The following is a 114357-nucleotide window of genomic DNA, read 5'->3' as shown; positions in this document are numbered from 1 at the left end:
GCGCGAGTTGCTGCGCCGGGTCGCCGATCGCGCCGACGACGCGGGGTTCCACGTCCGCGACGTGCTGCGTGTCGCGCGCGACGCGTGGGGGTCGCTCCTCGACGCCGGGACGCCTGCAGCCGGGCGTTCGCTCGCGCTCATCGACGAGAGCCCGGCCGCCGCGCATCCCGTGCTGCGCGGGCGCGGGATCGCTTCACCTGAGGGGGCGGCCGAGCTGCCCGAGGTGCGGCCCGAGGAAGTTGCCGAGGTCGCACGCGTGCTCGCCTTGGTCGACGAGGAGCCGGGCGGCCTGCTCGACCGTCTGGGCGACGCAGCCGATCCCGTGACGTTCGTGGAGCGGCTGGTCGGCGATGCCCGTTCGGAGAGGAAGGACGAGTCGCTCGTGTGGACGCTCTCGGAAGCCGAGGCGAGCGCATGGTTCGTCCATCTCGCGGAGCGGCCGGCCATCCGCGACGCGATGATGCTCCAGATCGGGTTCGGCGAGGAGGTCGGAGCGGTCGCGATGGATGATGCGTTCGACACCATCGACAGGGCGGAGGAAGCCGGGCTCTCCGTCGACGACTTCGTCCGACGCGAGACCCGTCGTGGTGGAGGCGGACTCGCCACGACCATCGTCGTCTCGAATCTGATGCTCGGACTCACGAGCGAACGTCCCGATGTCGAGCGCGTCGAGCGCGGCCTCGAGCACGTCAAGCGGGCGATCGCCCTCGCACCCGAGGCGCAGCGCCCGCCGGCGCTGTGCATCGCGGCGTGGCTGTCGTGGTCGCTCGGGCGCGGCTCGGCAGCGTGGGCGTTCCTCGAGCGGAGCGCGGCGATCGATCCCGAGCACTCGATGACGGCACTGCTGTCGGCGTACTTCGGTTCGGGCGCGCTGCCCGAGTGGGCGTTCACGGCCCCGACCGACCGACGGGCCGCGTGAGCGGGTGCGCTCCGGGCGGCGCACGGCGGCGGAGTCAGTGTCCGACGAGCGGGCCGATCGCGCGCGCGATGAGCGACGGCCGATGCGTCACGCGTTCTTCGACGTCGGCGAGCGTCGTGCCGAGGAGACCGAGGTTCGCCCCCGCGAATCGGAACGGCTCGGGCTCCCAGAGCGGCGAGCGGTGATTCGTCCACGGCAGGCGCGTGAGCGCGCTGTCGCAACCGAGCACGAGGTCGGCGAGCGTGCGGCCCGCGAGGTTCGTCGTCGAGAGGCCGTCGCCGACGTACCCGCCCGCGAATCCGACGCCCGTCTTCGGGTTGTAGCTCGCCGTCGCGTGCCAGTCCCGTGCGACCCCGAGCGGGCCGCCCCAGCGGTGCGTGACGCGCGCATCCCTGGCGGCGGGGAAGAGGTCGTCGAGCGCGTTCCGCAGGTGCGCGAACACGCGATCGACGCGCTCGTAGTCGGGGGAGACCGCACTGCCCCAGTGATAGGCCGCACCGCGCCCGCCGAACGCGAACCGGTCATCGGCCGTGCGCTGCCCGTAGACGAGGAGGTGCCGGTAGTCGCTGAAGGTCTGCCCGTGCTCGATCCCGATGTCGCGCCACACCGACTCGGGGAGCGGTTCGGTCGCGATCATGAGCGAGTAGAGCGGCAGGATGCGTCGGCGCACGCGCGGGAGCGCCGGGCCGTAGCCCTCGGTCGCGATGATCACATGCCGCGCGCGCACGGTGCCGTGTGGCCCCGCAGTGCCGTCATCGACGCCGCTTCCGCCGCCGTCGCCCAGCGCCCGGAACCTGACCTGTCCCGCCGTCCAGTCGAGCACCTCGGTGCGTTCGAACAGCAGGACGCCGAGCGATTCGACGACGCGGGCGAGGCCGCGCACGAGCTTGCCCGGGTGCACGCGCGCGCACGCGGGATCGAAGGCGGCGGATGTCTCGTGGCCGGCGATCCCGCGGACGCCGAACCGTCGTCCGACCTCGTCGGCGTTCCAGTACTCGAGCCGGTCGACGCCGAACCGCGTCGCCTCGTCGACCTCGGCCCGTGCCGCCACATCTTGCACGGCGGAGCGCGCGAAGAGCACCGTGCCGCCGCGCACGAAGTCGCAGTCGATCCCCTCGGCCGCGGCGACCCGCCCGACCTCGTCGACCGTATCGATCATCGCCCGGCGCATCGCGACCGCGGCGTCGCGGCCGTGGGTGCGTTCGAGCGAAGCCGTCGAACGGGGGAACAGCGCCGAGCACCACCCGCCGTTCCGCCCCGACGCCCCGAAGCCCGCGATCTCGCGTTCGAGCACGGCGATGCGGAGCGACGGGTCGGCCTTCGCGAGCGAGTACGCCGTCCAGAGCGCCGTCAGGCCCCCGCCGACGAGGCATACGTCGACGTGGAGGTCGGTCGTGAGCGACGGGCGCGGGCGGAGTTCGTCGAGCCCCGAGACCACGAGGTCGTCGAGCCAGAAGCTCGCGCGGCGCGCACGCTCGGTCGAGGCATCCGCGCCGTTCGTCGGGACGCGACCCACCTCAGAGCCGGTTCGACGCTTCGGTCAAGACGCTCCGGAGGATCTGCTCGATCTCCTGGAACTCGGCGGGCCCGATCGTGAGCGGCGGCGCGAGCTGGATGACGGGGTCGCCGCGGTCGTCGGCGCGGCAGTAGAGGCCGGCGTCGAAGAGCGCCTTCGAGAGGAAGCCGCGGAGCAGTCGCTCGGACTCGTCTTCGTCGAAGGTCTCGCGCGTGGCCTTGTCTTTGACGAGCTCGATGCCGAAGAAGTAGCCGTCGCCGCGCACGTCACCGACGATCGGGAGGTCGAGGAGCTTCTCGAGCTCGGCGCGGAAGAGCGGCGAGTTCTCGCGCACGCGCTCGTTGAGCCCTTCTTCCTCGAAGATGTCGAGGTTCTCGAGCGCGACGGCCGCCGACACGGGATGCCCGCCGAACGTGTAGCCGTGGGAGAAGCTCGTGCTGCCCTTCGAGAACGGCTCGTAGAGACGATCGGAGACGATCGTGGCGCCGATGGGGGAGTACCCGCTCGTCATGGCCTTCGCGCACGTGATCATGTCGGGCTCGTAGCCGTACGCGTCGCACGCGAACATGTGCCCGATGCGGCCGAACGCGCAGATCACCTCATCCGAGACGAGGAGCACGTCGTGCCGGTCGCAGATCTCGCGCACACGCTGGAAGTAGCCCGGCGGCGGCGGGAAGCATCCGCCCGAGTTCTGGACGGGCTCGAGGAAGACCGCGGCGACCGTCTCGGGGCCCTCGAAGAGGATCATCTCCTCGATGCGGTCGGCCGCCCACCGCCCGAACGCCTCGGGGTCGGTCGGCGCGCCCGCCTCGGCGGCGCGGTAGATGTTCGTGTTCGGCACTCGGAACCCGCCCGGCGTCACGGGCTCGAACATCTCTTTCATGGCCGGGATGCCCGTGATCGCGAGGGCGCCCTGCGGCGTGCCGTGGTAGGCGACCGCGCGCGAGATGACCTTGTGCTTGGTGGGCCTGCCCTGGAGCTTCCAGTAGTACTTCGCGAGCTTGAAGGCCGTCTCGACCGCCTCGCCGCCGCCCGTCGAGAAGAACACATGGTTGAGCGCGCCCGGCGCGTAGCCTGCGAGCCGGTCGGCGAGTTCGATCGCCGCGGGATGCGCATACGACCAGATCGGGAAGAACGCGAGCTGCTCGGCCTGCTTCGCCGCGGCCTCGGCGAGCCGCTTGCGCCCGTGCCCGGCGTTCACGACGAAGAGCCCCGCGAGCCCGTCGAAGTAGCGCTTGCCGTGGATGTCGAAGATGTGGTGGCCCTCGCCCCGCACGATGACGGGAACCCCCTGCTCCATCGTCGACTGGCGGGCGAAATGCATCCACAGATGGTCTTTCGCCATCTGCTGGAGGGTCCCGTCGTCCTGGATCCGTCCGGTCATCGAGTGCCTTCCCGTCGCGGGCCGCGCTTCAGCGCGTGCCCCAGTTGTAGAACTGCTTCTGCAGCTTGAGGTAGACGAACGTCTCGGTCGTCTGCACGCCGTCGAGGGCGCGGATGCGTTCGTTCAAGAGCTCGAGCAACTGGTCGTCGTCCTCGCAGACGACCTCGGCGAGCACGTCGAAGCTGCCGGCCGTGAGGACGACGTAGTCGATCTCGGGGATCTCCGCGAGCTCTTCGGCGAGCCGACGCGTGTCGCCTGCGGCGCGCACGCCGATCATCGCCTGACGGGTGAACCCGAGCTGCATCGGATCGGTCACCGCGACGATCTGCATGACTCCGGCCTCGGTGAGCCGCTGCACGCGCTGACGCACGGCGGCCTCGGAGAGGCCGACGGCCTTGCCGATGTCGGCGTACGAACGCCGCCCGTCGGCCTGGAGCTGCTCGATGATGGCCTTCGAGACGTCGTCGAGCTGCACCGGACGTTGCAGGGAACGCGAGTGGGGCGCCATGGCCTGATTGTGACAGTCGCGGATGTCTCGGGCAAGGGATTCCGTCGTCTGCATGCATCTCGACTGACGATTTCGTCGGAACGGCGCGCGTGCGAGGCATCCGTCGCCGTCGATGCGGGACGACGGGACCGCGCGTCGATGCCAGACTTGGCGACATGGTCGATGGGATCGTGCGAGGCGCGCGCGAGTCGGGCGCGGGCGTCTGGGACGTCGTCGTCGGCACCCGGTTCATCGTCGCGCTCGATTCACCCGCGCCCGACCACGCGATGGCCGCGCTCACCGCCGCCGCGACGGACGACCGGGCGACCCTCGAAGGGATCGTCGGCTGCATCCCGCTCGGCGCCTCGGGCGTCGCCTCGTTCGGACTCGTGTGGTGGCCGCCCGAAGGCGGCCCGATCACGGTCGTCGTGCGCGGCGAGGGCGCGGTCGACCTCGCCTCGCCCGGAGGGCGGCGCCGGCTCGACTCCAAGGGCATCACGCCGTGGCACCTCGCGGAGTTCCGCGATGTGACGGCGTTGCGGATCGGCGGCGCCGGGAGCTCCCTCGACGCGCTCGACCTCCTGGGCGGCGGGTTCGCGGTCGGGCGCAGATCGGGGGTCGTCCGTGCGACGAGCGTCGCATGGCAGGCGTCCGACCCGGTCACGAACGCGCCTGAGGACGAGCCGAGCGGATGGGCGGCGTCGTCCGACGCGGAGCCCGAGCCCCGGCTCGCGCCGCGGTTCCGGATCGGCGACGGTGACGCGATCGAGGTCGCCGGGATCGTCCGCATCGGGCGCAGTCCTCAGCGGCCCAACGGGGCCACGGGCCCGGTCCGTCTCGTCTCCGTCGGCCGGGAGGCCGCCGAGGTGTCGGCCACGCACCTCGAACTCCGCCGCGAGGGGTCCCGGCTCGTCGCGACCGACCTCCGATCGACCAACGGCACCGTGCTCAGGACCGCCGCAGGAACCCGGCGGATGCGGACGGGCGAGTCGATCGTCGTCGTGCCGGGCACCGCCCTCGATCTCGGAAGCGATACCATCGTCGAGATCCTCCCTCCCCAGGATGATCGAGCGCTCCCGAACAGATGGGCCCCGGCGTGACGCAGATCGGCAACGGCAACCCCCGCTACGGGGTCACGCTGCCGAGCGGCGCCGAAGTGCGGCTGGCGTGGGCCGCGGTCACCCACACCGGACTCCGGCGGGAGGTCAACGAAGACAGCTTCGTCGCCCAACCGCCCATCTTCGCCGTCGCCGACGGCATGGGCGGCCACGCCGCGGGCGACTTCGCGAGCGCAGCGGTGGTCACCCGACTCGCCGAGCACGGCGGCCGGGTCTCGATCGGCACCGCCGAGATCGACGACGCGCTCGAGCGGGCCGTCGCCGACATGGGCCGCGGCAAAGGCGTCACCGACGAAGGCAGCGGCACGACCGTCACGGGCATCGCCCTCTCCGAGGTTTCGGGCGAACCCGCGTGGATCGTCTTCAACATCGGCGACTCGCGCGTCTACCGGGTCGTGGGCGGCGTGCTCGAGCAACTCACGGTCGACCACTCCGTCGTGCAAGAACTCGTCGACGCGGGCCAGATCACGCGCGAAGAAGCCGACACGCACCCGCACTCCAACGTCATCACGCGCGCGGTCGGGTTCCACGAACCGCCGCTGCCCGACTACCGGGCGATCGCGATCGAACCCGGCATGCGCCTGCTCGTGTGCTCCGACGGACTCACGAAAGAGCTCACCCCGTACGGCATCCGGCACTTCCTCCTCTCCAACCCGAAGGCCGAACGCGCCGCACGCGCACTCGTCGACGCGGCGCTCGGCAACGGCGGCCGCGACAACGTGACCGTCGTCGTCGTCGACGTCATCGCGGTGCAGGGCCCCCAGTCCGAGGCATCCGAGAGCTGACCCGACCTGGGTCGCGGCGAACGTCCGTACAATAGACCCACTTGGCGACGGCCCACCCAGGCCGCGCGCCCCGCAGACCGCTGGGGAGGATCGTGTCGAGGCGACTTCCGGCCACGCCGCCGAACCTGCCCGGCTTCGCCTTCGTGCGCGTGCTCGGGTCGGGCGGCTTCGCCGACGTGCACCTCTACGAGCAGAACATGCCGCGTCGGCTCGTCGCGGTCAAGGTGCTGCTCGCCGAGGTCGCGAGCGACGACGTGCGGCGGATGTTCCAGGCCGAGGTCAACCACATGGCGCGCCTCGCGAGCCATCCGTCGATCCTCACCGTCTACCAGGCAGGCGTCGCCGCCGACGGCAGACCGTATCTCGTCATGGAGTACTGCCACGCCGCGCTCGCGCAGCGCTACCGCATCACCCCTCTCCCGCTCGCCGAAGCGCTCGAAACCGGCGTCCGCATCGCGAGCGCCGCCGAAACGGCGCACCGCGAAGGCGTGCTGCACCGGGACATCAAGCCGTCGAACATCCTGACGACCGCGTTCGGACACCCCGTCCTCAGCGACTTCGGCATCGCCGCGACGCTCGCCGAAGCCGAACGCACCGCCTCGGTCGGGCTCTCCATCCCGTGGTCGGCGCCCGAAGTGCTGCGCGAAGACGCGCCGGCAGGGGTCGCGAGCGAGGTCTGGTCGCTCGGCGCCACCGTCTACTCCCTCCTCGCGGGGCGGAGCCCGTTCGAGGTCGAGGGAGGCGACAACGGATCCGCGGCGCTCGTCGCCCGCATTTCGCGGGCAAAGCCGCCGCCCATCGGTCGCCCCGACGTCCCAGCGAGCCTCGAGCAGGCGCTGCAGCGCGCGATGAGCCGCCGCCCCGAAGACCGCCCTGCGAGCGCCCTCGAGTTCGCGCGCGACCTCCAGGCGGTCGAGGAGGAGCTCTCGCTCCGTCAGACCCCGATCGACGCGGTCGTCGACGAGTGGGCCGACGGATTCGGCGCCGACCTCGACGACCGCACGCGCGTCGTCGGAGCGCCGACCGAAGCCGTGCACGTGCCTCGCCGCCGACGTCGCGCCGCCGCACACTCCGTCGCCGTCGCCTCGACGCCCGAAGTGCGCCCGTCCGAGCGCTCGGCGAGCGCACGCACGCGGTCGGCCGCCGCACTCCGCCGGGTCTGGGCCGTGTCGGCGGCCGCGGTCGCCCTCGTCGCCGTCGTCGCGACCGCGGTCGTCGTCGCCATCGCGCCGTGGAACGGCATCCCCACGGTCGGAGAGCTCCGCGCCGAGATCGACGGCGACACCGTCGCGTTCACCTGGGACGACCCCGGGATCGCGTCGGGCGACACCTATCTCGTGACGGTCGACGACGCCGTCGCCCCGGCGCAGCGCGCGACCGTGTACCTCGTCGACGCGTCCGGCCTCGACCGGGTGTGCGCGAGCGTCAGGGTCGCACGGGCCGGCAAGACCGGCGCGACCAGCCGCGAGCACTGCGTCGACCTGGACGAACCGGTCGGATGATGCGCTTCTCCGATCTCAAGGCGAAGCGCTCGACGGTCATCACGGGCGGGGCCGTCGCCGCCCTCGTCGGCCTCGTCGGCGGCGCCGCCCTCGTCTCGGGCGGCTACAAGGCCGAGCGCGTCGACCTCGGCGACGGGTCGGTCTGGGTCGTCAACGACCGGCTGCAGTCGGTGGGCCGAGCGAACACGATCGTCGACGAGCTGAACTCGGTCGTCGAGACGGGCGCGCCGCACGTCGAGCTGGTGCAGAGCGGGCGCACCGTGCTCGCCGTCGACCACGCCGCGGCGAACGTCGGCGTCATCGACCCGACGAGTTCGACGCTCCTCGACACCGTGCCGGTGCCGCCTGACGAGCCCCAGGTCGCGATCGCCGGCGCCAACGTCGTCGTCGCGTCCGCCGGCGACGTGTGGATCACGCCCGTCGACGGATTCGTCGACTTCGACCCCGACGACGATCCGTCGCTCCAGTTCGGCGCGCAAGCCGTCGTCTCGATCGACGGGGCCGGGATCGTGTTCGCGTACTCGCCCTCGACGGGCGTCGTCGAACGCGTCGACGCCGAGCGCTCGTCGGCCGTCTCCGGCAGTTGGCAGTCGGCGACGACCGACGCCGTCCCGCAGATCACCTCCGTCGACGGGCGCTGGGCGGTGCTCGACCCCGAATCCGAGACCCTCGCCCTCGAGGGGGGCTCGGTCGACCTCTCCGACGTGCTCGAGTCCGGGGACGATCCACTGCTGCAGAAACCGTCGGTCGACGGCACCCGGGTCGTGATCGGCACGCGGCGAGGGCTCGTGCTCGTCCCGCTCGACGGGACCGATCCGACGTTCGTCGCGGACGGGGCATCCGGACTCCCGGCGCAGCCCGTCCAACACGGCGGATGCCTCCACGCCGCATGGGCGGGCGGTACGGCCTGGCGGTCGTGCGACGGCTCGCCGGGCGCGTTCGTGCAGCTCGACGGCGGCATCGCGTCGACGTCGTTCGAGTTCCTCGAGAACGGCGACGCGCTCGTGCTCAACGACCCGCGTTCGGGCCTCACGTGGGCAGCGGCATCCGACCACGCGCTCATCGACAACTGGGACGAACTCGCCGACGAGGACCGCGCCGACGAAGAGGTCGAGCGCGACGACGACACGCAGCCTCCGACGCTCGAGCGCGCCCAATCCGACCCCGTCGCCGAGTCCGACGTCTTCGGCGCGCGGCCCGGACGGGCGACCCTGCTTCCCGTGCTCCTGAACGACTACGACCCGAACGGCGACGTCCTCGTCGTCGACTCCGTCGACGGCACGCTTCCCGACGGCGTGCGCCTCGACCTCGTCTCGGACCGGCAGCAAGTCCAGCTGACGCTGCCGGCGGATGCCTCGGGGTCGCTCGACTTCGGATACACGATCAACGACGGCCGGGGGGCCTCGGCGCGGGCGAGGGTGAGCGTCGAAGTGCGGAGCCCCGACCAGAACGGTGCGCCCGAGCAGCTTCGCCGCCCCTCGGCGATCGTCGAGACGGGCGACCGCGTCAGCGTGCCGGTGCTCGGCGAGTGGGTCGACCCCGACGGCGATCCCGTGTTCCTCCGCGGCGCGTCGATCGAGGGCGGGGACTTCGTGGGGGCCAGTCCCGACGGCGTCGTCGTCTTCGACGAGCGGCTCGGCACGCCCGGATCACGATCGGTCCTGCTCGCGGTGTCCGACGGTCGCGACACGGGCTCGGGGGCGCTCCGGATCGACGTCAAGGCCGCCGGGGAGGCCGAGCTCGTCGCCGAGCCCTTCGTCGTCCTCGCCAACGCCGGCGAAGAGGTCCGCATCGAACCGCTTCGGCACGTCCGAGGCGGATCGGGGCCGGTCCGTCTCGTGGACGTTCCGGCCAAGCCCGACGCGACGATCTCGGCCGATCTCGACGGCGGCGTCTTCCGGTTCACGAGCGACGACGTGCGGACGCATTATCTGGAGTACGCCGCGACCGACGGCATCCGGACCGTCACGGGCGTGATCCGGGTCGAGGTGCGGACTCCTCCCGAGCGCGCGACGACGCCCATCACGGTGCCGCACACGGCGTTCCTGAAGCCGCAAGAGGCGGCCGAGGTCGATGTGCTCGCGAGCGACATCGACCCGACCGGCGGCGTGCTCGTGCTCACGGGGCTCCCCGTCGACGCCGGCGAACTGGGCGTGCGCGCCGAGATCGTCGAGCACCGGATCCTCCGCGTCACCCTCGACCGCCCGCTCGAACTCGGTTCGACCGAGATCCGGTACCGCGTGAGCAACGGACTCGCGTCGGCCGACGGCGTCGTGACCCTCGTCGAGGTGCCCGTGCCCGAACGGCGCCAGCCGCCCGTCGCGGTGTCCGACCGGATCTCCGCCCGCACGGGCGACGTCGTCGACGTGCCCGTGCTCGCGAACGACGTCCACCCCGACGGGTACCCGCTCACGCTCGCCCAAGACCTCGTGCAGGCGCCCGAGCGGGGTCTTCTGTTCGTGGCGGGCGACCGGCTGCGGTACCTCGCCCCCGACGAGCCGGGCGAGTACCACGCCGCGTATCGCGTCGAAGGGCCCGACGGTCAGGGCGTCGAGACGACGGTCGAACTCCTCGTGCGACCGGCCGACCCCGAGACGAACTCGCCGCCCGTTCCGACGACGGTGACCGCGCGCGCGGTCGCCGGTGAGTCGATCCGCATCCCTATCCCGCTCGGGTCGACGGACCCCGACGGCGACTCGGTCGAACTCCTCGGCCAGAGCTCCAACCCCGAACGCGGCGTGGTCGCCGGGCGAGGCGCGGACTGGCTCGAGTACCGGGCGAGCGCGTACTCGCCGGGCACCGACACGTTCCGCTACGAAGTCGTCGACGCGCTCGGCGCGCGAGCCGTCGGGACGGTCCGTGTCGGCATCGCCCCGCGACCCGACACCGCCATGCCGCCCGTCGCGACGGCCGACACCGTGACGGTCAGACCCGGTCGTTCGGTCGCGGTGCGCGTGCTCGCGAACGACTCCGACCCCGAAGGCACGAGTCTCACGATCATCTCGACCGAGGCGATCGAAGGCGACGCCCGCGCCGAGATCGTCGACGACACCGTGGTGATCGACATCCCCGACGCGGAGGGGAGCTACTCGTTCCTGTACACCGTGCAGAACGCGAGGCTCGCGACGGCGTCGAACTACGTCAGGGTCGTCGCACGCGCGGATGCCCCGCTCGTGCGCCCCGAGGCATCCGACACCGTCCTCGGGCTCAGCGACATCATCGGGCGCGACACGGTCGACGCCGACGTCCTGCGGAACGTGTTCATCGCCGACGCCGACGTCGCCGACGCCCGCGTGACGCTCGTCGACCCCGACACCGTGGGCGCGCGCGTGCGCGCCGACGGCAGCATCCGCATCGACGTCGAGGCGAAGCGCCGGATCATCCCGTTCAGGGTGTCGCACCCCGACGACCCGACGCTCGGCGCGATCGCCCTCGTCCGGGTGCCCGGCCGCGACGACGCCGTGCCGCAGCTGCGCGCGGACGCGCCCGACGTGCGCGTCGAGAGCGGTGAAGAGGTGCGCATCGAACTCGACGACTTCGTCATCGCGGCATCCGGACGCCCCGTACGCCTGACCGATGCCGCGAGCGTGCGCGCCTCCCACAGCGACGACAGCGACCTCGTCGTCGACGAGGACACGCTGCGCTTCCGCAGCGCCGTCGGATACTTCGGTCCGGCGTCGCTCTCCTTCACCGTGACCGACGGCGAGACCCCCGACGATCCGACCGCGAGAACCGGCACCATCGTCATCCCGATCGACGTGCGACTGGCCGCGGGGCAACCGCCGGTCTTCCTCGGCACGGTCCTCGACTTCGAGCCGGGCGAGACGAAGACGATCGATCTCGGGGTGCTCACGAGCCATCCGTCGCCCGGCGCCGACGACGGACTCGTCTTCACCACCGGCCCGGTGCCGAACGACTTCGACGTGTCGCGCAACGGCGACGACCTCACGATCCACGCGTCGGAGCGGGCCGTTCAGGGCACGCGTTCGGCGCTGTCGATCGGCGTCTCGACCGGCACCGGCGTGGCCGGGACGGCGGGCATCATCGAGTTGCGCGTGGCGCCGTCGACGAAGCCCCTCGCCGATCCGGTGCCCGACGTCGCGGTCGCCGCGCGCGGCACGACGACGACGATCGACGTGCTCGCGAACGATCGCGCCGGGAACCCGTTCCCGAAGGTCCCGCTTCGCGTGGTCGGCGTGCGCGGAGTCGACGCCGACTCGCTGCCCGAGGGGGTCCGCATCGAACCGAGCGAGGACCGCTCGACCCTGACCGTCTCGGTCTCCCGCACCGCGGCGGCCGTCGACACGACCGTCCAGTACCAGGTCGCCGACGCGACGGGCGACCCGTCGCGCTTCACGTGGGGCCTCGTGACGGTGCAGGTGCAGGACCGCCCCGATCCGGTGACGGGCGCACGCGTCTCGGGATTCGGCGACCGCAGGCTCCAGGTCGAGTTCGGCGCCGGCGCCTACAACAACTCCGCGATCGCCGACTATCAGGTCACCCTGCTCGACCAGGCCACGCGCGAGCAGATCTCGACGACGGCGTGCACGGCGACGACGTGCTCCGTGCCGACGGCCGGCAACGGGCGCGATCACGCGGTCGTCGTGCGCATCCAGGCCCGGAACGCGATCGGTCTGAGCGATCCCGTCGAGGTGCCGACGGCGGTCTGGTCCGACGTCGTGCCCCCGGCGCCGGCCAGCCTGACGGTGCGTCCGCTCGACGGCGCGCTCAGGATCGAGTGGCCGCCCGTCGCGAGCACCGGCGGCTCGGGGGTGCGTGCGTACGTCGTCACCGTCGGCGGGGTGTCGGCGGAGGTCGGCGCCGCGGCCGCATGCACGGTGAGCGCCTGCACCTACGAGGCGAAGCAGCTCGCGAACGGCAGTCAGGTGCCCGTCGAGGTGAGCGCCCGCAACGACGCCTACCCGGCGCTCGCCGATTGGAACGGGGCGACCGCCGTCGCCACCCCCTTCGGGAGCCCCATCGCGGGCGCCGTGAGCGTCGCGGGCGACGCTGCGACGGGGACGGTGACGGTGTCGTGGTCGCCCTTCGACGGCAACGGCGACGCCGTCGCGGGCTACTTCGTGCAACGCCTCGTCGCGGGCGACGCGCGCGTGCCGACGGGACCGCAGGCGTGCCGCGTCTCGAGCCCGGCGCCCGGCGAGGTGATCGCGCCGACGGGCGGCGGCAACGTCGCCGAGATGGTCAGGACGGGGGCGGATGCCTCGAGCGTGCGGTTCTCGGGCGCCCTCCAGGAGTCCGCGACGTACTCGTTCGTCGTCTGGGCGTTCAACCGCGCGGGCTGTACGCACGGAGACGTCGTCGGCACGGTCGTGCGTCCGGCGCCCGGCGCGATCGGAGGGGTCGCGAGCGAGATGGGATGGCTCGGCGACACGACCTGGGACCGCTACATCTCGGGCGTCGACGGCGGTTCGTCGGTCGTGCAGATCGTCGCGGTCGACGCGGGCGGCGTGCGGATCGGCCAGCCGGCCTCCTTCTCGGGCACGGGGTGGCTTCGGGAGCTCCTGAACCGTCCGTACGGCGAGACGGCGTGGTTCCAGGTGCGCGCGTGCACCGTGTGGGGGTCGTGCGGGCCGTGGTCGCAGACCTTCCCTGCGGGGGAGAGCCCGACGCTCACGTTCGAGGTGCCGGGCCGCACGTGGAACGCGGGGATCATGACGTGGACGTGGGCGGGCCCGCCCGACAACCGCGGGCTGCCCGCAGCGTTCCGGTGCGGCGTCGAGGGCGACGAGACGGGCGTGGCATCGCAGACGCCCGTGGCGTGCATCGTGCCCGGGGCGACCTCGGAGTCGCGGGTCTGGTTTGATGTCGAGGTGGCCGGTGTCACGGCCCGATTCTGGAACCGTTGAGCGGGGACGCGGAGGACTGCGATGACGATGACGCACGAGGAGGCGACGCGGTTCGCCGCGGCGCTCGACCGACTCGTCGGCGCGGTCGAGGAGGTGCTGCTCGGCAAGAACCGGATCATCCGGCTCGCGTTCACGGCGCTCCTCAGCGAGGGGCACCTGCTCCTCGAGGACGTCCCGGGCACGGGCAAGACCTCGCTCGCGCGCGCGATGGCGCAATCGGTGTCGGGCACGAGCAACCGCGTGCAGTTCACCCCCGACCTGCTCCCCGGCGACATCACGGGAGTCACCGTCTACGACCAGCGCTCGGGGCGCTTCGACTTCCACCCGGGCCCGGTGTTCGCGAACATCGTGCTCGCGGACGAGATCAACCGGGCGAGCCCGAAGACGCAGTCGGCGCTCCTCGAGGTCATGGAGGAGGTGCAGGTCACCGTCGACGGTCAGACCCATCCCGTGGGGCAGCCGTTCATGGTCATCGCGACGCAGAACCCCATCGAACAGGCCGGCACGTACCGGCTGCCCGAGGCGCAGCTCGATCGGTTCCTCATGCGGTCCTCGATCGGCTACCCCGACCACGCGTCGACGATCCGCATCCTCGAAGGCGCCGACCAGCGCGCCCACCACGTCGTCGTCGAACCGCAGCTCACCCCGAAGAGGTCGCCGAGCTGGCGGCGGCCGCGCGCACGGTGTTCGTCGACCCGACGATCCACGACTACGTGTCGCGTCTCGTCGAGGCGACCCGAACCGCACGCGAGGTGCGACTCGGCGTGAGCGTCCGCGGCGCCCTCGCGCTCATCCGTGCGGCCAAGACCCACGCGGCGGGGCGCGGACGGCACTACGTCGTCCCCGACGATGTGAAGGCCCTCGCCGAGCCCGTGCTCGCGCACCGGCTCATCCTCGACGCCGAGGCCGAGTTCGACGGCGTGACCGCCTCGAACCTCATCGCGCAGGTCCTCATCGAGACTCCTCCGCCCTCCGCCCGGCAGGCCGGATGACGAACACCGCGCGCCCGAGCATCCCGCAGGAGGTCGAACGTCAGGGCCTCCTCGCGACGCTCATCGCGCGGATCGTCGCGTTCGGCGGGAGGGTCCGGCGTGCGGCGCGCGACGTGTTCCGCGCGGCGCGCACGGTCGTCACGCCGATCGGGTGGGCGGTCATCGCGGCGGCGGCCGTCGCGTTCGTCGTCGGCTACGGCTGGGGATGGGCCGAACTCGTCACGCTCGGATGGGGTCTCGCGATCGTCGCGGCGCTCGGGGCGCTGTGGCTCATCGGCACGGGCGCCTCGACGGTCGCGCTCAGCCTGCCGGTTCCGCGCGTGGCGGTCGGCGAACTCGCCGAGGCGCGGCTCGTCGCCGAGAACCCGGGGCATCGGCGGCTCGGGGGCGTGCAGCTCGAGTTGCCCGTCGGCGAGATCGTCATCGAGCGCGTGCTGCCCGCGCTCCCGCGCGGCGGCGTCGTCGACGAACGCATCCGCATCCCGACGGTGCGCCGCGGGATCGTCCCGGTGGGGCCCGCCCGCACCGTGCGCGCCGACCCCGTCGGGATCGTCCGCCGCGAGGTCGTGTGGTCCGATACGGCGCTCTTGCACGTGCATCCGCGCACGGTGCCGATCGCCGCGCTCTCGAGCGGATTCGTCCGCGACCTCGAAGGGTCTCCGACGCGCGATCTGACGTCGAGCGACATCGCCTTCCACGCTCTCCGCGAGTACGTGCCGGGCGACGATCGGCGGCACATCCACTGGCGGAGTTCGGCGAAGACCGGCACGTTCATGGTGCGCCAGTTCGAACAGACGCGGCGATCCCGGCTCATGGTCGTGCTCGACCTCGACACGGCGTCGTACCGCGACGACGACGAGTTCGAGCTCGCGGTGAGCGCCGCGGCATCGGTCGGGGCACGAGCCATCCGGGATGCCCGTTCGCTCACCTTCCTCGTGACGGCCCCCCTCGGCGGACGGATCGGCGTGCATGAGCTGCCGTCGGTCTCGCGGGATCGACTGCTGGACGCGCTCTGCCTCGTCGAGCGCGCCGAGCGCGTGGTCGGACTTGCCGACACGGCGCGCGCCGCCGCCGAGGCGCACAGCGGGGTGTCGCTCGCCTTCCTCGTCACGGGGTCGCGGCGTGGAGTGGGCGAACTCAGATCCGCCGCGGTGCGACTGCCGGCCGGCGTCGAGGTCATCGGCGTGCGGTGCGAGCCCGAGGGCGAGGCGACGGCGCGTCAGGCGGGTGGCTTGACGGTCTTCGGCATCGGCTATCTGGAGGACCTCCGCGCGATGCTCGCCAGATCGGCGGCGATCGCGTGAGCGCCGCGCGGTCCTGGACGCCGAGGAGCACGCCGGAGGCACGCACCGGGCGCGGGCGCAGGGTGCGCGAGGGTGCGCCCAAGCTTGCGCTCCGCCGGGATCCGCTGCCCGCGTGGGTCGACCTCCTGCTCCTCGCGATCCTCTTCGCCGCCGCGATGATCCCGTGGTGGCCCGTCTACGAGAGCCCGGCGTTCCTCACGGCGGCGACGGTGTCGGTCCTCGTCGGGTTCGCGATCGCCGCAGTGTGCGCGTACTCCCGATCGCCTGCCTGGGCGGTCGCCGTGGCGGTGGTCGCCGCGTACCTGTTCTTCGGGGTGCCGGCGGCGATCCCGTCGCGCGCCGCACTGGGGATCTTCCCGACGCCCGCCGGACTCGTCGACCTGGTCGGGGGCGCCGCCCTCTCCTGGAAGCAGCTCGTGACGGTGTCGGCGCCCGTCGGCTCGTACCAGGCCCTGCTCGTGCCGGTCTTCCTCCTCGGGCTCGTCGCCGCGACGGTGGCGGCCACGATCGCGCTCCGGACGAGGCATCCGGTCTTCGCCCTCATCCCGCCCGCGGCGGTATTCGCGGCCGGCATCGCCTTCGGCGTCGTGCACGCGCAGTTCGCGGCCGTTTCAGGGCTCGCGTTCCTCGGCGCCTCGGTGGCCTGGCTCGTGCGCGTCGCGATCGGTCGCAAACGCAGCCTCGGCGCCGGGCGACCGGTCGAGGCCGCCCTCGCCGACGCGCGGCGCGTGCTCGGCGGGTCGGCGATCCTCGCGCTCGCGCTCGTCGGCGCGGCGACGGCGGCCGTCGCGGTGCCGACTCCGCAGCGCACCGTGATCCGTTCCGAACTGCAGCCGCCGTTCGAGCCGCGCGATCTCGTGAGTCCGCTCGCGGGCTTCCGCTCGGCGTTCACGCTCGCCTCGCGCGAACGGCCGATGCTCGAGGTCAGTGGGCTGCCGCCCGGGATGGGACTCAGGGTCGCAACCCTCGACACGTACGACGGCGTCGTGTTCACCGTCGGCGGCGACGAGGTCGGTGGGCTCTCGGGGCGTTTCACGCGGCTGCCGTACCGCCTCGACCAGTCGTCGGTCGACGGGGCTCCGGTGCGCCTCGACGTCACGGTCCTCGACTACGACGACGTCTGGGTCCCGGGCGTCGGAAGCCTCGAACGCATCGAGTTCGCGGGGCCGCGGGCCGCGGCGCTCTCCGACGGGTTCGTCTACAACGACGTCACGGGTGCGGCCGCCGTCCAAGGCGGATTCTCGTCGGGCGACCGGTTCACGGCATGGTCGATGGTGCCCGAGCCGGTCGGCGATCTCGCGGGGGTGCGGCCGGGAACGATGGTCCTGCCGCCCTCGCCCCCGTTGCCGCCGAGGCTCTCGCAGTTCCTCGACGAGCACACGGCCGACGCGACGACCGCGGGCGAGCGGCTCGCCGCCGTCGTCCGGGCGCTCCGCGAGGGGTACGTCAGTCACGGACAGCCGGGCGAGGAGCCGAGCCGCTCGGGGCATGCGCTCGACCGGCTCGAGCGGCTCACGACCGAGCGGCCGATGGTCGGCGACGGAGAGCAGTACGCCGCGCTGACGGCGCTCCTCGCACGCGAGATCGGGTTCCCGGCTCGCGTCGTGGTCGGCTATCTTCCGACCGAACCGCCCGTCGAGACGGCGGACACGGGCGTCGCGTTCCTCGGGGGCGACCGGCAGGCGTGGGTCGAGATCCAGACCGACGACGGGCTGTGGCGTCAGCTCGACCCGAATCCCGAGCCCCGCGACATCCTGGAGCGCGAACCCGACGAGCCGACGGTCGTCTCGAGGCCGCAGTCGGCGCTCCCGCCGCCTGAGCCGCGCACCCCGGTCGACGAGCTCGACGACCGTCCCGACGCGTCGCCCGAAGACCGTTCGACGGCGGATTCGACGTGGGCGGGGGTGCTCGCGAGCGTCGCGCTCTGGACGGGCGGGGTGCTCGCGGGCGCGGCGATCCTCGCGAGCCCGTTCCTCGCCGTCATCGCCGCGAAGCTCCGCCGGCGTCGGATCCGCCGCGGTGCGGACTCGGAGGCGAAGCGGATCGAAGGCGGGTGGGCCGATTTCGCCGACACGGCGGTCGACTACGGGTTCCCGGTGGCGCCGACCGCGACGCGTTCGGAGCAGGCGGCGGGTGTCGGCGGACTCGACGCGATCGTGCTCGCGGGCGTCATCGATCGCATGCTGTTCTCGCCCGGCGGGATTCCCGAGCGGGCCGACGAGCGCGTGTGGGCCGCCGTCGACGACCTCCGCGGGCGTTTCGCCGCCGAGGCGGGCCTGCGGGGGCGCATCCGTGCGGCGATCTCGCTCGGTTCGCTCGGCGGGTACGCTGTCACGCGGAGAGGAGGTCGCTCGTGACGTGCCGGATCTGCGGCGCCCGGTTGCCCGAGGGCGCCATGTTCTGCGGCGAATGCGGCAGCGCGACGAGTGCGACTCCCGAGTCGCGGCGGCCGGTCGACGCCCGGCCGGGCGATACCACGGTGTTCGATCGGGCGTCGCTTCGAGCAGGCGGGGCACCGGGCACGGGCGCAGGCACGGGCGGCACCGGCGTCGTCAGCATTCCGGTCCACGGCTTCGAGCCCATCCTTCCGCCCGAGGAGGTCGTGACGGCGCCGGCCCGCTTCACGCTCCGGTTCTCGACCGGAGAGCACCGCATCGTGTTCGGCTCTGGGCTTGTGGGGCGGAATCCCGTCGCGCAACCCGGCGAGCACTTCGATCACCTCGTCCAGATCGCGGACCGCACGCTGTCGGTGTCGAAGACGCACCTCGAGTTCGGCGAGCACGACGGCATCCTGTGGGTCGCCGACCGGTTCTCAGGGAACGGCACGATCGTGCGCCGTCCCGACGACGGCGCGTTGCGGTGCGAGCCCGGCCGTCGCTATCTCGTGCCCCGAGGGAGCCGCGTAGAGCTCGCGAGCCAGTTCTTCGAAGTCGGGTAGCGCGCTTCTCCTCCACAGGCGGCGTGTGACGCGGCCCGCGCACACGGGGCTCGGTATCGCACGGTTCCGGATGCCTCGTGCGGTCGAATACCCGAATGGACACCGACCCGTTCGCCGCCGCCCCGCCGCTCTCGTTGCCGCCCGCGCCCCCGATGAGGCGAAGCCGGGGTTCCCGGTCATCGCGGTCCTCGCGCCCGTGATCGCGGCGGGCGTGCTGTGGGCGGTGACGGGGTCGATGCTCTCGCTCGTGTTCGCCGCGCTCGGTCCGGTGGTCGCGATCGCCTCGATGGCCGACGCCGCACGCCAGCAGAAGCGTCGCGCGAAGCGCGCGACCGCGACGCGGGCGGCGGCGCTCGACGAGCTGCGGGCCGACATCGCGCGGCGGCACGACGGCGAGCGGCGGCTCGCGTGGCACCGCTCGGGGTCGGCGGCCGAGGTGCTCGCGTCGACGCCGGGATCGGGATGGCACGGAGCGGGGGCCCGTGCCCCGGTGCTCGGCCGCGGCGCGGTCGCGAGCGCGCTGCGGGTGGGCGGCTCGCCCGCCGACGATGACGATCGCACCGTCCTCGCCGCTGCAGCGCTCCTCGAGGACGCCCCCGTGACGGTCGCGATCGACGGCGGGCTCGGGTTCGTGGGCACGCCCGACCTGGCGCGCGGCGCGGCCCGCGCGGCGGTCCTGCAGCTCGCGCACGCGAGCGCGCCGGGGTCGCTCGAGATCGTCGTGCCCGGGGCACGTGAGTGGACGTGGGCGGCCGCGCTGCCGCACACGCGCGGGTCGGCGCGGCTCGTGGTCACGGATGCCTCGTGCGGCACGTCGTGGGCGGGTGCGCCGGCGCTCGGCGAGTCGTGCGCCCGCATCGCGGTCGCGCCCGACGCGGGGTCGCTTCCGCCCGGACTCCGCACGGTCGTGCGGATCGAGACGCCCGGCAGGGCCGTGTTCGACCGGCCGGCGTCGCCGTTCGATCGGGCGTTCGCGCCAGCGCTCGTCTCGGCGCGTGAGGCCGGGGAGTGGGCGGTCGCAGCCGCGGCGGCGGCCGCGAGGGGCGGGCTCTCGGCCGACTCGATACCGGGCGTCGTGCCGTTCGAGGAACTCGCACAGCCCGACGTGCGCCCGTTCGACCGCACGTCGCTCGCCGTGTCGGTCGGGAGCGGCGCGGCGGGGGCCGTCGAGCTCGATCTCGTCGCCGACGGCATCCACGCGCTCGTGGCGGGCACGACCGGCAGCGGCAAGAGCGAGTTCCTGCTCGGCTGGCTCGCGGCGCTGGCTCGGAGCCGTCCGCCCGAACTCGTGTCGTTCCTGCTCGTCGACTTCAAGGGCGGCGCGGCCTTCGAACCGCTCCGAGGGCTGCCGCACGTCGCGGGCATCGTCACCGACCTCGACGACGTCGAGGCGCGACGCGCGGTCGAGAGCCTGCGCGCCGAACTCCGTCACCGCGAGCACGTGCTGCGCGACGCCGGCGCCCGCGAGATCTCCGCGCTTCCCGCGTCGGTCGTCCTTCCGCGACTCGTGATCGTCGTCGACGAGTTCCAGGCGATGGTCGAGCGGTTCTCCGAGCTCGCGCCGGTCATCGCCGACCTCGCGGCGAGGGGCCGATCGCTCGGCGTGCACCTCGTGCTCGCGGCGCAGCGGCCGAACGGCGTCGTCCGCGAGCAGGTCACGGCCAACTGCGGGCTGCGGGTGTCGCTCCGAGTGCTCGACCGCGGCGACAGCACGGCGGTGCTCGGCACGGATGCCGCAGCAGCACTCGACCCCGAGCGGCCGGGGCGGGCGATCGTCGTGAAGAGCGGGTCGGCCCCCGTCGAGTTCCAGGCCGCGTACGCGCCGACCGCCGTGCTCGAGCGGCTCCGAGCGACCGTCCGGGGCGTCCCGGCACGCCGCCCGTGGCTCGACCCGCTCCCGACGCGCATCGCTCCCCACGAGTGCGCGGCGCTCGCCGGGGAGGGCGGGAGTGCGGCACGCGCGCACGAGGCATCCGGAATCACCGACGGCGTCGTCTTCGGCGTCGTCGACGAACCCGACCGCCAGCGCCGCTCGCTCGCGGTCTGGCGGCCCGAGGCCGACGGGCACGTGCTCGTCGCAGGGGTGCCGGGCAGCGGGCGGACGACGACGCTCGCGGCCGTCGCAGCGGGATTCGAGCAGCGTCACGGCGCGGGTACCGTCGTCGTCGCGGGCGGGCCGAGGAGCACCGAGTCCGACATCCTGCACGCCCTCGTCGTGTCGATCGACGCGGGCGTGAGCGCTCCTCGACTGCTCGTGCTCGACGACCTCGACTCGCGCTACCGCGCGTGGGACGACGAGCAACGCCAGGCGATGCTCGAACTCGTCGGGCGCATCCTCCGCGACGGGCGTGCGCTCGGCGTCCGGGTCGCCGCCGCGATCTCCGCGGGAGGCTCGCTCCCATACGGGCTCCGCGAGGAGTTCGGCGCGTTCGTGCCGCTCCGCCACGCCAGCCGCGGCGACCTCGCCCACGCCGGCGGAGCGGGCGAGCTCTGGAGCGCCGACGACGGGCCCGGCGCCGGGCAGTGGCGCGGCCGCCGCATGCAGGTCGTCGACGCCGGGGCGCTGCCTCCCGCCCCCGTCCGCGCCGTGCCTCCGCTCGAGGTCGATGAGCGTCCGTGCGCGGTAGTGAGCGCGACCCCCGCGCCGACGCGGCCGCGCTCGGCCGCGCGACGGGACGCGACGCGATCCTCCTCGAGCCCGGCGGCGACGCCGCGCACCGGGCCGCGCTCGCGCTCGCCGCGGGCGACGCGCCTATCGTCGTGGGCGATGCCGACGCGTGGGCGGCGAACTGGATGCTCGCGGCGCAGCTCCGCGACCGGGGGCGCGTCGTCGTGCACGGCGGGCGCACCGAGTTCCGGGCGGTCGTGCGCGAGCGGGGCCTTCCGCCCGTGCTCGATCCCGGTGCGGACCAGTGCTGGGCGATCGAGGAGGGAGCGCTCGGCCGCCGGGTGTGGCCCGGTCGCCGCGATGGATGACCCGGCACCGACGAAATGGCCCGTGCAATGATCGGGCAGGCACTGATTCCGCATCGAAACCACCGCGAAATTAATGATTCGGGAACCGACCCGTGATTCCGGCTCCAGGGTGTGGCAGGATTCACCCACCCCCCGCTGCGCAGCGAACCCGAATGGAGCACGCATGACCGCTCGACCGCTTCCCCAGGATCCGATCATCCGTTCACTCGTCATCCAGGCCAGAAAGGCCCAATTCAACCGCCGCACGCTCCTCGCGGGCGGCGGCGCCGCTGCCACGGCGCTCGCCCTTGCGGCGTGCGGCACCGGCGGTGCCGCGAAGCCCGTGGCCGCCGCCGACAAGTCGGCGACCGACAAGACGGTCAGCTGGGCGAACTGGGCGGCGTACATCGACGAAGACGACGACGGCAACTACCCGACGCTCCAGGCGTTCACGGCCGAGACCGGCATCGAAGTCAACTACGAGGTCGCCGTCGACGACAACAACACGTTCTACGGCAAGGTGAAAGACCAACTCGCGCTGGGTCAGGACATCGGCTACGACACGGCCTGCCTCACCGACTGGATGATCGCGCGCTGGATCCGCTTCGGGTACGCGCAAGAGCTCGACCACGCCAACCTCCCGAACCTCGCGAACCTCGAGTCGCAGCTGCAGAACCCCGACTTCGACCCCGGCCGCAAGTTCTCGGTGCCGTGGCAGGGCGGGTTCGCGGGCATCTGCTGGAACACCGAGGCGATCCCCGGCGGGCTCGAGTCGGTCGAAGACCTCTGGAGTGCGGACCTCAAGGGGCGGGTGGGCGTCCTCTCCGAGATGCGCGACACGATGGGACTCCTCATGCTGCAGAACGGCGTCGACATCGCCGGCACGTGGGGCGACGACGAGTTCGGCACGGCCATCGACCAGCTCCGCGAGCAGGTCGAGAACGGCCAGGTCCGCAACATCAAGGGCAACTCGTACCTCGAAGACCTGAAGAGCGAAGACACCCTCGCGGCGATCTGCTGGTCGGGCGACATCACGGTCCTGAACGCCGAAGCCGGCGACAAGTGGCAGTTCGCGATCCCGTCCGCGGGCGGCACGCTGTGGAACGACAACTTCCTCGTGCCGATCGGCTCGCCCCGCAAGACCAACGCCGAGAAGCTCATCAACTTCTACTACGAGCCCGAGATCGCGGCCGAGGTCGCCGCGTGGGTGAACTACATCACGCCCGTCGTCGGCGCGAAGGAGGCGGCCGCGGCCATCGATCCCGAGCTCGCCGAGAACCAGCTGATCTTCCCCGACGAAGACACGCTGTCCCAGGCGCACGTCTTCCGCTCCCTCACGGGCGCCGAGGAGCAGAAGTACCAGGCGGACTTCCAGAGCATCCTGCTCGGGTCGTGATACGGGCGGGCATGCAGATGGCGGTACGCGAATTCGCCGAGCGCGGCGCAGACCTCGAGCTCCGAGGCATCCAGAAGCGGTTCCCGGGGTTCACGGCGATCGAGGAGCTCGACCTCACGATCCCGGCCGGTTCGTTCTTCGCCCTGCTCGGCCCGTCGGGCTGCGGCAAGACGACGACGCTCAGACTCGTCGCGGGACTCGAAGAGCCCACGCAGGGGCGCATCCTCATCGGCGGCGCCGACGTCACTGACACGAAGGCCCACGAGCGGCCCGTCAACACGGTGTTCCAGAGTTACGCGCTCTTCCCGCACATGACGATCCTCGAGAACGTCGCGTTCGGGTTGAAGCGCCGCCGCATCGGCGACCCGCTCGCGAAGGCGCGCGAAGCGCTCGCGCTCGTCGAGCTCGACCACCTGGCGCAGCGGAAGCCCCAGCAGCTCTCGGGCGGCCAGCAGCAGCGCGTCGCGCTCGCGCGCGCGATCGTCAACAGGCCGGCGCTCCTCCTCCTCGACGAGCCGCTCGGCGCGCTCGACCTGAAGCTCCGCCGACAGATGCAGCTCGAGCTGAAGACCATCCAAGAAGACGTCGGGCTCACCTTCCTCCACGTCACGCACGATCAAGAAGAGGCGATGACGATGGCCGACACGGTCGCCGTCATGAACAAGGGCCGCATCGAGCAGCTCGGGGCGCCCGAGGCGCTGTACGAGCTGCCCGAGACGACGTTCGTCGCGAACTTCCTCGGCCAGTCGAACCTCTTCACGGGCGAGGTCGTCGCTTCGACCGACCAGGCGATCACGGTCGACGCGGGCGGTTTCCGGGTCACCGTGCCGTCGGCGCGCGCACAGGTGCACCGCGGCACGATCACCGTCGGGGTCCGCCCTGAGAAGGTCGCCCTCCACACCGAGGCGCCGGCCGAGACATCCGACCGCAACACGCTCGGGTCGGGGCGCGTGATCGACGTGTCGTTCTCGGGTGTCAGCACGCAGTACCTCGTCGACTTCGGTCGGGCGGGCACGGTGCTCGTGTTCGCGCAGAACATCGGGCACGGCCCGGTCGCCTCCCTCGGCTCCGAGGTGTGGGTGAGCTGGGCGGTCGCTCACGGCTTCGGGCTGTCGGATGTCGCGGGCGCCGGCGCTGCGGCGGGCGTCAGGTTCGACGCCGACGATTCCACCTCGGCGATCGCCGTGCAGCGCCGCGACGACCTCGTCGCGGAGTTGGAAGAGGGCTGAGCATGGCGTTCGCCGCGTTCGCGACGGCCGAGGCCCAGCCTCAGGCGCCCCGCCGCAAGAGCCGCATCGCGCTGTTCCTGCTGCTGCCCGGCATCGCCTACCTCGTGCTGTTCTTCCTCGCGCCGCTCGTGTCGCTCCTGCTCACGTCGCTCCAGGCGCCGCGCGAGTTCGGCGACATCGGCCAGTACGACTACGCGTTCAACTGGCAGAACTACGTCGACGTCATCTCGGCGTACTGGCCGCACATCGTGCGCTCGTTCGGGTACGCGCTCGCCGCGACCGTGCTCGCGCTGCTGTTCAGCTACCCGCTCGCGTACTTCATCGGCGTGAAGGCGAGGCGCTGGCCGCTCCTGCAGAGCCTCATGCTCGTGCTCGTCATCGCCCCGTTCTTCATCAGCTTCCTATTGCGCACCCTCGCGTGGAAGCAGATCCTCTCCGACGAGTCGTTCATCATCACCTCGCTCAAGGCGCTCAGCCTCCTCGCGCCCGACGCGCACTTCACGGGCACGCCGTTCGCCGTGATCTTCGGCCTCACCTACAACTTCATCCCCTTCATGACGCTGCCGCTCTACACGACGCTCGAGCGGCTCGACGTGCGCTACCTCGAGGCGGGCTCCGACCTCTACGCGAGTCCGGCGACGGTGTTCCGCACGGTCACGCTCCCGCTCTCGATGCCGGGCATCGTCGCGGGCACGCTCCTCACGTTCATCCCGGCTGCGGGCGACTACGTGAACGCGAGCCGCGACTTCCTCGGCGGTCCAGACACGCAGATGATGGGCAACGTCATCGAGGCGAACTTCCTCGTGCTGCTGAACTATCCGGCGGCGGCGGCGCTCTCGATCATCCTCATGGCCGCGATCCTCGTGCTCGTCGGCGTCTACGTGAAGCGCAGCGGAACGGAGGACCTCCTGTGAGCGGCGAAGTGCAAGCGGGCGCCGTCATCGGCGGCCTCGTCGAAGAAGAGCTGACGGATGCCCCGGGGCGCGCGCCTGCGCCGCGTCGCGGGCGCATCGGCCTCGGCGATTGGCTCCTGCCCGCGTACGCGGTCATCGCGTTCGTGTTCCTGCTCATCCCGATCGGGTACACGTTCGTGTTCTCGTTCAATGACTCGCTGAAGTCGAACATCGCATGGCGCGGCTTCACGTTCGACAAGTGGCTGAACGTCTGCAACGTCGAGGGCGGCGCCGTGTGCGAGGCGTTCGGCAACAGCATCGTCATCGGCGTCGTGTCGACCGTGATCGCGACGACCCTCGGCACGATGATCGCGATCGCGCTCGTCCGCTACCGGTTCAAGGCGCGGTCGGCGATCAGCCTGCTGCTGTTCCTGCCGATGGCGACGCCCGAGGTCGTGCTCGGCGCGGGCCTCGCGGCCCAGTTCCTCGCGGTGGGCGTGCCGAAGGACATGACGACGATCATCCTGGCGCACACGATGTTCTGCATCAGCTTCGTCGTCGTGACGGTCAAGGCGCGCGTTGCGAGCCTCGACCCCGCGCTTGAAGAGGCCGGGCGCGACCTCTACGGATCGCCCGCGCAGATCTTCTGGCGCATCACGTTCCCGCTGTTGCTGCCGGGCATCGCGGCCGCGGCGCTCCTCTCGTTCGCGCTCAGTTTCGACGACTTCATCATCACGAACTTCAACTCGGGCTCCGTATCGACGTTCCCGAAGTACGTGTACATCTCGGCGTCGCGCGGCATCCCCGCCGAGGCGAACGTGATCGCATCGGCGGTGTTCCTCTTCGCGATCGCCCTCGTCGTGATCGCGCAGGTGTCGCGGGCGGCCCGCGCGAAACGGCTCGCAAAGCTCGGCTGACGGTCCCGGATCAGCCGATACCCGGATGTCGCGCCGCAACGGCGCGGCGCGACATCCGTTCTTCGGAGAAGAGCGAGCCCGCTCAGACCGTCGCGCGGATCTCGCCCACGGGTCGCCCGGCGCCCATGATCCAGAGGTCGAGTTCGGCGTGCACGGCGTCGACGCCGTCGTGCTCGATCGCGCCCGCGTCGGCGAGGAGGCGGAGCGCGACGATCGCCGAGGCGCGTGCACTGCCGTCGAGCACCTTGACGGCCGTCGTCGTGCCGTTCGGCGCAGTCATGACCATGACGCCCTCGGCGCCGATCTTCGCGAAGACGCCGAGGCGCTCGATCGCGACGGTGTCGGGCCGACCTGGGCCGCCGACGGCCCACGGATGCTCGCGCACCGCCTCGGTGAGCGCGGCGGCTTCGCGGAAGAGCGCGAAGGGCGAGCCGGGCTGCGACGTCGTGATCTTCTGGATGCCCCGTGCGAGCGCCGTGAGCGAGATCGCGTGCACGGGCGTGCCGCACCCGTCGACGCCCGTCGCGGCGGGCCGCTCTCCGGTGAGGCGCTCGATGACGTCGAGCACGCGCTTCTGGAGCGGATGCGACATCTCGAGGTAGCTCTCGAGCGGCCAGTCGTTCGCGCGGCACGCGAGGAGCATCGCGGCGTGCTTGCCCGAACACTCCATGTAGACGCGTTCGCGCCCGCCGCCCGTGCGGATGACCTGCTCGCGCGAGACGGTGTCGCCGGGGAGCGCGTCGGGGCAGCCGAGCGCGTGCTCGGGGATGCCCTCGCGCGCGAGGAGACCGCGGACGAGCGCGACGTGCGCGGCCGTGCCCGAGTGGCTCGCCGTCGCGATCGCCGCGTCTTCGCCGCGGAGCGTCACGCCCGAGGTCATGACCGCGATCGCCTGGAAGGGCTTGAGCGTCGAGCGGGGGAAGATCGGGGAGTGGGCGTCGCCGAGCGTGCGCATGGTCTCGCCCTCGGGCGAGAGGACGACGGCCGAGCCCGCGTGGCGGGACTCGACGAATCCGCTGCGCTCAACCACGGCGAGCTCCACGGCGTCGGAGACCGAGAACGTTCCTGACATGCTTCACCCCAGTGCCGCGAGGGCGTCGTCGATCACGGACAGCGCGTCGTCGATGAGGGCATCGGTGACGGCGAGGCTCGGGAGGAACCGCAGGACGTTGCCCCACGTGCCTGCGGAGAGGAACAGCACGCCGCGTTCGGCGGCGTATGCGATGATCGAGGCGACCGCTTCGGGGTTCGGATGCTTCGTGGTGTCGCGCGTGCCGGGCTGGACGAGCTCGATCGCGATCATCGCGCCCTTGCCGCGCACCTCGCCGATCACGTCGTAGCGGGACTCCAGGCGGGCGAGACCCGTGACGAGGGCGCGCTCGATGCGCTCGGCCTCGGCGAGGAGCCCGTTCTGCTCGATCGACTCGAACACGGCGATCGCCGCGGCGCACGCGACGGGGTTGCCGCCGAAGGTGCCGCCGAGACCGCCCGGCTGCGAGGCATCCATGATCTCCGCGCGCCCCGTGACGCTCGCGAGCGGAAGGCCGCCCGCGATGCCCTTCGCCGAGAGGACGAGGTCGGGCGCGAGCCCGAAGTGCTCGCTCGCGAACCAGCGGCCCGTGCGCGCCATGCCCGACTGGATCTCGTCGGCGATGAAGACGACGCCGTGCTCGGTGCACCAGCGCTGCAGCGCCGGCAGGAAGCCCTCGGCGGGCACCATGAAGCCGCCCTCGCCCTGGATGGGCTCGACGACGAGGCACGCGAGGTCTGCCGCGCCGACGACCTTCTCGAGGTAGCCGATCGTGCGGGCCGCGGCGTCTTCGCCCGAGAGCCCGTCGCGGTACGGGTAGGAGCCCGGCGCGTGGTAGACGTCGCCGGCGAACGGCCCGAAGCCCGCGCCGTACGGGTTCGCCTTGAAGTTCATGGCCATCGTGAGGTTCGTGCGCCCGTGGTAGGCGTGGTCGAGCACGGCGACGGCGCGGCGGCCCGTGTGCTTGCGGGCGATCTTGACGCCGTTCTCGACGGCTTCGGCGCCCGAGTTCACGAGCACGGTCTTCTTCGCCCAGAGGCCGGGCGTGTGCTCGGCGAGGAGCTCGGCGACGCGCACGTACTCTTCGTAGGGCGTGATCGTGAAGAGCGTGTGGATGACCTCTTGCAGCTGCGACGCGGCGGCCTCGACCACGGATGCCTCGGTGTGCCCGATCGTCGTCACGCCGATGCCGGCCCCGAAGTCGACGAACTGGTTGCCGTCGACGTCGACGAGGATCGCGCCGTTCGCGCGCTCGATGTAGACGGGGAGCGCGCTCGACACGCCATCGGAGACGACCGCTCGTCGGCGTTCGTGGAGGGCTTGCGACTTGGGACCGGGGATCGCGGTCACGATCTTGCGCTCTTGCGTGACGGTGTACACGGGAGCGACGGCGGGCTGGGCGGCGTCGTGGGTGTCGGTCATGGTGCGCTCAGCCTATCGCCGGGTCGGGCACGGCCGGAGTGTCGGCGCGGGGGTGCAGAATCGACGCATGGCCGAACTCATCGCACCTCGACTCGCGCTCGGCGAGCACCGCTACGCCGTCGAGGTCGAGTGGACGGGCGACCGCGGCGAGGGCACGGCGTCGTACCGGTCGTACAGCCGAGCGCACGTCGTGCGCGCTGCGGGCAAGCTCCACGAGCTCGCGGCGTCGAGCGACCGCACCTTCCACGGCGACCGCGAGCGCTGGAACCCCGAAGAACTCCTCCTCGCGGCGCTCGCGGACTGCCACATGCTCTCGTACCTGCACGTCGCGGCGAACCACGGCGTCGTCGTGCGCGGCTACACCGACGCCGCGACGGGCCTCATGCGCGAAGACGGTCGCGGCGGCGGCGCGTTCGTCGAGGCCGTTCTGCGGCCCGAGGTCGTCGTGGCGGATGCCTCGATGGCAGACCTTGCGCAGACGCTCCACCACGAGGCATCCGAGAAGTGCTTCATCGCCGCCTCGGTGGCGTTCCCCGTCCGCCACGCGCCGACCGTGCGCGTGCTCGGCGCGTGAGCTGCGGCGCGATCGTCACGGCCCGAGCGTCAGCCCGGCGCACGACTGCCCCCGACGAGCCGCGTGCACGGCGGCAGGAAGGCCGGGAACCGCACGGCCGTCGGGTCGCCGAACCAACGGTTCCAGATGCGCCAGAAGTTGAGGTTGCCCCACGCAGAGCACCCGTCGCCCGCGTCGGGGTTCTCGAGCGTCGCGGCGTTCGGCTGGTAGGGCGTGTAGTTGTAGAGGTTCGCAGTCGCCTGGTTGCCGATCGCGACGGGGGAGGCGCCGCACGCCTCGTCGGGGTTGTAGCGGACGTCGATCGTGCCGATCTTGTACGCGCGGTCGGGGAACTGGGTGTACTGGCGGAACTGCCACGCCGCGTTCCACACCTGGTTGAAGAACCCGAAGTACTTCTGGTCGCAGTCGGCCGTGTCGGGACATCCGTAGCCCGTCGCCCGCAGGTAGCCGTCGGCCGTCGGCCGGGTGAGCAGCGACTGCTCCTTCTGCAGGAGCACGAGGAGCGTCTTCGGGCTGATGCCGCAGGCGACGGCCGCCTTGTGGATGATCCGGCTCGCGCGCTCGCGGATGCCGCCCTCGTACGCTGCGCAGTGGCCGGGCGCCTCGGCGGGCTGGTCGGTTGTCGTCTGCCGATACTCGGCGAGGCAGTCGACGTCCGCGTCGGGCCGGCACGACACCGACTCGAGGAAGGCCTGGATCTGCGCTTCGGTGAGGGCGCCGCTGTCGAAGAAGCTCTCATCGCTCACGATGAGGCCGGGGTCGAACTCGGTCGTCGGCGGCTCGACGGGGTCGACCGCCGCGGCGCGTTCGCGCAAGCGCTCGGTCGCGGCGGGGTCGTCGGCCGGCACACACCCGGTGAGGGCGAGGGCGACGGATGCCACGACGGCGGCGATGGCAGCGGCGACTCCGACCCGTCTCATTCCGACGACGCTAGCGGGTGACGGTCGCCGGAGGCTGAGAATCGCGGATGCCTCGTGCTCAGACCCGCTCGCGCGGCGCGATGCGGTCGGCGATCTTCGCGATCGCGCCCTGCGGCGGCACCTCGTTGTAGGCGCCCGCGAGTTCCTGCCCCGAGAGGGCGTGGATCGCGGCCATGATCTCGTCGGTCGCCTCGCGGCGGGCCTTGCCCGAGGTTGCGGGCCCGTGGTGCGAGAGGTCGAGCGGCTCGCCGAACCGGATCGAGACGGGGCGGCGGCGCGGGAAGCGCGCGCCGACGGGCTGGATCTCCTCGGTGCCGACGAGGCCGACCGGCACGACCGTCGCGCCCGTCGTGAGCGCGAGCCACGCGACACCCGTGCGGCCGCGGTAGAGGCGCCCGTCGAGCGAGCGCGTGCCCTCGGGGTAGATCGCGAAGACGCTGCCGGCCTCGAGGATGCGCCGCCCCTGATCGAGCGCCTCCTGCGCCTGCGAGCCCGCTCCGCGCACGACGGGGACGGCGCCGATCGCGCCGAAGAACGACCGCGACACCCACCCCTTGAAGCCCGTGCCCGTGAAGTACACCGACTTGGCGAGGAACTGCACGGGCCGCGGCGACGCGATGGGGATAGCGACGCTGTCGATGAACGAGAGATGGTTCGAGGCGAAGAGCACGGCGCCGCGCTTGGGCACGCGATCGGCGCCCTCGATCTTCGGCCGGAAGAACGCGAGGACGAGCGGACGGATGACTGCGCGCGCGACCCAGTAGAACGTTCCGGGCCGTTTGGGCAGGCTCGGAACGGCGTCGGCTTCGATCTCGCTCACGAAACGACGCTACGTCTGCGGATATGTCGCACGAGGCATATCGAAGCGTAGGCGCGCGGTCGCGCGCACGCCCGCGCGGATGCGCGAAGATGTCGACATGGAGGATGCCGCGGGGGAGGCGACGTGGGTGCTCGAGGCCCACGGTCTCACCCTCGTGCGCGTGCCCACGCGGCGGCAGCCCTCGACCGACCACACGCTCCGACAGCTCATCGCACGTGTCGCGACGGTGCCGACCGACGACGTCGAGCTGTCCTGGCGGTGCCCCGAGTGCGGCGCGCGCCACGGCACCCCGACCGTCGAGTACCCCGTGCGCGGCTCGGGTGCGCCCTGGTACGCCGATGCCGTGTCGGCGGCGGGCGTCGTCTACGCAGGCGCCGGCTCGAAGCATCCGTTCGCGCTCGCCATGACGGTCGAGCCGCTCGTCGCGCAGGTCGTCGACGAAGTGTCGTTCCACGCGAACGAGATCGCGTGGCTCGCGACCCTCGACGACGCAGAACGGAGCGCCCAGCGCACCGCGGTCTGGGCGCGGAAGGCCGCGCTCGCGCGCGCCCTCCGCCATCGCACGTTCCTCGAGCCCGCCCGCATCGAACTCACGCCCGCCGACGACCGCGGCATCGCCCGCCTCGCGCGGAGCGTGCCCGAGTTCGGCACGTCGTGGTCGAAGATCGAGCTGCACGACCTGCCGTCGGCCGACGGGTTCGCGGTCGCCGTCGCGGTGCTGCCGTCCGCACGCTGAGCCCCACGCGCCGAGCGCGTGCATCGCCGTAGGGTGGACGCGTGAAGCGCGTCATCATCCTCGGGTCCACGGGTTCCATCGGCACGCAGGCGCTCGACGTCGTACGCGCGAACCCGCACCGGTTCGAGGTCGTCGGCCTCGCGGTCGGCAGCAACCGCGAGGTGCTCGCTGAGCAGGCCGCCGAGCTCCACGTCGAGCACACGGCCGTCGGCATCGACGAGGCCGTGCAGCTCGTGCGCGACGTCGACGCCGACGTCGTGCTGAACGGCATCACCGGTTCGGTCGGCCTCGGCCCGACGCTCGCGACGCTCGAGCGCGGCACGACCCTCGCGCTCGCCAACAAGGAGTCCCTCATCGTCGGCGGCGACCTCGTGACGCGGATCGCTGCGCCCGGCCAGATCGTGCCTGTCGATTCCGAGCACTCGGCGATCGCGCAGGCGCTGCGCTCGGGCACGCCCGACGAGGTGCGCCGGCTCGTGCTCACGGCGTCGGGCGGTCCGTTCCGGGGGCGGAAGCGCGCAGAGCTCTCGGATGTCTCGCCCGCCGACGCGCTCGCGCACCCCACGTGGGACATGGGGCTCGTCGTCACCACGAACTCCGCGACCCTCGTCAACAAGGGTCTCGAGGTCATCGAGGCGCACCTCCTCTTCGACGTCGACTACGACCGCATCGACGTCGTCGTGCACCCGCAGTCGATCGTCCACTCGATGGTCGAGTTCGACGACGGCTCGACGATCGCGCAGGCGTCGCCGCCCGACATGCGGCTGCCGATCTCGCTCGGCCTCGACTGGCCGCACCGGGTGGCCGGCGTCGGGAAGCCCCTCGATTGGACGACCGCGCAGTCGTGGACGTTCGAGCCGCTCGACGAGGAGGCGTTCCCCGCCGTGCGGCTCGCCAAGCAGGTCGGTCGGGCGGGCGGCGAGTACCCCGCCGTCTTCAACGCCGCCAACGAAGAAGCCGTCGCAGCCTTCCACGCGGGCCGCATCGGGTTCACCGACATCGTCGACACCGTGCGCGCGGTCGTCGAGGAGCACGAGGCCGCGAGCGGCGCGCTCACGGTCGACTCGCTCGGCGAAGCCGAGCGCACCGCGCGCCGTGCGGCGGGGGAGCGCATCGCCGCGGCGTCGGCCTGAGGCATCCGTCATCGGTCCTTCACAGGCGACGGCAAGCGCGCTCGAAGCAAGCGGCGCTACGCTCATCCGGTGGATTCCGTGCTCGCATTCGTGATCGGCGTACTCATCGTCGTCGTCGGCCTCGCCCTGTCGATCGGCCTGCACGAGATCGGGCACCTCGTGCCCGCGAAGCTCTTCAACGTCAAGGTCGTGCAGTACATGATCGGCTTCGGGCCGACCGTGTGGTCGCGCAAGAAGGGCGAGACCGAGTACGGCATCAAGGCGATCCCGCTCGGCGGCTACATCTCGATGATCGGCATGTTCCCGCCCGGCAAGGACGGCGAGACGAAAGCCGCATCGACGGGCTTCTTCCGCGGGCTCGTGCAGGACGCGCGCGACTCGAGCACCGACTCCATCACGCCCGGCGACGAGGACCGCGCGTTCTACAAGCTCGCCGTGTGGAAGCGCATCATCGTCATGCTCGGCGGCCCGTTCATGAACCTCGTGCTCGGGGTGCTGCTGTTCGGGGTGCTGGTCACGGGATTCGGCATTCCGCGGGACAACTTCGTCGGCTCGGTGTCGGAGTGCGCGCTCCCCGCCTCGAGCGCACGCGACACGTGCGAACCCGGTGATCCGCAGGCACCCGGCTCTCTCGCCGGACTCAAGCCCGGCGACCGCATCCTTTCGATCGACGGCACGCCGATCACGAGTTGGAACGACTCGACGCAGATCATCCGCGACCATCCTGGCGACCCGCTCGCTTTCGTCGTCGAGCGTGACGGCACGTCGGTCGACCTCACGGTGACGCCCATGCTGAGTGAGCGGCCCGCGCTCGACGAGAACGGGCGTGTGGTGACCGACGCGTCGGGCAAGGAACTCACCGTCGAGGCCGGGTTCGTCGGCATCGGGCCGGCCGCAGTCCGGGTGCAAGGGCCGATCACCGAGGTTCTGCCGACGGTCGGCCAGCAGATCCAGGGCGTCGCAGGCGTCATCCTGAACCTCCCGCAGCGCATGATCGACACCGCGAACGCCGCCTTCGGCCCCGGTGAGCGCGACCCCAACGGCCCCATGAGCGTCGTGGGCGTCGGCCGCGTCGCGGGCGAGGTCGCCGCCGCCGAGCAGCTCGAGTTCGTCGACCGGGCCGCCGGCATCGTCGGCATCCTCGCGTCGCTCAACATCGCGCTTTTCGTCTTCAACCTCATCCCGCTGCTCCCGCTCGACGGCGGCCACATCGCGGGCGCACTGTGGGAGGGCATCCGCCGCGGCTGGGCGAAGCTCTTCAAGCGCCCCGACCCGGGGCCCGTCGACCTCGCGAAGCTCATGCCGCTCACCCTCGGCGTCGCGATCCTCCTCGGAGCGATGAGTGCCCTGCTCATCTACGCCGACATCGTGAAGCCGGTGGCGCTCTTCTGATGCCGGGAGGGTACTGGAGCGAACGCGGTCCGCAGCCAGGCGGGTTCCGCCCGCCCGCGGTGCTCGCGGTCGTGATCCCGGCCGTCGTGAGCTTCCTCGTCCAGGTGCCCGCGTCCGTCGGCATCGCGGTCTGGACGCACGAGTCCGCGTCGACGGCCGCACTCTCGATCTCGCTCGCCGTCGCGGGCCCGCTCGCGCTCCTCGCGTCGAGGCGGTGGCCCGGCCCGACCGTCGCGGTCGTCGCGGCGCTCGCACTCGCCGACGTGCTCCTCCTCCCCGACATTGGACCGCCTTACATCGCCGTGGGGTTCGCGATCATCCTCGGCGTCGCGCGCGGGGCGCTCGTCTGGACGGCCGTCTCGGCGGGCGTCGCCTGGGTCGCAGCCGTCGTCCTCGGCACGCTCGCGGGCGTCGACTGGCATCCGATCCGCATCGCCGCGACCACCGCGGCGCTCGCGCTGTGCTTCGGCATCGGCTGGTTCATCCGCGTCCGCCGGGGTCGTGCGCAGGCCTACCGAGTCGAGGCCCAGCGCCGACGCCAGATCGCCGAGCAGCGCGAGCGCGTGCGCATCGCGCGCGAACTCCACGACGTCATCGGCCACGCGCTCTCGCAGATCCACGTCCAGGCGAGCGTCGGCCTCCACCTCATGGACCGCGATCCCGAGCAGGCGCGACAGGCGCTCGCGACCGTCAAAGAGACCTCGAAGCTCGCGCTCGACGAGGTGCGCAGCGTCGTCGGCGTCATCCGCATGGGCGACGCGCCGCTCGCGCCGCAGGCCGAGCTCGACCAGCTGCCGCGGCTCGTGGCGGGCGTGCGGTCGCCCGACCTCGACGTGTCGCTCGACGACCGGCTCGGCGCGACTCAGGCCGACCGCCCCGGCCGCTCGGTGCAGTGGGCGGTGTACCGCATCGCGCAGGAGGCGCTCACGAACATCGTGCGGCACGCGCACGCGTCGCACGCGTCGGTGTGCGTCGAGCGGGCCGCCGACGACGTCGTCGTGACCGTCGAAGACGACGGTCGCGGGTTCGACTCCGAGGCGGATGTCTCGGGCGCGGGCCTCCTCGGCATGCGCGAGCGTGCGGAGCTCCTCGGCGGCGAGATCGAGCTCGTCCCGCGCGAGGGCGGCGGCACCCGCGTCGTCGCGAGGCTCCCGTGGAGCGCCGTGTGATGCGGGGCACGCGGTGATCCGGGTCGCGCTCGCCGACGACCAGCACCTCGTGCGCGCGGGCTTCCGCGCCCTCCTCGACTCGGAGGACGACATCGAGGTCGTCGCCGAGGCCGCGACGGGGGAGGAGCTCCTCGCGCGGCTCGCCGAGACATCCGTCGACGTCGTCCTCATGGACATCCGCATGCCCGGCGGCGACGGGCTCTGGGCGACCGAGCGGATCGCCGCCGACGCGGCCCTCGACGGGGTCAAGGTCGTCGTCGTGACGACGTTCGAACTCGACGAGTACGTCGCCCGGGCGGTGCGCGCGGGCGCGAGCGGGTTCCTCGTGAAGGACACCGAGCCCGCCGACCTCGTACGGGCCGTGCGCGTCGTCGCCGCGGGCGACGCGCTGCTCTCGCCGGGGGTCACCAGGCGGCTCCTCGACCGCGTCGCGAGCGGGCTCCGCGAGACGGCCGACGCGCAGGCGCTCGACGTCCTCACCGACCGCGAACGCGAGGTGCTCGGACTCGTCGGCCTCGGGCTCACGAACGAGGAGATCGCCGAGCGGCTCGTCATGAGCCCGCTCACCTCGAAGACCCATGTGTCGCGCATCATGGCGAAGCTCGGCGCGCGCGACCGCGTCCAACTCGTCGTGACGGCCTACGAGACCGGACTCGTCGCGCCCGGCTGGCAGAACTGACGCGGGCTCCCGCCCGCCGCGTCGCTACTCGCCCGGGGCGGCGGCGCGATAGCCTCATGAGAATACGCGAGCACGGCGCGCGAGGGGAGCGTGAGGGGTGACCGGCGAACTCTGGCTCAGCATCGCGCTCGTCATCGTGTTCGTGCTCATCGGCGGCGTATTCGCGGCGACCGAGATCGCCCTCGTCACCCTCCGCGAAAGCCAGGTCAACGCGATCGCCGAGCGCGGCAGGCGCGGGCAGAAGGTCGCCGAGCTCGCGCGCAACCCGAACCGATTCCTCTCCGCCGTCCAGATCGGCGTGACCGTCGCGGGCTTCGCATCGGCCGCGTACGGCGCGTCGTCGATCGCCCCGGCACTCGTGCCCGCGCTCACGTCGATCGGCATGGGCGAGCAGGTCGCCTCGACGGTCGCGACGATCGCGCTCACCCTCGTCATCGCGTACCTCTCGCTCGTGCTCGGCGAGCTCGTGCCCAAGCGCCTGGCCCTGCAGCACAACGCGCGCTTCGCGTACGCCGTCGCGCCGATCCTCAGCGGCTTCGCGACGCTCGTGCGGCCCGTCATCTGGTTGCTGTCGGTCTCGACCGACTTCCTCGTGCGGCTGTTCGGCGGCGATCCGAACAAGACCGTCGACGCGCTGAGCGACGAAGAGCTGCGCGACATCGTGTCGACGCACGGCGGGCTTCCCGAAGACGAGCGGCGCATCCTCGACGACGTGCTCTCGCTCCGCCACCGCCAGATCAGCGAGGTCATGCGGCCGCGGCCCGAGGTCGTCGCCCTCGACGGACTCGGCACCGTCGCCGACGCCGTCGAGCGCGTGCGCGACCTGCCGTACTCGCGCTACCCGGTGCTCGACGGCTCGATCGACGACATCACGGGGTTCGTGCACGTGCGCGACCTCTTCGAGGCGGCGCTCGACGACCCGACCTCGCCGCTCATGGGCATCAGCCGAGACATCCCGTACCTGCCGTCGACCGCGCGCGTGCTGCCGACGCTCACGAGCATGCGCGCCGACGGCCACCAGATCGCCGTCGTCGTCGACGAGTACGGCGGCACCGACGGCATCGTGACCCTCGAAGACCTCGTCGAAGAGGTCGTGGGCGAGATCTTCGACGAGTACGACACCGACGAGGCGCCCGGCGAACTCGCCGAAGGGGGCGGGCTCGTCGACGGACGGCTCAACTTCCAGGACTTCGAGGATGTCACGGGCATCGCCCTCGAACGCGGCGCCTCCGACACGATCGCGGGGTTCGTCGTCGAGCATCTCGGGCATCTCGGGCGCGTCGGCGACACGATCGAGGTTCCGGGGGCGACGATCCAGGTCACGGCCGTCGACCGCCGCCGCATCGCCGAACTCCTCGTGACGCCGAAGCCGGCCGCCGACGAGTCGTCGCAGGCCGCGCCTCCGTCGGCCGAGTAGCGAGCGCAGCAAGCCTCCGAGACCGTTCGACGGGTCTCGCGACCCTCCTTCGTCGCGCCTCCAACCGCCGCTTCTTTCGACCTCGGGGCCGGCGCCCGGAGCGGAGACCGTCACCAGGGGATGAGCCCTCGGTTCCGCGCGGCGGTGCCGAAGTGCCGCCGGTGCGAAGGTGCTGCGATCCGCGCGCGGCGCGTTCGCGGATCGTGGGGAGGATGGTGCCGAAGTGCCGCGTGCGCGGCCGGAGGATGCATTTCGGTGGGGCTCGCGGGGTCGGCGGGTGGAGAGGAGTGCGCGGGTGGACGTTGATCCCGGGACCGGTCAGCGGTGCTCCCGGGGGAGCAGTCGAGGTGTCTCCCCGAGGCGGATTCGCGATCGGCCGCCGGCGGCTTGACTCGATTCGTCGGCCCGACCCAGGGCCGCGCGAATCGAAAGGCGACACCATGTCGACAGCACTCGCCGCCGCGGCGATCACCGCCCACGCCGGTCCGTGGGCGGGTCCGTGGGCGGCCGGATTCGGGTGGGTGTTCTTCCTCATCCCGATCTTCTGGATCCTGTTCTTCGTGCTCCTCTTCACGTTCGTGGGGCGCCGCTGGCGCCGTGCGGCGTGGTCTGGCGAGCACCCGTACGGCCCGCCGTGGGCGCGGGGTGCGTCGGCGAGCGCCGAGCGGACCCTCGCCGAGCGGTTCGCGAAGGGCGACATCGACGAGGTCGAGTACCGCGCCCGCCTCGAGGTGCTGCGGGCGAACCGGCCGAACGCGGGCTGACGAGGGTCAGCGCGCAGGCAAGTAGGGCGTGAGCGCGGCCGCCGTCCACTCCGCGAGGGCGGCCGCGAGCGCGTCGTCCCTGGCTTCGGCGCTCGGGGCGGCAACGCGCCGCTCGTCGAAGTACTCGCCGCCCGAGGCATCCGCCGAAAGCGCCGCGACGACGTTCTCGGCGCCCGACTCGACGCTCGCGCCGCGCGACGCGAACATCGCGTGCAGCAGGTCGGTCGAGATCACCCCCGGCTGGAGGCTCACGGCCGTGATCTCGCGCGGCAGGCGCCGCTGCAGCGATCGCGTGAAGAGGATGATCGCGAGCTTCGAGCGGGCGTAGGCGCGAACTGGGTCGTAGCCGCGCTCGAGTTCGAGGTTCGGCAGGTCGAGGCTCGCCATCTCGTGCGTCGCCGACGCGAGGTTCACGATCCGCGCCCCGTCGGCGAGCGAGCCGAGCAGCCACTCGGTGAGGAGCGCCATCGCGAGGTAGTCGATCTGCAGGGTGCGCTCGTGGCCGTCGTCGGTCACCCGGCGGACCTCCGCGCCGGGCACGCCCGCATTGTTCACGAGCCCGTCGATCGGGCCGCCGGCCTCGTGCGCGATCGTCGCCGCGGCATCCGAGACATCCTGGAGCCTCGCGTAATCGCACCGCACGTACACGACCTCGGCGGGCCCGTCGCCGATGCGCGCGAGCGCGCCCGCCACGGCTTCGGGAGCCTCGGGTCCCTGCACGACGAGCCGCCTCGCCGTCCTGGCGAGGATGCGCGCCGTCTCGAGGCCGATCCCGCTCGTCGCACCTGTGACGACCACGGTTCCCGCCCGCACGTCCATGCTCGCCCTCCCATTCGCCGCAGAACCGGACGATACTGGACTTCCAGCGGCGCCGACAGGCTCGGCGACCGGTGTGAGGCAGGCCACGGCAGGGGGTTCGGATGCGGATCGCGGTGCTCGGAAGCGGGCGGCTCGGCGACACGCTCGCCGCGGGCTTCGCCGCGGCGGGGCACACGGTCGTCATCGGGTCGCGCCGCGCGGGCGCGGGCGCGGGCGGCGGCGCGGTCTCCGAGAATCCCGACGCACGAGGCATCCCGGTGCGTGCGATTCCGGATGCGACAGCGGAAGCGACGGCCGGCGCGGAGACCGCCCGATGAGCACGAATCTGACCCTCATCGAGCGCTCGCCCGACCCCGAGCACCCGCACGAGCACACGTCGCACCCGTCGATCGCCGAGAAGATCCACGCGCTCGGCGAGCAGCGGATCGCCGCACTCCTCCTCGTCATCGCGACCGTCCTCGCGATCGTGTGGGCGAACGCCTCGCCCGACTCGTACGAGGGCTTCTGGGACACCCACCTACGGTTCGGGATCGGCGACGATCTCAACCTCGAGTTCACCCTGCACGCGATCGTCAACGATGCGCTCATGGCGATCTTCTTCTTCACGGTCGGCCTCGAAGTGCGCCGCGAGTTCGCGATCGGCGAGCTCACGAGTTGGTCGCGCGCCGTGGTGCCCGTCGTCGCGGCGGTCTTCGGCCTCGCCGTGCCCGCGCTGCTGTTCGTCCTCATCGCGTGGAACACCGGCCAGGCGCACGCGTGGGGCGTCGTCATCTCGACCGATACGGCCTTCCTCGTCGGCGCGCTCGCGCTCGTCGGGCCGAGGGCGCCGGGGCGCCTCCGGGTGTTCCTCCTCGCGCTCGCCGTCGTCGACGACATCGGCGCGCTCTCGATCATCGCCCTCGTCTACACGTCGAACTTCACGCCCCTGCCGCTCATCGTCGCCGCCGTCGGACTCGCGGGCGTCTACTTCACGCGCTACCTCCGCCGAGGGCGCGGGCCCATCTACGTCATCCTCGCGGTCGTCGTGTGGTTCGCGTTCCTCGCGTCGGGCGTGCATCCGACGCTCGCGGGCGTCGCGATCGCGCTCCTCGTGCCCGTGTACCGGCCCGACCGGCGCGAGGTGGAGCAGGCCCTCGAACTGGCCCGGATGTTCCGCCAGTCGCCGAACACCGAGTACGCGCGCGCCGCCGCGAACAGCCTCCGCGAATCGATTTCGATCAACGAGCGCCTGCAGTCGGCGTTCGCGCCGTCGGTCGCGTATGTCATCCTGCCGCTCTTCGCACTCGCCAACGCGGGCGTGCACGTGAGCGGCGAGATCCTCGCCGACGCGCTGCGCTCGCCGATCACGTGGGGCATCGTCGTCGCGCTCGTGGCGGGCAAGTTCATCGGCATCTTCGGGTCGACGGCGCTCATGCGACGGTTCGGCATCGGACAGTTCGGGCCGGGGCTCACGCAGTCGCGCATCGCGGGCGGCGCGGCGCTCTGCGGCATCGGGTTCACGATCGCGCTCTTCATCGTCGACCTCGCGATCACCGACGAGGAGATGCAGAACGCCGCGCGCGTGGGCGTGCTCGCCGCCTCGGTGCTCGCGTTCCTGTTCGGCTGGTTCCTGTTCAAGGTAGGGGAGCTGAAGCACCCCGTCGAAGAGCGCGGCAAGGTGCTCGAACGGCCCGTCATGCCCGGGCGCGACCACATCTCGGGCCCGCCCGATGCGCCGCTCACGATCGTCGAGTACGGCGACTTCCAATGCTTCTTCTGCTCGCGCGCGTCGGGATCGATCGACGAAGTGCGGAAGGCCCTCGGCGACCGGTTGCGGTACGTGTGGCGGCACGCGCCGCTCACCGAGTACCACCCCAATGCGCTCGCCGCGGCCGAGGCGACCGAGGCGGCCGACCGGCAGGGCAAGTTCCGCGAGTTCGCCCGCAGCCTGTTCGCCGACCAGGAGCACCAGTTGCCGAGCGACATCATGCGCCGCGCGCAAGAGCTCGAACTCGACACGGCGCGCTTCGAGGAGGATCTGCGCTCGCCCATCATCGCGGGCCGCGTGCGCGACGACATGCTCGACGCCGAGTCGATGGATGTCACGGCGGTGCCGACGTTCTTCCTCAACGGCCGTCGGCATGTCGGCCCCTACGATGCGGCGACCCTGATCCGCGAGCTCGAGACATCCGGCCCCGACCCCACGCGCCGCGACCGCCCGGTCGAAGGCGCCCTCTCGAACGATCTGCCCGACCCGCCCGAGGTCGCCGCACGCGATGCCGCCCTGTCGCCGCGGGGCGACGTAGACCCGCAGCGCGACGTAGGTCCGCAGCGCGACGCCGAGGCATCCGGAAGCGCCGAGCCGCAGCCCTGAGCCGCGCGCGCGACGCTCAGCCGAGCGTGCGTGCGAGCGCCGCCTCGACGTGCCGGTGCCCCGCCGTCTCGTAGCCGACGATCGCGACGACGGGCGCGAGTGCCGTGATGAGGATGCCCCATCCGAGCGTCGCTCCGGCCGCGACCGCGACGACCGCGAGCGCGAGCACGACGAGCGCGCCCGCGAAGAGCAGCGCGTGGAAGAGGTCGACCTCGTGCAGGAGGAACGCGTGCAGCGTCGCGAGGCCCGCGAGGAACACCGCGACGGGGATCGTGAGCGTCAGCATCGCCTGCACGTCGTCGATATGTGCGACGCCCTCGATGACGAAGGCCGCGACATGGAGGCCTGCGCCCGTCGCGACGAGGGCGCCGAACAGCACGATGTGACCGTAGCCCCACGTGAACGACCGTCGCCGGTGGCGCGCGAGCACCTCGCCCGACGGCATCATGAAGTACACCCACCACAGGCCGAAGGCGAGGAGCGTGCCGCCGAAGGCGACGAGCACCGCTTCGAGCGTCCACCCCTGCTCCTCGACGACGGCCGAGATCGCGAGGATCGTGCCGAGGATGATCTCGCCGAGCGTGATGATGACGAGCAGGCTGTAGCGTTCGGCGATGTGGTGCGCGTGCCACGGCGTGCCGCCGCCGCGCATCCGCTCGGCGACGACCGGCCCGACGACCTCGAACGCCGCGAGCGCGATCCACAGCACGATCGTGAGCGCGAACGGCGGGTTGACGAAGATCATGACGATCCAGCCGGCCTGCGAGATCGCGAGGACGGTCGCGTAGACGAGGGCGGTCCGGCGGTAGCCGGGCGCCTGCTTCGCGATCCGCAGCCACAGGGCGAGCGTCGAGACGCGCATCACGACGTACCCCGCGACGAGGATGCCGTTGTCGATGTGCACGCCCTCGTCGAACGAGTCGAACAGCGGAGGCATCCCGAGCGCCATGATGAGCACGCCCACCATCTGCACCATCGTCGCGATGCGGAAGAAGACGTCGTCGGTGTCGAACGCCGACGCGAGCCATGAGTAGTTGATCCACGCCCAGCAGATCGCGAACACCGCGAGGAAGAACGCCCAGAACGCCGACGCGAAGTGCCCGAGTTCGAGCAGGTGCGCCATCTGCGTGCCCGCCTGGCTGAACGCGACGACGAACGTCAGGTCGTACAGCAGTTCGAGCGGCGTCGCCGCGCGGTGCGGCTCGTTCGGGTCGCGGCCCGTCATGCGCCGCAGTCGGTGGTCGAGGCGCCCGGATGTCTCGTGCGTCATGCGTGCATCGTCGCACGCGCCGTGACGCCGACGCGAGGGCCGTGCGTCTCGCGATCTCCGGGGTGGGTCAGAGCGTGCACATCCTGAAGAAGACGAGCTCGCCTGTGAACGTTGCCGCGTCGGGTGCCGACAGGATCCTGAGGAATCCGTTCACGCGGCTCACGCCCGTGTTGACCGTGGCGCTGAGGAGAGTCGCGAAGCTCAGCACGATTCGGCCGGATTCGCCGAGTTGCGCGGTCAGCACGCGGTCGACGGTGAGCACATCCCTGGAACGCCGAGTTCGAAGCGTTCCGGAGAGGCATCGACCACGGCGCTCGCCTCGGCATCGAGGTACTTCCGGGCTTCGCCGCAGACGATGGCGCGGAGTGTGCGCTTGACGGCGACGGTCGCGGCCGCTTTCCTGGCCGGTGTCGTGATGAACGGCATGGCCGCTTGACCGGCGATGGAGACCGCGTCGTTCGCGATGCCGGTGGTGAGCGCGTCGGCCTGCCGGATCGCAGCATTCCAGGCGATCGCAAGGGCCCGAACCCGAGCAGCTTCCAGAATCTCCGCCCAGGTCCGCGACGAGATGCCCGGTTCCTGCTGCTTCGGGAGCTTCTGCAGGGGAGCGGGAATCTCGATCTTCTTGCTCTTGGAAGCAGACCCGAGACCCCTGATCATGTCGTCGACCTTGTTCCCGAGGTTGCGGAGCGCATCATCCCATCCCGGCGGCGGGGTCCAGAGCGCGACCGTCGTGGGCGCCGCGGTCGCGGGCTGGGCGATGCCGGCGGTGGCGGCGAGCGCGGCGGTGATGCCGGCCGCGGCGAGCACCTTGAAACGACGCCGGATGTTCATGACGATCTCCTTCGATCGTCGGGTCATCCAGCGGTCTACGCGTGTCCTGGCGGGGCGTGATCAGGGCGCACCCTGAGACCGTCCTCCGTATCGTCCCTATCGCGAGAGCAGCAGCGCCTCGCCCTGCCCGCCGCCGCCGCACAATGCGACGGCCGCCTTGCCGCCGCCGCGACGCGAGAGTTCGAGGGCGGCGTGGAGGGCGAGGCGTGCGCCGGAGGCGCCGATGGGATGTCCCAGGGCGATCGCTCCGCCGTGGATGTTGACGCGTTCGTGGTCGAGGCCGAGATCGCGGGCCGACTGCAGCGAGACGGCGGCGAAGGCTTCGTTGATCTCGACGAGGTCGAGGTCTTCCGCGTTCCATCCTTCGCGGGCGAGGGCGGCGGCGATCGCGTTGGCGGGCTGCGAGTGGAGCGAGTTGTCGGGGCCCGCGACCTGGCCGGGTGCGCCCACGAGCGCGAGCCACGGGAGGCCTCGCGCCTCGGCCCACGCGCGGCTCGCGACGACGACCGCGGCGGCGCCGTCGGAGAGCGGCGACGAGTTGCCCGCCGTGATCGAGCCACCCTCGGCGAACGCCGGGCGGAGGCCTCCGAGGGTCTCGACGGTCGAGTCGGGGCGGACGCCCTGGTCGGCGTCGACGATGAGCGGGGCGCCTTTGCGTTGCGGGATCTCGACGGGCACGATCTCGTCGGCGAAGACGCCGCCGGCCTGCGCAGCGCCCGCACGCACGTGCGAGGCGGCCGCGATCTCGTCTTGCTCGAGGCGTTCGAGGCCGTAGCGCGCGTTGAAGCGCTCGGTCGAGGCGCCCATCGAGTCGTGGTCGAACGCGTCGGTGAGGCCGTCGTTCGCGGCGTGGTCGAGGAGCTCCCACGAGCCGTACGCCTTGCCCGCGCGCGAGCCCGGCAACAGGTGCGGCGCGTTCGTCATCGACTCCTGGCCGCCCGCGACGACGACGTCGGCCTCTCCCGAGCGGATGAGTCGCGCCGCGTCGGTGATCGCGACGAGCCCCGAGAGGCACACCTTGTTGACGGTCGTCGCGGGCACACGCCACGGAATGCCGGCCGCGACGGCCGACTGCTTGGCGGGGTTCTGCCCCGCACCGGCCTGCAGCACCTGCCCGAGGATGACGGCGTCGACGTCGTCGGGAGAGACGCCCGCCTTTGCGAGCGCGCCGCGGATCGCGATCGTGCCGAGTTCGACGGCCGTGAGTGCGCCGAGATTGCCGCTGATGCGGCCGAACGGGGTGCGGGATCCGGCGATGAGGACGACATCGGTGGTGGGCATCTTCGGCTGACTCCTTCGTCGGGGTTGCGGTGCGTCTTCGCTGACTCTAGTGTACGTTTCTGAAACCTGAACCACCTGTCAGGTTAGACATCGTCGTCACTGGAAGAGGCACATCATGCGGGTTACAAGGAAGTACCTGGCACCGGCGGTGCTCGCCGTCGCCGCCCTCGCGCTCGTCGGCTGCGCGCCGACCGCGACCCCGGGAGGCGGTGATGCCACCGCTGACGCCGCAGCCCCGGTCACGGTCGGCATGATCACTTCGCAGACCGGCCCGCTCGCCGCGTACGGCGCCGCCTACACGGCGGGCTTCGAAGCGGGCCTCGACTACGCGACCGACGGCACGGGCACGGTCGACGGCCGCGAGATCGACCTCGTGTGGGAAGACGACCAGGGCAATCCCGACACCGCCGTCGCCAAGGCGAAGGACCTCATCGGCCAGGGCGTCCAGATCATCGCGGGCACCGTCGTCTCGGGCATCGCGACGACCCTCGCCGAGCAGGCCGCCCAGAACAAGATCCTCTACATCTCGGGCCCCGCGGCGACCGACGCCGTCACGGGCGTCAACGAGTACACCTTCCGCTCGGGTCGTCAGACCTACCAGGACGTCGCGACCGCGGGCACCTTCATCGGCGACCCCGACGGCAAGAAGGTCGTCGTCTTCGCCCAGGACAACGCGTTCGGCCAGGGCAACCTCGCGGGCGTGCAAGCGGTGCTCGGCGGCAAGGGCGCGACGGTCGAGGGGGTCCTCGTCGCCGAGGACGCGACCGAGTTCACGCCGTTCGCGCAGCAGCTCCTCGCAGCACAGCCCGACCTCGTCTTCGTCGCGTGGGCCGGCGCCTCGTCGGGCGCGATGTGGACGGCGCTCCAGCAGCAGGGCGTGTTCGAGTCGACGCCCGTCGTCACGGGCCTCGGGGATGTCTCGACGTACAACGCCTACGGCGACGCGAGCGCCGACATCTCCTTCCTCAACCACTACTTCGCCGGCGCTGCGGGCACCGACGTCGAAGCGGCGATGATCGAGTCGCTCGATGCGGCGGGTGCGACGCCCGACCTCTTCTCGCCCGACGGGTTCGTCGCGGCGCAGATGATCGTGCAGGCGATCCGCGAAGGCGGCGACACCGTCGACGGCATGATCGCGGCCCTCGAGGGCTGGTCGTTCGAGTCGGTCAAGGGCGAGGTCACCGTGCGCGCCGAGGACCACGCGCTCATCCAGCCCATGTACCAGGTCAAGCTCGTGCAGGACGGCGCGAACTGGGTGCCCGAACTCATCGAGACGATCGACGCCGACGAGGTCGCGCCGCCCGTCGCGGGCTGACCGGCGCACCCAGCCCTTCCACGACGACCGGCGGCCGCCGCGAGGCGGCCGCCGGCCCGAACGAGAGAGAACCATGACCGACCACGCGGTGCTCGAACTCGAGCACATCGGCCTGCAGATCGGCGGCGCACGGATCTTGAAAGACGTGTCGCTCACCGTTCGGCAGGGCGAACTCCTCGGAGTGATCGGCCCCAACGGCGCGGGCAAGACGACGCTCTTCAACGTCGTGTCGGGCATCGTGCGCCCGACCGAGGGGCGCGTGCTCCTCGCCGGCCGGGATGTCACGGGCGAACCCGTCCACCGGCGAGCGGATGCGGGCCTCGGCCGCACCTTCCAGACATCCAGTCTCTTCCCGGCGCTCAGCGTCCTCGAGAACGTGCGCCTCGCCGCCCAGGCGAAGCTCGGCGGTGCGACGAGCGTCCTTCGAGCGCCGAAAGCGACGGATGCCGCGTCCGCACGCGCACTCGACGCACTCGCCGAGGTCGGCATGGCCGGTCGGGCCGACCGCGTCGCAGGCGACCTCGCGCACGGCGAGAAGCGGAAGGTCGAGATCGCGATGTGCATCGCGACCGAGCCGACCCTCATCCTCCTCGACGAGCCCATGGCGGGTGTCGGCTCCGCAGACGTGCCCGCCCTCACCGAGGTCATCCGCGCCCTGCACGCGAGCGGTCGCACCGTGCTCATGGTCGAACACCACATGGACGTCGTGCTCGGTCTCGCCGACCGCATCGCCGTCATGCACCACGGCGAACTGCTCGCCGCCGACACCCCGGAGGCCGTCATGGCGAACCCGACCGTGCAATCCGCGTACCTCGGGGAGGGCCTGTGAACGAGCCCATCCTCTCCGTCCGCGGACTCACCGGCCGGATCGCCGGGCAACAGGTCGTCGAAGACGTCTCGCTCGACGTCGCCGCGACGGGCGTCACCGCCCTCCTCGGCCGCAACGGCGTCGGCAAGACCTCGACGATCAAGTCGGTCCTCGGGCTCATCGACCGCACCGGCGAGGTCGTGCTCGGCGGACGTCGCGTCGACCGTCTGCCGACGCACCGCATCGTGCAGCTCGGCGTCGGCTACGTCCCCGAAGACCGCGAGGTGTTCGGCGGGCTCACGGTCGCCGAGAACCTCCGGCTGGCCGAACGCGACCGCTCGCCTCGGCGGGCGCTCGTCGCCGAGCTCTTCCCCGACCTCGAGGCGCGGCTCGCGCAGCGCGCCGGCACGCTCTCGGGCGGGCAGCAGCAGATGGTGTCGCTCGCGCGCGCCCTCATCAACGACAACCGGCTCCTCCTCGTCGACGAGCCCACGAAGGGCCTCGCGCCGCGCATCGTCGACGAGGTCGCCGTCGCGCTCGCCGAAGCGGCGAAGACCGTGCCGATCCTGCTCGTCGAACAGAACCTCAAGGTCATCCGGGCGCTCGCCGACCGCGTGGTCGTGCTCTCGGGCGGACGGGTCGTGTTCACGGGCGAGGCATCCGAACTCCTCGACGACGACGCGCGCATCCAGCGCTACCTCGGCGTGCACGACGCGGGGGAGGCCGCCTGATGGACACGATCATCCTCCTCGTCATCACGGGCCTCGGGCTCGGGGCGCTCTACTTCCTCGTCGCGAGCGGCCTCTCCCTCATTTACGGCCTCATGGGCGTCTTGAACTTCGCCCACGGCGCGTTCCTCACGATCTCGGCGTTCCTCGGCTGGGAGGTCGGTCGCCGGGTCTCCGACGGCACCTGGCTCGGGCTCGCGATCTCCGCAGTCGTCGGCATGGCAGTCGGCGCGATCGTCGCGGCGCTCACCGAGTTCCTCATCATCCGCCGCCTCTACGAACGGCACATCGAGCAAGCGCTCGTGACCGTCGGACTCTCGCTCGCAAGCGTCGCGCTCTTCGAGGGCACCTGGGGCACCGACCCGATCTACACGGTGAGACCCGATTGGCTCACCGAGACGACGACGATCCTCGGCGCGCGAATCCCGAACGACCGGTTCCTCCTCATCGCGTGCGCCCTCGTCGTGCTCGGCGGCATCGTGCTCTTCCTGAATCGCACGCGCTACGGGCTCATCATCCGCGCGGGCGTCGAGAACCGGCACATGGTCACCGCCCTCGGCATCGACGTGCGCCGCGCGTTCACCCTCGTGTTCGCGATCGGCGGCGCGGCGGCCGGCCTCGGCGGCGTGCTCGCGTCGGTCTACTACGGCTACGTCTCGGCGCACCTCGGAAGCATCCTGCTGATCTTCGCGTTCATCGTGACCGTCATCGGCGGGCTCGGTTCGCTCACGGGCGCCGCGATCGCATCGATCCTCGTCGCGGTGCTGCAGCAGCTCGCGAACTTCTACCTCGGCGGCACGGGCGACCTCGTGGTCGTCGTCGCGCTCGCCGCAGTGCTCCTCGTCCGCCCGCGCGGACTCCTCGGGAAGGCGGCGGCATGACCAAGAAGACGCTCCTGACCGCGGGCGGCGGCATCGCGCTCGTCGTCCTGCTCGCGATCCTCCCGCTCCTCGCGATCGAGATCCCGGGCGTGCTGCCCGGCCCGACGTACACGCCCGGCACCCTGCAGCTGCTCGCGTTCGCGCTCCTCATCGCGGCGCTCGCGCTCAGCTACCGCATGATGTTCGGCCTCGCCGGCATGCTCTCGTTCGGACACGCGCTCTTCTTCGCGGCAGGCGCGTACGGCCTGGGCGTCGCCCTCGACGCGTTCGCGCCGAGCACGTGGCCGTCGGGACTCGTGTTCGTCCTCGCGATCGCGATCACGCTCGTCTTCGGGCTCGTCCTCGCCGCGACGGTCGGGGCACTCGCGCTCCGGGTCACGGGCATCTCGTTCGCCATGGTGACGCTCGCATTCGCGCAGGCCGGGTCGGTGCTCATCCGCCGCAATCCGGGCGGCGCGACGGGCGGCGACGAGGGTCTCGCGCTCGACATCACGCACGTGCCCGCCGAGCTCGTCGGCGTCGTCAACACGCGGAACCTCTACTGGACGGCGCTCGGCATTCTCGTGGTGGTCTACCTCGTCGTGCTGTGGGTCGAGCGGAGTCGCGCGGGCCACGTCGCCGAGGCCGCGCGCGAGAACGAGCTGCGCGTGCGGGTGCTCGGCATCCGGCCCTACAACGTGCGCTTGCTCGTCTTCATCGTCGCCTCGGTGCTCGCGGCGGTCGCGGGCATGGGCTATCTGCTCCTGCAGTCGGGTGCGGCACCGCGGATCGCGACCGCCGACTTCACGCTCACGATCCTCGTCATCGTCGTCCTCGGCGGCGTCGGCTACCGGTGGGGTGCGATCGTCGGCGGTATCGTCTACACACTGCTCGATCAGCGGCTCACGGCGCTCGCGGGCTCCGACGCGATCGCGGCGCTGCCCGATGTGCTCCGTGTGCCGTTGTCCGAGCCGTTGTTCATCCTCGGGACGCTCTTCGTGCTCGTCGTGCTCTTCCTCCCCGGCGGTATCGCCGGGTTGCCGAACCGCATCCGCACGGGCCGCAAGCAGCACCCGGCCGAGCCGGAGGGGCGACGGATGCCTGACGGACTGCACACCCTCGGGCGCTGGACTTCCGACCGGGCGCTCTCGACCCCCGACCGGATCGCGATCGACGATCGCGGCGTCGTGCTCGCCTACCGAGACCTCGACGCTCGCGCGGCGCGGCTCGCGTCGGCGTTCCGCGAGGCCGGGTACCGCATCGGCGACCGCATCGCGACCCTCACGGGCAACAGCGCCGATCATGTCGTGCTGTTCTTCGCGTGCGCGAAGGCCGGGCTCGCGCTCGTGCCGTTGTCGTGGCGGCTCTCGCCGCGCGAGCTCGCCGAGCAGCTCGAGATCGCCGAGCCCGCGCTCCTGCTCGTCGAGGACGAGTTCGCGACGCTCGCGCGGGCGACCCTCGAGCGGTCCCCGCGACGGGTGCCCGTCGCAGAACTCGGCGCCCACGGCGTCGAGCAGCGGATGCCTCGTGCCGCGCGTGCAGGCGACGGCGACGCCGAGGCATCCGCCCGCACCGACGTCGCAGACGACGACGCGCTCCTCGTGATCTTCACGTCGGGCACGACGTCGCGGCCGAAGGGCGCGGTGCTGACCCACGCGAACTGCTTCTGGACGAATCTCTCGCTCTCGAAGACGACAGCGATCGCACCTGGCGACATCGTGCTCTCGGTCATGCCGCAGTTCCACGTCGGGGGATGGAACATCCAACCGCTCCTCGCGTGGTGGACGGGTGCGACGGTCGTCCTCGAGCGGACCTTCGACCCGGGACGCGTTCTGCACCTCATCGCCGAGCGGCGCATCACGACGATGATGGGCGTGCCCGCGAGCTACCTCTTCCTCGCGCAGCACCCCGACTTCGAACGCGCCGACCTGTCGAGCCTCGGACACGCGGTCGTCGGCGGCGCGCCCATGCCGCCCGCGCTGCTCCGCACGTGGCATGCGAGGGGCGTCGCGCTCACGCAAGGCTACGGGCTCACCGAGGCCTCGCCCAACGTGCTGTGCCTGCCCGACGACCACGCACGCGACCGCGTCGGGTCAGCGGGCACTCCCTACCCGCACGTCGACGTCGCCGTCGCCGACCCCGTGACGGGCGAGCGGCTCGACGGCCCCGCCGAGGGCGAGCTCCTGGTCGCCGGCCCCGGCGTCTTCGCGGGATACCTGGGCGACCCCGACGCGACGGCGCTCGCCCTGCGCGACGGCTGGCTGCACACGGGCGACCTCGTGCGGCGCGACGCCGCAGGGTACTTCACGATCGTGGACCGGCTGAAGGACCTCTACATCTCGGGCGGCGAGGGCGTCGCCCCGGCCGAGGTCGAGTCGGTGCTCGCAGCGCACCCGGCCGTCGCCGACGTCGCGGTCGTGGGCGTCCCCGACGAGCGTTGGGGCGAGGCCGGGTCGGCATGGGTCGTGTTGCGACCCGGTACGCATACCGACGCCGACGAGCTCCTCGACTTCGCGCGTCCCCAGCTCGCATCGTTCAAGTTGCCGCGCGAAGTGCACTTCGTCGACGAGATCCCGCGGTCCACCGCGAACAAGCCACTGCGGCGCGTGCTCGCGGCCCGCGCGCAGGCCATCCGGGAGGGGATCGCATGACCGCGACGACTCCGCGCACGGCGCGCGGCGAGCAGACGCGCAGGCGCATCCTCGAGGCCGCCGAGCACGTGTTCGCCGAACTCGGGTACACCGAGGCATCCGTCTCGCGCATCACCGACCGCGCAGGCGTCGGGCAGGGCACCTTCTATCTCTACTTCGCCTCGAAACTCGACCTCTTCGACGAACTCGTCGAAGACTTGAACCGGCGCGTGCGCCAGGCGATGAGCGAGGGGTCGGCCGATGCGACGACGCGCCTCGAGGCCGAGCGGGCCGGGTTCGCGGCGTTCTTCCGGTTCACGGCCGAGCACCCCGCGCTCTACCGCGTCGTGCGCGAGGCCGAGTTCGTCTCGCCCGACGCGTTGCGTCTGCACTACACGCGCATCGTCGAGGGGTACATCGCGGGCCTCGAGCAGGCGCGTGCCGACGGCGAGATCGGCGACATCGATCCGACCGTCGCGGCGTGGGCGCTCATGGGCATCGGAGAGATGATCGGCATGCGCTGGGTGCTGTGGGGAGACTCCGCGAACGGCGAGGGCGGCGGCGACGCCGATCCGACGGCCGCGGGAACGAGCGCCGTGCCCGAGCACGTGCTCGACGAGATGATGCGCTTCATCGGCGGCGCCCTCGGGCGTCCCGGCTGGAGCATGAACGGGGAGGCGTCATGACCGATCTGACCGGAAAGCGTGCGATCGTGACTGGCGGTGCGAGCGGCATCGGGCTCGCGATCGCGGGCGCGTTCGCCGAGGCGGGGGCGCACGTCGTCATCGCCGACCTCAACGCCGAAGCGGCCTCGCAGGCGGCCGCGGGGCTCGGCGGCGAGGCCTGGGCGGTCGACCTCGGCGACACCGCTGCGCTCGGCGACCTCTCCCTCGACGCCGACATCCTCGTCAACAACGCGGGCATCCAGCATGTGCGACCCATCGAGGAGTTCGAGCCCGAACGGTTCTCGCTCCTCCTGCGCATCATGCTCGAGGCGCCGTTCCTGCTCATCCGGGCGGCGCTGCCCGGCATGTACGAACGCGGCTTCGGCCGTGTCATCAACGTGTCGAGCGTGCACGGACTGCGCGCATCGCCGTACAAGTCGGCGTACGTGGCGGCCAAGCACGGCCTCGAGGGACTCTCGAAGGTCACGGCGCTCGAGGGCGGACCGCACGGCGTCACCTCGAACTGCATCAACCCGGGCTACGTGCGTACGCCGCTCGTCGAGAAGCAGATCGCCGACCAGGCGAAGGTGCACGGCATCCCCGAGGCCGAGGTCGTCGACCGCATCATGCTGACCGAGTCGGCGATCAAACGCCTCGTGGAGCCCGCCGAGGTCGCGAGCCTCGCGCTGTGGCTCGCGGGCGCCGACTCGCGCATGGTGACGGGCGCGAGCTACACGATGGACGGCGGGTGGAGCGCGAGATGACCGGCTACGAGACGTTCGGCGCGCCCGTCGCGGGCGGCGCCCTCGCGGGCGGCGAATGGCGAGCGGATGCCTCGGGGCCGGCGCTCCTCGCGGTGCACGGCATCACGGCGAGCCACCGGGCCTGGGACCTCGTCGCCGAAGAGCTCGACGACGTGCGCATCGTCGCCCCCGACCTTCGCGGCCGCGGCCGGAGCAATGCGCTCCCCGCGCCCTACCGCCTCGTCGACCACGCCGACGACCTCGCCCGAGTGCTCGACGACCGCGGCATCGACCGTGCGCTCGTCGTCGGCCACTCGATGGGCGCGTTCGTCTCGGTGCGGTTCGCCGAGCGGCACCCCGATCGGGTCGCGGGACTCGTGCTCATCGACGGCGGCCTCCCGCTGCCGCCGCCCGCGGGCATCGCCCCCGAAGACGTGCCGCAGGCCGTCCTCGGCCCCGCCGTCGAACGGCTCTCGATGCGATTCGACACGGCCTCGGAATACATCGGGTTCTGGCGGAGGCATCCGGGCCTCGGGCCCTACTGGAACGACGCGATCGAAGACTATGTGCGCTACGACCTCGACGGCGTCGCGCCCGAGCTGCGGTCGGCGTCGAACGCCGACGCTGTGGGCGTGAATGCGCTCGAACTCGACGGCAGCGCGGGATACCTCGACGCGCTCGCCGCCCTCGTTCCGCCGCTCGACTTCGTGCGCGCCGAGCGCGGACTCCTCGACCAGCCCGAACCGCTCTACCCGTCGGCTGCGGCCGACGACTGGGCGCGACGCCTTCCGGCGCTGCGGGTGCACGAGGCGCCGGACGTCAACCACTACACGATCCTCATGACCGAGGCGGGCCTGCAGCACATCACCCCGGTGCTGCGCGCCCGTCTCGCACTCGCCTCGGACGAGGCATCCATCACCGTCGACAAGGAGGTCGCACCGTGACACTCGACAAGACCGTGGCATCGCCCGCCGACGCGGTCGCCGACATCCCCGAGGGCGCGTCGCTCGCGGTCGGCGGGTTCGGCCTGTGCGGCATCCCCATGGTGCTCATCCGCGCGCTCCTCGACCGCGGCACGGGCGACCTGTCGGTCGTTTCGAACAACTGCGGCGTCGACGACTGGGGGCTCGGGGTGCTGCTCGCGGCCGGGCGCATCCGCAAGATGACGTCGTCGTACGTCGGCGAGAACAAGGAGTTCGAGCGGCAGTACCTCTCGGGGGAGCTCGAACTCGAACTGACCCCGCAGGGCACGCTTGCCGAGAAGCTCCGCGCGGGCGGCTCGGGGATCGCGGCGTTCTACACGCAGACCGGCGTCGGCACCCAGGTCGCAGAGGGCGGCCTGCCCCGCCGCTATGCGGCGGACGGCAGCATCGCGGATGCCTCGCCCGCCAAGCCCACCGCGGTGTTCGACGTGCGCGGCGAGCCGCGCGAGTTCGTGCTCGAAGAGGCCATCACGACCGACTACTCGCTCGTGCACGCCCTGAAGGGCGACCGGCACGGCAATCTCGTCTTCGACAAGTCGGCGCGCAACTTCTCGCCCCTCGCGGCGATGGCGGGGCGCGTGTGCATCGCGCAGGTCGAAGAGCTCGTCGAGCCGGGCGCTCTCGACCCCGACGCCGTGCATCTGCCGGGCATCTTCGTGGACCGCGTCGTCGAGGTCGGGCGGGGCATCGAGAAGCGCATCGAACGGCGCACCGTGCGAGAAGGGAACTGACCGATGGCGCTCACGCGATTCGAAATGGCGGCGAGGGCTGCGGCCGAACTCGAGGACGGCGCGTACGTCAACCTCGGCATCGGGCTCCCGACGCTCGTGCCGAACTACGTGCCCGACGGGGTCACGGTCGTGCTGCAGTCCGAGAACGGCATCCTCGGCGTCGGGCCGTACCCGACGGAGGACGCCGTCGACCCCGACCTCATCAACGCCGGCAAGGAGACCGTGACGGTGCTGCCGGGCGCGGCGTTCTTCGACTCGGCGACGAGCTTCGGCATGATCCGCGGCGGCAAGGTCGACGCCGCGATCCTCGGCGCCATGCAGGTGTCGGCGGCGGGAGACCTCGCGAACTGGATGATCCCGGGGAAGATGGTGAAGGGCCCGGGCGGCGCGATGGATCTCGTGCACGGCGCCCGCCGACGCATCGTCCTCATGGAGCACGTCGCGCGCGACGGAAGCCCCAAGATCGTCGACGAGTGCTCGCTCCCGCTCACGGGCAAGCGCGTCGTCGACCGCATCATCACCGACCTCGCCGTCATCGACGTCACGCACGACGGGCTCGTGCTCGTCGAACTCGCCCCCGGCGTCACCGTCGACGAGGTCGCCGCCGCGACCGAGCCGCCGCTTCGCGTCGCTCTCGAAGGAGGACCGGCATGACCGACATCCGCACCGCGTTCCCGACCGTCTCGTCGCGGCTCGTCACGACCCCGCGGTATGCCGCGCAGGTCTTCGAGCGAGCGGCAGGCACGGGCGACGAGGCATCCGCCCCGACCGTCGTGTTCGTCCACGGCAACGTCTCGAGCTCGCTCTTCTTCCTCCCGCTCATGTCGGCGCTGCCGACGGCAGTGCGGGCGCTCGCTGTGGACCTCCGCGGATTCGGCGGCAGCGAGACGCTGCCGGTCGACGCGAGCCGGGGTATCCGGGACTTCAGCGACGATGTCGCCTCCGTCCTCGACGCGCTCGAGATCGGCGCCGCGCACCTCGTCGGCTGGAGCATGGGCGGCGGAGTCATCATGCAGCTCCTGCTCGACCGGCCCGAGCTCGTCGCGAGCCTCACGCTCGAGTCGACGGTGTCGCCGTACGGGTTCGGCGGCACAGCCCTCGACGGATCGCTGCTCAGCGACGACGGCGCCGGCACGGGCGGCGGGGGAGTGAACCCCGACTTCGTCGCGCGGCTCGCCGCGGGCGACCGCACCGACGAGGCCGGCACCTCGCCCCTCGCCGTCTACCGGTCGAGCTATGTCGCACCCGGGTTCGTCTCGGAGTTCGAAGGCCTCTGGGTCGAGTCGATGCTCACGACGGCGATCGGCGACGACAACTACCCCGGGACGTCGACGGCGTCGGAGCACTGGCCGGGCTTCGCCCCGGGCGTGAGCGGTGTGCTCAACACCATGGCCCCGACCGTCTTCGACACGTCTGCGATCGTCGACGTCGAGCCGAAACCGCCCGTGCTGTGGATCCACGGCGCGCTCGACGCGATCGTCGGCGACGCGTCGTTCTTCGACTTCAACCAGCTGGGTGCGGCGGGCATCGTGCCCGGATGGCCCGGCGTCGACGTCGCTCCGCCGCAGCCCATGCTCGCCCAGACGAGGGCCTTGCTCGAGCGGTACGCCGAGCGCGGCGGGGCGTTCACCGAGCTCGCACTCGAGGGTTGCGGTCACTCGCCGCATCTCGAACGGCCCGACGAGTTCCGTGCGGCGCTCCTCGCGATCATCGGCTGAGGAAACGGCGAGTGGATGCCTCGGGGTGCACCCCGAGGCATCCGCCCATCGCAGCCCTCGCCCAGTCGCGCGCAAGTAGACTCGGATCGTGCCTGCTGTGAATCTCGGAATGCCGAAAATCCCCGAAGTCCTGGCCCCCGACGCAAGTCGCGCCAGATCAAGGTGGGCAAGGTGCTCGTCGGCGGCGACGCCCCAGTGAGCGTGCAATCCATGACGACGACGCCCACGACGAACATCAACGCGACGCTTCAGCAGATCGCCGAGCTCACGGCGTCGGGCTGCGACATCGTGCGCGTCGCGGTGCCGAGCCGCGACGACGCCGAGGCGCTGCCCATCATCGCCAAGAAGAGCCAGATCCCGGTCATCGCCGACATCCACTTCCAGCCGAACTACGTGTACGCGGCGATCGACGCGGGGTGCGCCGCGGTGCGCGTGAACCCCGGCAACATCCGCAAGTTCGACGACCAGGTCGGCGAGATCGCCAGGCGCGCGAAAGAGGCGGGCGTGAGCCTGCGCATCGGCGTCAACGCGGGCTCGCTCGACCCGCGACTGCTGCAGAAGTACGGCAAGGCGACGCCCGAGGCGCTCGTCGAGTCGGCCGTCTGGGAGGCCTCGCTCTTCGAGGAGCACGACTTCCACGACTTCAAGATCTCGGTCAAGCACAACGACCCCATCGTCATGGTGAAGGCCTACCGGCTCCTCGCCGAGCGCGGCGACTGGCCGCTCCACCTCGGCGTCACCGAGGCGGGCCCCGCCTTTCAGGGCACGATCAAGAGCGCGACGGCGTTCGGCATCCTCCTCGGCGAAGGCATCGGCGACACCATCCGCGTCTCGCTGTCGGCGCCGCCCGCCGAAGAGGTCAAGGTGGGCCTGCAGATCCTCCAGTCGCTGAACCTCCGCGAGCGCAAGCTCGAGATCGTCTCGTGCCCGTCGTGCGGCCGCGCGCAGGTCGACGTGTACAAGCTCGCGAACGATGTCACCGACGGCCTCGAGGGCATGAGCGTGCCGCTCCGCGTCGCCGTCATGGGCTGCGTCGTGAACGGCCCCGGCGAGGCCCGCGAGGCCGACCTGGGCGTCGCATCGGGCAACGGCAAGGGCCAGATCTTCGTCAAGGGCGAGGTCATCAAGACCGTGCCCGAGTCCGAGATCGTCGCGACCCTCATCGCCGAGGCCAACCGTCTCGCCGACGAGATGGGGCCCGACGCCGCGGTCGGCTCGCCGACGGTCGTCACGGCGTAGCCGAGGCATCCGGCCGTCTCGTTCCGGTCGCGGTCGCCCGCCGACGCGCGTAGCGTGACGATGGCGGATGCCTCGTGCGCGGCGTCTGCGGGAGGGGGAGACGATGAGCGGCAGCGGGTTCGAATATCCCGACGAGGCGGGGTATCCCGACGGCATGGGCACCCTCGACGAGGGCACGGGCGACGCCGACGCGAACACGGCGGCGCGGCGGCAGGCCGCCGAGGCCGACACGGCCGAGGTCGAGCTCGAGGAGTTCGGGCTGAGCGACGAGGAAGACGTCGAGGGCGTCTGACCGATCGCCTCAGGCGACGGGAGTGAGCCGGATGGCACCCGTCGCCACGTCGGCCGACGTGAGCACGACCTCGACGCGCGACCCCGCGCGCCAATCCGGTGCGGCCGGGCAATTCGCCTCGACGGCCGGTTCGTCGAGGTGCACCTCGGCCTTGCCGTCGCGCACGCGCGTGACGATCGCCGAGAACCGCTCGCCGACCCGACCCGAGAGCACGGCGGCTTCGACGCGCGCGATCGTCGACCCGCTGAGCCGCGAGGCGAGGTTGCCCGAGACGCCCATGAGCTTCGGCAGTTCGTCGAGCGAGGAGCGCGCCCAGTCGGGCACGTCGTCGCCCGCCGCGAGCGCTTCGCACACGACGAGGTTCCAGCGATCGACGAGCCTGCGGAGCGGTGCCGTGACGTGCGCGTACGGCGCCGCGAGAGCGGCCTGCACCGGGTCGTCGGGGGCGGTGCCGTTCATGGCCGCGTAGCCGGCGCCGCGGAAGAGCCCGCCGGCGGCTTCGAGCACGGCCATCGCCTGCGGGTCGGAGCGGTCGAGGGAGCGCAAGTACTCGCCGTACTGCACGCCCTCGGCCCAGGGCAGCCCGAGCGCGACGGTCTGCGCGCGGAACTTCGCGATCGCGTCGTCCGCGGCGGCGGGCATCGTGCGGAGCACGCCGACCTTCGCCTCGAGCATGATCGACGCGGCCGCCATGCCCGTGAGGAGCGAGATCTGCGCGTTCCAGTCTTCGACGGGCAGCGACATGCGACGGACGAGCGCGTAGCCGTCGTCGCCCTTCACGACCTCGACCTGCGGGGTGTTGAGGCTCGCGCCGCCGCGCGCCGCCTCCTGCTCGATGCGGAGCGGTCCGACGCGCGAGAGGAGCGTGAGCGGGTCGTCGTCGTCGAGACGTCCCGCGTCGATCGCGGCCTGCACCTCGGCGTAGCTGAGCTGTGCGCGCGACCGCACGGCCTGGCGCGAGACATCCACTCGTGTGACGGCGCCGTCGGCGTCGAGCGAGACGTCCCACACGAACGCGCCGCGGTCGACGCCCGGCAGGAGCGAGGCGGCCCGCTCGCCGATCGCGGGCGGGTGCATCGTCACGCGACCGTCGATCGCGTAGAGCGTCTGCCCGCGGCGGCGCGCCTCGGCGTCGACCTCGCCGCCCGGCAGCACGAAGCCGGACACGTCGGCGATCGCGTACCGCAGGCGGTAGCCGCGACCCTCGCGTTCGAGATGGAGGGCCTGGTCGAGGTCGGTCGTGCCGGGAGGGTCGATGGTGACGAACGGGATGTCCCGGCTGTCGTGATCGGGAAGGCGATAGGCACGAACGGATGCATCCGCCTCGGCGAGCACCTCCGGAGCGAACGCCCCTGGGAGCTCCAACTCCTCGCGGAGCGCCGCGAGCGACGCGGCGAGCTCGTTCTGGGCAGCGGATCGGGCGAGGAGTGGGGTGCGCGCCGGCATGGCCTCAGCCTAGGGCCGCAGCCCGAGGCATCCGCCCGTCGTTAGAATCGTCGGGTGCCCACACGCCTCTCGAACTACTTCCTCCGCACGCTCCGCGAAGACCCGGCCGACGCCGAGGTCGCGAGCCACAAGCTGCTCGTCCGCGCGGGCTACATCCGCCGCCAGGCGCCCGGCATCTTCGCGTGGCTGCCGATCGGGCTCCGCGTCAAGGAGAAGATCGAGCGCGTCATCCGCGAAGAGATGACGGCCGCGGGCGCGCACGAGGTGCACTTCCCGGCGCTGCTGCCGCGCGAGCCCTACGAGGCGACGAACCGGTGGACCGAGTACGGCGACGGGCTCTTCCGCCTGCAGGACCGCAAGGGCGGCGACTACCTTCTCGCGCCGACGCACGAAGAGGTCTTCACGCTCCTCGTGAAAGACCTGTACTCGTCGTACAAAGACCTGCCCCTCGCGATCTACCAGATCCAAGACAAGTACCGCGACGAGGCGCGTCCGCGCGCGGGCCTCCTGCGCGGGCGCGAGTTCACGATGAAAGACGCGTACTCGTTCGACTACACCGACGCCGGGCTCGACGCGAGCTACCAGGCGCAGCGCGACGCGTACGAGCGCATCTTCACCCGCCTGGGGCTCGAGTACGTGATCGTGAAGGCCGACGCGGGCGCCATGGGCGGCTCCAAGTCCGAGGAGTTCCTGCACCCGACCCCTGTCGGCGAAGACACCTTCGTGCGTTCGGCCGGCGGCTACGCCGCGAACGTCGAGGCGTTCACGACGATCGCACCCGAGCCGATCCCGTTCGACGGGCTCCCCGAGCCGAAGGTGCTGCCCTCGCCGAACACGCCCACGATCGCGACCCTCGTCGACCTCGCGAATGCCGAGTACCCGCGGCCCGACGGCCGCGCGTGGACGGCGGCCGACACGCTCAAGAACGTCGTGCTCGCCCTCACGCACCTCGACGGCACGCGCGAGGTCGTCGTCGTCGGCATCCCCGGCGACCGTGAGATCGACGACAAGCGCGTCGAGGTCGCGTTCGCGCCCGCCGCAGTCGAGGCTGCGACCGACGACGACTTCAAGAACCACCCCGGGCTCGTGAAGGGCTACATCGGGCCGTGGTCGGCCGATGGCGCCGTGCTCGGCAGCGAGTCGTCGACGGGCATCCGCTACTTCCTCGACCCGCGCGTCGTCTCCGGCACCGAGTGGATCACGGGTGCGAACCTCGATGAACAGCACGTCTTCGGGCTCGTCGCAGGCCGCGACTTCACGGCCGACGGCACCGTCGAGGCCGCGAACGTGCGCGAGGGCGACCCCGCGCCCGACGGTTCCGGTCCTGTCGAGCTCGCGCGCGGCATGGAGATCGGCCACGTCTTCCAGCTCGGCCGCAAGTACGCCGAGGTGCTCGGGCTCAAGGTGCTCGACGAGAACGGCAAGCTCGTGACCGTCACGATGGGCTCCTACGGCATCGGCGTCACGCGCATCCTCGCGATCATCGCCGAGCTCAACAACGACGACAAGGGCCTCATCTGGCCGCCGCAGGTCGCGCCGTTCGACGTCGAGGTGCTCGCGATGGGCAAGGACGCCGCGGCGTTCGACGCCGCCGAGACGATCGTGGGCGACCTCGAGACATCCGGATTCGACGTCCTCTACGACGACCGCCCGAAGCTCTCGCCGGGCGTCAAGTTCGCCGACGCCGAGCTCGTCGGCATCCCGAAGATCGTCATCGCGGGGCGCGGTGTCGCCGAGGGCGTCGTCGAGGTGTGGGATCGCCGCTCGGGCGACCGTGCGACGGTGCCGATCGACGGCGTCGTCGAGGCGCTGCGGGGTTGACGCCATGACGGGCGGCGAGCTCACGGATGTCGCAGCCGACCTCAGGGCGATCATCGTCGATGCCGGCATCACCGACAATGTCGAACTCGTCGCGCGCATCCTCGCGACGGGTGTCGGCCTCGGCGAAGACGGCACCGAACGGCTCGATCTCAAGATCGCCGCCGCGGCGCTCTCCGAGATGCGTTCGGCGTTCCGGCTGTTCGCGCCCTACCGCGACGTGCCCAAGGTCACCGTGTTCGGGTCGGCGCGCACGAAGCCCGACGACGCGCCCTACCGCGCGGCGTCCGAGGTCGCCGCGGCGCTCGCCGAGCGCGGCTGGATGGTCGTCACGGGCGCCGGTCCCGGCATCATGCAGGCCGCGGCCGAGGGCGCCGGGGCAGACCGGTCGCTCGGCGTCGCGATCCGGCTGCCGTTCGAGGAGAAGGCGAACTCGGTCATCGCCCAGTCGGCGAACGTCGTGTCGATGAAGTACTTCTTCACGCGCAAGCTCATGCTCGTGAAGGAGTCGCGCGGGTTCGTGTGCGTCCCCGGGGGCTTCGGCACGCTCGACGAGATGTTCGAGCTCCTCACGCTGCAGCAGACCGGCAAGGCCGAGCCCGTGCCGATCGTGCTCCTCGACGAGCCGGGCGGCACGTTCTGGACGGGCCTCAAGCGCTTCGTCGACGAGCAGCTCGTGGCCTCGGGCGTCGTGTCGCCCGACGACCTCGACCGCGTGCTCATCACCGACTCCGTCGAGGCCGCGGCGCACGAGATCACCGACTTCTGGCGCAACTACGACTCGCTGCGGTGGGTCGGCGACCGGCTCGTGCTGCGGCTGCGCGCCGAGCCGACCGACGGCGAAGTCGCCTCGCTCAACGAGCGTTTCGGCGATCTGCTCCTGTCGGGCGCGATCAAGCGGCGCGGGCCGCTCAAGGTCGAACGCGAAGACGACGACCGGGTCGAGCTGCCGAGGCTCGTCATGCGCTACGACCAGCACGAGGTCGGCTCGCTCTTCCACCTCATCCGCGCGATCAACGAGCTTGCGAGCGCGCCCGCAGGGCCCGTCGAGGCGCGCTGACGGCTCGCCTGCGCGTCGGGCGCACCGAGACATCCGGATGCCTCGCGGCGGCCGCCGCTCCGGCGACCGCTGGTGGCGCCTTCCCAGCCGTCATCCGGTAACGTAGTGAGGTCCGCAACGAGGGGATGCGGACTGAGAGCTGAATAGAGGAGGCCGGCGGCCATGGATATCGACCTCAGTGTGCTTCGCATGATGGAGCGCGAGAAGGAGATTCCGTTCGACGAATTGGTGCAGATCATCGAACAGGCCATCTTGATGGCCTATCTCAAGCACACCAACCCCGGCCAGCACGGCCACGCGAACCCGAGCGGCGCGCGCGCCGAACTCGATCGCAAGACCGGTCACGTCTCGGTGTACATCTCCGAGTACGACGATGAGGGCAACGTCATCGGCGAAGCCGAAGACAGCCCGAGCGACTTCGGCCGCATCGCGGCCTTCGCGGCGAAGCAGGTCATCAACCAGCGCCTGCGCGACCTCGCCGACGACGCCGTCCTCGGCGAGTTCCGCGGACGCGAGGGCGACATCGTCGCGGGCGTCATCCAGCAGGGCCCCAACCCGCGGATGATCCACATCGACCTCGGTTCGGTCGAGGCGATCCTGCCGCCGGAAGAGCAGGTGCCCGGCGAGGAGTACCCTCACGGTCAGCGCATCCGCGTCTATGTGACGAGCGTCGCGAAGGGCGCGAAGGGGCCGCAGATCACGGTCTCGCGCACCCACCCCGCACTCGTCCGCAAGCTCTTCGCGCTCGAGGTGCCCGAGATCGCGTCGGGCGTCGTCGAGATCGTCTCGCTCGCTCGCGAGGCCGGCCACCGCACGAAGATCGCGGTCCGAGCGAACCAGCCGGGCGTCAACGCCAAGGGCGCGTGCATCGGCGAACTCGGCCAGCGCGTGCGCGCCGTCACCGCCGAACTCGGCAACGAGAAGATCGACATCGTCGACTGGAACGAAGACCTCTCGACGTTCGTCGCCTCGGCGCTCTCGCCCGCGAAGGTCACGAAGGCCTACGTCGTCGACGAGTCGCTCCGCGCCGTGCGCGCGCTCGTCCCCGACTACCAGCTGTCGCTCGCGATCGGCAAGGAGGGCCAGAACGCCCGCCTCGCTGCGAAGCTCACGGGCGCGAAGATCGACATCCAGCCCGACACGGCAGGTTGAGCGCGCGGCCGCCCGCTGCGCCCGATCGGGGCGTTCAGCGGGCGGGCCGGTGCAGAGGTGTAACATGGACCCCGTCAGAACGTGCATCGGTTGCCGTGCGCGCGCTCCGCGATCCTCGCTCATGAGGGTCGTCCTCCGAGATTCCCAGGTCGTCACCGATGTGTCGGCCGTGCTTCCCGGCAGAGGCGCGTGGCTGCATCCGACGCTCGAGTGCTTCCACCTCGCCGACCGACGCCGCGCATTCGCGCGAGCGCTCAAAGCGGTGGGGCCGGTAGACCCGAGCGAAGTAGAGAACAGGCTGAACGGCACAGTGATTCCTCATGAGTGACAACTAATGAGCGGCTCGAAATGAGACCCGTCCGTTAAATCGGTCTGCCCTGTCCGGGTGCAGACCCGGAACAGGAGAGAAGTGGCTGCCAAACCACGCGTACACGAGATCGCATCCGAGCTCGGAGTCGACAGCAAGGTCGCACTCGAGAAGCTCAAAGAGATGGGCGAATACGTCAAGGGCCCGTCGTCCTCGATCGAACCCCCCGTCGCCCGCCGGCTGAAGGCCGCGCTCGAGGCTGCGGGCACCCCCAAGGCTGCGGAGGCTCCCAAGCCCGCCGCCGCTGCGCGCCCCGGCGCGCCCAAGCCCGGCCCCAAGGCGCAGGCCCCCGCCCCGACGCCCGCGCCGAGCGCGCCGACTGCGACCGACGCCCCTGCAGCGCCCGTCCCCGCGGCACCGCTGACGGTGGCCGAGCGCCAGGCGCTCGCCGAGAAGGCGGCCGCTGAGAAGGCCGCCGCTGAGAAGGCCGCTCCGGCCGAGTCCGCGGCCGAGGCTGCGGCGTCGGATGTCGCGAAGCCCGCCTCGGGCGCACCCAAGCCCGGCGCTCCGCGCCCCGCGGCCGGCCCGAAGCCCGGCGGCGCAGCCCCGCGCCCCGGCAACAACCCGTTCTCGAGCTCGCAGGGCATGGGCTCGCGCCCCGCTCAGCCGCGCCCGGGCAACAACCCGTTCTCGAGCTCGCAGGGCATGGGCCAGCGGCCCTCCCCGGGCAACATCCCGCGGCCGCAGGCTCCGCGCCCCGGTGCTCCGCGTCCTGGTGCTCCGCGTCCCGGCGCGCCTCGTCCGGGCGGCCCCCGCCCGGGTGGCGGCGGCGGCTTCCAGCGTCCCGGCGGCGCCGGTGGAGGCGCTGGTCGCCCCGGCGGCTTCGGCGCGCCTCGTCCGGGCGGCGCGCCCGGCGGCGGCCCCGGCGGCTTCGGCGCCCCGCGTCCCGCGGGCGGCGGCGGCGGTCGCGGTCGCGGCCCCGGCGGCGGCACGGCCGGCGCGTTCGGTCGTGGCGGCGGCAAGTCCAAGTCGCGCAAGTCGAAGCGGACGAAGCGGGCAGAATTCGAGATGCGGGAGGCCCCGTCGCTCGGCGGCGTGAGCGTTCCCCGCGGCGACGGCAACACCGTCATCCGGATGCGCCGTGGCGCGTCCATCTCCGACTTCGCCGACAAGATCGACGCGAACCCCGGTTCGCTCGTCACCGTGCTCTTCCACCTCGGTGAGATGGCGACGGCGACCGAGTCTCTCGACGAGGCCACCTTCGAGGTGCTCGGCGCCGAGCTCGGCTACAAGATCCAGATCGTGTCTCCTGAAGACGAAGACAAGGAGCTCCTCGAGGGCTTCGACATCGACCTCGACCAGGAGCTCGAGGACGAGACCGACGAAGACCTCGAGCAGCGTCCGCCGGTCGTGACCGTCATGGGTCACGTCGACCACGGTAAGACGCGACTCCTCGACGCCATCCGCAACGCGAACGTCGTCGCGGGCGAAGCCGGCGGCATCACGCAGCACATCGGTGCGTACCAGGTGCACACCGAGCACGAGGGCATCGAGCGCGCGATCACCTTCATCGACACCCCGGGTCACGAGGCGTTCACCGCCATGCGTGCCCGTGGTGCGCAGGTGACCGACATCGCGATCCTCGTGGTCGCGGCCGACGACGGCATCATGCCGCAGACGATCGAGGCGTTGAACCACGCCCAGTCGGCCGACGTGCCGATCGTGGTGGCGGTCAACAAGATCGACAAGCCCGACGCCAACCCCGCCAAGGTGCGCCAGCAGCTCACCGAGTTCGGCCTCGTCGCCGAGGAGTACGGCGGCGACGTCATCTTCGTCGACGTGTCGGCTCGCGAGGGCATCGGCATCGACGCGCTCCTCGACGCCGTGCTGCTCACGGCCGACGCCGGTCTCGACCTCCGTGCGAACCCCAACAAGGACGCGCGCGGTGTCGCGATCGAGGCGAAGCTCGACAAGGGCCGCGGCGCCGTCGCGACCGTGCTCATCCAGTCGGGCACGCTGCGCGTCGGCGACGCGATCGTCGCGGGAACGGCCTACGGCCGCGTGCGTGCGATGGCCGACGAGAACGGCGCCCCCGTCGAGGCCGCGACCCCGTCGCGTCCCGTCCAGGTGCAGGGTCTCTCGAGCGTTCCGCGCGCCGGCGACACCTTCCTCGTCACCGAAGAAGACCGCACCGCGCGTCAGATCGCCGAGAAGCGCGAAGCCGCCGAGCGCAACGCCCTGCTGGCCAAGGCCCGCAAGCGCATCTCGCTCGAGGACTTCACCCGTGCGCTCGAAGAGGGCAAGGTCGAGTCGCTCAACCTCATCATCAAGGGCGACGTGTCGGGTGCCGTCGAGGCACTCGAAGAGTCGCTCCTCAAGATCGAGGTCGACGACTCGGTGCAGCTGCGCATCCTCCACCGCGGTGTCGGTGCGATCACCGAGAGCGACATCGACCTCGCGACGATCGACAACGCGATCGTCATCGGGTTCAACGTGCGCCCCGACGTCAAGGCGCGCGAGCGCGCCGCCCGCGAGGGTGTCGACGTGCGGTTCTACTCGGTCATCTATAACGCGATCGACGACATCGAGAACTCGCTCAAGGGCATGCTCAAGCCCGAGTACGAAGAGGTCCAGTCGGGTGTCGCCGAGATCCGCGAGGTGTTCCGCTCCTCGAAGTTCGGCAACATCGCGGGTGTCATCGTGCGCTCGGGCACGATCACGCGAAACGCCAAGGCGCGGGTCATCCGCGACGGCGTCGTGGTCGGCGACAACCTCGCCATCGAGTCGCTCCGTCGGTTCAAGGACGACGTCACCGAGGTCCGCACGGACTTCGAGGCGGGCATCGGCCTCGGCAAGTACAACGACATCCAGATCGGCGACGAGATCGAGACGATCGAGATGCGCGAGAAGCCTCGCGCGTAATCCCAGGTGAACGGCCCTCGCGGAGCGAGGGCCGTTCCCACCTCGGGCGAGGGCAAGGAGAGGAATCATGGCCGACCCGCAACGGGCCAGGAAGATGGCCGACCGCATCAAGGAGATCGTCGCGCGCCGCCTCGACAAGGGGCTGCGCGACCCGCGCCTCGGGTTCGTGACGATCACCGACGTGCGCGTCACGGGCGATCTGCAGCACGCGTCGATCTTCTACACGGTGTACGGCACCGACGAGGAGCGCACCGACTCCGCCGCCGCCCTCAAAGCTGCGACGGGCATGCTGCGCTCCGAGGTGGGGCGCAACATCACGGCGCGGCTCACGCCGACGCTCGAGTTCATCGCCGACGCGGTGCCCGAGAACGCGCAGCACATCGCCGACCTCCTCCGTGAGGCGCGCGAGCGCGACGCCGAGACCGCGGCAGCGGCGGCGACCGCCGAATACGCGGGCGACGCCGACCCCTACGTCAAGCCTCGCGAGGTCGAAGACGACGTGGAGTACGACGAGATCGACGACGAGGCATCCGACCTCGCCGACGATGCAGAACTGGGCGGTGCGCGCTAGACGCGAACCGCTTCGCACCACCGCGATCCGTCGCGGATCGCCCTTCGCGCACTGCGAAGAGGGCGATCTGCGACGGATCGCGTGTTTCTGGGTACGGGGCGCGGGGCGTGGGGCGTGCGGGGCCCTTATGCAGTGAGGAGCCCCGCGTCGAGCACGAACTGGGCGCCCGTCGCGTAGCGCGCACGGTCGCTTGCGAGATAGCGCACGAGCTCCGCGACATCCCGCGTCTCGATCCACGGAACCCCCGGAAGGAGGTTGCCCGCGCTGCGCTCGGCGATCTCGGCGGGCGTCGAGCCCTCGAGGGCTGCGAGGCCGTCGTTCATGGGCGTGTCGACGCCGGTGGGGTGGATCGAGACGACCCGCACGCCGAACGGGGCGAGCTCGATCGCCCACGCCTTCGTGAGGCCTGTGAGGCCGTGCTTCGAGGCGACGTAGTGCGAGAGGCGATTGCCGCCGCGGAGCCCCATGACGCTCGAGTTGTTGACGATGACGGCGTGCTTCGACGCCTTCAGGTGGGGGATCGCCGCGCGGCCGACGAGGAACGGGCCCTTGAGGTTGATGTCGAGCATCGCGTCCCACTCGTCTTCCGTCATCTCGTCGGCGGCCGCGTAGGCGACGATGCCGGCGTTGTTGACGAGGATGTCGAGCCCGCCGAGTTCGTCGACGGTCGCCGTGACGGCGCGTCCGACGGCATCGGCGTCGCGCACGTCGCCCGTGAACGCGAGCGCGCGGCGCCCGAGCCCTTCGATCTCGGCGATGAGCGACACGAGCTCGTCGGGAGTGCCCTGGCCGTAGGCGGGGTAGGAGATCTTCGCGGCGACGTCGAACGCGGCGACGTCTGCGCCGTCGGCCGCGAGGGCGAGGGCGATCGCGCGGCCCTGCCCGTGGGCGGCGCCCGTGACGAAGGCGACGCGGCCGGCGAGGTCAGTCGACACGGGTGTCACCCGCCTTGCGGTAGTCGTAGAGCACCTCGTCGAGCGGAACGCGCCCGACGGTGTTGATGAGGTTCGTCGCGACCATGAGCCCCGCGAACGCGAGGAGCACGAGCCGCGTGTGCGGATCGAACGTCGACTCGACCTGCGCGACGACATCGGCCGGGATGTCGTTCGGGGTTCGGGCGATCGCGCGGCCCCAGCGCATGAGGACTGCCTCGGCGTCGGTCGGCTGCGGGTCGTCGGGATCGGCGCCCGAGTCGATGAGGATGCGTCGGAAGAACACCGAGCAGATGAGGCAGTCGTTCTCGTCGCTGATCGCGTACGAGAAGAGCGTGACGGCGCGCTCGCCGACGAGGGGGACGAGTTCGTCTTTCAGCGTGTACCACTCCATGTATGCGTCGAAGCTCGGCACGTGGCCGAGGAGGGTCGCCTTCATGTTCGTGATGCGGCCGCCGTGGAGCCTGAGCTGCCGGTCGGCTGCGGCCTGCTGTTCGGGGGTGAGCCGATCGAGGTCGGTCTCGGGGAGGAACGCCATGCCGGGGAGTCTACGACGGCGGGCCGGTCGCTTTTCCGATATTTCGTGTGAATGCGTATTGACACGGAATATCCGATCGGCGTTAATGGGCATTGTCATGAAAACGAAGCGCGACTACGTCATGCGCGATCGGGCCGAACAGGTCGAGCGCACCCGCGACGCGATCCTCGCGTCGGTCGTCGCGCTCGCCTACACGACCCCCCTCTCACTCCTGACGCTCGAGCGCGTCGGTCGGCAGGCCGGGGTTTCGGTGCAGACCGTGCTCCGCCAGTTCGGCAGCAGAGAGGCGCTGCTCGAGTCCGCGAACGCATGGGCGACTCGCGTCGTGCTCGACGAACGGCCCGCCGACCCCGCGCAGTTCGAGGCATCCTTCGAGGCGCTCATCGACCACTACGAATTGCGCGGCGACGGCGTGCTCCTGCTCCTCGGCCAAGAGAGCTGGGAGCCCGTCGCACGCGAGGCGACCGCGGGCGGCAAGGCACTGCACCGCGACTGGGTCGAACGGCTCTTCGCCCCGCAGCTCGCCCAGGCGATCGACCCCGACGCACTCACCGACCAACTCGTCGTCGTCACCGACGTCTACGCGTGGAAGCTCCTGCGCCGCGACCGCGGCCTCGACCTCGCCACCACCGCCCGCCGCATGCGCGGCCTCGTCGACGCCGTGCTCGCGGCGAACGACGCCTCTCCGGCCGGCACGCCGGCTCGCACCGCTCAGACCCCGCGGACTGAAAGGCATCGTCATGCCACGCATCCTCTTCATCGGCGTCGAGGGCGGCGGCAACGTGCCGCCGACCGTCGCCGTCGCGAGCGCCCTCGCGGCACGCGGACACGACGTCCGCATCGCCGGCATCCGGCTCCGCCGGGATCGACCCTCGGGCGGAGACATCCGGACCACCCCCCTCGCGAGCCTCGAAGGCTTCCCTCGTACGGCGAAGTCGACGACGCTCCGCACCATCGCGGACTTCGCCGGGCTCGCCGCCTCGCGCGACATAGCGGCTGAGATCTCCGCGCTCATCGAGACCCGCCGCCCCGACGTCGCCGTCGTCGACTGCATGATGCTGTCGTCGGTCGGCGCTGCGGTGCGTGCGGGCGTCCCGACGGTCGTGCTCATGCATTCCCTCGCATCGTTCTTCCTCCGCGGCTGGCGAACCGGCCCGATCGGCCTCATCGCCGGCGCGCGAGGGTCGCGGCCCCTCGCGGTGTGGCGCGCCGCCGACGCGATGCTGATCGCGACCGAGCGAGATCTCGACGGATTCGAGCACGGGCTGCCGCTCGAGCACGCCGAGTGGACGGGGACGACCGAGCAGGGTGCGGCCCCCGCCCCGCGCGACCCGGCGCTTCCGCCTCTCGTCCTCGTCAGCCTCAGCTCGATGTGGATGCCTGGGCAGGCGGACGTCTACCGTCGCATCCTGACGGCGCTCGCCGAACTGCCGGTGCGGGCGATCGTGACGACGGGCGGCGCCGAGATCGAAGGCGTGCTCGACGCTCCGCCGAACGTCGAGATCCGGGTGCGGTCGCCGCACGAGGAGATTCTGCCGCACGCGTCGCTCGTCATCGGGCACGGCGGCCACTCGACGACGTTCAAGGCACTCGCGCACGGCGTGCCGGTGGTCGTCCTCCCGATGCATCCGCTCATCGACCAGCCGATCGTCGGCCGTGCGGTGGAACGAGCCGGACTCGGACGGATGCTCCCGAAGAAGGCGTCGCCTGCCGCGATCCGCAGCGCGGTTTCGGACGTCTTGCAGGACGGACGGGTCGCCGCGGAGGCCTCCGGCATGGGGGAGCGGCTCCGCGAGCGCGACGGCGCCGCAGCGGCGGCGGACCGGATCGAGCGCGTCCTGACCACGCGCGCCGCGGTCCGGGCGGGTGCGGCGAGCGAGTAGTCGAGGTGGCGCGCCCGAGGCCCCGCGTCAACCCGGAAGCGCGAGCACTCCATCCGATGCCTCGGCGAGGCCGTCTGAGATGAGCGAGGCGATCGCACGTTCGCGCTGCGCCGGATCGGGCCACTCGGGGAGCACCTCGTCGAGCGGGACGGCGAGCGGCGCGGCATCCCGGAGCGACTTCAGCACCGCCCCGCGGGCCTGCCGGTCGCTGCCCTCGTAGCGCGCCTGCGTGCGCACGCGAGGGGCGTCGTCGGGCGGCGAACCCGCCGCGCGCCACGCGCACAGATCGGCCACGGGACATCCGTCGCACTGCGGGGCGCGCGCCGTGCAGACGACCGCGCCGAGCTCCATCGCTCCCGCGTTGAACGCGCGCGCGTCGGCCGGGTCGCGGGGGAGGAGCGCCGCCATCGCGGCGAGGTCGCGGGCCGGCGACGGCGCCCCGGCGCTCGCGCGGCCCTCGATGGCACGTGCGATGACGCGTCGCGTGTTCGTGTCGACGACGGGATGCCGGTCGCCGAACGCGAAGGCCGCGACCGCGCGTGCCGTGTACGGGCCGACGCCCTTGAGGGCGAGGAGCGCGTCGAGGTCGCGCGGCACTTCGCCGCCGTGCCGCTCGACGATCTCGGTCGCGGCAGCGTGCAGCCACAGAGCGCGGCGCGGGTAGCCGAGGCGGTCCCACGCGCGCACGGCGTCGGCGGGCGGCGAGGAGGCGAGGGCGGCGGGAGTCGGCCAGCGCTCGATCCACGCCTCCCACTTGGGCTGCACGCGCGCGACCTGCGTCTGCTGCAGCATGAGCTCGCTCACGAGGACCGCCCACGGCGAGACGTCGGCCGCTCGCCACGGCAGCGGGCGCGCGGCATCCGCGAACCACGCGTTCGCGCGCGCCGCGAACGCGACGGCGTGCGCGTCGATCGTCGTCGCGGTGGTGGGCATTCCACCAGCGTAGGCGCGCGGATGTCGCGCAGTGCCCCGAACCGGCGGGAGACGGGCGGATGCCTCGCCGCTACGCTCGAAGCATGCGACTCGTGACGACGCCGAGAGTGGCATTCCTGCGGGGGATCGCCGACACGGTCCTCGCCCGCTTCGGGCGAGGACGCATGATCGTCGCGATCGACGGACCGCTCCGAAGCGGCAAGTCGGCGTTCGCCGACGATCTCGCGGCCGTGCTCGACGAACGCGGGCACGCCGTGTTCCGCGCGCGCATGGAGGACTTCCACCGCTCGCGCGCCGATCAGGCGCAGTTCGGCCCCGACACGGCCGAGCGGTACTACCGGTACGGATACGACGAGTCGGCGCTCAGACGCTCGCTCGTGGAGCCGTTCCGCCTCGGGGGATCGGCGGCGTTCGTGACGAAGGTGTTCGACCCCGCGCGCGACGTGTGGGTCGAGCCGAAGTGGCTCACGGGACCCCCCGACGCGATCCTCGTGGTCGACGGCCGGTTCGTGCTGCGCGAGCGGCTCGAGGGGCTGTGGGACTCCCGCATCGCGGTCGCGGGCGATCCTGTCGACCCCGCCGACGTCATCGCGTACGAGGCATCCGACCCGCGCGAGATCGCGGATGTCGTCGTCGATCTGTCGCTTCCGGCACGTCCGAAGCGAGTCGTTCGACAACCGTGACCGCAACTTTCGAAGAAAGTCGGATGTTTCTTCGGAAAGCTCTGGACTTCTGCGGCCGACCCCCGACATACTGAGGATCACTGCCATCCCCCGATCGGCATGCCCTGAGCCCCCTGAAGCCCCACCCCTGAGACCCGACCTGCTCGCACTCGTGCCCCCGCGCGAGCGCGTCGATTCGCCGACGGCGTTCCCCGACGTCCGTCCATGTCGCAGTCGAGTCATCCGCCCCGGGTTCGGACGTGCCGCTTCCACCCCCTGGAGCACACGAATGCGCAATCGCAGTCCTCGAACGTCACAGCAACCCGGTCGAAGGCCGCGCCTCGTGAGAGCCGCCGCGGCGATCGCAGCCGCGGCACTCGTCGCCGGCGGCCTCGTCGTCGTCGGCGCCGCAGCGCCCGCGTCGGCCCACACGGGCGACCTGCACGCTACGGCCGTCTGCAACCCGAAGACGGGCGACTACGACGTCGCCTACACCCTCGAACTCACGCAGGTGGACAAGAATCTCACCGGGTCGACGAAGTGGCGCGTCGGCGACGACGACTTCGACGGCACCCCGACGAGCTCGAAGGGCATGAACGAGGGTCCGATCGCGTCGAAGGGCAACGTCACCCTGAAGCTCGGCACCCGGACGCTGCCGGGGAACACGAAGGGCAACGGCCCGTGGGTGTACGCCTACACCGAGTGGAACGACCGCTTCGGGAAGGGCTCCGACGGCCGTGTCGAGAACCTCAAGGGCGACTGCGGCGGCGGTGGCGGCGAATTCACGAAGGTGAAGATCTGCCACTGGTCGGGCGGCAAGTACCAGCGCATCGAGATCGACTACGCCGGACTCGAGAACGGGCACGCGCACCACTCGAAGGACATCTACCCGTACTACTCGTACACGAAGAACAAGAAGACCTACTCGGGCGGCCCCCAGGGCGACCAGAGCCTCCTCCAGTACGAGAACTGCGAGAAGCCCGTCACGAAGGTGCCCGTGCCCGCGAAGCCCTCGCGCGAAGACGTGTGCGGTACGGCCGGCGACCGGATCATCGAGCCCGCGCCCGTGACGGGCGTCGTCTGGGAGATCTCCGCCGTGAAGAACGGCAAGGCGACCGCGACGGCGAAGACCCTCGAGGGCTTCAAGTTCGCCGACGGCAAGACGTCGGAGACGTGGACGTTCAAGTTCAGCGACGCGCTGTGCAAGATTTCCGTGCCTGTGCAGCCCGCGTTCTCCGACTCCTGCGGTCCCGACAACGAATCGTTCACCGAACCGGTCGACACCGTGTCGATCGACTGGACGACGGTGTACGGCGACGGCACCATCACGGTCACGGCCGCGCCCCAGCCCGGATACTTCTTCGACACCCACGAGCCGGTTAAGACCTGGCCGCCGTTCGTGATCGACGACAAGCCGTGTCCGCCGAAGGTCGTGACCTTCGGCGACGCGCCGACCGGGAGCGACACCTGCGGTCCCGACAACGGGGTCCTCGAGATCCCGCAGGTCGCCGAAGGCGCGCACTATCGCTTCGTCGTGGACGGCTCGGAGGCCGAGGGCCGGGTGGTCGTCACCGCCGTCGCCGACGAGGGCTTCACGTTCGACGAGGGTCAGCAGCAGGAGTGGGTGTTCGGCTACGTGAACACCCCGTGCGTCGAGCTCGGCGCCGAGCCCACCGCCACCGACCTCTGCGGCGTCGACCTCGACGGGATCGTGCTGCCGTCCGCCGCGGTCGAGCACCTGACCTGGCGCATCGAGGGCGACGCGAAGTCGGGCTTCGCGACCGCGATCGCCTCGACCGACGAAGGCTTCACCTTCGCCGACGGCACCGGCGAGCGCACCTTCGGGTTCCAGTTCAGCGACGTCGACTGCATCCCCGCGTCGCTCCTGGGGTCGGTCGCGACGGGCGTCTGCGAAGCGGATGTCCCGTGGATCTACTTCCACGTCGCACTCGACGACCCCGACCAGCAGTCGACGTCGCGCGAGGCGTTCCTCGTCTTCACCGACGGCACCAACACCGAGCGCATCGCCCTCGGCGAGATCGACCCGGTGACGGGCGTGCTGGACGACCGCGTGCTGTGGCCCGGCGCGTCGGTCGACGGCGCCGGCAACCCGACCGGCTGGCCGGGCTGGACCCAGGACGCCTCGGGCGAGTGGGTCGAGACCACGGGCAACTTCGCCTGGACGCGCAGCCTCACGACCGCGACGATCGAGGTCAACCCCGACCTCGCCGTCGACGTCTCGTACCCGCCCGCGACGCCCGAGTGCGTCTCGGGTCCGCGCGGCGGCGGCGACGGTGAGGCCCGCGCAGCCGGCCTCGCCTCGACGGGCTTCAACGGCACGCCGTTCGCGATCGGCGCGGGCATCATCGTGCTCGCAGGCATCGCGTTCGTCGTGATCTCGGTGGTCCGCAAGCGCAAGCGCGCCTAGCCCGAACACCACCGAAACTGAAGCGGGGCCCGGGCGACCGGGCCCCGTTTCGGTGTCGGAGGGCGGCCGTGCCGCGCCGAGAACGCCGTTGCGGCGTCGGGGCCGTCAGCCGCCGAGCACGGCGAGCACGCGCTCGCGCGGCAGGTATCCGCCGCGTTCGACCTCGTGCACGAGCGCGACGAGCGCGGCGTTGACGGGCGCGTCGACACGGGCGAGGGATGCCTCGCGCACGACGGCTCCGTTCAGGAAGTCGATCTCGGTGGGCTGCCCGCGGCGGAGGCTCTGCTGCGTCGACCCGAGGTTCGGCACGTCGCCCATCCGCGCGGCCAACCGGCGGGGCACGGCCTGCGCGACGCGCAGCGGGGAACGGGCGAGCCGTCGGAGCATCCGGTCGTCGAGTCCTTGCAACGTGCCGAACCGCACGCCGCGCGCGATGCCGACGCGCACGCACTCGCGCATCGACGCCGTGACGACACGGCGGAGACCGCGGTCGGCGATGACCTCCTGCACGCTCTGCCCGACGATCGCGGGCACGGCGTTCAGCATGTTGACCGTGAGCTTCGTCCACTGCGCGCCGCGGAATCCGGGGATCGCAATGACGGGGATCGCGTCGGAGAGCACGGCCGCAAGACGCGTGCACTCGGCGTCGGGCTCGCCGTCGCCTCGGCCGAGGTAGCTCTGCGCCGTCGCCGTCACGCGCACGACGCCCGGCTCCGTGTAGTTCGCGGCGACGATCGACAGGAGCCCGTAGCACGTCGACCGGGGGAGGAGGCGGGCGGCGGTGTCGACGCCCTCGAGGCCGTTCTGGACGACGACGACGGGCACGCCGTCGATCACGTCGGCATTCGCGGCGAGCGCGGCCTCGCCGTCTTGCGCCTTCGTACAGAGGAGCACGAGGTCGGGTCGCACGGTGAGCGTCTCGTTCGCCGCGATGATCGCGTGCGTCGAGCCGTAGCCGCCCGAGAGCCGGATGCCCCCCTCGCGGATCGCCGCGAGGCCCGCGCCGCGCGCGGTCGCTTCGACGTCGTGGCCTGCGCGCGCGAAGAGCGCCGCGAACATGCCGCCGAGGGCGCCCGCGCCGATGATGCCGATCCGCATCCCTCAAGCCTAGGGCGGGGCGGCTGTTAGCCTGGATCGCGTGAACAGCGGCATCCTCCTCGTCGACAAGCCGAAGGGGATCACGAGCCACGACGTCGTCGCGCGCGTGCGCCGCCTCGCCGGCACCCGCAAGGTCGGGCATGCGGGCACCCTCGACCCCATGGCGACGGGCCTCCTCGTCCTCGGCGTGAACCATGCCACCCGGCTCCTCCACCACCTCGTCGGGCTCGACAAGGAGTACCTCGCGACCATCCGGCTCGGGGCGTCGACGACGACCGACGACGCCGAGGGAGAGGTCGTCGCCGAGGCATCCGAAGCATCGATCGCGGCCGTCTCCGGCGAGGCGATCGCCGAAGAGATCGCGAAACTCACTGGCGAGATCGACCAGGTGCCGAGCGCCGTGTCGGCCGTCAAGATCGACGGCAAGCGCGCATACCAGCGCGTGCGCGACGGCGAGACCGTCGAGATCGCGCCGCGCCGCGTGACGATCTCGGCGTTCGAGGTCCTCGAGACGCGCCGCGCGCCAGACACCGTCGACCTCGACGTGCGCGTCGAGTGCTCGTCGGGCACCTACGTCCGCGCGCTCGCGCGCGACCTCGGCGACGCGCTCGGGGTGGGCGGGCATCTCACGGCACTGCGTCGCACGCGCATCGGCCGCTTCGCGGTGGCGGATGCCCCTGAGCTCGACGATCTCGTCGTCGAAGACTCGATGCTCTCCGCGGCCGACGCCGCCGCCCGAGCGTTGCCGGTCGTGACGCTCGACGACCGGCAGGCCGTCGATCTCGGCCACGGCAAGCGCATCGCGGCCCCCGACGATGCTCCCAGAGACATCCCGATCGCCGCCGTCGCCCCCGACGGGCGGCTCGTCGCGATCGTCGAGCGCCGCGGCGCCGCGCAGTTCAAGGTCGTGACGGGGTTCCCGTCGGAGACGTCGGCACAAGCAGGAGAAGGACGCGCATGATCGACTGGTACACCTGGCTGCAGCTCGGGGTCGCGGTCGCCGCAGGCCTCCTGTGCGTCGGGCTGGGGCTTGCGGGCCGCAAGCCGAGCGACCTCTCGATCGGTGCGCTCGCGGTCGTCGAGCTCCTCCTCGTGGGCCAACTCGTCGTGGCGATCGTCGCGCCCGCGCTCGGCAACGAGCCGACGGGCAGCGTGCTCGAGTTCTGGATCTACCTGGTGACGGTCGTGCTCCTCCCACTCGCCGCCGCGTTCTGGGCGCTCCTCGAACGGAACCGCTGGTCGACCGTGATCCTCGGCGTCGCAGCCCTCGCGGTCGCCGTCATGATCTATCGCATGTTCCAGATCTGGACCGTGCAGCAGGCCTGAGGGGGCCTTGCCGTCTGAGAGAATCGAACGTCATGACTGCACCGAGCCCGATCACCGAGACCCCCGCCCGCACCCGTCGAATGAGCGGGGTCGGGCGCGTGCTCGTCGCCGTCTACGGCATCCTGGCGATCGCCGCGACCGGCCGCACGGCCGTGCAGATCATCGAGCGCTTCGACGAGGCGCCCGTCGCGTTCACCCTGTCGGGGCTCTCGGCCGTCGTCTACATCGTCGCGACGATCGCCCTCGTCGCACCCGGCCGCGCGTGGTACCGCGTCGCGTGGATCACGATCGGCTTCGAGGCCGCGGGCGTCCTCGTCGTCGGCGCGATCACGTGGCTCTGGCCCGACCTCCTCGGCGCGGGCACGGGCAACCCGTTCGGCCGCACGTCGACCGTGTGGACGCTCTTCGGCGCCGGGTACCTCCTCATCCCGCTCGTGCTGCCCTTCCTCGGCATGTGGTGGCTCGCCAAGCACCGCCCGAGCGCGACCGTGGCATCCGACACCTCCGAGGCCGCCGCCGGATGAAGACCTTCAAGGGGCTCGCGGCCGTTCCGGCCGATTTCGGACCGTCGGTCGTCACGATCGGCAAGTTCGACGGCGTGCACGAGGGGCATCGCGCGATCATCGCGCGGCTGCGCGAGATCGCGGCCGAGCGAGGCATCCTCTCGACCGTCGTGACGTTCGACCGCAATCCGCTCGCCCTCCTCGCGCCCGACCGCTGCCCCGACTCGCTCGTGAGCGTCAGGCAGAAGCTCGGCCTGCTCGCGACGACCGGCCTCGACGCGACCGTCCTGCTCGCGTTCGACCGGCAGCTCGCGTCGGTGCCCGCCGAGGAGTTCGTCGAGCGCGTGCTCGTCGAGGTGCTCCGCGCCGACGTCGTCCTCGTCGGCCGCGACTTCCGGTACGGCGCGAAGGGCGCCGGCGATGTCGCGCTCCTCGAGGAGCTCGGCGAGCGCCACGGGTTCGAGGTCGAGGTCGTCGCCGACGTGCTGCCCGACGGCGAGCGGCGGGTATCGTCGACGTGGATCCGCGAGCTGCTGGCGGCGGGCGACGTGCGCGCCGCGACCGCCCTCCTCGGCCACACGCCGACCGTGTCGGGTATCGTCGTCCACGGCGCGAAGCGCGGGCGCGAGCTCGGCTACCCGACGGCGAACCTCTCGCCCGAGTCCGAGGGGCTCGTCCCCGGCGACGGCGTCTACGCGGGCTGGCTGACCGACGCGGGCGTCCGCTACCCGGCCGCGATCTCCGTCGGCGACAACCCCACGTTCGAGGGCGTGCCGCAGAAGCAGGTCGAGGCGTACGTCATCGACCGCGAACTCGACCTCTACGACCACCTCGTCGACGTCGAGTTCGTCGACCGCATCCGCGGTATGGTCGCGTTCGAGAGCATCGAGTCGCTCGTCGACGGCATCCGAGACGACGTCGACGTCGCGAAGAAACTGTTGGCATGAGCCATCCGGCGCCGCCCGCGCCGCTCTGGGCGGGCCGCGCGCTCGCGCTCGTCGGCATCGTCCTCGTCGCGTTCAACCTGCGCACCGCCGTCGCGTCGCTCTCGCCGATCCTCGCCGAACTCGAACGCGACATCCCGCTCTCGCCCGCGCTCGTCGGGTTCCTCGGCACGCTGCCGCCGCTCTGCTATGCGATCTTCGGCATCCTGACGCCGCTCATCGCGCGTCGCTTCGGCCTCGAGGCGACCCTCGTCGGCGCCCTCGTCGCCCTCGCCACGGGGCTCGCGGGTCGCGGACTCGCCCCCGACGCGGGCTGGCTCGTCGCCGCGAGCGCGCTCACGTTCGCGGCGATCGGCGTCGGAAACGTGCTGTTGCCGCCGCTCGTGAAGCGCTACTTCCCCGACCGCGTCGGACTCATGACGACGATCTACGTCACTGCCATGTCGGTCTCGACGTTCACGCCGCCGCTCATCGCCGTGCCGGTCGCGGATGCCGCGGGGTGGCAGATCTCACTCGCGCAATGGGCGATCGTGGCCGCGCTCTCGCTCGTGCCGTGGATCGCGCTCCTCGTGCACCCGAAGCGCCGCGTGCCCGAGGCGATGCCCGAGCAGGCCGCGCCGGCGCGCCTCGGCGAAGCCGTGCGGTCGCCGCTCGCGTGGGCGCTCGCGATCGTCTTCGCGGTGTCGGGCTTCAACGCCTACTCGATGTTCGCGTGGCTGCCGCAATTGCTGCACGACGTCGCAGGCACGACGCCCGTCGCGGCAGGCGCGCTCCTCTCGCTCTACGCCGCCGTCGGCTTGCCGGCAGGGCTCATCGTGCCCGTCGTCGCGGCACGGTACGGCCGAGTCGGACTGCTCGTCGCCGTCGCGTCGGTCTCGTACGTCGTCGGCTACGGCGGCCTGCTGCTGGCACCCCACGTCGCGACCTGGCTCTGGGTGGCGCTCGCCGGGGCCGGACCCTTGACCTTCCCGCTGTCGCTCGTGCTCATCAACCTCCGCACGCGCACCCACTCGGGCGCGATCGCCGTGAGCGGCTTCGTGCAGTCCGTCGGCTATCTCATCGTCGCCGCAGGCCCGCTCGTGATCGGCATGCTGCACGAGCAGAGCGGGGGCTGGACGGCCGCGCTCATCGTGCTGCTCGTCTCGGCGCTGCCCGCGGCGCTGTGCGGTGCGATCGTGGCCCGGCCGCGGTTCTTCGAAGACGAACGGTTGCGTCGCGAGGGCGTGCGCCCGTAGCATCCGCTCCCATGGGGCTCATCGAGGTGCTCGCCGAAGCCGCGACCGCGCCGAAGGCGCCCAACCTGTGGGGAGCGCTCGGCTGCGCGCTCGCCTATTCGGGGGCGCTCTTCGCGACGATCGACTCGTTCGCCGACATCCTCCTCGCCTCGGGCGATGCGCCCGGCGGCCGGTTGAGCCCGGCGCTCCGGCTCAAGACGGGGTCGAAGCTCGCCGCCGCCGGCATCACGGTCGTCGCGGCCGGGCTTGTGCTCGCGCTCGACCGGAACTGGTTCGCGTTCATCGCGCTGAGCGCCGCGTTCGTCGTGCTGGCCGGGATCGCGGCGCTCGTGCTCGTGCGGCATCGGGCGATGCGAGCGGTGCAGCGCGCGGAGTCGCAGCGGGTCGAGTCCCAGCAGACGGCGGCGCAGCGGGCCGCCCGTCAGGGGGCGGCGCCGCCGCGAGCCGACAACGGGTGATCAGCCGACGAGGTCGGCGCGGTGCACGAGCGCGGCGGCGCCGATGAGCGGGCCCTCGTCGGAGAGGCCCGACGGCACGATCTGCACGCGCCGCACGAAGTCGAACGCCGTTCGCTCGTCGAGGGCCGTGCGAGCATGTTCGAAGAGCGCGGGGGAGACGCGCGAGAAGCCGCCGCCGATCGCGACGACGTCGAGGTCGACGAGGTTCGTGGCCGACGCGATCGCGCGGCCGATCGCGGTGCCGGCGCGGGCGACGGCCGCGACCGCGACGGGGTCGCCCTCGGCGTGGGCCTTCGCGAGGTCTTCGCCGGTCTCGCCGGTGAAGCCTTGGGTGCGGGCCCACGCGACGGTCTGGGGCCCGAGGCGACGGCCTCGAGGCATCCGACGCCGCCGCACTTGCAGGGCGTGTCGAAGCCGCCGACCTCGATGTGGCCGATGTGGCCCGCGTTGCCGCTGGGGCTCGGCACGGCGCGGTCGCCGAGCACGATGCCGCCGCCGACGCCCGTCGAGACGATCATGCCCATGAGGTTGTGGGCGTCTTGCCCTGCGCCGACCCACTTCTCGGCGAGGGCGATGCAGAGACCGTCGATGCGGAGGTCGACGGGGACGCCGGGGACGAGCTTTGCGACCTCGGCCGCGAGCGGGTGGCCGCGCCACACGGGGAGGTTCAACGGGGAGACCGTGCCGGCCTCGAGATCGACGGGGCCTGCGGAGCCGATGCCGACGCCGACGAGCTCGGCGTCGGCAGGGAGTGAGTCGCGGGCGGCGATCACGACGTCGGCGACGGCGCGAGCGAGATCTTCGGCGGATGCCGCGTGGCCGGTCGGGCGGCGGTGGCGCGTGCCGGGTACGAGCGAGCCGTCGGCGGCGACGAGCGCGGCCTCGACTTTCGTGCCGCCGAAGTCGACGGCGAGGGCGAGGGGTGAGGGCATACGCACCAGCATAAAGCGGTGGAATCGGGGCGCTCGCTGCTCATATGAGCAGGAATCGCAGCGACTGTTGTTTCGTGCGCACGTGATGCCTACCCTGGATCGAGGGGGATTCGCGACGCGGAGGAGGCACATGGACGAGATCGACGAACTGCTCTCGATCCGGGCGGCCGAGCTGTACTACGAAGAGAACAAGACGCAGGACGAGATCGGCCAGGCGCTGCGGCTCACGCGGTGGAAGGTCGGGCGACTCCTCGCGCAGGCGAAGCAGCGCGGGTTCATCCGCATCGAGATCCTGCACCCGCGTGCGCGTCGGCTCGCGATCGAGCGTCGGCTGCGCGACGAGCGCGGGCTCGTCGACGCCATCGTCGTGTCCTCGGCGGGCGTGACGTCGGCCGAAGAGCTCCAGGCACGCACGGCGCAGGCCGCGGCCGACTACCTCACGGCGCTCCGGCCCGTGCCGCGCACGCTCGGCGTGAGCTGGGGGCGTACGCTCTTCGAGATCTCGCAGCACCTCCGCACCGGGTGGGCGACGGGCGTCAACGTCGTGCAGATCAACGGCGGCGTGAGCCTCAACCGGCGCGCGGGCACCGCGGCGGCGACGGCCGTCGGCATCGCCCAGAAGGGCGGCGGCAGCGCGACCCTCCTCCCGAGCCCCGCGATCCTCGAACGGCTCGAGACGAAAGAGGCCATCGAGTCCGATCGCGTCGTCGCGGGCGTCATCGACCTCGCACGCTCGGCCGACGCCTACCTGTTCAGCGCGGGCGCCGCCGACCACACCTCCGTGCACGTCGAGAGCGGCTACCTCTCGGCGGGCGACGTCGACCTCCTCGTGCAGAAGGGCGCCGTCGGCGACGTCGTCGGCCGCTACCTCGACTCCGACGGCAACATCGTCGACCCCGCGCTCGACGCGCGCACGGTCGGACTCACCCTCGACGAACTCCGCGCGGCGCCGCTCACGATCGCCGTCGTCTCCGGTTCCGCGAAGCACGCCGTCGCCGACGCGGTCGTCAGAAGCGGGCTCTGCACCGTCCTCGTCACCGACGAGGCCACCGCCCTCCACGTGCTCGACGGCTGACGCCCGAGACATCCACCGACTTCACGAAGCACCGCACCACCGATCGAACGGCAGGTCATCATGGCAGGCACTTCACTCGTCACGGCCCGCGAGCGCGCGCTCGCGGTGCTCGGCGGCGAACCCGACGACGCGACGCTCCGTCGCTATCTGCACGGCATCCCCGGCGTCGACGCGGTCGGGCTCGAGCAGCGCGCCGCGGGGCTCGGCTCGCGGTCGATCAAGACGAGCTCGAAGGCGTGGGCGCTCGACAAGATCATCTCGCTCATCGACCTCACGACCCTCGAGGGCGCCGACACGCCCGGCAAGGTGCGCTCGCTCGTCGGCAAGGCGCTGAAGCCCGACTCGACCGACATCACGACGCCGCGCGTCGCGGCCGTGTGCGTGTACGGCGACCTCGTGGGCGTCGCGGTCGATGCGCTCGGCGCCGCCCACGGCGACCCCGACGATGGGCTCGTCTCGGTCGCGGCCGTCGCGACGGCGTTCCCGTCGGGGCGCGCGTCGCTCGACATCAAGCTCGCCGACACGGCCGACGCGGTCGCGGCGGGCGCCGACGAGATCGACATGGTCATCGACCGCGGCGCGTTCCTCGCGGGCCGGTACGGCGAGGTGTTCGACCAGATCGCGGCCGTCAAGGCCGCGTGCGTGCGGCCCGACGGCACCAGTGCGAGCCTCAAGGTCATCCTCGAGACGGGCGAGCTCGTGACGTACGACAACGTGCGGCGGGCGTCGTGGCTGTCGATCCTCGCGGGCGGCGACTTCATCAAGACGTCGACGGGCAAGGTCGCCCCCGCCGCGACCCTCCCGGTCACGCTCCTCATGCTGCAGGTCGTGCGCGACTGGCACCTGCTCACCGGCCAGCGCATCGGCGTCAAGCCCGCGGGCGGCATCCGCACCTCGAAAGACGCCGTCAAGTACCTCGTGACCGTCGCCGAGATCGTCGGCGAAGATTGGCTGCAGCCGCACCTGTTCCGCTTCGGGGCATCCAGCCTCTTGAACGACGTGCTCCTGCAGCGTCAGAAGCTCACCACCGGCCGCTACTCGGGCCCCGACTACGTGACGATCGACTGAGAGGCATCCAGACATGAGCTTCCTCGACTACGCACCGGCGCCCGAGTCGCGCTCGGTCCTCGCGCTTCGCGAGAGCTACGGCCTCTTCATCGACGGCGAGTTCGTCGAGGGGCGCGGCACGCCCTTCCAGACGATCTCCCCGGCGACCGAGGAGCGCCTCGCGACGATCGCGAACGCGAACGAGGCGGATGTCTCCGATGCCGTCGCCGCGGCCCGCCGCGCCTACGACCGGGTCTGGTCGAAGATGAGCGGGCGCGATCGCGGCAAGTACCTCTTCCGCATCGCCCGGCTCGTGCAAGAGCGCGCGCGCGAACTCGCGGTCGCCGAGTCGCTCGACAACGGCAAGCCCATCAAAGAGTCGCGCGATGTCGACATCCCGCTCGTCGCGGCCTGGTTCTTCTACTACGCGGGCTGGGCCGACAAGCTCGACTACGCGGGCCTCGGCGCGAACCCGCGCTCGCTCGGCGTCGCGGGCCAGGTCATCCCGTGGAACTTCCCGCTCCTCATGCTCGCGTGGAAGATCGCGCCCGCCCTCGCGACGGGCAACACGGTCGTGCTGAAGCCCGCCGAGACGACGCCGCTCACCGCGCTCATCTTCGCCGAGATCCTCCAGCAGGCCGACCTCCCGCCCGGCGTCGTCAGCATCGTCACGGGCGCCGGCGACACGGGCGCGGCGCTCGTCGCCCACCCCGACGTCGACAAGGTCGCGTTCACGGGGTCGACGTCCGTCGGCCGGCAGATCGCGCGCACCGTCGCGGGCACGAACAAGAAGGTCACCCTCGAACTCGGCGGCAAGGCCGCGAACATCGTCTTCGACGACGCCCCCATCGACCAGGCCGTCGACGGCATCGTCAACGGCATCTTCTTCAACCAGGGGCACGTGTGCTGCGCGGGCAGCCGCCTGCTCGTGCAGGAGTCGATCCACGACGAGGTCGTCGAGCGGTTGAAGCTGCGGCTCTCGACGCTGCGGCTCGGCGACCCGCTCGACAAGAACACCGATATCGGCGCGATCAACTCGCGCGAACAGCTCGAGCGCATCACGCGGCTGAGCGACCTCGGCGACGCCGAGGGCGCGGAGCGCTGGACGGCCGAGTGCGAGATCCCCGACAACGGGTTCTGGTTCGCGCCGACGATCTTCACGAACGTGCAGACGAGCCACGCGATCGCACGCGAAGAGATCTTCGGCCCCGTGCTGTCGGTGCTGACGTTCCGCACGCCCGGAGAGGCGGTTGCGAAGGCGAACAACACGCCCTACGGCCTGTCGGCGGGCATCTGGACCGAGAAGGGCAGCCGCATGTTGCAGCTCGCCGACCAGCTTCGTGCGGGGGTCATCTGGGCGAACACGTTCAACCGGTTCGACCCCGCGAGCCCGTTCGGCGGCTACAAGGAGTCGGGCTACGGCCGCGAGGGCGGCCGCCACGGGCTCGGGGCGTACCTCGCGCCGGCGTCGTCGTCGGCCGTGTCGGGCGGGCGCGGCGGCGCGCAGCGCCGCGTCGGGGCCTCGGATGCCTCACCCGCGCTCGTGTCCGCAGCGGCCGGTGCCGAGGCATCCGCCGCCGGTGCCGATGCGCCCGCTCCCAAGCGCGTCCGCGCGACCCGATCGACCCGCACCGCGAAGAAGGGAGCGGCGAAATGAGCCGCCTGGCCGTGCCCAAGACGTACAAGCTGTTCATCGGCGGGGCGTTCCCGCGCAGCGAGTCGGGTCGCATCTACGAGGTGCGGTCGGCTGCGGGCGCGTTCCTCGCGAATGCCGCGCTCGCGTCGCGGAAAGACGCGCGCGACGCGGTCGTCGCCGCGCGTGCCGCCGTCGGCGGCTGGGCCGGAGCCACGGCGTACAACCGCGGGCAGGTGCTGTACCGCATCGCCGAGCTCCTGGAAGGGCGACGCATCCAGTTCATCGCCGAGATCGAGGAGCAGGAGGGCGTGACGCACGCGCAGGCGAGCGCGCAGGTCGACGAGGCGATCGACCGCTGGGTCTGGTATGCCGGGTGGGCCGACAAGTTCGCGCAGGTCGCGGGCAACGCGAACCCGGTGGCAGGCCCGTTCTTCAACATCTCGGTGCCCGAGCCGACGGGCGTCGTCGCGATCGTCGCGCCGCAGGACTCGGCGCTCCTCGGCTTCGTGTCGGCGATCGCTCCGGCGCTCGTGACGGGCAACGCGGTCGTCGTCGTCGCGAGCGAGCGGTTCCCGCTGTCGGCGATCTCGCTCGCCGAAGTGCTCGCGACGAGCGACGTGCCGAAGGGCGTCGTCAACGTGCTCACGGGCTCGCCGGCCGAGATCGCGCCGTGGCTCGCATCGCACGCCGACGTCAACGCGCTCGACCTCGTCGGCGCGGCCGACCTCGAGTGGGTCGACCTCGAGATCGCCGCGGCCGAGACGCTCACGCGTGTCCTTCGGCCCGAGCAGGGGCCCGACGCCGCGGCGCCGTCGCTCGAGCGCATCCGCGCGTTCACCGAGACGAAGACGATCTGGCACACGAAGAGCCTGAAGTAGTGGGGCACGGGATGGCTGGACGCGAGGGTGCTTCCGACGCCCGCGATCGACTCGTGATCGATCCGTTCGACTACCGCGTCACGAAAGAGGGCGCGGTCATCGTGTCGCGCGGCGGTCGTGCGGTCATGACGGTCGGCGGTCGCGATGCCGCGCGCCTCGTGGCCGCACTGCAGCGCGCCGACGAGGCGGAGTCGCAGTACGTGCTCGCGCGCGCGAGCGGTGACTACAAGCGGGGGAACGAGCGGGGCTGAGCGGGTCTCTGCGGTCGGCGGCGACCCCGCGGCATCCGTCGATCGCTTCATCGACTCGATCGATGTCCCCTGAATTGAAGGTAACGAAAGGGTAACGGGCTGTGCTAGCGTGACCCTACCGATCGCGCAACGGAGCGAGATCGGGGAAAGGCCCGAACCCGTGAATTCAGCCTTCCGAACGGTCGCCCGCCGTTCGCTGCTGGTCCTCTGCTCGATCGCGCTCACGAGCGTGCTCATCGGCGCGCAGGTGCCGCCGCGGGTGCTCGCGGCCGACGTCTTCGGCGCCATGCGCGCGCCGGGGGAGCCGGCGTTCACGGTCGGCCACCGCGGCGACCGCGCGAGCGCCCCTGAGAACACGATGGTCTCGCTCGAACTCGCGATGGATCGGCTCGCGTACGTCGAGACCGACGTGCGGCTCACGAGCGACGGCGTGCCCGTGCTGTTCCACGACGTCACCCTCGAGCGCGTCGCGGGGGTCGCGAAGCGCGTCGAAGACCTGACCTTCGCAGAGCTCTCGACGATCGACGTCGGCTCCTGGTACGGCGAGGAGTTCGCGGGCGAGCGCGTTCCGACCCTCGACGCGTTCCTTGCGGCGCTCGCCGAGCGGCCCGATGCCCGGGCGCTCGTCGAGCTCAAAGCCGATTGGACCCCCGCCGGCGTCCGCAAGATCGTGGGGCTCATCGAACGGCACAACCTCCGCTCTCGCATCATCCTCGAGAGCTTCAGCATCGAGTCGCTCCTCGCGATCAAGGCCGCCTCGCCCACGACGCCCCGGATCATGCTCACGCGCGAACTGCCCGACGACCCGCTGCCGCTCGTGGAGCGATTCGGCGTCATCGGATTCGGCACGACCGCGGCGTCGGTGCGGCGCGCGAAAGTCGCTGTCGAGCGGCTGCACGCGGCCGGGGTCTCGGTGCTGTGCTACACCCTCAACTCGCAGGAGGACTGGGCGAAGGTGAGCGCGCTCGGCGTCGACGGCATCATCACCGACGAGCCGAGCGACCTCGACGCGTGGCTCGCGGCGACCGCGCCCGGCACGTAGGCCGTCTCCTCGCCCCCGAAAGCGGCGGACTCCGCCGCCCGGTCCGCGCCGCCCGGTCCGCGCCGACCGACCGCCTCGCCCCGGAGTCTCCTTGCGGTCCCGCCGCACGCGGCACTTCGGCACCGGCGGTCGCAGATGCTGCGCATCGGCGATGCGAATGCAGCGGATGCTTCGGGGCCGCGGCACTTCGGCACCGCCGCGTCGACCAGAAGGGCTTGCCACCGGCGTGCGAAGCCCAGGGTCGCCGAACGTCGTTGTACTTCGGTACTCGGTTCTTCGGTACTCGGTGCTTCGCGTCGCCCCGACGCCCGGTCAGCCGCGATTGTTCGACAGCTCGAAGATGCGGAGGAGCTCCGCGACCGCGGCCTCGCGCTCCTCGCCGCCCGCCTCGTACTGATGCGTGACGTGCGTGCGGAGGTGGTTCTCGACGAGCAGCTTGTTGAGCGAGGCGAGCGACTTCTGCACGGCGAGCGAGAGCGTGATGATGTCGACGCAGTACTCCTCGTTCTCGATCATCTTCTCGATGCCGCGCAGCTGCCCCTCGATGATCTTCGTGCGGTGGAGCGCGCGCTTCTTGATGTCCTCGATCACCCTCCAAGGATACCCCACGAACCGCATACCCCCCTGGGGTACACTCGAGTTCGTGGAAACCCTGACCGTCGACCTCGACATCGAAGGCATGACGTGCGCGAGCTGCGTCGCGCGCGTCGAGAAGCGCCTCACGCGCATCGAGGGCGTCGACGCGCGCGTCAACCTCGCGACCGAGCGGGCCCGCGTGAGCTATCCGGCGGATGTCCCGGTCGACACGCTCCTCGAGGCGGTCGACGCCGCGGGGTACCGCGCGACCCTCGTCGAGCCCGAGCCACCGGCGACGGCGACGGCGACGGAAGGCGTCGGCACCGAGCCATCCGCCCGCCGCGACCCGCTCACGCGACGGCTCGCCGTCTCTGCCGCGCTCGCGATCCCCGTCGTGCTCGTCGCGATGATCCCGGCGCTGCAGTTCCCGGGCTGGCAGTGGGCGTCGCTCGCGCTCGCCACGCCGGTCGTGCTGTGGGGCGGGTGGCCGTTCCACCGGGCCGCGGCCGTGAACCTCCGCCACGGGGCCCTCACGATGGACACCCTCGTCTCGCTCGGCACGCTCACGGCATACCTGTGGTCGGTGCAGGCGCTCGTCTTCGGGCACGCGGGCGAGATCGGCATGCGCCACGAGTGGGTGTGGGGCGTCCGCGGCATGCCGGGCGGCGACGTCTACTTCGAGGTCGCGGCGGGCGTCGTCGCGGTCATCCTCGCCGGCCGGGTGCTCGAGGCGCGTTCCAAGCGGCGCGCGGGCCGGGCGCTCCGCGCCCTCGCGGACCTCGCGCCGAGCGAGTCGACGCTCGTCGAGACGGATGCCTCGGGGCAGGCCGCCGAACGTCGCATCCCGCTCGCCGACCTCCGCGCGGGCGACCGCTTCGCGGTCCGGCCGGGGGAGCGCATCGCCGCCGACGGCGTCGTCGTCGAGGGCGAGGCCGCCGTCGACGAGCGCATGCTCACAGGCGAACCCGCACCCGTCGACGTCGAACCGGGCTCCCACGTGACGGGCGCGACGATCGTCGTCGACGGGCGGCTCGTGATCGAGGCGACGCGGGTCGGCGCCGACGCGCGGCTCGCGCAGATCGCGCGGCTCGTCGACGACGCGCAAGTGGGCTCGTCGCGTGCGCAACGGCTCGCCGACCGCATCTCGGCGGTGTTCGTGCCCGTCGTCATCGCCCTCGCGATCGCCACCGGGATCGTCTGGAGCCTCACGGGCAGCCCCGTCGAGCACGCGCTCACTGCGGCCGTCGCCGTCCTGGTCATCGCGTGCCCGTGCGCCCTCGGGCTTGCGACGCCGATGGCGATCCTCGTCGGCACGGGCCGCGGCGCGGCGCGCGGCATCCTCATCACGGGGCCCGAGGCGCTCGATCGCACGGGCCAGGCCGACACGATCGTCCTCGACAAGACCGGCACGCTCACGACGGGGCGCATGCGGCTCACGGGCGTCGTCGCCGAAGAGGGGCGGATGCCTCGCACGCGCTCGCCGTGGCGGCCGCCCTCGAGCACGGCTCGGAGCATCCGATCGCCCGAGCGGTCGTCGAGGCCGCCGAACGCGACGGCCTGGCCCTGCCGACCGTCGCGCGATTCCGCGCCCACCGCGGGCTCGGGGTGACCGCCGAGATCGACGGCATCGCGGCCGCGTGCGGCCGTCTCGCCTTCCTCGAGTCGCTCGGATACGCGGTTCCTGACGAGCTCCGCGCTCGCGTCGCTGCCTCCGACGCGACGGCCGTCGCGGTCGGCTGGGACGGCCGGATGCGCGCCGTCCTCGAGATCGACGACACCGTGCGCGACTCGGCGCGGGGCGCGATCGACGACCTCAAGGCGCTCGGGCTCGAGCCCGTGCTCGCAACGGGCGACGCCGAGCGCCCAGCCGCGCGCGTCGCGGCAGCGCTCGGCATCGACGAGGTGCACGCGGCGTTGAGCCCCGAAGACAAGCTCGCGCTCGTGCGCGACCTGCAGGCGCGCGGGCGCACGGTCGCGATGGCGGGCGACGGCGTGAACGACGCGCCTGCGCTCGCCGGGGCCGATCTCGGCATCGCGATGGGCGGGGGTGCCGACGCCGCCGCCGCGGCGAGCGACCTCGCGCTCCTCCGCGACGACCCGGCGGTCATCCCCGAGGCCGTGCGGCTCTCGCGGGCGACGCTCGGCACGATCCGCGGCAACCTGTTCTGGGCCTTCGCATACAACGTCGCGGCGATCCCGCTCGCGGCGGCGGGGTTCCTGAACCCCATGATCGCGGGCGCGGCGATGGCGTTCTCGAGCGTGTTCGTCGTCCTCAACAGCCTGCGGCTCCGCCGCCGCTGACGCAGGCCACCGGCTCGCAGGCGGCTGTATCCGAGGAAGACTCGCGGCCGATAGCGTGGGGCCATGTCCCGTCGCCGACCGATCGGATTGCGCCGAGTCGCTGCCGCAGGGGCGCTCGCCGCCGCGTGGTTCCTCGCGGTCGCGCCCGCCGCGGCGGGCAACGCCGTCGGCGAGACATCCACCGGTACCGGGACATCCACCGCTCTCGCACCCGTCGCGGCTCTCCCCGCCGACGTCGACGACTTCTCGTTCGCCTCTTTCGACGCCGTCTACGACCTCGGCCGCGACGACGAAGGGCACTCGACCCTCACGACGACCGAGCGACTCGTCGCCGTGTTCCCCGACTTCGACCAGAACCACGGCATCCGCCGCGCGATCCCCGAGCGATACGACGGCCACCCGACCGAGATCCGGATCACGAGCGTGACCGACGGCGAGGGCGTGCCGCGGTCGTTCGAGACGGCGTCGGAGGACGGCTTCCTCCTCGTGACGATCGCCGCGCGCGGGTTCGTCCACGGCGAGCAGACCTACGTCATCTCGTATGACCAGCGGTATGTCACGCACGTGCCCGACGACGCCGCGATCGACGAGTTCTACTGGGACGTCAACGGCACGGGCTGGGCGCAGCCCTTCGGGCGGGTGACCGCCGAGCTCCGGGTCGAGCCCGAGATCGCCGCCGCGTTCACGGGCGACGCCGCGTGCTACCGGGGCTGGAGCGGTTCGGGGACTCCGTGCGAGTCGCTCGAGGTGTTCGCGCCCGAGGTCGCGGGCGACGCACCGACGGCGGTGCCGTTCCTTCGGGCTTCGGCCGCGAACCTCGGCCCGTACGAGAATCTCACGATCGCGGCCGCGTTCGAACAGGGCACCTTCACCCCGCGCGACGACGCGTTCCTCTCGTCGCCGGTCGCCGTCGCGAGCGGGGTCGGCGCCCTCGGGGCACTGGGGGCGGCGCTCACGGCGCTCGTCCTGCGCGCGACACGCTGGCGCAATCATCCCGGCCGCGGCATCGTCGTCGCCGAGTACGAGCCTCCGCCGGGCGTCTCGATCATGGAGGCCGCCGACCTCGTCGGCGCGCCGGGGCGCGGGGTCACGGCGTCGATCCTCGAGCTCGCGGTCGAAGGGCGCGTGCGCATCGTCGAGACGTCGCGCAAGAAGTACGCGGTCGAGTTCGCGCGCGGAGACAGCCAGGGGCGGGATGTCCCCGACCCGGGCGCGGGCGAACTCGTGCGCCTGCTCTTCCCGCGCGGCGCGCACCCGGGGGAGCGGCGACCGCTGAAGGGCGGCAGCGACCGCCTCGCGACGGGCTTGCAGACCCTCCGCAGCCGGGCGCGCAAGTTCGTGACGACGACGGGCTACCGTCGCTCGCCCGATCCGGGGCTGCGGCTGCTCGTCGCGGCGATCGCCGTCGTCGGCGCGATCGTCGGCGTCGTGTTCGCGATCTTCGCGTTCGATCAGGCCAGGGGCGGCTGGTGGCCCGCGGTCGCGCTCGGCGGCGCGGTCGTCCTCGCGCTCGTCGCGATCGGAGCCGTCTCGAGCGTGCGCCCGCTCACCGAGCGCGGCCGTGACATGCACGACCGGCTCGAGGGCCTTCGCCTGTACATCCGCCTCGCCGAGGCCGACCGGCTCCGGGTGCTCCAGAGTCCGAGCGGGGCGCTTCGCGTTCCGAGCGGCGCGTCGGCCGCGACATCCGCCGGTTCGATTCCGGATGCCTCGCAGCCGGCGCCGCTCGACAGTGCCGCGGTGCTGAAACTCAACGAACGCCTCCTGCCGTACGCCGTCCTCTTCGGCCTCGAACGCGAGTGGGCTCGGGAACTCGCGGCGCTCTACGAGGCGCGCGGGGAGCAGCCCGGCTGGTATTCGGGGCGCGGCGCGTTCGACGCCGTCGCCTTCAGCACCGGGATGGCGTCGTTCTCGTCGGCCGCGTCGACGACGTGGTCGGGCTCGTCTTCGAGTTCCTCGTCGAGCGGGTCGGGCGGCGGCGGATCGTCGGGGGCGGGGGCGGCGGAGGCGGCGGCGGGGGCGTCTGACGCGCGTCCGCCGTGCCGGCTCTCGGTGCTGCTGTGCAGAGCGTGACGGCCGTCCTCACGAACCGAGGTAGAGTCCGTGCTCATGTCGCCCGTTTTCGCCACCGCCCTCGACCGTGCCGCAGCCTGGGCGGCGATCACCGACGTCGCCGTCGCCGTGGCCGTCGGCGGTGCCGCGCTCGCGCTCGTCGCGTGCGCGTTCGCATGGATCGTCCGCTTCGTGCGCAACCGTCCGCGGCGGGCGGCGGTCGCGGCCACTGCGGGCGGGCCGGCCGCGGCCCCCGTCGTGCCCGCCGGACTGTCGCTCGCCGAAGCGGCCGTCGTCCTCGACCGCACCGAGCGCGCGGTCGCGGCGATCGTGCTCGGCGAAGCCGTCGCGGGGCGCGTGCGGCTCGTCCTCACCGACGTCGGCGACTCCGAGCTCGAGCGCGTCGCGGACGCCCAGCCGACCGACCCCGACGCGCGCCGCGTGCTCGACGTGCTCCTTCCCCCGAGCATCGGGCGGCGATCGTTCCACACCGTCGACGACGGGGTGCGGGAGGGGTTCGTCGCCCTCATGCTCACGGTCGAGCGGCGCCTCGTCGACCGCGGACTCCGCGCCGAGAAGGGAGCCCGGCCGTCGCGGGTGGCGTGGTACGCGGGCCTCGTCGGGTTCGCCGCGACGCTCGTCGCGGCCTCGCTCACGGACGGCGACGCGGGCGCCCTGCCGAGCATGATCCCGATGATCGTCGTGGCGTTCGCGGCGGTGGTCGGCATCTCGCTCTCCAACCGCGGGGTCGTGCGACTCTCGGGCCGCGGGCTCGCGTTCCGTGCCGAACTCGACGGGGTCGAGGCATCCCTTCGCTCCGCCCTCGCTGGCGGCCGCGTCGACGCGGCGCTTCTGCCGTGGGCGGTCCTGTGCAAGCTCGAAGAGGAGTGGGGGAACGCGATCGCCGCGGAATGGGCTGCCCGGGGCGGGGTCCCGCCGTGGTGGGCGGTCGAGTTCGCCGACGAGCCCCGCACGCTCGGCACGGCCGTGCACGACGCCGCCGAGATCGCGGCCGTCAACTGGTCGGGCGTGCCCGTCGAGAGCAGCCGAGCCCGTACCCGCGGCTCGGGCGTCTCGGCGTCGTTCAGCCTCCGCTGACGTCGCGACCGCGGCCGACTCCTGCGGCGACGCGTGTCGCTCGGGTAGCGCGCGCCCGGGTCACTCGAGCGGTTCGGCCGCTCTCGCGCGATCGTCGCTCAGGTCGACGCGCCGTTCGGCGTCGATGCCGGGCAGGTCGTCGACGAGCGAATCGTCGATCGGCCGTGCGTCGTCGTCCTCGGGGACGTCGAGTTCGTCGAACTCCGTGTCTTGCACGACCGTGAAGTCGTCTTCCGGCGCGACGTCTCCGCCCGCCCCTGCGAGATCGTCCATTCACCCATCGTACGGCGGCGCGCCACCGGACGCACGGGGTTGCGTTCGCGCTCCGAGGCCTGATGCCCGCTAGAATGGGAGGGCGCCCGACGAATCCGTTCTCGGCCCGACGGCGCGGGCTCCGCCCGCGTCCTGCTCGGCTGGCCCGATCCAGCAGCCCGGATTCGCGCATCGCACGACGCGTCGCCACCCGCGCGGCCCGTGCGGTCACGATCCCGATCGGCGACTCGGACGCGATCGGATGCACCCCGACGAACGGGAGAGGACCTTTGGCCCAGACCAGGCAGCGGCAGCGCACGCGCTCGCGCGACGACGACGCGCCCATCATCCCGATCCTCGCGCGCAAGGTGCGCGAGGTCGAGCAGAAGGCGCAGAAGAACAAGCTCGGGCCGACCAACCGCACCAAGTTCCAGGTCATCGCGCTCCTCATGCGCGAAGAGCGCGCGCGGGTGAAGAACGCCGCCGACATCGAGCCGGCCGCCCGTGCCGAGCTCCTCAAGCGCCTCGACGGGATCGCTCAGATCCTCGCGAAGACGGCGGCGCGCGACACGAGCCTCATCGCACTCCTCGAGCCCGACGCATCCGTCGGCCAGGTCGCGCAGCGCTTCCGCCGCGACTGGCTCATCGAGTCGGGCGCCGAACTGAGCCCCGACGAGCTCATCATCACGCGCGAGCCCGAACCCGTCGCGGCGCCCGCCGAGAACCAGGTCGTGCCGCGGTCGGTGCGCTCGTTCCAGCTCGCGAACCCGTTCCTCGCTCCCGACTTCAAGGCGGCGCAGCCGGTCGTCCCCGTCCGGCGTCTCGCGAACTGGGAGCTCCTCGGGCCGCTCTTCAAATCGTTCGAGCAGGGCTCCGGCGGCCAGGCGGCGACGATGGAGCTGCCCGAGGCGCCGAAGCTCGACCGGCTGTCGCCGCGCGGCCTCGAGCTCATGAACCACCAGGCGCGCTTCATCGAGTCGGCGCGCGAGGGCCACCGCACGTTCCTCCTCGCCGACGAGCCGGGTCTCGGCAAGACGGCGCAGTCGGTGCTCGCGGCATCCGTGGCGAACGCCTACCCGCTCCTCGCGGTCGTGCCGAACGTCGTGAAGATGAACTGGGCGCGCGAGGTCGAGCGGTGGACGCCGCATCGTCGCGCGACGGTCATCCACGGCGACGGCGACTCGCTCGACGCGTTCGCCGACGTCGTCGTCGTGAACTACGACGTCCTCGACCGGCACATGTCGTGGCTCGCGACGATGGGCTTCCGCGGCATGGTCGTCGACGAGGCGCACTTCATCAAGAACCTGCAGTCGCAGCGGTCGAAGAATGTGCTCGCGCTCGCCGACCGCATCCGCAAGACGGCACCGGGCGGCGACCCGCTGCTCCTCGCCCTGACCGGCACGCCGCTCATCAACGACGTCGACGACTTCCGCGCCATCTGGCAGTTCCTCGGCTGGATCGACGGCGACAAGCCCGCGCCCGAGCTGCTCCGCAAGCTCGAGGAGACGGGGCTCACGCCCGCCGATCACGGCTTCTACGCCGAGGCGCGCCGGTCGGTCATCGACCTCGGCATCGTGCGTCGTCGCAAGGTGGATGTCGCGGCCGACCTTCCGGCCAAGCGCATCGCCGACCTCCCCGTCGAGCTCGACGACGAGCTCGGCCGTTCGATCCGGGCCGCGGAGCGCGAGCTCGGGCACCGGCTCGCGACGCGCTTCCGCGCGCTCGTCGAGAACCGGGGGCTCCGGGTCGGCGACCTCGACGAAGACCTGCGAGACCAGTTCATCCGGGCGGTCGCGCATGCCGAGCTCGAGGAGTCGAAGTCGGCGAAGTCGGGCGAGAACGTCTTCACGATGGTCCGCAAGATCGGTCAGGCCAAGGCGGGCCTCGCAGCCGACTACGCGGCCCAGCTCGCCCGCTCGACGGGCAAGGTCGTGTTCTTCGCGAAGCACATCGACGTCATGGACCAAGCGGAGGCCGCATTCGCATCGCGCGAGCTCAAGACGGTGTCGATCCGCGGCGACCAGACAGCGCTCGCCCGGCAGGCCGCGATCGACGCGTTCAACAACGACCCCGAGGTCGCCGTCGTCGTCGCGTCGCTCACCGCGGCGGGCGTCGGCGTCAACCTGCAGGCCGCGTCGAACGTCGTGCTCGCCGAGCTCAGCTGGACGAGCGCCGAGCAGACGCAGGCGATCGACCGCGTGCACCGCATCGGCCAAGACGAACCGGTCACGGCGTGGCGCATCATCGCCGCGCACACGGTCGACGCGCGCATCGCCGAGCTCATCGACCAGAAGCAGGGCCTCGCGGCACGCGCGCTCGACGGCAGCGACGTCGAGCCCGGCTCGGCCGACTCGGTGCAGCTCGACGCACTGCAGCACCTCCTGCGCCAAGCGCTCGACGGCGCGCTCTGACGGGTTCTGAGCGGGTTCCGCGGGGCGCGCCGTCCGGTCGGATGGCACGCTCCGCGGTCACGCTAGAGTGAGCGAGTCGGATCGCTCCGCCGATGCAGCGGTCCGGCACATCACGTCAGCCCAGTGTTTGGAGTCTCGCAGACATGAAGATCGGCCTTCTCACCAGCGGCGGCGACTGCCCCGGTCTGAATGCAGTCATCCGCGGCGCCGTCCTCGAGGGCATCATCGAGCACGGCGACGAGTTCGTCGGGTTCCGCGACGGCTGGCGCGGCGTCGTCGAACGCGACTACTTCCCGATCACGCGCCACGATGTGCGCGGCCTCTCGAAGACGGGCGGCACGATCCTCGGCTCGAGCCGCACGAACCCGTTCGAGGGCGAGTTCGGCGGGCCCGACAACATCCAGTGGCTCATGGACCGCGAGGGCATCGACGTCATCGTCGCGATCGGCGGCGAGGGCACGCTCACGGCCGCGCGGCGACTCTACGACGAGGGCGGCATCAAGGTCCTCGGCGTGCCGAAGACGATCGACAACGACCTCGCGGCGACCGACTACTCGTTCGGCTTCGACACGGCCGTGCAGATCGCGACCGAGGCGATCGACCGCCTCCGCACCACCGCCGACTCGCACGGGCGCTGCATGGTGCTCGAGGTCATGGGCCGCCACGTCGGCTGGATCGCGCTGCACTCGGGCATGGCGGGCGGCGCGCACGCCATCCTCATCCCCGAGCAGCCGCAGTCGATCGACCAGATCGTCGAGTGGGTGCTGCAGGTCCGCGAGCGCGGGCGGGCGCCGCTCGTCGTCGTCGCCGAGGGCTTCACGCTCCCCGAGATGACCGAGGCGCACTCGACGAAGGGCCTCGACGCGTTCAACCGTCCGCGTCTCGGCGGCATCGCCGACGTGCTCGCGCCGCTCATCGAGGAGCGCACGGGCATCGAGTCGCGCGCGACCGTGCTCGGGCACATCCAGCGCGGCGGCGAGCCGACCGCATACGACCGCGTGCTCGCGACGCGTCTCGGCATGGCGGTCGTGAAGGCGGCGCACCGCGAGGAGTGGGGCCAGATGGTGACGCTGCGCGGTACCGACATCAAGACGGTCTCGATCCATGAAGCGACGGGCAGCCTCAACACGGTGCCGCAGGAGCGCTACGACGAGGCGAAGGTCCTGTTCGGCTGAGCGGGTTCGCTCGGCTCGAGGGCGACGGATGACCCTTCCGCAGGTGTCGGTGTGCTACCTGCTCCGCGAACGGGGCGGGCGAACGGAGGTGCTGCTGGGCCGTAAGCTGCGCGGGTTCGGCGAGGGCTACGTCGTCGGCCCGGGCGGCAAGCTCGAGCCGGGGGAGTCGACCGCCGAGGCGGCGGCACGGGAGCTTCTCGAGGAGACCGGGTTCCGCGTCGAGACATCCGCCCTCGAGTACCGCGGCCGCGTGACCTACCTGTTCCCGCACCGGGATGCCTGGAGTCTCGAGTCGAACGTCTTCGTGAGCCGTCGGTTCGGGGGAGAGCAGGTCGCGAGCGACGAGCTCGCGCTCGAGTGGTTCGACGTCGACGAGGTGCCGTTCGCCGAGATGTGGGACGACGCGCGTCGCTGGCTCCCCGGCGTGCTCGCGGGCGGACGCGCATCCGGCACGTTCGTCTACGGCCGCGACCTCGCGACCGTGGTGGAGGCGCCCACCCCCGTCGCGTAAGATCGTGTGGGCCGTGCGCCGCTGAAGCCGTATCCCTCACCGCGTGAACACCCGGTGAATCCTTGTTCAACAAACGAGAAAGACGCCGGTGGATCTCACCCTCATCGTCGTGCTGGTCGTCGCACTGGCGCTCTTCTTCGACTTCACGAACGGCTTCCACGACACCGCCAACGCCATGGCGACGCCGATCGCGACGGGCGCGCTGCGACCGAAGGTCGCCGTCGGCATCGCGGCGTCGCTCAACCTCGTCGGCGCGTTCCTGTCGACCGAGGTCGCGAAGACGATCTCGGGCGGCATCATCCGCGAGGGCGACGGCGGCGTGCTCATCACGCCCGAGCTCATCTTCGCGGGCCTCATCGGCGCGATCGTCTGGAACATGCTCACGTGGCTCCTCGGCCTGCCGTCGTCGTCGAGCCATGCGCTCTTCGGCGGCCTCATCGGCGCGGCGCTCGTCGGGTTCGGCCTGCAGGCGATCGACTTCGGCGTCGTGCTGTCGAAGGTCATCCTCCCGGCACTGCTGGCACCCCTCACGGCGGGGCTCATCGCGTTCGCCGCGACGAGGCTCGCCTACGCCATCACCCGCCGCTACGACGGCAAGCCCGACGGCCGCGACGGGTTCCGCTTCGCGCAGATCTTCTCGTCGTCACTGGTCGCGCTCGCGCACGGCACGAACGACGCGCAGAAGACGATGGGCGTCATCACGCTCACCCTGATCGCCGTCGGCTTCCAGGAGGTCGGCACGGGGCCCGAGTTCTGGGTTGTGGTCGTGTGCGCGATCGCGATCGCGCTCGGCACCTACATGGGCGGCTGGCGCATCATCAAGACGCTCGGTACGGGCCTGACCGACGTGAAGCCCGCCCAGGGTTTCGCGGCCGAGACGTCGACGGCGGCGACGATCCTCGCCTCGAGCCACCTCGGGTTCGCCCTCTCGACGACGCAGGTCGCCTCGGGATCGGTCATCGGGTCGGGACTCGGCCGTCGCGGGTCGAAGGTGCGCTGGCGCACCGCCGGACGCATCGGACTCGGATGGCTCATGACGCTTCCCGCCGCGGCGGCGGTCGGCGCCCTCGCGGCCCTCGTCGCGCACCTCGGCGTCATCGGCATCATGATCGACGCGATCGCCGGCATCGGCGTCATCGTCGTGATCTTCGCGATCTCCCGTCGCAGCGAGGTCTCCCACAACAACGTCGTGAGCGAGGTCGCCGACTCCGGCCGCGCGGTGAAGATCAAGCGCAACCCCAAGCCGAAGAAGAAGGTCAAGGCGTGATCGACTGGCTCGCATTCGTCGTCGTCCTCGTCGCCGCGCTCGTCGGCGCCGCGGTCGTCGTGAGCACATACGCGCTCGGGCTGCGGCTGCTCACGGTATCGGGCCGCACCCCCATCGTGACCCCGGCCGAGTTCACCGACGCCATCACGATCGTCACGCCCGCGCAGATCAAGTCGGCCGAGAAGAGGGCCGCGAAGGCGGCGAAGAAGAACCCCCTCACCGTCGCGCAGAAGCGGCTCGCGTTCATCGGCGCGTGCGCGTGCTTCACGCTGTCGGGCCTCGCGGTGCTCTTCGGCATCTATCTCATCGTTCCCGCCCTGCACGGCGGCGCCTGAGCGTTCGATCCGGGGCGGCTCGAGACATCCGGATGTCTCGACGCGACGCGCCGGAACTCGCGCGCCGAAACGCATGCGCTCGCATGCCCGCGATCGCTACAGTCGTCGCATGACGACCTCCCCCGAGACCTCCGAAGCGCCGCCTGCGGGCGGCGCCCCACGTTCCGCCCTCGACCGATTCTTCGAGATCTCCGCCCGCGGCTCGACCGTCGGCACCGAGATCCGCGGCGGTCTCGTGACGTTCGTGACGATGGCGTACATCGTCATCCTGAACCCGATCATCCTGTCGAGCGGCGTCGACGTCGACGGCAACCAGTTGGGCTTCCTTCAGGTGTCGGCCGTCACGGGCCTCACAGCCGGTGTCATGACGATCCTGTTCGGTCTCGTCGCGCGTCTGCCGTTCGCGTTCGCCGCCGGCCTCGGCATCAACTCGTTCCTCGCGGTGTCGGTCGTCGGCCAGGTGACGTGGCCCGAGGCGATGGGGCTCGTCGTCATCAACGGCCTCATCATCGTGCTGCTCGCGGCGACGGGCCTGCGGCGCCTCATCTTCGACGCCGTGCCGATCCAGCTGAAGCTCGCGATCACGGTCGGCATCGGCCTCTTCATCGCGTTCATCGGGTTCGTCGACGCGGGCTTCGTGACCTCGACGGGCATCGGGTCACCGCCCGTCGGCCTCGGCGTCAACGGTTCGGTGGGTACGACGCCGACGCTCGTGTTCGTCTTCACCCTGCTCCTCACGGGCATCCTCGTCGCCCGCAAGGTCAAGGGCGGAATCCTCATCGGCCTGCTCTCGGGTACGGTCGTCGCGATCATCGTGGAGGCGATCTGGAACCTCGGCCCCCGCGTCGACGGCGATGCGGTCAACCCCAACGGGTGGGGGCTCACGGTGCCCGAGTTCTCGGGCAGCCCGGTGAGCCTCCCCGATCTCTCGCTCGTCGGGCAGGTGTCGTTCGGGTCGTTCGAGCGGATCGGCGCGCTCGCGGCGATCATGCTCGTCTTCACGCTCGTGTTCACGAACTTCTTCGACGCCATGGGCACCTTCACGGGCCTCTCGAAAGAGGCGGGACTCGCCGACGCGAAGGGCAACTTCCCGCGGCTGAAGTCGGCGCTCGTCGTCGAGGGCGTCGGCGCCGTCGCGGGCGGTCTCACGTCGGGGTCGTCCAACACGGTGTTCATCGAGTCGGGTTCGGGGATCGGCGAGGGTGCCCGCACGGGCCTCGCGAACGTCGTCACGGGCCTGCTGTTCCTCGCGTCGATGTTCTTCACGCCGCTCGTGTCGATCGTGCCGAGCGAGGTCGCCGCCGCAGCGCTCGTCATCGTCGGCGCGCTCATGATGAGCCAGATCACCTCGATCGACCTCACGGACTTCTCGGTGCTGCTGCCCGTGTTCCTCACGGTCACGATCATGCCGCTCACCTACTCGATCGCGAACGGCATCGGCGCGGGCTTCATCGCATGGGTGCTGCTGCGGTCGCTGTCGGGCAAGGCCCGCCAGATCAGCCCGCTCCTGTGGGTGGTCGCGGCCGGCTTCCTGATCTACTTCGCGCGCGGACCGATCGAGAGCCTGTTCGCGGGCTGAGCGGCAGGGCGCGGACGCGCACGGACGGCGGATGCCTCGGGGCCGACCCCGAGGCATCCGCCGTTCTGCTCCTCGCCGAGCGCGAGACGTGTCTTCAGTCGGTGCCGCGCGCCTTCGCGATGCCGTTCATGACGTGGTAAATCACGATCGCGGCGATCGTGCCGAGCGCGATGCCGTTGAACGTGACGCCGTCGCCGAACGTGAACGTGAAGTCGGCGATGCCGATGATGAGCGCCGTCGCCGCCGTGAACTGGTTCACGGGCTTGGAGAAGTCGACCTTGTTGTCGAGCCAGATCTTGACGCCGATGACGCCGATGAGACCGTAGAGGGCGGTCGTGACGCCGCCGAGCACGCCTGCGGGGATCGTGTTGATGAGGGCGCCGAACTTGGGGGAGAGGCCGAGCAGCACGGCGACGATGCCCGCGACCCAGTACGTCGCCGTCGAGTAGACGCGCGTCGCCGCCATGACACCGATGTTCTCGCCGTAGGTCGTCGTGCCCGATCCGCCGAAGAAGCCCGCGATCGTCGTCGCAATGCCGTCGGAGAGCAGCGCCCGTCCGGTCGAGCGGTTGACCGAGGCATCCGTCATCTGCGCGACGCCGCGGATGTGGCCGACGTTCTCGGCGACGAGCACGAGCACGATGGGGAGGAACGCGGGCAGGAGTCCCCACACGGCCGCGTCGGCGATCGGGTTCGCGGGCAGGTGGAAGGTCGGCAGCCCGATCCACGCGGCGCTCTCGAGCGCGCCGAACGAGACCTCGCCCTGGAGGACGGCAGCGACGTAGCCGATCGCGACGCCGAGGAGGATCGAGATGCGCCCGAGGATGCCTCGGAAGAGCACGGATGCCACGATGACGGCCGCGAGCGTGACGAGGGCCGTGATCGGGGCTGCTGTGAAGTTCGTCTTCGCGACGGGTGCGAGGTTGAAGCCGATGAGGGCGACGATCGCGCCCGCGACGACGGGCGGCATGAGGGCGTCGATCCAGCGGGTGCCCGTGATCTGCACGAGGAGGCCGACGAGCGCGAGCAGCACGCCGACGGCGACGATGCCGAACAGGGCGGCGCCCATCGGGTCTGCGGCCGCCTTCGACGCCGTCGCGGCCGTGATGGGCGCGATGAACGCGAACGACGAGCCGAGGTAGCTCGGCACCCGGTTCTTCGTGATGAGGAGGAAGAGCAGCGTGCCGATTCCCGAGAAGAAGATCGTCGTCTCGGGCGGGAAGCCCGTGAGGAGCGGCACGAGGAAGGTCGCGCCGAACATGGCGACGACGTGCTGGGCGCCGAGGCCGATCGTGCGGGGCCACGAGAGACGTTCGCCGGGGGCGACGACCTCGCCTGGTGCGACGGTCTTGCCGTCGCCGTGGACGGTCCAAAGGGGCATGCGAATCCAATCGAGGTCGGTGGCGGGGTCGGACGACCCTCGATCGTATCGGGGGGTTAGCCCCATACCCCGGTGCCCGGCCGGTTCGTAGCGTGGAAGCATCATCCATACGAAGGAGAACCTCATGTCCACCGCTTCCGCGCCCGCTCCGGTTCCCGGCCGCGAGGCCTACGCCTCGCCGGCGGCCGCCGAGTCGCGCGGCTTCAGCATCGCGAGCCTCGTGCTCGGGCTCGTCTCGATCTTCGCGGGCTACACGCTCGTCGTCCCGATCGTCGGCCTCGTCCTCGGCGCCCTCGCGCTCTCGCGAGAACCGGCGTCGCGCACGATGGCGATCTGGGGCATCGTGCTCAACGCCGTCATGCTCGCGGGCATCGCGATCGCCGCGGTCGCGTTCGTCGTGTTCGGGCTCGCCGCGCTGCCGTTCGTCTTCTTCTGGTGAGACGACGCGCAGCAGGGCACGCCGCGGGGCGGGGCTTCGGCCTCGCCCCCCTGTCGTGTGCGCGCGTGCGCATTGGACGTCGTGTCCACCGGGTTCGGAAGGCCGACGGGTAGGCTCGAAGGCACGTCGCGGAGACCCCGCGGCGACGAAGAGCAGTTCGCGCACACGAGGCGCGGGCCCTGAGGCAATGGAGCCGAATCGTGACGATCCCGACCGTCCATGCGCCGTTCGAACGACGACTGGAGACGTACGTGCACCACCCGCGACCCGACACCCCGACCCGCACCGAGACCGATTCGCTCGGCACGGTCGACGTTCCGGCAGACGCCTACTGGGGCATCCACACGATGCGGGCGCTCGAGAACTTCCCGATCTCCAAACGGCCGATCTCGGTCTATCCCGAACTCGTCGTCGCGCTCGCGCAGGTGAAGCAGGCCGCGGCGCGCGCGAACCGCGAGCTCGGCGCGATCACGGCGCAGAAGTCGGCGTGGATCGACGAGGCGTGCCAGCGCATCATCGACGGCGAGTTCCACGACGAGTTCGTCGTGGGGGTCATCCAGGGCGGGGCCGGCACCTCGACGAACATGAACGCGAACGAGGTCATCGCGAACGTCGCGCTCGAGATCGCGGGCCGGCCGAAGGGCGACTACGCCTTTCTCCACCCGATCGACGACGTCAACCGCAGCCAGTCGACGAACGACACCTACCCGACGGCGTTGAAGCTCGCGATGGCGGCGTCGCTCACGACGATGCTCACCGAGCTCGACCTGCTCCGCATCTCGTTCGGCAAGAAGGGCCGCGAGTTCAACGACGTGCTGAAGGTCGGGCGCACGCAGCTTCAAGATGCCGTGCCGATGACGCTCGGGCAGGAGTTCCACTCCTTCGCGACGACGCTCGGCGAAGACATCGCGCGCCTCCGCGAGACCATCAAGCTCCTCTCCGAGGTGAACCTCGGCGCGACGGCGATCGGCACGGGCATCACGGCCGACCCCGGCTACGCCGTCCTGGTCGTGCGGCACTTGAGCGACATCACGGGGCAGCGCCTCGAGACCGCGCCCGACCTCATCGAGGCGACGAGCGACACGGGCGTCTTCATGACGTTCTCGAGCGCGCTGAAGCGCAGCGCCATCAAGCTCTCGAAGATCTGCAACGACCTGCGGCTGCTGTCGTCGGGCCCGCAGGCGGGCCTCGGCGAGATCAACCTGCCTCCCAAGCAGGCCGGGTCGAGCATCATGCCCGGCAAGGTCAATCCCGTCATCCCCGAGGCGGTCAGCCAGGTCGCCTACGCCGTCGCGGGCGCCGATGTCACGGTCGTCATGGCGGCCGAGGCCGGCCAGCTCCAGCTCAACGCGTTCGAGCCCGTCATCGCGCACTCGCTCATGCAGTCGATCACGTGGATGCGCCAGGCGTGCTGGACGCTGCGGGTGAACTGCGTCGACGGCATCACGGCCAATGAGGACCGCCTCGCCCAGATGGTCGCCTCGAGCGTCGGCGTCATCACGGCGCTCATCCCGTTCATCGGCTACACCGAGGCGGCGACGCTTGCGAAGCTGGCGCTCAAGACCGGGCGGCCGGTCGCCGACCTCGTCGTCGAGACCGGCCTCATGACGCGCGAAGCGGTCGAGAAGCAGCTCTCGCCGTCGCGGCTGTCGGGCCTGCACCCCGTCACGCAGGCGATCCCGATCATCGACCTCAAGGCCGAGCCGAGCGAGTGAGCGCATCGAGCGGATGTCTCGCACGAGGCATCCGCTCGACGGTCGCCGGATGCCTCGACCGCGCGCGTGCGGTCAGATGACGCGGCAGTGCGTCGTGAGCGACCCGATGCCCTCGATCGTGACGGTGACGGTCGCGCCGTCTTCGAGGAAGACTTGCGGGCTGCGGGAATAGCCCGCGCCGCCGGGGCTGCCCGTCGAGATGAGGGTGCCCGCGGGGATCGTCGCCGACCGCGACAGGTACGACACGATCTCGGCGACGCCGCGCACCATCTCGTTCGTCGAAGCGTCTTGCAGGATGCGCCCGTCGAGGTTCGTCGTGAGCCACAGGTCTTGCGGGTCGGCGACCTCGTCGGCGGTGACGACGACGGGGCCGGTCGGCGTGAAGCCGTCGAACGACTTGCAGCGCGACCATTGGGCTTCGGAGAACTGGATGTCTCGTGCGGTGATGTCGTTGACGACGGTGTAGCCCCACACGGAGTCGAGCGCGTCGCGTACGTGCACGCCGCGCGCCGGACGGCCGATGATGACGCCGAGCTCGGCCTCGTAGTCGACCTGGGTCGAGAGGTCACCGGGCCAGGTCGTCGTCTGCCCGTGGCCCGTGAGCGAGTTCGGCCACAGCGAGAACACCGTCATCGCCGTCTCGCTGCGGAGCTTCAGCTCGCTCGCGTGAGCGGCGTAGTTCGCGCCGATCGCGAGCACCTGCGGCGGGCGGAGCACCGCCGAGGAGTGGCGGAGGTCGGCGACGGGTGTGAGGTCGCCGTCGGCCGAGACGACGACGTCGACGGCCGTTCGCACTTCGTCGAGCCCTCGCTCGCCGCGCTCGATGAGGTCTTGGAGGTCGCGCGGCGCGTGCTCCATGACCTCGTCGAGGAAGAGCGCCGAGTCGCCGATCACCGTCGCGAGTCGCGGGACGGTCTGGCCTTCGACTCTGAGGTGGGCGAACTTCACCCATCCAACCTATCCGCCGTGGGAGGTGCCGTGCCTGACGTCGCGTACAACGTGAGGTCACGATCTGTACACGGTTGCGACAGGCGGACTGCGGCCGCTCCGGAGCATCCGCCGCCCCTCAGCACGCCGAAGTCGCGCAAACGGTCGCCATTCCGTCGGGAAGGCGACCATTCACGGGACTTCACGCAATGCCGCGGGGCGGCGGCGGAGAGACGCGGGGTCAGCTCCCGATCGGGCGGAGGCGCAGACCCTGCATGCCGCCGTCGACGGCGAGGCCGATGCCCGTCGTCGAACCGGCGAGCGGCGACGCGAGGTAGGCGACGGCTTCGGCGACCTCGTCGGCCGACACGAGCCGGCCGTGCGGCTGACGCGCCTCGAGTGCGGCGCGCTCGGCCTCGGGGTCGGCGGCCGACGCGAGGAGCCGGCCGATCCACGGGGTGTCGGCCGTGCCGGGGTTCACGGCGTTGACGCGGATGCCCTCCCGGATGTGGTCGGCCGCCATCGCACGCGTGAGCGAGAGCACGGCGCCCTTGCTCGCGCTGTAGAGCGCGCGCTGGGGGAGCCCCGCGGTCGCGGCGATCGACGACGTGTTGACGATCGCGGCCGCGGGCGAGACCCGCAGGTGGGGGAGCGCGGCGCGGCTCACGCGCGCGACGCCGACGACGTTGACGTCGAGCACGCGCGCCCATTCGGCGTCGTCGTTCGCGGCGATGTCGCCCTGGGCGCCGATGCCGGCGTTGTTCACGACGATGTCGAGGCGGCCGAACGCCGCGACGACGGCGTCGACGCCCGCGCGCACGCTCGCGTCGTCGGTGATGTCGACCGCGACGGCGAGGTCGGCATCGGCGTCGTCGGGGCGGACGTCGAACACGGCGACGCGCGCGCCGCCGCGCCGCAAGCGGGCGGTGATCGCGGCGCCGAGGCCCGAGGCCCCGCCCGTGACGACGGCGACGAGGCCTTCGAATTCGGTGGTCAAGCTGTCCTCCTGAGGTTGGTGGGAGAAAGTTCCGGATGCCTCGGGCTCACGCCGAGACGTACTGCTGCCGCTGACGGCCGAGGCCGTCGATCTCGAGCTCGACGACGTCGCCGGCCGAGAGGTAGGGGAACCGGCCCGAGAGGGCGACGCCTTCGGGGGTGCCCGTGAGCACGAGGTCGCCGGGTTCCAGGGCGAGCACCTGGCTGAGCTCGAACACGATGCGGCCGATGCCGAAGATGAGGTCGCTCGTGCGCGAGTCCTGGCGGGGCTCGCCGTTCACGAAGCTGCGGAGGCGCACATCGGACGCGTCGATCTCGTCGGGCGTCGCGAGCCACGGGCCGGTCGGGCAGAACCCCGGGGAGCTCTTGCCCTTCGACCACTGGCCGCCCGAGATCTCGAGCTGGAAGGTGCGCTCCGAGAGGTCGTTGGCGGTGACGTAGCCCGCGATGTGCGCGAGCGCGTCGGCCTCGTCGGCGAGGTACGACGCGCGCTCGCCGATGACGATGCCGAGCTCGACCTCCCAGTCGGTCTTGACGCTGCCGCGGGGGATCGAGACATCGTCGTTCGGACCGACCACGGTGTTTGGGGCCTTCATGAACATGACCATCCGCTCGGGCGGGGCCGAGCCCGACTCGGCGGCGTGGGCGGCGTAGTTCATGCCGATGCAGTAGACGGCGGACGGACGCGCGATGGGCGCGCCGATGCGGAGATCTGCGGCGCCTTCGAGTTCGGGCAGTTCGCCGGCTTCGAGCGCGGCGCGCACGCGTTCGACGCCGCCGCCCGCGAGGAAGGCGCCGTCGATGTCGGCCGTCACGCCGCGCAGGTCGAGGGTGCGATCGCCGTCGAGGAGCACGGGGATCTCCGCTCCCGCGGAGCCGAGTCGGGCGAATCTCATGGGGGTCCTTTCCACGCTGAACGGTGCACGATCCGCACGTGCATCTGCCTCGAATCATCCGAGCAGTGCTGACGCGGAATCGTCATACGACCGTGATTCTCGCACAGATCGAAAGTGTTGACAGCAGAGACATCCGATGTTTATGGTGGCTTCGCACGAAAGGACGCCATGAGCACGATCGTCAGCGTTGACACCCGGGACATCCGCTTCCCCACCTCCCGATTCCTCGACGGGTCGGACGCGATGAACCCCGACCCCGACTACTCGGCCGCCTACCTCACCATCCGCACCGACGCCCCCGACGGGCTCGAAGGACACGCCTTCGTGTTCACCATCGGTCGCGGCAACGACGTGCAGGTGGCGGCGCTCGAGGCGCTCCGCGAGCATCTCGTCGGGCGCGATGTCGAAGCCCTCCTCGCCGACATGGGCGCAGGATCGAAACTCCTCACGCACGACTCGCAGCTGCGCTGGCTCGGCCCCGAGAAGGGCGTCATGCACATGGCGATCGGCGCCGCGATCAACGCGCTGTGGGACCTCCGCGCGAAGCGCGCCGGCCAGCCGCTGTGGCTGCACCTCGCGTCGCTCTCGCCCGAGGAGCTCGTCTCGCTCGTCGACTTCCGCTACCTCTCCGACGCGATCACGCCCGACGAGGCCCTTGCGATCCTGCGCGACGCCGAGCCCGGCCGCGCGGAGCGCGTCGCCCACCTCCTCGAGGTCGGCTATCCGGCGTACACGACGACGCCCGGTTGGCTCGGCTACTCCGACGAGAAGCTCGACCGCCTGTGCCGCGAGGCCGTCGCCGACGGCTTCCCGCAGATCAAGCTCAAGGTCGGCTCCGACCTCGACGACGACATCCGCCGCCTCGGGATCGCCCGCAAGGCGGTCGGCGACGGCTTCCCGGTCGCGATCGACGCCAACCAGCGATGGGATGTCTCCGACGCGATCGCGTGGGTCAAGGCCCTCGCCGAGTTCGAACCCGCCTGGATCGAGGAGCCCACGAGCCCCGACGACATCCTCGGCCACGCCGCGATCGCGCGGGGCATCGCTCCCGTCCGCGTCGCGACGGGCGAGCACGTGCAGAACCGCGTCGTCTTCAAGCAGTTGCTCCAGGCCGGCGGCATGGACGTCATGCAGATCGACGCCACTCGCGTCGGCGGCGTCAACGAGAACATCGCGAACCTGCTGCTCGCCGCGAAGTTCGGCGTGCCGGTCTGTCCGCACGCCGGTGGCGTGGGTCTTTGCGAAGCCGTGCAGCACCTGTCGATGTTCGACTACGTCGCCGTCTCGGGCACCATGGAGGGTCGAATGATCGAGTACGTCGACCACCTCCACGAGCACTTCGTGACGCCCGTCGTCATCGACCGCGGCCGTTACGTCACGCCGACCACGCCGGGCGCGGGCACCGAGATGGTCCCGGCCTCGATCGAGCAGTACACATGGCACGGCGCCCACGCCGGAGCGACCGCGTGACCGCCGCCCGCCCCGAGACGCGTGCGGCGGCCGAGGCCGTCGGCACTCGGCTCGGCCCGCTCGGGTTCGGCGCAGCGCCCATCGGCAACCTCTACCGCGAGGTGACCGATGCGGAGGCGCGCGCCGCGCTCGAGACGGCGTGGGCGGGAGGCATCCGCTACTTCGACACCGCGCCGCACTACGGGCTCGGCCTCTCCGAGCGACGGCTGGGCGCGTTCCTGCGCGAGCGGCCGCGCGACGAGTTCGTCGTCTCGACGAAGGTCGGGCGCATCCTCGAACCCAACCCCGACTTCGCGGGCGGCGACGACCTCGACCACGGCTTCGCCGTGCCGAACGACCTCGTGCGCCGCTTCGACCCGTCGGAGACGGGCGTGCGGAAGAGCCTCGAAGACTCGCTCGAGCGCCTCGGCCTCGACCGCGTCGACGTCCTCTACCTGCACGACCCCGACGCGTACGACCTCGACCGCGGGCTCGCCGAGGCGCTGCCCGCGCTCGCGAAGCTCCGCGACGAGGGCCTCGTGGCGGCGATCGGCATCGGCGTCAACGACGCCGCCGTTGCGGCTCGGGCCGTGCGCGAAGGCGACCTCGACCTCGTCATGATCGCCGGCCGGTACACGCTCCTCGAGCAGCCCGCGCTCGACGACCTCCTGCCGCTGTGCGTCGAGCGCGGCGTCGGCGTCGTCGCCGCGGCGCCCTTCAACTCGGGCCTCCTCGCACGCGACACCCCGCCCGCGGACGCCACGTACAACTACGGCGACGTGCCGGCCGACGTGCTCGCGCGCGCCCGCGAACTCGCCGACATCTGCCGCGCCGAGGGCGTCTCGCTCCCGGTCGCGGCCGTGCAGTACCCGCTCCGCCACCCTGCGGTCCGTTCGGTCGTCGCCGGCACAGCACGAGCCGACGCCGTGCGCGAGAACGTCGACCGACTGCACACGCCGATCCCCGACGGGTTCTGGGAGCGGCTCGAAGCGCAGGGGGTGATCCCGTGAGCGCCGACACGACCTTGCACGGCGTGGAGCACGTCCTCGACGCGCACCTCCACATCTGGGACCGCTCGCGCAGCGCCTACCCGTGGATCACGCCCGCCGTCGGCGTCCTCGACCGAGACGTCCTGCCCTCCGAGGCGCGCGCCGCGCTCGTCGGGTCGGGCGTCGACCGCGCGATCCTCGTGCAGGCCGACGACTCCCTCGACGACACGCGCTACCTCCTCGAGGTCGCGCACGCCGAGCCGTGGGTCGCCGGGGTCGTCGGGTGGGTTCCGCTCGACGACGAGGCCGCGGCGCGCGCCGCGCTCGACGGGTTCGCAGACGAGGGGATGCTCCGAGGCATCCGTCATCTCGTGCACGACGACCCGCGCGACGACTTCCTCGAGCTGCCCGCAGTGCGCGCGTCGCTCACGGCGGTCGCCGCCGAAGGGCTCGTCTTCGACGTGCCCGACGCGTGGCCGCGCCACCTCGGGGCGACGCGCCGGCTCGCCGAGGCGCTGCCGCAGCTCACGGTCGTCGTCGACCACCTCGGCAAGCCGCCGCTCGGGTCGGCCGACCCGGCCGAGTTCGAGGCGTGGCTCGCCGAGTTCCGTGCCGTCGCGGCGCTTCCGAACACGGTCGCGAAGTTCTCGGGGCTGCACTTGCCGGGGGTGGCGTTCCACGAGGCGAGCGTCGGAGCCCTGCTCGAGCTCGCCCTCGACGCGTTCGGCGCCGACCGGCTCATGTACGGCGGCGACTGGCCGATGTCGCTCGGGCACGGCGGCTACGCGCCGACGTGGGCGGTGATGCGCGCGGCGCTCGACGGGCTCGCGCCCGATGAGTGCGCGGCGATCCTCCATGACACTGCCGAGCGCGTGTATCTCAACGCAGATATCAGACCAATTCACCCGATTTCGGACGATTCGAGTCGTAACCATCTTGAAACCTCAGGAAACATCCGATGAGTAGTACACTCGACCCGACATCTCAAGGAAGAGAGACCCACGTGCTGAGCGGCATCCATCCGATCCTCACCGGCGACCTGCTCGCCGCGCTGGACCGGCTCGGCCACGGCGACGAACTCGTCGTCGCCGACGCGAACTTCCCGGCCCACCGGTCGGGCGTGACCGTCGTCGAGATCCCCGGGCATCCGTCGCCCGACGTCGTCGAGGCGATCCGCACCGTCGTCCCCGTCGACGCCTACGAAGACGAGGCCGTGCTGCTCATGGGCATCGCCGCGCGGCCTGACGGGAGCGAGGCCACGGGCGCCCGCGACGTGCAGTTGGACCTGCGCGCGGCCGCCGCGGCCGCCCCCGACCGCGTCGGCACCCTCGAGCGCTTCGCCTTCTACGACCGGGCGGCGCGAGCCGGGCTCGTCGTCCGCACGGGGGAGCAGCGCCCCTACGGCAACCTCATCCTCCGCAAGGGCGTCGTCGCCCCGTACACCGGGAGGGCTGCCGCATGAGCGACCACGAGACATCCGCCACGACCACTCCGCTCCTCGAACTCGAGGGCGTCAGCAAGGGCTTCCCCGGTGTTCAGGCGCTCGACGACGTGCGACTCGACCTGCGCCACGGCGAAGTGCTCGCCCTCGTCGGCGAGAACGGCGCCGGCAAGTCGACCCTCATGAAGCTCCTCGCGGGCATCTACACGCCCGACTCGGGCACGTTCCGCATCAACGGCCGCGAGCTCGTGCTCGACGGCCCGCGGAACGCGCAGGAGCAGGGCATCAGCATCATCCACCAGGAGTTCAACCTCATGCCCGACCTCACGGTCGCGCAGAACATCTTCATCGGGCGCGAACAGCGCCAGGGCGGGCTCTTCCTCAACGACCGCGCGCTCAACCGCAGGGCACAGGAGCTGTTCGACCGGCTCGGCCTCGCGCTCGACCCCGCCGAATGCGTCGAGCACCTCACGGTCGCGCGCCAGCAGATGGTCGAGATCGCGAAGGCGCTCTCCTTCGACGCGAAGGTGCTCATCATGGACGAGCCGACCGCGGCGCTCAACGACGCCGAGGTCGACGTGCTCTTCCAGCTCATCGAGCGCTTCCGCTCGCCCGAGACGGGCGTCATCTACATCTCGCACCGCATGGAGGAGCTCTCGCGCATCTCCGACCGCATCACGGTGCTCCGCGACGGCAAGTACATCGACACTCTGACGACCGCCGACACGACCCAGCGCGAGGTCATCTCGCTCATGGTCGGCCGCCAGATCTCGGGCGAGGCGAGGCCCGCCGCGATCCGCGACGACGCCCCCGTGGTGCTGTCGGTGCGCGGACTCACGACGAAGGCACTGCTTCGGGATGTCTCGTTCGACGTCCGTGCCGGCGAGATCCTCGGGTTCGCGGGACTCATGGGCGCCGGCCGAACCGAAGTCGCCCGTGCGATCGTCGGCGCCGACAAGCTCCAGTCGGGCACGATCGAGTTCCAGGGCAAGGAGGTGCAGATCCAGAGCCCCGCCGAAGCGGCGAAGCTCGGCATCGGCTACCTCTCCGAAGACCGCAAGCAGCTCGGCGTCCTCCTCGAGCGGAGCGTCCGCGAGAACATCGTCCTCTCCTCGCTCACCGAGTACATCGGCGCGCTCGGCTGGGTGAAAGACCGCAAGATCGAGCAGACCGGCCGCGAGTACGTCGACAAGCTCCGCATCAAGACGCCCTCGACCGCACAGCTCGTCCGCAACCTCTCGGGCGGCAACCAGCAGAAGGTCGTCATCGCCAAGTGGCTCGCGAAGGACTGCGACGTCCTCATCTTCGACGAGCCGACGCGCGGCATCGACGTCGGCGCGAAGGAGGAGATCTACCTGCTCCTGCGCGACCTCGCCGACGAGGGCAAGGCGATCGTCATGATCTCCTCCGAACTGCCCGAGGTGCTGCGGCTCTCCGACCGCATCGCCGTCATGGCCGAGGGCCGGCTCACCGCCGTGCTCGACAACGCCGACGCCACCCAAGAGAACCTCATGGACTACGCCACCCGCTTCAGCGCCGAAGGAACGATCGCACGATGACCCCCACCACCGCACCGAAGTCGACCACGACGCCGGCACCCGCCGGGGCGACGCCGTCGACGACCGCCTTCCAGTCGATCGAGGCCGGCAAGCCCCGCTTCGCCCGGCTCCGCGGGTCGCTCCAGCAGCTCCTCGCCGCTGCGAGCCTCGTCGTCATCGTCGTGTTCTTCTCGATCGCGAACGAGCACTTCTTCACGGCCAACAACCTCGTCTCGATCCTCACGGCTGCGACCGTGACGGGCATCCTCGCCCTCGGCACGACGTTCGTCATCATCACGGGCGGCATCGACCTCTCGATCGGCACCGGAATGGTGCTGTGCGGCGTCATGGCCGGTGTCTTCCTCACCTACTGGGGCTGGCCGCTCTGGGCAGGCGTCCTCGCGACCGTCCTCTTCGGCGGACTTATCGGCCTCATCAACGGCACGAACATCTCGATCCTCGGCATCCCGCCGTTCATCGCGACGCTTGGCATGATGCTCATCGCCTCGGGCCTCTCGCTCGTCATCTCGGGCACGAAGCCGATCTACTTCAACGACACCCCGAGTTCCAGCAGATCATGAACCTGTCGATCATCCCCGGGATCCGCTTCCCGCTCGGCGTGCTGATCTTCATCGTGCTCATCGTCGTCGCGGCCCTCCTCCTCTCCAAGACGATCGTCGGCCGCTACACCTTCTCGATCGGCTCGAACGAGGCCGCGACCGCGCTCTCGGGCGTCAACGTCCGCCGCTGGAAGATCATCATCTACACCCTCGCGGGCCTCTTCGTCGGCGTCGCGGGCGTGCTCTCCGCCTCGCGCCTCTCATCGGCGCAGCCGACGGGCGGCATGGGCCTCGAACTCGAAGCCATCGCGGCCGTCGTCATCGGCGGCACGTCGCTCCAGGGCGGCAAGGGCTCGATCATCGGCACCGTCATCGGCGCGCTCATCATGGCGGTGCTCACCAACGGCCTCCGCATCATCGCGGTTCCCCAGGAATGGCAGTCCGTCGCCGTCGGCGTCGTCATCCTCATCGCCGTCTACCTCGACATGCTCCGCCGCCGGCGGGGCTGACGAGGCCGACCGGGATCCGAGGCCTCCCGCCGACGCAGGCGTCGACTCGAGGCATCCGGAACCCGACGTCCTCACCCACCCAACCCGACCCACAACCGCACCAGCACCACCGCTCCAAACCCCAGGCACCACCCGCACCATCGGCACCACCCCCGCACCACCACCTGCACTGCACGACCGCATTGCACCACCACCGCACCACACACAAGGGAGTGACCATGTTCAAGAAGCGTTCGATCGGGGTCGTCGCCGGCCTCGCGGCCGCAGCCCTCATGCTCGCCGGTTGCGCGAGCGCCGGCGGCGACCCCGCTTCGGGAGGCGGCGACGACGGCGGCAAGCCGTACATCGCGCTCATCTCGAAGGGCTTCCAGCACCAGTTCTGGCAGGCCGTCAAGGCAGGCGCCGAGCAGGCCGCCGAGGAGTTCGACGTCGAGATCACCTTCGAAGGCCCCGACACCGAAGCCGACGTCGACCAGCAGATCCAGATGCTGCAGACGGCCCTCGACAAGAGCCCGTCGGCGATCGGCTTCGCAGCCCTCGACAGCCAGGCCGCAGGCCCTCTCCTGCAGCAGGCGAAGGACTCGAACATCCCCGTCATCGCGTTCGACTCGGGCGTCGACAGCGACATCCCGCTCACCACCGCATCGACCGACAACCTCGCCGCCGCCGCTGAAGCGGCCAAGCACATGGTCGAGGCGATCGGCGGCGAGGGCAAGGTCGCGATCGTCGCGCACGACCAGACCTCGGTCACGGGCGTGCAGCGCCGCGACGGCTTCGTCGACTACATCGAGAAGAACGCACCGAACGTCGAGATCGTCGACATCCAGTACGGCGGCGGCGACCAGGCGAAGTCGGCCGACCTCGCGAAGGCCATCATCGCGGCGAACCCCGACCTCAAGGGCATCTACGGCACCAACGAGGGCTCGGCGATCGGCGTCGTGCAGGCCGTCAAGGAGCTCGCGATCGACCCCGCGAACCTCGCGGTCGTCGGCTTCGACTCGGGCAAGGCCCAGATGGACGCCATCCGCGACGGCCTCATGCTCGGCGCGATCACGCAGAACCCCGTCGGCATCGGCTACGAGACCGTGAAGGCCGCCGTTCAGGCGATCAACGGCGAGACCCTGCCGAAGACGATCGACACGGGCTTCTACTGGTACGACAAGTCGAACATCGACGACGACAAGATCCAGGCCGTCCTCTACGAGTGATCCGCATCACTCGCTGATCTGATCTGGACAGGCGGGGCGTCGGCTGCGGCCGGCGCCCCGCCTTCGCGCACCCAGGCTGCACTTCGCCGAGCTCAGTTTGCGCCTCGTGGATCTCAGCGGCGCCTGGCAGAGCACGGCGGTCCCTCGC

101 protein-coding genes and 3 pseudogenes (1 of these 104 only partly in view) are annotated in these 114357 nt (G+C 71.3%); 79 read left to right on the top strand and 25 right to left on the bottom strand.

Going from position 1 to position 114357, the window contains the following annotated elements; translation table 11 throughout:
* Positions 1 to 919, top strand: the 3' portion of a protein-coding gene (locus ET445_RS15130; RefSeq protein ID WP_165314422.1) for a DUF4192 family protein. The gene continues 275 nt to the left of window position 1, outside the view; the window shows 919 of its 1194 coding nt (coding positions 276–1194); its start codon lies beyond the left edge, outside the window; its stop codon occupies positions 917 to 919.
* A 34-nt stretch (positions 920 to 953) separates the two neighbouring features.
* Here ET445_RS15130 and ET445_RS15125 read toward each other — a convergent pair whose 3' ends face one another.
* From ET445_RS15125 to ET445_RS15115, 3 genes are read right to left on the bottom strand one after another with little or no spacing between them, the layout of a single operon-like run.
* On the bottom strand, positions 954 to 2435 hold the full coding sequence (locus ET445_RS15125) for an NAD(P)/FAD-dependent oxidoreductase (protein ID WP_243695229.1): 1482 nt from the start codon (positions 2433 to 2435) through the stop codon (positions 954 to 956).
* Position 2436: 1 nt separating this feature from the next.
* A complete protein-coding gene (locus ET445_RS15120) occupies positions 2437 to 3819 on the bottom strand; it encodes an aspartate aminotransferase family protein (RefSeq protein WP_129192003.1) in 1383 nt (460 codons plus the stop codon).
* 28 nt (positions 3820 to 3847) lie between these two features.
* Entirely contained in the window at positions 3848 to 4327 is a 480-nt protein-coding gene (locus tag ET445_RS15115) for an Lrp/AsnC family transcriptional regulator (protein WP_129192002.1), read from the bottom strand.
* Between the two features lie 155 nt (positions 4328 to 4482).
* Here ET445_RS15115 and ET445_RS15110 point away from each other — a divergent pair, with 155 nt between their 5' ends.
* The 13 genes and pseudogenes from ET445_RS15110 (at position 4483) to ET445_RS15050 (ending at position 26202) form a co-directional block, all read left to right on the top strand.
* Positions 4483 to 5406, top strand: coding sequence for an FHA domain-containing protein (locus tag ET445_RS15110; RefSeq protein WP_129192001.1), 924 nt, complete (start codon positions 4483 to 4485; stop codon positions 5404 to 5406).
* A complete protein-coding gene (locus ET445_RS15105) occupies positions 5403 to 6209 on the top strand; it encodes a PP2C family protein-serine/threonine phosphatase (RefSeq protein WP_129192000.1) in 807 nt (268 codons plus the stop codon). Before ET445_RS15110 ends, ET445_RS15105 begins: the two co-directional genes overlap by 4 nt.
* Before the next feature lie 92 nt (positions 6210 to 6301).
* Positions 6302 to 7711: a serine/threonine-protein kinase gene (locus tag ET445_RS15100; RefSeq protein ID WP_243695228.1), complete on the top strand. Its 1410-nt coding sequence runs from the start codon at positions 6302 to 6304 to the stop codon at positions 7709 to 7711.
* Complete coding sequence (locus tag ET445_RS15095) at positions 7708 to 13578, top strand: Ig-like domain-containing protein (RefSeq protein WP_129191999.1); 5871 nt, start codon at positions 7708 to 7710, stop codon at positions 13576 to 13578. The genes ET445_RS15100 and ET445_RS15095 overlap by 4 nt, the downstream gene beginning before the upstream one ends.
* 21 nt (positions 13579 to 13599) lie before the next feature.
* Positions 13600 to 14570, top strand: a pseudogene (locus tag ET445_RS15090) (AAA family ATPase).
* Positions 14567 to 15874 (top strand): DUF58 domain-containing protein, encoded by a 1308-nt coding sequence (locus ET445_RS15085; protein WP_165314421.1) that lies wholly within the window; start codon positions 14567 to 14569, stop codon positions 15872 to 15874. Before ET445_RS15090 ends, ET445_RS15085 begins: the two are co-directional and overlap by 4 nt.
* Positions 15871 to 18231, top strand: coding sequence for a transglutaminaseTgpA domain-containing protein (locus tag ET445_RS17345; RefSeq protein WP_165314420.1), 2361 nt, complete (start codon positions 15871 to 15873; stop codon positions 18229 to 18231). Before ET445_RS15085 ends, ET445_RS17345 begins: the two co-directional genes overlap by 4 nt.
* A complete protein-coding gene (locus ET445_RS18150; RefSeq protein WP_243695227.1) occupies positions 18228 to 18812 on the top strand; it encodes an FYVE zinc finger domain-containing protein in 585 nt (194 codons plus the stop codon). The genes ET445_RS17345 and ET445_RS18150 overlap by 4 nt, the downstream gene beginning before the upstream one ends.
* Positions 18813 to 18882: 70 nt before the next feature.
* Complete coding sequence (locus tag ET445_RS15070) at positions 18883 to 21819, top strand: FtsK/SpoIIIE domain-containing protein (protein ID WP_129191998.1); 2937 nt, start codon at positions 18883 to 18885, stop codon at positions 21817 to 21819.
* Between the two features lie 132 nt (positions 21820 to 21951).
* A complete protein-coding gene (locus tag ET445_RS15065) occupies positions 21952 to 23163 on the top strand; it encodes an ABC transporter substrate-binding protein (RefSeq protein WP_129191997.1) in 1212 nt (403 codons plus the stop codon).
* A 17-nt stretch (positions 23164 to 23180) separates the two neighbouring features.
* Positions 23181 to 24392 (top strand): ABC transporter ATP-binding protein, encoded by a 1212-nt coding sequence (locus ET445_RS15060; protein WP_129191996.1) that lies wholly within the window; start codon positions 23181 to 23183, stop codon positions 24390 to 24392.
* Positions 24393 to 24394: 2 nt separating this feature from the next.
* On the top strand, positions 24395 to 25306 hold the full coding sequence (locus tag ET445_RS15055) for an ABC transporter permease (RefSeq protein ID WP_129191995.1): 912 nt from the start codon (positions 24395 to 24397) through the stop codon (positions 25304 to 25306).
* Between the two features lie 95 nt (positions 25307 to 25401).
* The gene (locus tag ET445_RS15050; RefSeq protein WP_208008700.1) at positions 25402 to 26202 is read left to right on the top strand and encodes an ABC transporter permease; all 801 of its coding nucleotides are present in this window, start codon (positions 25402 to 25404) and stop codon (positions 26200 to 26202) included.
* A gap of 82 nt (positions 26203 to 26284) precedes the next feature.
* Here ET445_RS15050 and ET445_RS15045 read toward each other — a convergent pair whose 3' ends face one another.
* Positions 26285 to 27274, bottom strand: coding sequence for an asparaginase (locus ET445_RS15045; RefSeq protein ID WP_129191994.1), 990 nt, complete (start codon positions 27272 to 27274; stop codon positions 26285 to 26287).
* 3 nt (positions 27275 to 27277) lie between these two features.
* Positions 27278 to 28654 carry a 4-aminobutyrate--2-oxoglutarate transaminase gene (gabT, locus tag ET445_RS15040; protein WP_129191993.1) on the bottom strand — a complete coding sequence of 459 codons (1377 nt, stop codon included), beginning with the start codon at positions 28652 to 28654 and terminating at the stop codon, positions 27278 to 27280.
* 67 nt (positions 28655 to 28721) lie between these two features.
* On the opposite strand from gabT, the gene ET445_RS15035 reads away from it, so the two are divergent.
* Positions 28722 to 29228, top strand: coding sequence for an OsmC family protein (locus ET445_RS15035; protein WP_129191992.1), 507 nt, complete (start codon positions 28722 to 28724; stop codon positions 29226 to 29228).
* A gap of 29 nt (positions 29229 to 29257) precedes the next feature.
* On the opposite strand, the gene ET445_RS15030 is transcribed toward ET445_RS15035, so the two are convergent.
* Together ET445_RS15030 and ET445_RS15025 are read right to left on the bottom strand one after the other, a co-directional pair.
* Positions 29258 to 30148 carry a hypothetical protein gene (locus ET445_RS15030; protein ID WP_129191991.1) on the bottom strand — a complete coding sequence of 297 codons (891 nt, stop codon included), beginning with the start codon at positions 30146 to 30148 and terminating at the stop codon, positions 29258 to 29260.
* Positions 30149 to 30206: 58 nt separating this feature from the next.
* Positions 30207 to 30968, bottom strand: a complete 762-nt coding sequence (locus tag ET445_RS15025) for a lysophospholipid acyltransferase family protein (RefSeq protein ID WP_129191990.1) — start codon at positions 30966 to 30968, stop codon at positions 30207 to 30209.
* Positions 30969 to 31065: 97 nt separating this feature from the next.
* Between ET445_RS15025 and ET445_RS15020 the strand changes: the two genes are divergently transcribed.
* The 7 genes from ET445_RS15020 to ET445_RS14990 all read left to right on the top strand — a co-directional run bounded on the left by ET445_RS15020 (position 31066) and on the right by ET445_RS14990 (position 38258).
* Positions 31066 to 31704, top strand: coding sequence for a 4'-phosphopantetheinyl transferase superfamily protein (locus ET445_RS15020; protein WP_129191989.1), 639 nt, complete (start codon positions 31066 to 31068; stop codon positions 31702 to 31704).
* Between the two features lie 41 nt (positions 31705 to 31745).
* Positions 31746 to 32837 carry a 1-deoxy-D-xylulose-5-phosphate reductoisomerase gene (gene dxr / locus ET445_RS15015; RefSeq protein ID WP_129191988.1) on the top strand — a complete coding sequence of 364 codons (1092 nt, stop codon included), beginning with the start codon at positions 31746 to 31748 and terminating at the stop codon, positions 32835 to 32837.
* Positions 32838 to 32906: 69 nt separating this feature from the next.
* Positions 32907 to 34229 carry a M50 family metallopeptidase gene (locus ET445_RS15010; protein ID WP_165314419.1) on the top strand — a complete coding sequence of 441 codons (1323 nt, stop codon included), beginning with the start codon at positions 32907 to 32909 and terminating at the stop codon, positions 34227 to 34229.
* Positions 34229 to 35398, top strand: a complete 1170-nt coding sequence (locus tag ET445_RS15005; RefSeq protein WP_129191987.1) for a sensor histidine kinase — start codon at positions 34229 to 34231, stop codon at positions 35396 to 35398. The genes ET445_RS15010 and ET445_RS15005 overlap by 1 nt, the downstream gene beginning before the upstream one ends.
* Positions 35399 to 35411: 13 nt before the next feature.
* Entirely contained in the window at positions 35412 to 36077 is a 666-nt protein-coding gene (locus ET445_RS15000) for a response regulator transcription factor (protein ID WP_129191986.1), read from the top strand.
* A 97-nt stretch (positions 36078 to 36174) separates the two neighbouring features.
* A complete protein-coding gene (locus ET445_RS14995; RefSeq protein WP_129191985.1) occupies positions 36175 to 37494 on the top strand; it encodes a hemolysin family protein in 1320 nt (439 codons plus the stop codon).
* Positions 37495 to 37934: 440 nt separating this feature from the next.
* Positions 37935 to 38258: an SHOCT domain-containing protein gene (locus tag ET445_RS14990; protein ID WP_129191984.1), complete on the top strand. Its 324-nt coding sequence runs from the start codon at positions 37935 to 37937 to the stop codon at positions 38256 to 38258.
* A 6-nt stretch (positions 38259 to 38264) separates the two neighbouring features.
* Here ET445_RS14990 and ET445_RS14985 read toward each other — a convergent pair whose 3' ends face one another.
* Complete coding sequence (locus ET445_RS14985; RefSeq protein WP_208008441.1) at positions 38265 to 39077, bottom strand: SDR family NAD(P)-dependent oxidoreductase; 813 nt, start codon at positions 39075 to 39077, stop codon at positions 38265 to 38267.
* A gap of 101 nt (positions 39078 to 39178) precedes the next feature.
* On the opposite strand from ET445_RS14985, the gene ET445_RS14980 reads away from it, so the two are divergent.
* Positions 39179 to 39394 carry an NAD(P)-binding domain-containing protein gene (locus tag ET445_RS14980; RefSeq protein ID WP_129191983.1) on the top strand — a complete coding sequence of 72 codons (216 nt, stop codon included), beginning with the start codon at positions 39179 to 39181 and terminating at the stop codon, positions 39392 to 39394.
* Positions 39391 to 41430: a Na+/H+ antiporter NhaA gene (gene nhaA / locus ET445_RS14975; protein WP_129191982.1), complete on the top strand. Its 2040-nt coding sequence runs from the start codon at positions 39391 to 39393 to the stop codon at positions 41428 to 41430. The genes ET445_RS14980 and nhaA overlap by 4 nt, the downstream gene beginning before the upstream one ends.
* Positions 41431 to 41446: 16 nt before the next feature.
* Here nhaA and ET445_RS14970 read toward each other — a convergent pair whose 3' ends face one another.
* The 4 genes from ET445_RS14970 to ET445_RS14960 form a co-directional block, all read right to left on the bottom strand.
* Positions 41447 to 42700 (bottom strand): low temperature requirement protein A, encoded by a 1254-nt coding sequence (locus ET445_RS14970; protein ID WP_129191981.1) that lies wholly within the window; start codon positions 42698 to 42700, stop codon positions 41447 to 41449.
* A gap of 67 nt (positions 42701 to 42767) precedes the next feature.
* Positions 42768 to 42944, bottom strand: coding sequence for a hypothetical protein (locus ET445_RS17340; RefSeq protein ID WP_165314418.1), 177 nt, complete (start codon positions 42942 to 42944; stop codon positions 42768 to 42770).
* Entirely contained in the window at positions 42938 to 43510 is a 573-nt protein-coding gene (locus ET445_RS17335; protein ID WP_165314417.1) for a hypothetical protein, read from the bottom strand. Before ET445_RS17335 ends, ET445_RS17340 begins: the two co-directional genes overlap by 7 nt.
* A gap of 120 nt (positions 43511 to 43630) precedes the next feature.
* Positions 43631 to 44815: an acetyl-CoA C-acetyltransferase gene (locus tag ET445_RS14960; RefSeq protein ID WP_129191980.1), complete on the bottom strand. Its 1185-nt coding sequence runs from the start codon at positions 44813 to 44815 to the stop codon at positions 43631 to 43633.
* A 115-nt stretch (positions 44816 to 44930) separates the two neighbouring features.
* Here ET445_RS14960 and ET445_RS14955 point away from each other — a divergent pair, with 115 nt between their 5' ends.
* The 13 genes and pseudogenes from ET445_RS14955 to ET445_RS14895 all read left to right on the top strand — a co-directional run bounded on the left by ET445_RS14955 (position 44931) and on the right by ET445_RS14895 (position 57527).
* Positions 44931 to 46130, top strand: coding sequence for a substrate-binding domain-containing protein (locus ET445_RS14955; RefSeq protein WP_129191979.1), 1200 nt, complete (start codon positions 44931 to 44933; stop codon positions 46128 to 46130).
* A gap of 73 nt (positions 46131 to 46203) precedes the next feature.
* Positions 46204 to 46959 carry an ABC transporter ATP-binding protein gene (locus ET445_RS14950; protein ID WP_129191978.1) on the top strand — a complete coding sequence of 252 codons (756 nt, stop codon included), beginning with the start codon at positions 46204 to 46206 and terminating at the stop codon, positions 46957 to 46959.
* Positions 46956 to 47669 carry an ABC transporter ATP-binding protein gene (locus tag ET445_RS14945; RefSeq protein WP_129191977.1) on the top strand — a complete coding sequence of 238 codons (714 nt, stop codon included), beginning with the start codon at positions 46956 to 46958 and terminating at the stop codon, positions 47667 to 47669. The genes ET445_RS14950 and ET445_RS14945 overlap by 4 nt, the downstream gene beginning before the upstream one ends.
* The gene (locus tag ET445_RS14940; RefSeq protein WP_129191976.1) at positions 47669 to 48547 is read left to right on the top strand and encodes a branched-chain amino acid ABC transporter permease; all 879 of its coding nucleotides are present in this window, start codon (positions 47669 to 47671) and stop codon (positions 48545 to 48547) included. Before ET445_RS14945 ends, ET445_RS14940 begins: the two co-directional genes overlap by 1 nt.
* Positions 48544 to 51177 carry an AMP-binding protein gene (locus tag ET445_RS18685; RefSeq protein WP_129191975.1) on the top strand — a complete coding sequence of 878 codons (2634 nt, stop codon included), beginning with the start codon at positions 48544 to 48546 and terminating at the stop codon, positions 51175 to 51177. The genes ET445_RS14940 and ET445_RS18685 overlap by 4 nt, the downstream gene beginning before the upstream one ends.
* Positions 51174 to 51842, top strand: a complete 669-nt coding sequence (locus ET445_RS14930; protein WP_129191974.1) for a TetR/AcrR family transcriptional regulator — start codon at positions 51174 to 51176, stop codon at positions 51840 to 51842. Before ET445_RS18685 ends, ET445_RS14930 begins: the two co-directional genes overlap by 4 nt.
* On the top strand, positions 51839 to 52585 hold the full coding sequence (locus ET445_RS14925) for a 3-hydroxybutyrate dehydrogenase (protein WP_129191973.1): 747 nt from the start codon (positions 51839 to 51841) through the stop codon (positions 52583 to 52585). Before ET445_RS14930 ends, ET445_RS14925 begins: the two co-directional genes overlap by 4 nt.
* A complete protein-coding gene (locus ET445_RS14920; protein ID WP_129191972.1) occupies positions 52582 to 53508 on the top strand; it encodes an alpha/beta hydrolase in 927 nt (308 codons plus the stop codon). The genes ET445_RS14925 and ET445_RS14920 overlap by 4 nt, the downstream gene beginning before the upstream one ends.
* Positions 53505 to 54278, top strand: a complete 774-nt coding sequence (locus tag ET445_RS14915; RefSeq protein WP_129191971.1) for a CoA transferase subunit A — start codon at positions 53505 to 53507, stop codon at positions 54276 to 54278. The genes ET445_RS14920 and ET445_RS14915 overlap by 4 nt, the downstream gene beginning before the upstream one ends.
* A gap of 3 nt (positions 54279 to 54281) precedes the next feature.
* Positions 54282 to 54932, top strand: coding sequence for a CoA transferase subunit B (locus ET445_RS14910; protein ID WP_208008438.1), 651 nt, complete (start codon positions 54282 to 54284; stop codon positions 54930 to 54932).
* Positions 54929 to 55996, top strand: a complete 1068-nt coding sequence (locus tag ET445_RS14905) for an alpha/beta hydrolase (RefSeq protein WP_129191970.1) — start codon at positions 54929 to 54931, stop codon at positions 55994 to 55996. Before ET445_RS14910 ends, ET445_RS14905 begins: the two co-directional genes overlap by 4 nt.
* A gap of 88 nt (positions 55997 to 56084) precedes the next feature.
* Positions 56085 to 57235, top strand: a pseudogene (gene ispG, locus ET445_RS14900) (flavodoxin-dependent (E)-4-hydroxy-3-methylbut-2-enyl-diphosphate synthase).
* Positions 57236 to 57338: 103 nt separating this feature from the next.
* Entirely contained in the window at positions 57339 to 57527 is a 189-nt protein-coding gene (locus tag ET445_RS14895; protein ID WP_165314416.1) for a hypothetical protein, read from the top strand.
* Positions 57528 to 57536: 9 nt separating this feature from the next.
* Here ET445_RS14895 and ET445_RS14890 read toward each other — a convergent pair whose 3' ends face one another.
* Complete coding sequence (locus ET445_RS14890; protein ID WP_129191967.1) at positions 57537 to 58973, bottom strand: RNB domain-containing ribonuclease; 1437 nt, start codon at positions 58971 to 58973, stop codon at positions 57537 to 57539.
* Positions 58974 to 59027: 54 nt separating this feature from the next.
* Here ET445_RS14890 and ET445_RS14885 point away from each other — a divergent pair, with 54 nt between their 5' ends.
* The 6 genes from ET445_RS14885 to rbfA all read left to right on the top strand — a co-directional run bounded on the left by ET445_RS14885 (position 59028) and on the right by rbfA (position 66803).
* Positions 59028 to 60794: a proline--tRNA ligase gene (locus ET445_RS14885; RefSeq protein WP_129191966.1), complete on the top strand. Its 1767-nt coding sequence runs from the start codon at positions 59028 to 59030 to the stop codon at positions 60792 to 60794.
* A 4-nt stretch (positions 60795 to 60798) separates the two neighbouring features.
* Complete coding sequence (locus ET445_RS14880; protein WP_129191965.1) at positions 60799 to 61851, top strand: LOG family protein; 1053 nt, start codon at positions 60799 to 60801, stop codon at positions 61849 to 61851.
* Positions 61852 to 62013: 162 nt separating this feature from the next.
* Positions 62014 to 63003, top strand: coding sequence for a transcription termination factor NusA (gene nusA / locus ET445_RS14875; protein WP_129191964.1), 990 nt, complete (start codon positions 62014 to 62016; stop codon positions 63001 to 63003).
* A 64-nt stretch (positions 63004 to 63067) separates the two neighbouring features.
* Positions 63068 to 63331: a YlxR family protein gene (locus ET445_RS14870; protein ID WP_129191963.1), complete on the top strand. Its 264-nt coding sequence runs from the start codon at positions 63068 to 63070 to the stop codon at positions 63329 to 63331.
* Between the two features lie 81 nt (positions 63332 to 63412).
* The gene (infB, locus tag ET445_RS14865; RefSeq protein ID WP_129191962.1) at positions 63413 to 66232 is read left to right on the top strand and encodes a translation initiation factor IF-2; all 2820 of its coding nucleotides are present in this window, start codon (positions 63413 to 63415) and stop codon (positions 66230 to 66232) included.
* Positions 66233 to 66299: 67 nt separating this feature from the next.
* On the top strand, positions 66300 to 66803 hold the full coding sequence (gene rbfA, locus ET445_RS14860; protein WP_129191961.1) for a 30S ribosome-binding factor RbfA: 504 nt from the start codon (positions 66300 to 66302) through the stop codon (positions 66801 to 66803).
* Between the two features lie 125 nt (positions 66804 to 66928).
* Here rbfA and ET445_RS14855 read toward each other — a convergent pair whose 3' ends face one another.
* Positions 66929 to 67738 (bottom strand): SDR family NAD(P)-dependent oxidoreductase, encoded by an 810-nt coding sequence (locus ET445_RS14855; protein ID WP_208008436.1) that lies wholly within the window; start codon positions 67736 to 67738, stop codon positions 66929 to 66931.
* A complete protein-coding gene (locus ET445_RS17645; protein ID WP_208008433.1) occupies positions 67728 to 68273 on the bottom strand; it encodes a carboxymuconolactone decarboxylase family protein in 546 nt (181 codons plus the stop codon). Before ET445_RS17645 ends, ET445_RS14855 begins: the two co-directional genes overlap by 11 nt.
* Before the next feature lie 97 nt (positions 68274 to 68370).
* Between ET445_RS17645 and ET445_RS18135 the strand changes: the two genes are divergently transcribed.
* Positions 68371 to 69273 (top strand): TetR/AcrR family transcriptional regulator, encoded by a 903-nt coding sequence (locus ET445_RS18135; RefSeq protein WP_165314415.1) that lies wholly within the window; start codon positions 68371 to 68373, stop codon positions 69271 to 69273.
* A 52-nt stretch (positions 69274 to 69325) separates the two neighbouring features.
* The gene (locus ET445_RS18520; RefSeq protein WP_341769756.1) at positions 69326 to 70156 is read left to right on the top strand and encodes a glycosyltransferase; all 831 of its coding nucleotides are present in this window, start codon (positions 69326 to 69328) and stop codon (positions 70154 to 70156) included.
* Positions 70157 to 70183: 27 nt separating this feature from the next.
* On the opposite strand, the gene ET445_RS14840 is transcribed toward ET445_RS18520, so the two are convergent.
* On the bottom strand, positions 70184 to 71089 hold the full coding sequence (locus ET445_RS14840) for an HhH-GPD family protein (RefSeq protein WP_129191957.1): 906 nt from the start codon (positions 71087 to 71089) through the stop codon (positions 70184 to 70186).
* An 83-nt stretch (positions 71090 to 71172) separates the two neighbouring features.
* On the opposite strand from ET445_RS14840, the gene ET445_RS14835 reads away from it, so the two are divergent.
* Positions 71173 to 71772 carry a nucleoside/nucleotide kinase family protein gene (locus ET445_RS14835; RefSeq protein ID WP_129191956.1) on the top strand — a complete coding sequence of 200 codons (600 nt, stop codon included), beginning with the start codon at positions 71173 to 71175 and terminating at the stop codon, positions 71770 to 71772.
* A gap of 322 nt (positions 71773 to 72094) precedes the next feature.
* Entirely contained in the window at positions 72095 to 74179 is a 2085-nt protein-coding gene (locus tag ET445_RS18125; RefSeq protein ID WP_243695225.1) for a hypothetical protein, read from the top strand.
* A 105-nt stretch (positions 74180 to 74284) separates the two neighbouring features.
* Here the strand turns inward: ET445_RS18125 and ET445_RS14825 are convergent, their stop codons facing one another.
* Positions 74285 to 75277, bottom strand: coding sequence for a ketopantoate reductase family protein (locus tag ET445_RS14825; RefSeq protein ID WP_129191955.1), 993 nt, complete (start codon positions 75275 to 75277; stop codon positions 74285 to 74287).
* Positions 75278 to 75317: 40 nt separating this feature from the next.
* On the opposite strand from ET445_RS14825, the gene truB reads away from it, so the two are divergent.
* From truB to ET445_RS14795, 6 genes are read left to right on the top strand one after another with little or no spacing between them, the layout of a single operon-like run.
* Positions 75318 to 76238, top strand: a complete 921-nt coding sequence (gene truB / locus ET445_RS14820; RefSeq protein ID WP_208008431.1) for a tRNA pseudouridine(55) synthase TruB — start codon at positions 75318 to 75320, stop codon at positions 76236 to 76238.
* Positions 76235 to 76603, top strand: a complete 369-nt coding sequence (locus tag ET445_RS14815; RefSeq protein WP_129191953.1) for a hypothetical protein — start codon at positions 76235 to 76237, stop codon at positions 76601 to 76603. The genes truB and ET445_RS14815 overlap by 4 nt, the downstream gene beginning before the upstream one ends.
* A 32-nt stretch (positions 76604 to 76635) precedes the next feature.
* Positions 76636 to 77127, top strand: coding sequence for a hypothetical protein (locus ET445_RS14810; protein ID WP_129191952.1), 492 nt, complete (start codon positions 76636 to 76638; stop codon positions 77125 to 77127).
* Positions 77124 to 78053: a bifunctional riboflavin kinase/FAD synthetase gene (locus ET445_RS14805; RefSeq protein ID WP_129191951.1), complete on the top strand. Its 930-nt coding sequence runs from the start codon at positions 77124 to 77126 to the stop codon at positions 78051 to 78053. Before ET445_RS14810 ends, ET445_RS14805 begins: the two co-directional genes overlap by 4 nt.
* A complete protein-coding gene (locus ET445_RS14800) occupies positions 78050 to 79285 on the top strand; it encodes an MFS transporter (RefSeq protein ID WP_129191950.1) in 1236 nt (411 codons plus the stop codon). Before ET445_RS14805 ends, ET445_RS14800 begins: the two co-directional genes overlap by 4 nt.
* 11 nt (positions 79286 to 79296) lie before the next feature.
* A complete protein-coding gene (locus ET445_RS14795) occupies positions 79297 to 79743 on the top strand; it encodes a hypothetical protein (RefSeq protein WP_129191949.1) in 447 nt (148 codons plus the stop codon).
* Here the strand turns inward: ET445_RS14795 and ET445_RS18330 are convergent, their stop codons facing one another.
* Together ET445_RS18330 and ET445_RS18325 are read right to left on the bottom strand one after the other, a co-directional pair.
* Positions 79744 to 80124 (bottom strand): ROK family protein, encoded by a 381-nt coding sequence (locus ET445_RS18330; protein ID WP_279433480.1) that lies wholly within the window; start codon positions 80122 to 80124, stop codon positions 79744 to 79746.
* Positions 80125 to 80159: 35 nt separating this feature from the next.
* Positions 80160 to 80675 (bottom strand): annotated as a pseudogene (locus ET445_RS18325) (ROK family protein); the annotation flags it as partial.
* A gap of 130 nt (positions 80676 to 80805) precedes the next feature.
* Between ET445_RS18325 and ET445_RS14785 the strand changes: the two are divergent.
* From ET445_RS14785 to ET445_RS14760, 6 genes are all read left to right on the top strand, one after another.
* Positions 80806 to 81750, top strand: a complete 945-nt coding sequence (locus tag ET445_RS14785; protein ID WP_129191948.1) for a sugar-binding transcriptional regulator — start codon at positions 80806 to 80808, stop codon at positions 81748 to 81750.
* 60 nt (positions 81751 to 81810) lie between these two features.
* On the top strand, positions 81811 to 82818 hold the full coding sequence (gene deoC, locus ET445_RS14780) for a deoxyribose-phosphate aldolase (RefSeq protein WP_129191947.1): 1008 nt from the start codon (positions 81811 to 81813) through the stop codon (positions 82816 to 82818).
* Positions 82819 to 82831: 13 nt separating this feature from the next.
* Positions 82832 to 84454, top strand: coding sequence for an aldehyde dehydrogenase family protein (locus ET445_RS14775; RefSeq protein WP_129191946.1), 1623 nt, complete (start codon positions 82832 to 82834; stop codon positions 84452 to 84454).
* Positions 84451 to 85311, top strand: coding sequence for an aldehyde dehydrogenase family protein (locus ET445_RS14770; protein WP_129191945.1), 861 nt, complete (start codon positions 84451 to 84453; stop codon positions 85309 to 85311). The genes ET445_RS14775 and ET445_RS14770 overlap by 4 nt, the downstream gene beginning before the upstream one ends.
* A gap of 11 nt (positions 85312 to 85322) precedes the next feature.
* Entirely contained in the window at positions 85323 to 85562 is a 240-nt protein-coding gene (locus ET445_RS14765; protein ID WP_129191944.1) for a hypothetical protein, read from the top strand.
* Between the two features lie 160 nt (positions 85563 to 85722).
* A complete protein-coding gene (locus ET445_RS14760) occupies positions 85723 to 86604 on the top strand; it encodes a glycerophosphodiester phosphodiesterase (RefSeq protein WP_129191943.1) in 882 nt (293 codons plus the stop codon).
* 312 nt (positions 86605 to 86916) lie between these two features.
* Here the strand turns inward: ET445_RS14760 and ET445_RS14755 are convergent, their stop codons facing one another.
* The gene (locus ET445_RS14755) at positions 86917 to 87195 is read right to left on the bottom strand and encodes a metal-sensitive transcriptional regulator (RefSeq protein WP_129191942.1); all 279 of its coding nucleotides are present in this window, start codon (positions 87193 to 87195) and stop codon (positions 86917 to 86919) included.
* A 52-nt stretch (positions 87196 to 87247) separates the two neighbouring features.
* Between ET445_RS14755 and ET445_RS18515 the strand changes: the two genes are divergently transcribed.
* The 4 genes from ET445_RS18515 to ET445_RS14740 all read left to right on the top strand — a co-directional run bounded on the left by ET445_RS18515 (position 87248) and on the right by ET445_RS14740 (position 92631).
* Positions 87248 to 88789, top strand: a complete 1542-nt coding sequence (locus ET445_RS18515) for a heavy metal translocating P-type ATPase (protein ID WP_341769716.1) — start codon at positions 87248 to 87250, stop codon at positions 88787 to 88789.
* Positions 88699 to 89481, top strand: a complete 783-nt coding sequence (locus tag ET445_RS18510; protein ID WP_341769755.1) for a heavy metal translocating P-type ATPase — start codon at positions 88699 to 88701, stop codon at positions 89479 to 89481. Before ET445_RS18515 ends, ET445_RS18510 begins: the two co-directional genes overlap by 91 nt.
* 63 nt (positions 89482 to 89544) lie before the next feature.
* A complete protein-coding gene (locus tag ET445_RS14745; RefSeq protein ID WP_129191941.1) occupies positions 89545 to 91554 on the top strand; it encodes a DUF2207 family protein in 2010 nt (669 codons plus the stop codon).
* 36 nt (positions 91555 to 91590) lie between these two features.
* Positions 91591 to 92631 carry a DUF2207 domain-containing protein gene (locus tag ET445_RS14740; protein ID WP_129191940.1) on the top strand — a complete coding sequence of 347 codons (1041 nt, stop codon included), beginning with the start codon at positions 91591 to 91593 and terminating at the stop codon, positions 92629 to 92631.
* Between the two features lie 60 nt (positions 92632 to 92691).
* Here the strand turns inward: ET445_RS14740 and ET445_RS14735 are convergent, their stop codons facing one another.
* The gene (locus ET445_RS14735; RefSeq protein WP_129191939.1) at positions 92692 to 92904 is read right to left on the bottom strand and encodes a hypothetical protein; all 213 of its coding nucleotides are present in this window, start codon (positions 92902 to 92904) and stop codon (positions 92692 to 92694) included.
* A 269-nt stretch (positions 92905 to 93173) separates the two neighbouring features.
* On the opposite strand from ET445_RS14735, the gene ET445_RS14730 reads away from it, so the two are divergent.
* From ET445_RS14730 to ET445_RS14705, 6 genes are all read left to right on the top strand, one after another.
* A complete protein-coding gene (locus ET445_RS14730) occupies positions 93174 to 95294 on the top strand; it encodes a DEAD/DEAH box helicase (protein ID WP_243695224.1) in 2121 nt (706 codons plus the stop codon).
* 143 nt (positions 95295 to 95437) lie between these two features.
* Positions 95438 to 96469 (top strand): 6-phosphofructokinase, encoded by a 1032-nt coding sequence (locus tag ET445_RS14725; protein WP_129191938.1) that lies wholly within the window; start codon positions 95438 to 95440, stop codon positions 96467 to 96469.
* Between the two features lie 28 nt (positions 96470 to 96497).
* On the top strand, positions 96498 to 96980 hold the full coding sequence (locus ET445_RS14720; protein WP_165314414.1) for an 8-oxo-dGTP diphosphatase: 483 nt from the start codon (positions 96498 to 96500) through the stop codon (positions 96978 to 96980).
* A gap of 88 nt (positions 96981 to 97068) precedes the next feature.
* The gene (locus tag ET445_RS14715) at positions 97069 to 98247 is read left to right on the top strand and encodes an inorganic phosphate transporter (protein WP_129191936.1); all 1179 of its coding nucleotides are present in this window, start codon (positions 97069 to 97071) and stop codon (positions 98245 to 98247) included.
* Positions 98244 to 98582 (top strand): peptidase, encoded by a 339-nt coding sequence (locus ET445_RS14710; protein WP_129191935.1) that lies wholly within the window; start codon positions 98244 to 98246, stop codon positions 98580 to 98582. The genes ET445_RS14715 and ET445_RS14710 overlap by 4 nt, the downstream gene beginning before the upstream one ends.
* Positions 98583 to 98691: 109 nt before the next feature.
* Positions 98692 to 100161, top strand: coding sequence for an NCS2 family permease (locus ET445_RS14705; RefSeq protein ID WP_129191934.1), 1470 nt, complete (start codon positions 98692 to 98694; stop codon positions 100159 to 100161).
* A 94-nt stretch (positions 100162 to 100255) separates the two neighbouring features.
* Here the strand turns inward: ET445_RS14705 and ET445_RS14700 are convergent, their stop codons facing one another.
* Positions 100256 to 101542 (bottom strand): uracil-xanthine permease family protein, encoded by a 1287-nt coding sequence (locus ET445_RS14700; protein WP_424922855.1) that lies wholly within the window; start codon positions 101540 to 101542, stop codon positions 100256 to 100258.
* A gap of 124 nt (positions 101543 to 101666) precedes the next feature.
* Here ET445_RS14700 and ET445_RS14695 point away from each other — a divergent pair, with 124 nt between their 5' ends.
* Positions 101667 to 101981, top strand: a complete 315-nt coding sequence (locus ET445_RS14695; RefSeq protein WP_243695223.1) for a hypothetical protein — start codon at positions 101667 to 101669, stop codon at positions 101979 to 101981.
* A gap of 251 nt (positions 101982 to 102232) precedes the next feature.
* On the top strand, positions 102233 to 103696 hold the full coding sequence (locus ET445_RS14690) for an aspartate ammonia-lyase (RefSeq protein ID WP_208008697.1): 1464 nt from the start codon (positions 102233 to 102235) through the stop codon (positions 103694 to 103696).
* A gap of 72 nt (positions 103697 to 103768) precedes the next feature.
* Here the strand turns inward: ET445_RS14690 and ET445_RS14685 are convergent, their stop codons facing one another.
* The 3 genes from ET445_RS14685 to ET445_RS14675 all read right to left on the bottom strand — a co-directional run bounded on the left by ET445_RS14685 (position 103769) and on the right by ET445_RS14675 (position 106515).
* Positions 103769 to 104644: a fumarylacetoacetate hydrolase family protein gene (locus ET445_RS14685; protein ID WP_243695222.1), complete on the bottom strand. Its 876-nt coding sequence runs from the start codon at positions 104642 to 104644 to the stop codon at positions 103769 to 103771.
* Between the two features lie 220 nt (positions 104645 to 104864).
* The gene (locus ET445_RS14680; protein ID WP_129191933.1) at positions 104865 to 105620 is read right to left on the bottom strand and encodes an SDR family NAD(P)-dependent oxidoreductase; all 756 of its coding nucleotides are present in this window, start codon (positions 105618 to 105620) and stop codon (positions 104865 to 104867) included.
* A 46-nt stretch (positions 105621 to 105666) separates the two neighbouring features.
* Positions 105667 to 106515: a fumarylacetoacetate hydrolase family protein gene (locus ET445_RS14675; RefSeq protein WP_129191932.1), complete on the bottom strand. Its 849-nt coding sequence runs from the start codon at positions 106513 to 106515 to the stop codon at positions 105667 to 105669.
* Between the two features lie 168 nt (positions 106516 to 106683).
* Here ET445_RS14675 and ET445_RS14670 point away from each other — a divergent pair, with 168 nt between their 5' ends.
* From ET445_RS14670 to ET445_RS14640, 8 genes are all read left to right on the top strand, one after another.
* Positions 106684 to 107985 (top strand): L-fuconate dehydratase, encoded by a 1302-nt coding sequence (locus ET445_RS14670; protein ID WP_129191931.1) that lies wholly within the window; start codon positions 106684 to 106686, stop codon positions 107983 to 107985.
* Positions 107982 to 108974 carry an aldo/keto reductase gene (locus tag ET445_RS14665; RefSeq protein WP_243695221.1) on the top strand — a complete coding sequence of 331 codons (993 nt, stop codon included), beginning with the start codon at positions 107982 to 107984 and terminating at the stop codon, positions 108972 to 108974. The genes ET445_RS14670 and ET445_RS14665 overlap by 4 nt, the downstream gene beginning before the upstream one ends.
* Complete coding sequence (locus tag ET445_RS14660) at positions 108971 to 109915, top strand: amidohydrolase family protein (RefSeq protein WP_208008429.1); 945 nt, start codon at positions 108971 to 108973, stop codon at positions 109913 to 109915. The genes ET445_RS14665 and ET445_RS14660 overlap by 4 nt, the downstream gene beginning before the upstream one ends.
* Complete coding sequence (locus ET445_RS14655; protein WP_243695220.1) at positions 109912 to 110415, top strand: RbsD/FucU family protein; 504 nt, start codon at positions 109912 to 109914, stop codon at positions 110413 to 110415. The genes ET445_RS14660 and ET445_RS14655 overlap by 4 nt, the downstream gene beginning before the upstream one ends.
* Positions 110412 to 111953, top strand: coding sequence for a sugar ABC transporter ATP-binding protein (locus ET445_RS14650; protein ID WP_129191929.1), 1542 nt, complete (start codon positions 110412 to 110414; stop codon positions 111951 to 111953). Before ET445_RS14655 ends, ET445_RS14650 begins: the two co-directional genes overlap by 4 nt.
* Positions 111950 to 112513: an ABC transporter permease gene (locus tag ET445_RS18320; RefSeq protein ID WP_279433479.1), complete on the top strand. Its 564-nt coding sequence runs from the start codon at positions 111950 to 111952 to the stop codon at positions 112511 to 112513. The genes ET445_RS14650 and ET445_RS18320 overlap by 4 nt, the downstream gene beginning before the upstream one ends.
* Entirely contained in the window at positions 112510 to 113001 is a 492-nt protein-coding gene (locus ET445_RS18315; protein WP_279433478.1) for an ABC transporter permease, read from the top strand. Before ET445_RS18320 ends, ET445_RS18315 begins: the two co-directional genes overlap by 4 nt.
* A 218-nt stretch (positions 113002 to 113219) precedes the next feature.
* Entirely contained in the window at positions 113220 to 114209 is a 990-nt protein-coding gene (locus ET445_RS14640) for an ABC transporter substrate-binding protein (RefSeq protein ID WP_129191928.1), read from the top strand.
* The last annotated feature ends 148 nt before the right edge of the window (positions 114210 to 114357 follow it).

Source organism: Agromyces protaetiae (genome assembly GCF_004135405.1).
GTDB classification, from domain to species: domain Bacteria; phylum Actinomycetota; class Actinomycetes; order Actinomycetales; family Microbacteriaceae; genus Agromyces; species Agromyces protaetiae.
Note: the sequence above shows the minus strand (reverse complement) of the source record. Positions and strands in the feature narration are given on the sequence as shown.

Excerpts from the sequence above, each read along its gene's own strand:
- ET445_RS14985 (WP_208008441.1), bottom strand. The coding sequence starts at position 39,077 with ATGGACGTGCGGGCGGGAACCGTGGTCGTCACAGGTGCGACGAGCGGG.
- ET445_RS14655 (WP_243695220.1), top strand. The coding sequence starts at position 109,912 with ATGAGTAGTACACTCGACCCGACATCTCAAGGAAGAGAGACCCACGTG.
- ET445_RS14910 (WP_208008438.1), top strand. The coding sequence starts at position 54,282 with ATGGCGCTCACGCGATTCGAAATGGCGGCGAGGGCTGCGGCCGAACTC.
- ET445_RS14695 (WP_243695223.1), top strand. The coding sequence starts at position 101,667 with ATGTCCACCGCTTCCGCGCCCGCTCCGGTTCCCGGCCGCGAGGCCTAC.
- ET445_RS14765 (WP_129191944.1), top strand. The coding sequence starts at position 85,323 with ATGGCTGGACGCGAGGGTGCTTCCGACGCCCGCGATCGACTCGTGATC.
- ET445_RS14670 (WP_129191931.1), top strand. The coding sequence starts at position 106,684 with ATGAGCACGATCGTCAGCGTTGACACCCGGGACATCCGCTTCCCCACC.
- ET445_RS14795 (WP_129191949.1), top strand. The coding sequence starts at position 79,297 with ATGGGGCTCATCGAGGTGCTCGCCGAAGCCGCGACCGCGCCGAAGGCG.
- ET445_RS14955 (WP_129191979.1), top strand. The coding sequence starts at position 44,931 with ATGCGGGTTACAAGGAAGTACCTGGCACCGGCGGTGCTCGCCGTCGCC.
- ET445_RS14650 (WP_129191929.1), top strand. The coding sequence starts at position 110,412 with ATGAGCGACCACGAGACATCCGCCACGACCACTCCGCTCCTCGAACTC.
- ET445_RS14675 (WP_129191932.1), bottom strand. The coding sequence starts at position 106,515 with ATGAGATTCGCCCGACTCGGCTCCGCGGGAGCGGAGATCCCCGTGCTC.
- ET445_RS14895 (WP_165314416.1), top strand. The coding sequence starts at position 57,339 with ATGAGCGGCAGCGGGTTCGAATATCCCGACGAGGCGGGGTATCCCGAC.
- ET445_RS14740 (WP_129191940.1), top strand. The coding sequence starts at position 91,591 with ATGTCGCCCGTTTTCGCCACCGCCCTCGACCGTGCCGCAGCCTGGGCG.
- gabT (WP_129191993.1), bottom strand. The coding sequence starts at position 28,654 with ATGACCGACACCCACGACGCCGCCCAGCCCGCCGTCGCTCCCGTGTAC.
- ET445_RS15110 (WP_129192001.1), top strand. The coding sequence starts at position 4,483 with ATGGTCGATGGGATCGTGCGAGGCGCGCGCGAGTCGGGCGCGGGCGTC.
- ET445_RS14705 (WP_129191934.1), top strand. The coding sequence starts at position 98,692 with ATGACGACCTCCCCCGAGACCTCCGAAGCGCCGCCTGCGGGCGGCGCC.
- ET445_RS14825 (WP_129191955.1), bottom strand. The coding sequence starts at position 75,277 with ATGCGGATCGGCATCATCGGCGCGGGCGCCCTCGGCGGCATGTTCGCG.
- ET445_RS15065 (WP_129191997.1), top strand. The coding sequence starts at position 21,952 with ATGACCGCTCGACCGCTTCCCCAGGATCCGATCATCCGTTCACTCGTC.
- nusA (WP_129191964.1), top strand. The coding sequence starts at position 62,014 with ATGGATATCGACCTCAGTGTGCTTCGCATGATGGAGCGCGAGAAGGAG.
- ET445_RS14980 (WP_129191983.1), top strand. The coding sequence starts at position 39,179 with ATGCGGATCGCGGTGCTCGGAAGCGGGCGGCTCGGCGACACGCTCGCC.
- ET445_RS17645 (WP_208008433.1), bottom strand. The coding sequence starts at position 68,273 with ATGGCGTTCCTCCCCGAGACCGACCTCGATCGGCTCACCCCCGAACAG.
- ET445_RS14810 (WP_129191952.1), top strand. The coding sequence starts at position 76,636 with ATGACTGCACCGAGCCCGATCACCGAGACCCCCGCCCGCACCCGTCGA.
- ET445_RS15095 (WP_129191999.1), top strand. The coding sequence starts at position 7,708 with ATGATGCGCTTCTCCGATCTCAAGGCGAAGCGCTCGACGGTCATCACG.
- ET445_RS14960 (WP_129191980.1), bottom strand. The coding sequence starts at position 44,815 with ATGCCCACCACCGATGTCGTCCTCATCGCCGGATCCCGCACCCCGTTC.
- ET445_RS14930 (WP_129191974.1), top strand. The coding sequence starts at position 51,174 with ATGACCGCGACGACTCCGCGCACGGCGCGCGGCGAGCAGACGCGCAGG.
- ET445_RS14990 (WP_129191984.1), top strand. The coding sequence starts at position 37,935 with ATGTCGACAGCACTCGCCGCCGCGGCGATCACCGCCCACGCCGGTCCG.
- ET445_RS14800 (WP_129191950.1), top strand. The coding sequence starts at position 78,050 with ATGAGCCATCCGGCGCCGCCCGCGCCGCTCTGGGCGGGCCGCGCGCTC.
- ET445_RS15060 (WP_129191996.1), top strand. The coding sequence starts at position 23,181 with ATGGCGGTACGCGAATTCGCCGAGCGCGGCGCAGACCTCGAGCTCCGA.
- ET445_RS15120 (WP_129192003.1), bottom strand. The coding sequence starts at position 3,819 with ATGACCGGACGGATCCAGGACGACGGGACCCTCCAGCAGATGGCGAAA.
- ET445_RS15035 (WP_129191992.1), top strand. The coding sequence starts at position 28,722 with ATGGCCGAACTCATCGCACCTCGACTCGCGCTCGGCGAGCACCGCTAC.
- deoC (WP_129191947.1), top strand. The coding sequence starts at position 81,811 with ATGGCAGGCACTTCACTCGTCACGGCCCGCGAGCGCGCGCTCGCGGTG.
- ET445_RS14835 (WP_129191956.1), top strand. The coding sequence starts at position 71,173 with ATGCGACTCGTGACGACGCCGAGAGTGGCATTCCTGCGGGGGATCGCC.
- ET445_RS18520 (WP_341769756.1), top strand. The coding sequence starts at position 69,326 with ATGATGCTGTCGTCGGTCGGCGCTGCGGTGCGTGCGGGCGTCCCGACG.
- ET445_RS15115 (WP_129192002.1), bottom strand. The coding sequence starts at position 4,327 with ATGGCGCCCCACTCGCGTTCCCTGCAACGTCCGGTGCAGCTCGACGAC.
- ET445_RS15045 (WP_129191994.1), bottom strand. The coding sequence starts at position 27,274 with ATGTCAGGAACGTTCTCGGTCTCCGACGCCGTGGAGCTCGCCGTGGTT.
- ET445_RS18330 (WP_279433480.1), bottom strand. The coding sequence starts at position 80,124 with ATGCCTCGAGGCCGTCGCCTCGGGCCCCAGACCGTCGCGTGGGCCCGC.
- ET445_RS18685 (WP_129191975.1), top strand. The coding sequence starts at position 48,544 with ATGACCAAGAAGACGCTCCTGACCGCGGGCGGCGGCATCGCGCTCGTC.
- ET445_RS14925 (WP_129191973.1), top strand. The coding sequence starts at position 51,839 with ATGACCGATCTGACCGGAAAGCGTGCGATCGTGACTGGCGGTGCGAGC.
- ET445_RS14640 (WP_129191928.1), top strand. The coding sequence starts at position 113,220 with ATGTTCAAGAAGCGTTCGATCGGGGTCGTCGCCGGCCTCGCGGCCGCA.
- ET445_RS15005 (WP_129191987.1), top strand. The coding sequence starts at position 34,229 with ATGCCGGGAGGGTACTGGAGCGAACGCGGTCCGCAGCCAGGCGGGTTC.
- ET445_RS15085 (WP_165314421.1), top strand. The coding sequence starts at position 14,567 with ATGACGAACACCGCGCGCCCGAGCATCCCGCAGGAGGTCGAACGTCAG.
- nhaA (WP_129191982.1), top strand. The coding sequence starts at position 39,391 with ATGAGCACGAATCTGACCCTCATCGAGCGCTCGCCCGACCCCGAGCAC.
- ET445_RS14720 (WP_165314414.1), top strand. The coding sequence starts at position 96,498 with ATGACCCTTCCGCAGGTGTCGGTGTGCTACCTGCTCCGCGAACGGGGC.
- ET445_RS14770 (WP_129191945.1), top strand. The coding sequence starts at position 84,451 with ATGAGCCGCCTGGCCGTGCCCAAGACGTACAAGCTGTTCATCGGCGGG.
- ET445_RS15070 (WP_129191998.1), top strand. The coding sequence starts at position 18,883 with ATGCCTCGTGCGGTCGAATACCCGAATGGACACCGACCCGTTCGCCGC.
- ET445_RS15020 (WP_129191989.1), top strand. The coding sequence starts at position 31,066 with ATGGAGGATGCCGCGGGGGAGGCGACGTGGGTGCTCGAGGCCCACGGT.
- ET445_RS18320 (WP_279433479.1), top strand. The coding sequence starts at position 111,950 with ATGACCCCCACCACCGCACCGAAGTCGACCACGACGCCGGCACCCGCC.
- ET445_RS14725 (WP_129191938.1), top strand. The coding sequence starts at position 95,438 with ATGAAGATCGGCCTTCTCACCAGCGGCGGCGACTGCCCCGGTCTGAAT.
- ET445_RS14920 (WP_129191972.1), top strand. The coding sequence starts at position 52,582 with ATGACCGGCTACGAGACGTTCGGCGCGCCCGTCGCGGGCGGCGCCCTC.
- ET445_RS14905 (WP_129191970.1), top strand. The coding sequence starts at position 54,929 with ATGACCGACATCCGCACCGCGTTCCCGACCGTCTCGTCGCGGCTCGTC.
- ET445_RS15030 (WP_129191991.1), bottom strand. The coding sequence starts at position 30,148 with ATGAGACGGGTCGGAGTCGCCGCTGCCATCGCCGCCGTCGTGGCATCC.
- ET445_RS15055 (WP_129191995.1), top strand. The coding sequence starts at position 24,395 with ATGGCGTTCGCCGCGTTCGCGACGGCCGAGGCCCAGCCTCAGGCGCCC.
- ET445_RS14880 (WP_129191965.1), top strand. The coding sequence starts at position 60,799 with ATGACGGGCGGCGAGCTCACGGATGTCGCAGCCGACCTCAGGGCGATC.
- ET445_RS18135 (WP_165314415.1), top strand. The coding sequence starts at position 68,371 with ATGAAAACGAAGCGCGACTACGTCATGCGCGATCGGGCCGAACAGGTC.
- ET445_RS14700 (WP_424922855.1), bottom strand. The coding sequence starts at position 101,542 with ATGCCCCTTTGGACCGTCCACGGCGACGGCAAGACCGTCGCACCAGGC.
- ET445_RS14970 (WP_129191981.1), bottom strand. The coding sequence starts at position 42,700 with ATGACGCACGAGACATCCGGGCGCCTCGACCACCGACTGCGGCGCATG.
- ET445_RS14745 (WP_129191941.1), top strand. The coding sequence starts at position 89,545 with ATGTCCCGTCGCCGACCGATCGGATTGCGCCGAGTCGCTGCCGCAGGG.
- ET445_RS14785 (WP_129191948.1), top strand. The coding sequence starts at position 80,806 with ATGGACGAGATCGACGAACTGCTCTCGATCCGGGCGGCCGAGCTGTAC.
- ET445_RS14890 (WP_129191967.1), bottom strand. The coding sequence starts at position 58,973 with ATGCCGGCGCGCACCCCACTCCTCGCCCGATCCGCTGCCCAGAACGAG.
- ET445_RS14870 (WP_129191963.1), top strand. The coding sequence starts at position 63,068 with ATGGACCCCGTCAGAACGTGCATCGGTTGCCGTGCGCGCGCTCCGCGA.
- ET445_RS14735 (WP_129191939.1), bottom strand. The coding sequence starts at position 92,904 with ATGGACGATCTCGCAGGGGCGGGCGGAGACGTCGCGCCGGAAGACGAC.
- rbfA (WP_129191961.1), top strand. The coding sequence starts at position 66,300 with ATGGCCGACCCGCAACGGGCCAGGAAGATGGCCGACCGCATCAAGGAG.
- ET445_RS14840 (WP_129191957.1), bottom strand. The coding sequence starts at position 71,089 with ATGCCCACCACCGCGACGACGATCGACGCGCACGCCGTCGCGTTCGCG.
- ET445_RS18315 (WP_279433478.1), top strand. The coding sequence starts at position 112,510 with ATGAACCTGTCGATCATCCCCGGGATCCGCTTCCCGCTCGGCGTGCTG.
- ET445_RS14940 (WP_129191976.1), top strand. The coding sequence starts at position 47,669 with ATGGACACGATCATCCTCCTCGTCATCACGGGCCTCGGGCTCGGGGCG.
- ET445_RS14815 (WP_129191953.1), top strand. The coding sequence starts at position 76,235 with ATGATCGACTGGTACACCTGGCTGCAGCTCGGGGTCGCGGTCGCCGCA.
- ET445_RS14775 (WP_129191946.1), top strand. The coding sequence starts at position 82,832 with ATGAGCTTCCTCGACTACGCACCGGCGCCCGAGTCGCGCTCGGTCCTC.
- ET445_RS14805 (WP_129191951.1), top strand. The coding sequence starts at position 77,124 with ATGAAGACCTTCAAGGGGCTCGCGGCCGTTCCGGCCGATTTCGGACCG.
- ET445_RS14950 (WP_129191978.1), top strand. The coding sequence starts at position 46,204 with ATGACCGACCACGCGGTGCTCGAACTCGAGCACATCGGCCTGCAGATC.